This window comes from Brevibacillus sp. JB24b (assembly GCF_051713385.1).
GTDB classification, from domain to species: Bacteria; Bacillota; Bacilli; order Brevibacillales; family Brevibacillaceae; genus Brevibacillus_B; species Brevibacillus_B laterosporus.
The window spans coordinates 220,001-335,343 of the sequence record NZ_JBNVQV010000001.1 but is presented as its reverse complement, the minus strand read 5'-3'; the positions used below and the strand labels follow the sequence as shown (position 1 = coordinate 335,343).

94 protein-coding genes, 10 tRNA genes, 1 rRNA gene, 2 pseudogenes and 1 riboswitch (1 of these 108 cut by a window edge) are annotated in these 115,343 nt (G+C 40.4%); of the genes and pseudogenes, 23 read left to right on the top strand and 84 right to left on the bottom strand.

Annotation, left to right across the window (positions count from 1 at the left end; genetic code table 11):
* Nucleotides 1-302: 302 nt before the first annotated feature.
* A complete protein-coding gene (locus ACQV1I_RS01735; protein ID WP_018671991.1) occupies nucleotides 303-656 on the bottom strand; it encodes a DUF1516 family protein in 354 nt (117 codons plus the stop codon).
* 282 nt (nucleotides 657-938) lie between these two features.
* Nucleotides 939-1,061, bottom strand: coding sequence for a hypothetical protein (locus tag ACQV1I_RS01730; RefSeq protein ID WP_255193709.1), 123 nt, complete (start codon nucleotides 1,059-1,061; stop codon nucleotides 939-941).
* A gap of 249 nt (nucleotides 1,062-1,310) precedes the next feature.
* On the opposite strand from ACQV1I_RS01730, the gene ACQV1I_RS01725 reads away from it, so the two are divergent.
* Complete coding sequence (locus ACQV1I_RS01725; RefSeq protein ID WP_372486618.1) at nucleotides 1,311-1,757, top strand: Dps family protein; 447 nt, start codon at nucleotides 1,311-1,313, stop codon at nucleotides 1,755-1,757.
* 83 nt (nucleotides 1,758-1,840) lie between these two features.
* On the opposite strand, the gene ACQV1I_RS01720 is transcribed toward ACQV1I_RS01725, so the two are convergent.
* The 5 genes from ACQV1I_RS01720 to ACQV1I_RS01700 form a co-directional block, all read right to left on the bottom strand.
* Entirely contained in the window at nucleotides 1,841-3,181 is a 1,341-nt protein-coding gene (locus ACQV1I_RS01720) for a sodium-dependent transporter (RefSeq protein ID WP_094701208.1), read from the bottom strand.
* Between the two features lie 206 nt (nucleotides 3,182-3,387).
* Entirely contained in the window at nucleotides 3,388-3,648 is a 261-nt protein-coding gene (locus ACQV1I_RS01715) for a metal-sensitive transcriptional regulator (RefSeq protein ID WP_094701207.1), read from the bottom strand.
* 31 nt (nucleotides 3,649-3,679) lie between these two features.
* Nucleotides 3,680-6,208, bottom strand: coding sequence for a CoA-disulfide reductase (locus tag ACQV1I_RS01710; RefSeq protein ID WP_116335021.1), 2,529 nt, complete (start codon nucleotides 6,206-6,208; stop codon nucleotides 3,680-3,682).
* A gap of 404 nt (nucleotides 6,209-6,612) precedes the next feature.
* Complete coding sequence (locus ACQV1I_RS01705; protein ID WP_018671997.1) at nucleotides 6,613-7,053, bottom strand: universal stress protein; 441 nt, start codon at nucleotides 7,051-7,053, stop codon at nucleotides 6,613-6,615.
* A 373-nt stretch (nucleotides 7,054-7,426) separates the two neighbouring features.
* Nucleotides 7,427-8,470 (bottom strand): oxidoreductase, encoded by a 1,044-nt coding sequence (locus ACQV1I_RS01700; RefSeq protein ID WP_116335020.1) that lies wholly within the window; start codon nucleotides 8,468-8,470, stop codon nucleotides 7,427-7,429.
* A gap of 295 nt (nucleotides 8,471-8,765) precedes the next feature.
* Between ACQV1I_RS01700 and ACQV1I_RS01695 the strand changes: the two genes are divergently transcribed.
* Entirely contained in the window at nucleotides 8,766-10,916 is a 2,151-nt protein-coding gene (locus ACQV1I_RS01695) for a BglG family transcription antiterminator (protein ID WP_094701204.1), read from the top strand.
* A 54-nt stretch (nucleotides 10,917-10,970) separates the two neighbouring features.
* On the opposite strand, the gene ACQV1I_RS01690 is transcribed toward ACQV1I_RS01695, so the two are convergent.
* The 16 genes from ACQV1I_RS01690 to blaOXA all read right to left on the bottom strand — a co-directional run bounded on the left by ACQV1I_RS01690 (nucleotide 10,971) and on the right by blaOXA (nucleotide 27,810).
* Nucleotides 10,971-12,104 (bottom strand): sulfate/molybdate ABC transporter ATP-binding protein, encoded by a 1,134-nt coding sequence (locus ACQV1I_RS01690; RefSeq protein ID WP_116335019.1) that lies wholly within the window; start codon nucleotides 12,102-12,104, stop codon nucleotides 10,971-10,973.
* Nucleotides 12,094-12,987, bottom strand: coding sequence for a sulfate ABC transporter permease subunit CysW (gene cysW / locus ACQV1I_RS01685; RefSeq protein ID WP_116335018.1), 894 nt, complete (start codon nucleotides 12,985-12,987; stop codon nucleotides 12,094-12,096). The genes ACQV1I_RS01690 and cysW overlap by 11 nt, the downstream gene beginning before the upstream one ends.
* 17 nt (nucleotides 12,988-13,004) lie before the next feature.
* Nucleotides 13,005-13,844 carry a sulfate ABC transporter permease subunit CysT gene (gene cysT / locus ACQV1I_RS01680; protein WP_438769053.1) on the bottom strand — a complete coding sequence of 280 codons (840 nt, stop codon included), beginning with the start codon at nucleotides 13,842-13,844 and terminating at the stop codon, nucleotides 13,005-13,007.
* Between the two features lie 40 nt (nucleotides 13,845-13,884).
* Nucleotides 13,885-15,027, bottom strand: coding sequence for a sulfate ABC transporter substrate-binding protein (locus tag ACQV1I_RS01675; RefSeq protein WP_116335017.1), 1,143 nt, complete (start codon nucleotides 15,025-15,027; stop codon nucleotides 13,885-13,887).
* A gap of 127 nt (nucleotides 15,028-15,154) precedes the next feature.
* Nucleotides 15,155-15,304 carry a YezD family protein gene (locus ACQV1I_RS01670; protein ID WP_373413112.1) on the bottom strand — a complete coding sequence of 50 codons (150 nt, stop codon included), beginning with the start codon at nucleotides 15,302-15,304 and terminating at the stop codon, nucleotides 15,155-15,157.
* 232 nt (nucleotides 15,305-15,536) lie between these two features.
* Nucleotides 15,537-16,556, bottom strand: a complete 1,020-nt coding sequence (locus ACQV1I_RS01665; RefSeq protein WP_094701199.1) for a biotin-dependent carboxyltransferase family protein — start codon at nucleotides 16,554-16,556, stop codon at nucleotides 15,537-15,539.
* On the bottom strand, nucleotides 16,553-17,329 hold the full coding sequence (pxpB, locus tag ACQV1I_RS01660; RefSeq protein ID WP_116335016.1) for a 5-oxoprolinase subunit PxpB: 777 nt from the start codon (nucleotides 17,327-17,329) through the stop codon (nucleotides 16,553-16,555). The genes ACQV1I_RS01665 and pxpB overlap by 4 nt, the downstream gene beginning before the upstream one ends.
* A gap of 23 nt (nucleotides 17,330-17,352) precedes the next feature.
* Nucleotides 17,353-18,000 carry a pyroglutamyl-peptidase I gene (pcp, locus tag ACQV1I_RS01655; protein ID WP_116335034.1) on the bottom strand — a complete coding sequence of 216 codons (648 nt, stop codon included), beginning with the start codon at nucleotides 17,998-18,000 and terminating at the stop codon, nucleotides 17,353-17,355.
* A 13-nt stretch (nucleotides 18,001-18,013) separates the two neighbouring features.
* Nucleotides 18,014-18,967, bottom strand: coding sequence for a DUF979 domain-containing protein (locus ACQV1I_RS01650; RefSeq protein ID WP_018672009.1), 954 nt, complete (start codon nucleotides 18,965-18,967; stop codon nucleotides 18,014-18,016).
* A 27-nt stretch (nucleotides 18,968-18,994) separates the two neighbouring features.
* Nucleotides 18,995-19,687, bottom strand: a complete 693-nt coding sequence (locus ACQV1I_RS01645; RefSeq protein WP_018672010.1) for a DUF969 domain-containing protein — start codon at nucleotides 19,685-19,687, stop codon at nucleotides 18,995-18,997.
* Between the two features lie 78 nt (nucleotides 19,688-19,765).
* Nucleotides 19,766-20,533, bottom strand: coding sequence for a 5-oxoprolinase subunit PxpA (gene pxpA, locus ACQV1I_RS01640; protein ID WP_094701197.1), 768 nt, complete (start codon nucleotides 20,531-20,533; stop codon nucleotides 19,766-19,768).
* 218 nt (nucleotides 20,534-20,751) lie between these two features.
* A complete protein-coding gene (locus ACQV1I_RS01635; RefSeq protein ID WP_116335015.1) occupies nucleotides 20,752-21,540 on the bottom strand; it encodes an IclR family transcriptional regulator in 789 nt (262 codons plus the stop codon).
* 247 nt (nucleotides 21,541-21,787) lie between these two features.
* Nucleotides 21,788-23,812 (bottom strand): peptidoglycan D,D-transpeptidase FtsI family protein, encoded by a 2,025-nt coding sequence (locus ACQV1I_RS01630; protein ID WP_116335014.1) that lies wholly within the window; start codon nucleotides 23,810-23,812, stop codon nucleotides 21,788-21,790.
* Nucleotides 23,813-23,843: 31 nt separating this feature from the next.
* Nucleotides 23,844-25,904 carry a penicillin-binding transpeptidase domain-containing protein gene (locus tag ACQV1I_RS01625; RefSeq protein ID WP_116335013.1) on the bottom strand — a complete coding sequence of 687 codons (2,061 nt, stop codon included), beginning with the start codon at nucleotides 25,902-25,904 and terminating at the stop codon, nucleotides 23,844-23,846.
* Between the two features lie 217 nt (nucleotides 25,905-26,121).
* Nucleotides 26,122-26,850, bottom strand: a complete 729-nt coding sequence (locus tag ACQV1I_RS01620) for an FHA domain-containing protein (protein WP_094701193.1) — start codon at nucleotides 26,848-26,850, stop codon at nucleotides 26,122-26,124.
* Between the two features lie 105 nt (nucleotides 26,851-26,955).
* Nucleotides 26,956-27,810 (bottom strand): class D beta-lactamase, encoded by an 855-nt coding sequence (gene blaOXA, locus ACQV1I_RS01615; RefSeq protein WP_094701192.1) that lies wholly within the window; start codon nucleotides 27,808-27,810, stop codon nucleotides 26,956-26,958.
* Nucleotides 27,811-28,061: 251 nt separating this feature from the next.
* Between blaOXA and ACQV1I_RS01610 the strand changes: the two genes are divergently transcribed.
* Both ACQV1I_RS01610 and ACQV1I_RS01605 read left to right on the top strand, forming a co-directional pair.
* Nucleotides 28,062-28,835, top strand: coding sequence for an ABC transporter ATP-binding protein (locus ACQV1I_RS01610; protein WP_116335012.1), 774 nt, complete (start codon nucleotides 28,062-28,064; stop codon nucleotides 28,833-28,835).
* The gene (locus tag ACQV1I_RS01605) at nucleotides 28,807-30,699 is read left to right on the top strand and encodes an ABC transporter permease (protein ID WP_116335011.1); all 1,893 of its coding nucleotides are present in this window, start codon (nucleotides 28,807-28,809) and stop codon (nucleotides 30,697-30,699) included. Before ACQV1I_RS01610 ends, ACQV1I_RS01605 begins: the two co-directional genes overlap by 29 nt.
* A 69-nt stretch (nucleotides 30,700-30,768) precedes the next feature.
* On the opposite strand, the gene ACQV1I_RS01600 is transcribed toward ACQV1I_RS01605, so the two are convergent.
* The 5 genes from ACQV1I_RS01600 to ACQV1I_RS01580 form a co-directional block, all read right to left on the bottom strand.
* Nucleotides 30,769-31,839: a DUF418 domain-containing protein gene (locus ACQV1I_RS01600; RefSeq protein WP_116335010.1), complete on the bottom strand. Its 1,071-nt coding sequence runs from the start codon at nucleotides 31,837-31,839 to the stop codon at nucleotides 30,769-30,771.
* Between the two features lie 171 nt (nucleotides 31,840-32,010).
* Nucleotides 32,011-33,849 (bottom strand): ABC transporter ATP-binding protein, encoded by a 1,839-nt coding sequence (locus ACQV1I_RS01595; protein WP_094701188.1) that lies wholly within the window; start codon nucleotides 33,847-33,849, stop codon nucleotides 32,011-32,013.
* Nucleotides 33,850-35,574: an ABC transporter ATP-binding protein gene (locus ACQV1I_RS01590; protein WP_116335009.1), complete on the bottom strand. Its 1,725-nt coding sequence runs from the start codon at nucleotides 35,572-35,574 to the stop codon at nucleotides 33,850-33,852.
* Between the two features lie 91 nt (nucleotides 35,575-35,665).
* Nucleotides 35,666-36,097: a MarR family winged helix-turn-helix transcriptional regulator gene (locus ACQV1I_RS01585; RefSeq protein ID WP_094701186.1), complete on the bottom strand. Its 432-nt coding sequence runs from the start codon at nucleotides 36,095-36,097 to the stop codon at nucleotides 35,666-35,668.
* A gap of 234 nt (nucleotides 36,098-36,331) precedes the next feature.
* Entirely contained in the window at nucleotides 36,332-36,946 is a 615-nt protein-coding gene (locus ACQV1I_RS01580; protein WP_116335008.1) for a DedA family protein, read from the bottom strand.
* 344 nt (nucleotides 36,947-37,290) lie between these two features.
* On the opposite strand from ACQV1I_RS01580, the gene ACQV1I_RS01575 reads away from it, so the two are divergent.
* The 6 genes from ACQV1I_RS01575 to ACQV1I_RS01550 all read left to right on the top strand — a co-directional run bounded on the left by ACQV1I_RS01575 (nucleotide 37,291) and on the right by ACQV1I_RS01550 (nucleotide 42,862).
* The gene (locus tag ACQV1I_RS01575; RefSeq protein WP_116335007.1) at nucleotides 37,291-38,022 is read left to right on the top strand and encodes a glycosyltransferase family 2 protein; all 732 of its coding nucleotides are present in this window, start codon (nucleotides 37,291-37,293) and stop codon (nucleotides 38,020-38,022) included.
* 131 nt (nucleotides 38,023-38,153) lie between these two features.
* Nucleotides 38,154-38,921 (top strand): glucose-1-phosphate cytidylyltransferase, encoded by a 768-nt coding sequence (rfbF, locus tag ACQV1I_RS01570; RefSeq protein ID WP_104032446.1) that lies wholly within the window; start codon nucleotides 38,154-38,156, stop codon nucleotides 38,919-38,921.
* A gap of 1 nt (nucleotide 38,922) precedes the next feature.
* Nucleotides 38,923-39,984, top strand: a complete 1,062-nt coding sequence (gene rfbG / locus ACQV1I_RS01565; protein ID WP_116335006.1) for a CDP-glucose 4,6-dehydratase — start codon at nucleotides 38,923-38,925, stop codon at nucleotides 39,982-39,984.
* Between the two features lie 21 nt (nucleotides 39,985-40,005).
* Nucleotides 40,006-41,235, top strand: a complete 1,230-nt coding sequence (locus tag ACQV1I_RS01560) for a class I SAM-dependent methyltransferase (protein WP_116335005.1) — start codon at nucleotides 40,006-40,008, stop codon at nucleotides 41,233-41,235.
* Nucleotides 41,236-41,238: 3 nt separating this feature from the next.
* Nucleotides 41,239-42,156: an NAD-dependent epimerase/dehydratase family protein gene (locus ACQV1I_RS01555; protein ID WP_116335004.1), complete on the top strand. Its 918-nt coding sequence runs from the start codon at nucleotides 41,239-41,241 to the stop codon at nucleotides 42,154-42,156.
* Between the two features lie 319 nt (nucleotides 42,157-42,475).
* Entirely contained in the window at nucleotides 42,476-42,862 is a 387-nt protein-coding gene (locus ACQV1I_RS01550; protein ID WP_236645897.1) for a hypothetical protein, read from the top strand.
* A 145-nt stretch (nucleotides 42,863-43,007) separates the two neighbouring features.
* Here ACQV1I_RS01550 and ACQV1I_RS01545 read toward each other — a convergent pair whose 3' ends face one another.
* The 3 genes from ACQV1I_RS01545 to ACQV1I_RS01535 form a co-directional block, all read right to left on the bottom strand.
* The gene (locus ACQV1I_RS01545; RefSeq protein WP_236645896.1) at nucleotides 43,008-44,378 is read right to left on the bottom strand and encodes a sensor histidine kinase; all 1,371 of its coding nucleotides are present in this window, start codon (nucleotides 44,376-44,378) and stop codon (nucleotides 43,008-43,010) included.
* 4 nt (nucleotides 44,379-44,382) lie between these two features.
* Nucleotides 44,383-45,087, bottom strand: coding sequence for a response regulator transcription factor (locus ACQV1I_RS01540; protein WP_026315194.1), 705 nt, complete (start codon nucleotides 45,085-45,087; stop codon nucleotides 44,383-44,385).
* Between the two features lie 110 nt (nucleotides 45,088-45,197).
* Nucleotides 45,198-45,452, bottom strand: a complete 255-nt coding sequence (locus ACQV1I_RS01535) for a hypothetical protein (RefSeq protein WP_094701177.1) — start codon at nucleotides 45,450-45,452, stop codon at nucleotides 45,198-45,200.
* 219 nt (nucleotides 45,453-45,671) lie between these two features.
* On the opposite strand from ACQV1I_RS01535, the gene ACQV1I_RS01530 reads away from it, so the two are divergent.
* Entirely contained in the window at nucleotides 45,672-46,070 is a 399-nt protein-coding gene (locus ACQV1I_RS01530) for a DoxX family protein (RefSeq protein WP_018672033.1), read from the top strand.
* 114 nt (nucleotides 46,071-46,184) lie between these two features.
* Here the strand turns inward: ACQV1I_RS01530 and ACQV1I_RS01525 are convergent, their stop codons facing one another.
* The 4 genes from ACQV1I_RS01525 to ACQV1I_RS01510 form a co-directional block, all read right to left on the bottom strand.
* A complete protein-coding gene (locus tag ACQV1I_RS01525; protein ID WP_116335001.1) occupies nucleotides 46,185-47,237 on the bottom strand; it encodes a FecCD family ABC transporter permease in 1,053 nt (350 codons plus the stop codon).
* Nucleotides 47,227-48,237: a FecCD family ABC transporter permease gene (locus ACQV1I_RS01520; RefSeq protein ID WP_094701175.1), complete on the bottom strand. Its 1,011-nt coding sequence runs from the start codon at nucleotides 48,235-48,237 to the stop codon at nucleotides 47,227-47,229. The genes ACQV1I_RS01525 and ACQV1I_RS01520 overlap by 11 nt, the downstream gene beginning before the upstream one ends.
* A gap of 22 nt (nucleotides 48,238-48,259) precedes the next feature.
* Nucleotides 48,260-49,252 carry an iron-hydroxamate ABC transporter substrate-binding protein gene (locus ACQV1I_RS01515; RefSeq protein WP_018672036.1) on the bottom strand — a complete coding sequence of 331 codons (993 nt, stop codon included), beginning with the start codon at nucleotides 49,250-49,252 and terminating at the stop codon, nucleotides 48,260-48,262.
* A 106-nt stretch (nucleotides 49,253-49,358) separates the two neighbouring features.
* Nucleotides 49,359-51,020 carry a helix-turn-helix domain-containing protein gene (locus ACQV1I_RS01510; RefSeq protein WP_116335000.1) on the bottom strand — a complete coding sequence of 554 codons (1,662 nt, stop codon included), beginning with the start codon at nucleotides 51,018-51,020 and terminating at the stop codon, nucleotides 49,359-49,361.
* A gap of 199 nt (nucleotides 51,021-51,219) precedes the next feature.
* Between ACQV1I_RS01510 and ACQV1I_RS01505 the strand changes: the two genes are divergently transcribed.
* Complete coding sequence (locus tag ACQV1I_RS01505; protein WP_116334999.1) at nucleotides 51,220-52,212, top strand: hypothetical protein; 993 nt, start codon at nucleotides 51,220-51,222, stop codon at nucleotides 52,210-52,212.
* A gap of 94 nt (nucleotides 52,213-52,306) precedes the next feature.
* On the opposite strand, the pseudogene ACQV1I_RS01500 reads toward ACQV1I_RS01505, so the two are convergent.
* Nucleotides 52,307-52,411, bottom strand: a pseudogene (locus tag ACQV1I_RS01500) (DinB family protein); the annotation flags it as partial.
* 29 nt (nucleotides 52,412-52,440) lie between these two features.
* On the bottom strand, nucleotides 52,441-54,465 hold the full coding sequence (locus tag ACQV1I_RS01495) for a molybdopterin-containing oxidoreductase family protein (RefSeq protein ID WP_116334998.1): 2,025 nt from the start codon (nucleotides 54,463-54,465) through the stop codon (nucleotides 52,441-52,443).
* 211 nt (nucleotides 54,466-54,676) lie between these two features.
* On the opposite strand from ACQV1I_RS01495, the gene ACQV1I_RS01490 reads away from it, so the two are divergent.
* The 4 genes from ACQV1I_RS01490 (at nucleotide 54,677) to ACQV1I_RS01475 (ending at nucleotide 60,815) form a co-directional block, all read left to right on the top strand.
* Nucleotides 54,677-56,761 (top strand): TerD family protein, encoded by a 2,085-nt coding sequence (locus ACQV1I_RS01490; protein WP_201747438.1) that lies wholly within the window; start codon nucleotides 54,677-54,679, stop codon nucleotides 56,759-56,761.
* Between the two features lie 238 nt (nucleotides 56,762-56,999).
* A complete protein-coding gene (locus ACQV1I_RS01485; RefSeq protein ID WP_116334996.1) occupies nucleotides 57,000-59,270 on the top strand; it encodes an anaerobic ribonucleoside triphosphate reductase in 2,271 nt (756 codons plus the stop codon).
* Nucleotides 59,271-59,278: 8 nt separating this feature from the next.
* Nucleotides 59,279-59,779, top strand: coding sequence for an anaerobic ribonucleoside-triphosphate reductase activating protein (gene nrdG / locus ACQV1I_RS01480; RefSeq protein WP_116335033.1), 501 nt, complete (start codon nucleotides 59,279-59,281; stop codon nucleotides 59,777-59,779).
* Nucleotides 59,780-59,864: 85 nt separating this feature from the next.
* Nucleotides 59,865-60,815, top strand: a complete 951-nt coding sequence (locus tag ACQV1I_RS01475; RefSeq protein ID WP_116334995.1) for an acetamidase/formamidase family protein — start codon at nucleotides 59,865-59,867, stop codon at nucleotides 60,813-60,815.
* 78 nt (nucleotides 60,816-60,893) lie between these two features.
* Here the strand turns inward: ACQV1I_RS01475 and ACQV1I_RS01470 are convergent, their stop codons facing one another.
* The 3 genes from ACQV1I_RS01470 to ACQV1I_RS01460 all read right to left on the bottom strand — a co-directional run bounded on the left by ACQV1I_RS01470 (nucleotide 60,894) and on the right by ACQV1I_RS01460 (nucleotide 64,493).
* Nucleotides 60,894-62,042 (bottom strand): cation:proton antiporter, encoded by a 1,149-nt coding sequence (locus ACQV1I_RS01470; protein ID WP_116334994.1) that lies wholly within the window; start codon nucleotides 62,040-62,042, stop codon nucleotides 60,894-60,896.
* Nucleotides 62,043-62,382: 340 nt separating this feature from the next.
* Nucleotides 62,383-63,591 (bottom strand): MDR family MFS transporter, encoded by a 1,209-nt coding sequence (locus ACQV1I_RS01465; protein WP_116334993.1) that lies wholly within the window; start codon nucleotides 63,589-63,591, stop codon nucleotides 62,383-62,385.
* Nucleotides 63,591-64,493 carry an ArsR family transcriptional regulator gene (locus ACQV1I_RS01460; protein ID WP_094701165.1) on the bottom strand — a complete coding sequence of 301 codons (903 nt, stop codon included), beginning with the start codon at nucleotides 64,491-64,493 and terminating at the stop codon, nucleotides 63,591-63,593. The genes ACQV1I_RS01465 and ACQV1I_RS01460 overlap by 1 nt, the downstream gene beginning before the upstream one ends.
* Before the next feature lie 443 nt (nucleotides 64,494-64,936).
* Between ACQV1I_RS01460 and ACQV1I_RS01455 the strand changes: the two genes are divergently transcribed.
* Nucleotides 64,937-65,518, top strand: coding sequence for a TetR/AcrR family transcriptional regulator (locus ACQV1I_RS01455; RefSeq protein ID WP_116334992.1), 582 nt, complete (start codon nucleotides 64,937-64,939; stop codon nucleotides 65,516-65,518).
* A gap of 82 nt (nucleotides 65,519-65,600) precedes the next feature.
* On the opposite strand, the gene ACQV1I_RS01450 is transcribed toward ACQV1I_RS01455, so the two are convergent.
* The gene (locus ACQV1I_RS01450) at nucleotides 65,601-65,729 is read right to left on the bottom strand and encodes a DUF418 domain-containing protein (protein ID WP_161555122.1); all 129 of its coding nucleotides are present in this window, start codon (nucleotides 65,727-65,729) and stop codon (nucleotides 65,601-65,603) included.
* 267 nt (nucleotides 65,730-65,996) lie between these two features.
* Here ACQV1I_RS01450 and ACQV1I_RS01445 point away from each other — a divergent pair, with 267 nt between their 5' ends.
* Nucleotides 65,997-67,085, top strand: coding sequence for a DUF418 domain-containing protein (locus ACQV1I_RS01445; protein ID WP_116334990.1), 1,089 nt, complete (start codon nucleotides 65,997-65,999; stop codon nucleotides 67,083-67,085).
* A 2-nt stretch (nucleotides 67,086-67,087) separates the two neighbouring features.
* Here ACQV1I_RS01445 and ACQV1I_RS01440 read toward each other — a convergent pair whose 3' ends face one another.
* Nucleotides 67,088-67,519, bottom strand: coding sequence for a class I SAM-dependent methyltransferase (locus ACQV1I_RS01440; RefSeq protein WP_201747441.1), 432 nt, complete (start codon nucleotides 67,517-67,519; stop codon nucleotides 67,088-67,090).
* Between the two features lie 262 nt (nucleotides 67,520-67,781).
* Here ACQV1I_RS01440 and ACQV1I_RS01435 point away from each other — a divergent pair, with 262 nt between their 5' ends.
* Nucleotides 67,782-68,885: a LuxR C-terminal-related transcriptional regulator gene (locus ACQV1I_RS01435; protein WP_328588862.1), complete on the top strand. Its 1,104-nt coding sequence runs from the start codon at nucleotides 67,782-67,784 to the stop codon at nucleotides 68,883-68,885.
* A 274-nt stretch (nucleotides 68,886-69,159) separates the two neighbouring features.
* Here ACQV1I_RS01435 and prpB read toward each other — a convergent pair whose 3' ends face one another.
* From prpB to ACQV1I_RS01415, 4 genes are all read right to left on the bottom strand, one after another.
* The gene (gene prpB, locus ACQV1I_RS01430; RefSeq protein ID WP_116334989.1) at nucleotides 69,160-70,068 is read right to left on the bottom strand and encodes a methylisocitrate lyase; all 909 of its coding nucleotides are present in this window, start codon (nucleotides 70,066-70,068) and stop codon (nucleotides 69,160-69,162) included.
* A 16-nt stretch (nucleotides 70,069-70,084) separates the two neighbouring features.
* Nucleotides 70,085-71,521, bottom strand: coding sequence for a 2-methylcitrate dehydratase (gene prpD / locus ACQV1I_RS01425; protein ID WP_116334988.1), 1,437 nt, complete (start codon nucleotides 71,519-71,521; stop codon nucleotides 70,085-70,087).
* Between the two features lie 103 nt (nucleotides 71,522-71,624).
* Nucleotides 71,625-72,737 (bottom strand): citrate synthase, encoded by a 1,113-nt coding sequence (gene mmgD / locus ACQV1I_RS01420; RefSeq protein WP_116334987.1) that lies wholly within the window; start codon nucleotides 72,735-72,737, stop codon nucleotides 71,625-71,627.
* Nucleotides 72,734-72,958, bottom strand: coding sequence for a hypothetical protein (locus tag ACQV1I_RS01415; RefSeq protein ID WP_094701157.1), 225 nt, complete (start codon nucleotides 72,956-72,958; stop codon nucleotides 72,734-72,736). The genes mmgD and ACQV1I_RS01415 overlap by 4 nt, the downstream gene beginning before the upstream one ends.
* 158 nt (nucleotides 72,959-73,116) lie before the next feature.
* Nucleotides 73,117-73,312: riboswitch (cobalamin riboswitch) on the bottom strand.
* A 303-nt stretch (nucleotides 73,313-73,615) separates the two neighbouring features.
* Between ACQV1I_RS01415 and ACQV1I_RS01410 the strand changes: the two genes are divergently transcribed.
* Nucleotides 73,616-74,818, top strand: a complete 1,203-nt coding sequence (locus ACQV1I_RS01410; RefSeq protein WP_116334986.1) for a serine hydrolase domain-containing protein — start codon at nucleotides 73,616-73,618, stop codon at nucleotides 74,816-74,818.
* A 160-nt stretch (nucleotides 74,819-74,978) separates the two neighbouring features.
* Here ACQV1I_RS01410 and rpmG read toward each other — a convergent pair whose 3' ends face one another.
* From rpmG to ACQV1I_RS01390, 4 genes are all read right to left on the bottom strand, one after another.
* A complete protein-coding gene (gene rpmG / locus ACQV1I_RS01405) occupies nucleotides 74,979-75,128 on the bottom strand; it encodes a 50S ribosomal protein L33 (protein WP_003343192.1) in 150 nt (49 codons plus the stop codon).
* A 30-nt stretch (nucleotides 75,129-75,158) separates the two neighbouring features.
* On the bottom strand, nucleotides 75,159-76,376 hold the full coding sequence (locus tag ACQV1I_RS01400) for a GTP-binding protein (protein ID WP_116334985.1): 1,218 nt from the start codon (nucleotides 76,374-76,376) through the stop codon (nucleotides 75,159-75,161).
* Between the two features lie 463 nt (nucleotides 76,377-76,839).
* Nucleotides 76,840-77,313, bottom strand: a complete 474-nt coding sequence (ybaK, locus tag ACQV1I_RS01395) for a Cys-tRNA(Pro) deacylase (protein WP_116334984.1) — start codon at nucleotides 77,311-77,313, stop codon at nucleotides 76,840-76,842.
* A 145-nt stretch (nucleotides 77,314-77,458) separates the two neighbouring features.
* Nucleotides 77,459-78,589 (bottom strand): MFS transporter, encoded by a 1,131-nt coding sequence (locus ACQV1I_RS01390; RefSeq protein WP_116334983.1) that lies wholly within the window; start codon nucleotides 78,587-78,589, stop codon nucleotides 77,459-77,461.
* 99 nt (nucleotides 78,590-78,688) lie between these two features.
* On the opposite strand from ACQV1I_RS01390, the gene ACQV1I_RS01385 reads away from it, so the two are divergent.
* The gene (locus ACQV1I_RS01385) at nucleotides 78,689-79,549 is read left to right on the top strand and encodes a LysR family transcriptional regulator (RefSeq protein WP_094701152.1); all 861 of its coding nucleotides are present in this window, start codon (nucleotides 78,689-78,691) and stop codon (nucleotides 79,547-79,549) included.
* Between the two features lie 197 nt (nucleotides 79,550-79,746).
* Here ACQV1I_RS01385 and ACQV1I_RS01380 read toward each other — a convergent pair whose 3' ends face one another.
* From ACQV1I_RS01380 to ACQV1I_RS01365, 4 genes are all read right to left on the bottom strand, one after another.
* On the bottom strand, nucleotides 79,747-83,511 hold the full coding sequence (locus ACQV1I_RS01380) for an Ig-like domain-containing protein (RefSeq protein ID WP_116334982.1): 3,765 nt from the start codon (nucleotides 83,509-83,511) through the stop codon (nucleotides 79,747-79,749).
* Between the two features lie 155 nt (nucleotides 83,512-83,666).
* Nucleotides 83,667-84,200 carry a DoxX family membrane protein gene (locus tag ACQV1I_RS01375; RefSeq protein WP_094701150.1) on the bottom strand — a complete coding sequence of 178 codons (534 nt, stop codon included), beginning with the start codon at nucleotides 84,198-84,200 and terminating at the stop codon, nucleotides 83,667-83,669.
* 543 nt (nucleotides 84,201-84,743) lie between these two features.
* On the bottom strand, nucleotides 84,744-85,370 hold the full coding sequence (locus tag ACQV1I_RS01370) for a C39 family peptidase (RefSeq protein ID WP_116334981.1): 627 nt from the start codon (nucleotides 85,368-85,370) through the stop codon (nucleotides 84,744-84,746).
* 544 nt (nucleotides 85,371-85,914) lie between these two features.
* A protein-coding gene (locus tag ACQV1I_RS01365) for an IS3 family transposase (RefSeq protein ID WP_116335482.1) occupies nucleotides 85,915-87,065 on the bottom strand; the annotation gives its coding sequence in 2 pieces (ribosomal slippage) (nucleotides 85,915-86,825 and nucleotides 86,825-87,065; 1,152 coding nt in all).
* A 336-nt stretch (nucleotides 87,066-87,401) separates the two neighbouring features.
* On the opposite strand from ACQV1I_RS01365, the gene ACQV1I_RS01360 reads away from it, so the two are divergent.
* Both ACQV1I_RS01360 and ACQV1I_RS01355 read left to right on the top strand, forming a co-directional pair.
* Entirely contained in the window at nucleotides 87,402-87,815 is a 414-nt protein-coding gene (locus ACQV1I_RS01360) for a hypothetical protein (RefSeq protein WP_116335359.1), read from the top strand.
* 255 nt (nucleotides 87,816-88,070) lie between these two features.
* Nucleotides 88,071-89,348: an erythromycin esterase family protein gene (locus ACQV1I_RS01355; protein ID WP_116335360.1), complete on the top strand. Its 1,278-nt coding sequence runs from the start codon at nucleotides 88,071-88,073 to the stop codon at nucleotides 89,346-89,348.
* Nucleotides 89,349-89,661: 313 nt separating this feature from the next.
* On the opposite strand, the gene ACQV1I_RS01350 is transcribed toward ACQV1I_RS01355, so the two are convergent.
* The 30 genes and pseudogenes from ACQV1I_RS01350 to ACQV1I_RS01205 form a co-directional block, all read right to left on the bottom strand.
* On the bottom strand, nucleotides 89,662-92,823 hold the full coding sequence (locus ACQV1I_RS01350) for a type I restriction endonuclease subunit R (RefSeq protein ID WP_116335361.1): 3,162 nt from the start codon (nucleotides 92,821-92,823) through the stop codon (nucleotides 89,662-89,664).
* A gap of 23 nt (nucleotides 92,824-92,846) precedes the next feature.
* Nucleotides 92,847-94,046, bottom strand: coding sequence for a restriction endonuclease subunit S (locus ACQV1I_RS01345; protein WP_201747455.1), 1,200 nt, complete (start codon nucleotides 94,044-94,046; stop codon nucleotides 92,847-92,849).
* Nucleotides 94,036-95,628 (bottom strand): type I restriction-modification system subunit M, encoded by a 1,593-nt coding sequence (locus ACQV1I_RS01340; protein ID WP_116335363.1) that lies wholly within the window; start codon nucleotides 95,626-95,628, stop codon nucleotides 94,036-94,038. The genes ACQV1I_RS01345 and ACQV1I_RS01340 overlap by 11 nt, the downstream gene beginning before the upstream one ends.
* Before the next feature lie 19 nt (nucleotides 95,629-95,647).
* Nucleotides 95,648-96,217 carry a restriction endonuclease subunit S gene (locus tag ACQV1I_RS01335; protein WP_116335364.1) on the bottom strand — a complete coding sequence of 190 codons (570 nt, stop codon included), beginning with the start codon at nucleotides 96,215-96,217 and terminating at the stop codon, nucleotides 95,648-95,650.
* Nucleotides 96,218-96,827: 610 nt separating this feature from the next.
* Nucleotides 96,828-97,535, bottom strand: a complete 708-nt coding sequence (locus tag ACQV1I_RS01330) for a hypothetical protein (RefSeq protein WP_116335365.1) — start codon at nucleotides 97,533-97,535, stop codon at nucleotides 96,828-96,830.
* A gap of 426 nt (nucleotides 97,536-97,961) precedes the next feature.
* Nucleotides 97,962-98,135: an aspartyl-phosphate phosphatase Spo0E family protein gene (locus tag ACQV1I_RS01325; RefSeq protein WP_116335366.1), complete on the bottom strand. Its 174-nt coding sequence runs from the start codon at nucleotides 98,133-98,135 to the stop codon at nucleotides 97,962-97,964.
* 279 nt (nucleotides 98,136-98,414) lie between these two features.
* Entirely contained in the window at nucleotides 98,415-98,552 is a 138-nt protein-coding gene (locus ACQV1I_RS01320) for a hypothetical protein (protein ID WP_161555151.1), read from the bottom strand.
* Nucleotides 98,552-99,136 carry a hypothetical protein gene (locus tag ACQV1I_RS01315; protein WP_236645935.1) on the bottom strand — a complete coding sequence of 195 codons (585 nt, stop codon included), beginning with the start codon at nucleotides 99,134-99,136 and terminating at the stop codon, nucleotides 98,552-98,554. Before ACQV1I_RS01315 ends, ACQV1I_RS01320 begins: the two co-directional genes overlap by 1 nt.
* An 89-nt stretch (nucleotides 99,137-99,225) precedes the next feature.
* Nucleotides 99,226-99,849: a helix-turn-helix domain-containing protein gene (locus tag ACQV1I_RS01310; RefSeq protein WP_236645936.1), complete on the bottom strand. Its 624-nt coding sequence runs from the start codon at nucleotides 99,847-99,849 to the stop codon at nucleotides 99,226-99,228.
* Nucleotides 99,850-101,361: 1,512 nt separating this feature from the next.
* The gene (locus tag ACQV1I_RS01305; protein ID WP_094702485.1) at nucleotides 101,362-102,207 is read right to left on the bottom strand and encodes a DUF2785 domain-containing protein; all 846 of its coding nucleotides are present in this window, start codon (nucleotides 102,205-102,207) and stop codon (nucleotides 101,362-101,364) included.
* A gap of 16 nt (nucleotides 102,208-102,223) precedes the next feature.
* Nucleotides 102,224-102,901 carry a DNA methyltransferase gene (locus ACQV1I_RS01300; RefSeq protein ID WP_236645937.1) on the bottom strand — a complete coding sequence of 226 codons (678 nt, stop codon included), beginning with the start codon at nucleotides 102,899-102,901 and terminating at the stop codon, nucleotides 102,224-102,226.
* Nucleotides 102,902-103,013: 112 nt separating this feature from the next.
* Nucleotides 103,014-103,396, bottom strand: a pseudogene (locus tag ACQV1I_RS01295) (TnsA endonuclease N-terminal domain-containing protein); the annotation flags it as partial.
* Nucleotides 103,397-103,487: 91 nt separating this feature from the next.
* Nucleotides 103,488-105,323 (bottom strand): glutamine--fructose-6-phosphate transaminase (isomerizing), encoded by a 1,836-nt coding sequence (glmS, locus tag ACQV1I_RS01290; RefSeq protein WP_116335369.1) that lies wholly within the window; start codon nucleotides 105,321-105,323, stop codon nucleotides 103,488-103,490.
* Nucleotides 105,324-105,880: 557 nt separating this feature from the next.
* On the bottom strand, nucleotides 105,881-107,227 hold the full coding sequence (glmM, locus tag ACQV1I_RS01285) for a phosphoglucosamine mutase (RefSeq protein WP_018673569.1): 1,347 nt from the start codon (nucleotides 107,225-107,227) through the stop codon (nucleotides 105,881-105,883).
* A gap of 45 nt (nucleotides 107,228-107,272) precedes the next feature.
* Nucleotides 107,273-108,508, bottom strand: coding sequence for a CdaR family protein (locus tag ACQV1I_RS01280; RefSeq protein WP_116335370.1), 1,236 nt, complete (start codon nucleotides 108,506-108,508; stop codon nucleotides 107,273-107,275).
* The gene (gene cdaA, locus ACQV1I_RS01275) at nucleotides 108,501-109,319 is read right to left on the bottom strand and encodes a diadenylate cyclase CdaA (RefSeq protein ID WP_094702477.1); all 819 of its coding nucleotides are present in this window, start codon (nucleotides 109,317-109,319) and stop codon (nucleotides 108,501-108,503) included. Before cdaA ends, ACQV1I_RS01280 begins: the two co-directional genes overlap by 8 nt.
* A 111-nt stretch (nucleotides 109,320-109,430) precedes the next feature.
* Nucleotides 109,431-110,054, bottom strand: coding sequence for a zf-HC2 domain-containing protein (locus tag ACQV1I_RS01270; RefSeq protein ID WP_018673572.1), 624 nt, complete (start codon nucleotides 110,052-110,054; stop codon nucleotides 109,431-109,433).
* Between the two features lie 20 nt (nucleotides 110,055-110,074).
* Nucleotides 110,075-110,638: an RNA polymerase sigma factor SigW gene (gene sigW, locus ACQV1I_RS01265; protein WP_018673573.1), complete on the bottom strand. Its 564-nt coding sequence runs from the start codon at nucleotides 110,636-110,638 to the stop codon at nucleotides 110,075-110,077.
* 569 nt (nucleotides 110,639-111,207) lie between these two features.
* Complete coding sequence (rocF, locus tag ACQV1I_RS01260; RefSeq protein ID WP_116335371.1) at nucleotides 111,208-112,104, bottom strand: arginase; 897 nt, start codon at nucleotides 112,102-112,104, stop codon at nucleotides 111,208-111,210.
* 178 nt (nucleotides 112,105-112,282) lie between these two features.
* Nucleotides 112,283-112,356, bottom strand: a tRNA-Gly gene (locus ACQV1I_RS01255).
* Between the two features lie 8 nt (nucleotides 112,357-112,364).
* Nucleotides 112,365-112,441, bottom strand: a tRNA-Pro gene (locus tag ACQV1I_RS01250).
* 6 nt (nucleotides 112,442-112,447) lie between these two features.
* Nucleotides 112,448-112,524, bottom strand: a tRNA-Arg gene (locus ACQV1I_RS01245).
* A 5-nt stretch (nucleotides 112,525-112,529) separates the two neighbouring features.
* Nucleotides 112,530-112,605: transfer RNA gene (locus ACQV1I_RS01240), tRNA-Gly, on the bottom strand.
* Nucleotides 112,606-112,615: 10 nt separating this feature from the next.
* A tRNA-Lys gene (locus ACQV1I_RS01235) sits at nucleotides 112,616-112,691 on the bottom strand.
* 4 nt (nucleotides 112,692-112,695) lie between these two features.
* Nucleotides 112,696-112,770, bottom strand: a tRNA-Gln gene (locus tag ACQV1I_RS01230).
* Nucleotides 112,771-112,777: 7 nt separating this feature from the next.
* Nucleotides 112,778-112,862 (bottom strand) — tRNA-Tyr (locus tag ACQV1I_RS01225).
* 29 nt (nucleotides 112,863-112,891) lie between these two features.
* Nucleotides 112,892-112,967, bottom strand: a tRNA-Val gene (locus ACQV1I_RS01220).
* A gap of 7 nt (nucleotides 112,968-112,974) precedes the next feature.
* Nucleotides 112,975-113,051 (bottom strand) — tRNA-Glu (locus ACQV1I_RS01215).
* Nucleotides 113,052-113,054: 3 nt separating this feature from the next.
* Nucleotides 113,055-113,129, bottom strand: a tRNA-Asn gene (locus ACQV1I_RS01210).
* Nucleotides 113,130-113,187: 58 nt separating this feature from the next.
* Nucleotides 113,188-115,343 (bottom strand): 23S ribosomal RNA (locus tag ACQV1I_RS01205) (it continues 773 nt past the right edge of the window).

The window sequence follows — 115,343 nt, the reverse complement described above, 5'->3', positions numbered from 1 at the left end:
TTCAAACCCCATTACATAGATGACTTGGTTATTTGAAGTATGCCTATTGGACAAACCTACTATGTAAGGAACCAAAAAATAATACTTTGAATCTTTTTGAAGCCCTACGTAATAGAAAATTTGTCATTTTAAAACATAAAAGAGTTTTAGATAAAATACAAGATGTCTACGTCACAAAAATAAGAACAATTATGTATTTTGTTCAAATAGTTAATGCAAGATTACTATATGTAAGCAAAAAAAGATGTCCCCTCTCACGTGAAGGGCCATCTCTTTTTCATCAAGTATGCACTTACTTATAACTAGAAAACTCTGTAACCAATTAATACTACGATCACTAGCAATACTAATGAACCGATAAAGAAAATAAAGCTAGGCTTGCGTTTACCTGCACGTACTAGTGCCATCTCCATCAAGCCGATGGTACAGACGCCCAAAATGCCTTTTATGATGAGTCGAACGTCGCTTAGATAAAATTTGAACAAGAGCATAGCTCCGAAAACGATGATTATGATATACATGAGTCGGAGTATCATATGTAGGATTTTCGCAATTTTGTTTTTATCTAATCTGTAAAATACATAGGCAAGAATCAGTAATACAAGTGCAGCTTCCCAGCCACCTACATGCGATGCCAAAATAGCTTCATATCTCATTTCGTAACCTCCTATGCTTTTTTTCATTTCCAGCTAATCATATCATAGGAATCTTACCTTTCCAAACATTCGATATTCATATGTCTGTTTTTAAAATGATAACTTTTGAACAAATTCATCCCTTGTATATAAGTATATAATTTCATTATGGCACTCAGTAATTTACCTATCTTTCATGCATGAAAACATAAAAAAAGACCATCTTATGTGAGGAGAAGGTCTTGGTCAAATGTACATCTACGAACATCATTTACATGAATGATTCTTGTTGAAACTTTTTACTTATTTATTGAGCTCTATAACAACTTGCTTCCCATTAATCAAAACTTCCGCTACCGCCATTACGATTTCAACTGATTTTTTCACCATTCTCATTCCTGTCATCTCCTCAGTGGTTAGGTTCATTTCTTAGCTCTTGTCCTTATTGTAGGAAAAATAAGAAAGGCACACCATTGAATGGGATTACAAGAAGCTTACATGTTTGTAAGTATGCTGGCACTAGAAAGCACAGGAAACCTCTGATACATGATCTTCACATTCTTTTCACAAAAAAGACTGGACTTTAAGGTTAATTAGTATTATTATTAATTTATAATTAATATAAAATAATACAAATTACAAAAAGGGAGTTGTTCTTCTATGGCACAACAAGTAATGGTAAGCAATCAAAAAGTAATCGACGTTCTTAATCGCCAAGTAGCAAACTGGAATGTTCTCTTTGTTAAATTGCATAACTATCATTGGTTTGTTAAAGGTCCCCATTTCTTCACTTTACATGAAAAATTTGAAGAATTGTTTAACGAAGCAACAACTAGAATTGATGAATTGGGTGAGCGCGTATTAGCTATTGGTGGTAAACCAGCAGCAACATTAACAGAGTACGCAACGCTTTCAACCATTAAAGAGGCCTCCTGTAACGAATCTGCTGAGGAAATGGTACAAGCAATCATCAACGACTTCCAAATCCTAGTTGATGAATGTCAAAAAGGTATGGATATCGCTCAAGAAGTTGGTGATGAAAGCACTAGCGATATGTTGCTTGGTACCCTTACTGATCTGCAAAAACATATTTGGATGTTAAATGCTTATCTCGGTAAATAAGATAAAAAGAAGCTCTCCATCTAGCTATCAAGCTATGTTGGAGAGCTTTATTTCATTGATAATTAATTTTCTAACAATATAGTCTATAGTCCGAACACCAAGCTAATAAATACAACAATAATAGCTACAGGTACTACATATTTGAGTAAGCAGTACCACGCTTTGAACCAGACTACTTTACCTGTTGAGCCCTGTTGTACTTCTGCTAGTAAGATATCACGCTTCATCTTCCACGCTACAAATATAGAAATAAGTAAAGCTCCAAGTGGCATTAAGATATTACTTACCAAGAAATCCGCTGCATCAAAGAAGCTTTTACCAAAGATCGTTATATCACCTAACACTCCGTATGCTAATGCAGAAGGAATTCCTAATACGAAAATCAAAATGCCTACCTTCCAAGCAGCGGAAGCACGTTTTGCCTGATTGCCCTTTGTGATTGCTGCTACACTAATTTCTAGCATGGAGAATGCAGAGGTTAAGGTAGCAAACAAGAACAATAACAAGAAGGTGGTCAAGAAAAAGGCTCCAAACGGAATATGATCAAACACTGCTGGCAAGACCACGAATAAAAGTCCAGGTCCTTCCGTAGGCTTCATTCCTAATGAGAAAACAGCTGGAAAGATTGCCAAGCCGGCTAACAGAGAGGTGATAATGGTCAAACTTACAATGGAAACTGTAGATTTTGGTAAGCTTTCATTCTTTGGTAAATAGGAGCTGAAGGTCACCATAACCGATACACCTACGCTTAACGAGAAGAAAGCCTGTCCCAAAGCATACAAAATTGATTTAGAAGTTAATTCGCTAAAATTTGGTTGTAGGAAGAAGGTAATTCCTTCCCAAGCTCCCGGCAACGTAACGGAACGAACAATAAGGGCGAGAAAAATCAGAAAGAGTGCCGGCATCATATATTTATTAGCTTTTTCGATCCCATTAGTAACTCCTCGGGACACAACCAAAATCGTAATTATCATAAATAAAAATTGAACAGACAACACTAGCCATGAGTCTGAAATGGTTTGACCAAATAGTTGATTATAATCTAAACCTTGGCCAATCAATTGTCCTGTGATGCTTTTAATGAAATACAGAAGAATCCAGCCACCTACAACACTGTAGAATGATAATAAGATAAAACAAGTAACAATACCTAATCTACCCACCCAGTGCCATGGGGTATTAGGTGCGATCGCTTTATAAGCAGAAACAGCATCTTTTCCCGTGCTTCGTCCAACTATTAGCTCTCCTAGTAATAAAGGAGTACCTAGCAACAGCGTAAATAACAAAAACAGTAAGAAAAAAGCTCCTCCACCACTCGTACCAGCAACATAAGGGAACTTCCAAATCGCCCCTAGCCCTATTGCTGATCCTGCGGCAGCCAAAATAAAACCTAACTTTGAAGTCCACTGTTCACTTTTTGACATGTTTTTCTCCTCATTGCATTTGATTTCCGTACATTATAACAAACTTCACATCAAATGGTATGTTTATTTGTAAAATAATATAGTTTCCACTTTTTTTGAAAAGATTGAACCCAGATACTGCTTACCTTCATGAGTTCTTGAGAAAAATAAAACAACCCGAAGCTTACACCCGGGTTGTTTATATCAGATAGTAACTTGCAGGATATTTATCTACTTTTAACCAATATATCGACAGCTTCTTTAATTACCTGTTCTGGATCATTTCCCTTTTCTAATTCTTCACGTATACAATGCTCCAGATTACTCGCTACGACTAGCCCAATTACACGATCTACAGCAGTACGAACGGCAGAAAGCTGTGTCACCACATCTCGACAGTCCTTATCTTCTTCCATCATCTTCAGTACACCGCGTACCTGACCCTCTATTCGCTTCAATCGATTTTTGACAGAATCATGATAATCCATCCGTTTCACCTCTTCTCCAATGTCTTTTTCATTAAATAAATAAATTAAGTCCCGATTCTTGCGCATCGCTCAGATATGAAGCAACACCGGCTACATCTACTCCGTCAATTAATTCTTCTTGTTTAATCCCCATGATATCCATACTCATGGCGCAGGCTACCAATTTGACTCCTGCTGCTTGAGCATTCTTCATTAGTGTCTCTAAGGAATCTACATTTTTCTTTTCCATGACATGCTGCATCATTTTCGTACCCATTCCTGCCATGTTCATTTTCGATAATGTTAGCTTATTTGCCCCTTTTGGCATCATCATTCCAAACATCTTTTCCAGCGTATCCTTCTCAACTACCGGCGCATGTTCGCGACGTAAAATGTTTAGCCCCCAGAAAGTAAAGAACATCGTCACCTTTTTACCCATAGAAGCCGCTCCTGAAGCAATGATAAACGAAGCCATCGCTTTATCTAAATCACCACTAAAAACGACCATAGTAGCTCCCGTTTTATCAATTTGCTTTTCATCATTGGCTTGTTGCATAGCAGCTCCTGCGATTGAGGTAGGCATGTTTGTACCCTTTTGAATAAAAACATGGGCTACTTTATTGCTATATTCGGAGGAGAGAAGTGTATTCCCTGTTTTGTTACACCACGCAGCAATATCGGCCATAAATCCAGGGTCTGTGGCTTTTACTTCAATTATCTGTCCGTCTTGGGCTCGTGATACAGCTTGGAAAACTTGCATAATTGGACCTGGACATTGTAACCCGCATGCATCAATAGTAATCGATGGGCTATCAATGGTAGAAGATGATAAATTGGATCGCTTTGATTGTGATTGTTCGTCTGATGAATGTTTTCCGGATTGGCTTCCTATCACTGGAGTTACATCCTCTTTTCTTGGATTGATCGCTTCTTCTGTCGATTTGCCCATACGATATGTTTTATAGCCACCATCTACATTTTTCACCTGATAACCATATTCACTAAGCAAACGAGCCGCTAAATATCCGCGTAATCCCACTTGGCAGGATACATAGATTGTTTGGTCTTTTGGTAGCTCAGCATGTCGATTGCGTAGCTCTGGTAGAGGAATATTGATAGAACCCTTGATAAAACCTGCTTCTCTTTCAATTGGCTCACGTACGTCGACCAGTAAACCACCATTGTCCACAATCTGATCGATCTCATGCCACTGAACAATATCAACCAAGCCGTCAGCAATATTGCTCGCTACATACCCTATCATATTAACTGGATCTTTAGCAGAGGAATATGGAGGGGCATAAGCCAATTCCAGATCAGGAAGGTCGTGAATGGTTAATCCTCCTTTAATCGCTGTTGCAATCACGTCGATACGTTTATCAGCCCCATCTGCTGAAATCGCCTGCGCTCCGTAGATTTTGCCTGTGGTTTTATCAAACAGGAGCTTCATCCAAATAGGCGCTGCTCCAGGATAGTACCCAGCATGAGAAGCAGGATGTACATGGATTGCTGTATATTCCATTCCAGTTCGTAATAGGGTTTTTTCATTATTTCCTGTTGTGGCGACAGTAAGATCAAACACTTTGGCAATAGACGTACCAAGTGTGCCGTTATATTGAACATTACGTCCATTAATATGATCTGCTACTAAGCGCCCTTGACGATTGGCCGGCCATGCTAACGGTATATGTGTTGCTTGATTATTAATATAATCTGTTACCTCTACTGCATCACCAATAGCGTAAATTGCTGGGTCGTCGGTTTGCATATGCTTATTGACACGAATAGCTCCACGTACTCCTACGGAAAGTCCTGCTTCCTTTGCTAGCTGTGACTCAGGCTGTACACCAATAGCTAAAATGATCATGTCTGTCACTAATTCACGCCCACTGCTGAGACGAACAATATTACCTTGATCGTTAAAAGCCTCTACTCCATCCTGAAGCAGTAGCGTAATGCCCTTCGCCCGCATATGCTCGTGTACCACAGCAGCCATTTCTATATCAAGCGGTGCCATAACCTGCTTACCCATCTCGACAAGAGTAACATCAAGCCCACGCTCAGATAGGTTTTCTGCCATTTCTACACCAATAAATCCACCGCCAATAACAACGGCGCGAGTAGGCTTTTGTTGATCTACATAGCTTTTAATCGCATCTGTATCTGGTACGCTGCGCAGTGTGAATAATTGTTTTGCCTCATCAATACCTGGAATAGCTGGTCGAATCGGCTTCGCACCAGGAGACAGAATCAGAATATCGTAACTCTCTTCGTATATCTCTTCCGATTGCAGATTGTGAATCGTAACCGTCTTTTGCTCTCGGTTAATGTGAGTGACTTCGCTTCTAATTCGAATATCCATGTTAAAACGCTGAGACATCCCCTCTACCGATTGTAAAAAGAGCTTGCTCCGTTGCTCGATGACCCCGCCAATATAATAGGGAAGACCACAATTAGCGTAAGAGATATGTTCACCGCGTTCGACCATTATCAGTTCGTGTCGCTCACTTAGCCGACGTAATCTCGCGGCCGCTGTCGCTCCACCTGCTACTCCACCTACTATGATGATTTTCTTTTTCATAAGTTGTTTGCCCCTTTTGTATATTGAATGTCATTTCCTGTATCAAAACTCATTATACCCCCGAGGGTATTTAAAAAAACAAAAAAATATCTCAATAAAATCTACTTTTAAAAGGATTTTTATACCCCTATGGGTATATAATAAACTCTAATCTCCTCCCAAGTCAACAGGAGAATAATAACTACAAAGAAATAACGTCTCAGATTAAGAATAAGCTGATAACAGGGAAGATTCATCTTGGTACAGCAAAAATGCTATAATAAAAAATGGATGTACCAGAGATAACCATTGACCTGACGATTCTATTCGGTAAAAAGCAACGTAACTAGAAGTTATAAATATTTAATCATAACAAGAGCTTTATCGCGCTTCTGCTGCGTGATAAAGCTCTTGTTGTTAGCTACTTATTTAATAATAAAGACCGGGCACGGTGCTAATTGTGTGATACGATGACTAACGCTACCTAGCATCAATTCTTTAAAATCTCCCAACCCACGGCTACCCATCATAATAAGGTCAGCATTCTTTTCTTTAACCAAGGCGAGCAATTCGTTGGCTGGGTCCCCTTGAAGCAGGATAGCTTCACATTGAACTCCTTCTTTTTCTGCCGCTTCGCATGCTTGATCTAGTAATTCTTGACCGTATTTTTTGGCTTCTTCTAGATATTCAGATTGAACATCGTGGACCATAAATACTAATTGACTAGCTACATAGGCAGGTAACTCTTTTACAACATGCACAAAAGTGAGCGAGGATTTATTCTCACGGGCAAATAAAATCGCCGCTTCCTGTACTTTTGGACTTAACTGTGAACCATCCAAAGCTATCACCATTTTATCAAACATAGTATGGCCTCCTTGTTAAATCGGTTCTATATTATCATTGTAGCATGTAGATCAGCAAAGATTTCACATATTTATGAAAAATCCGGAAACGTTTTTACGTAGAAAAATGAACGCTCAAAGTTAAAAGAACTTCCGCGCAAAGGATAGCAGCATAATTACAGCCACCACCATGCAAAGAATAAATAAGCCCTTTTCTTGTTTTTTAAATGGATCCATATCTTCTCCTCATTCCTTACACCATTCCTCTTAGGTTACCCCTATTATAGAAGGAGAACACATCCTTACCTGTCCTTTTGGATGTCTGTTCTGTGAAGGATTGCACAAGCTGTAAGAAAATAGAACAAGGCAAAGAGCGACCCACACGATCTGTGGATCAATCTATATAAATAGTCCGACCTTCCCTACTGCTTTTAAAAGCCACTTCAATTAGAAAAATATTCATACGCGCCTGTTCTGCACGGACGGGCACATTTTTACCTAGACGAATTGCCTCATACAACTTGTCATAGTAACGTTGATAGGAGCCTTTTTCGGACACGATTTTTTCTGTAACAGGCCTACCTTCTACCATTGTAGTTAACTCCCCATACCATTCTTTCTCTTCTTGACCCCAATTAGGAGCGTTCAGAGGCTGATTGTTGCGGATAGCACCCTCCTGCACGTCAAATCCAAACTTACTATAACTCCCCTTATCACCATGCACCTGAAAACGTGGACCCGGTTGAACTGTCAACATGCCAGCGTGTAAAATCACTCGCAAACGCTCATACTGCAAGATGACATGGAAATAATCATCTGTTTTAGCCCCTGGTCGTTGTGCTTGTACATCAGCTGTAACTGCTTTAGGCATTCCAAACATCATAATGGCCTGATCCAACAGGTGAGAGCCTAGATCATACAAAATTCCAGAGCCTGGCCCTGCGTTTTCTCTCCACCGATCACGTACTTCAGGTCGGTATCGATCATAATGAGATTCAAAATGATAGATATCACCTAGTCGTCCTTCCTGATACAAACGTTGGATTGTCAAAAAGTCATTATCCCACCGTCTGTTTTGATAAACGCTTAATACCTTACCTGTCGGCTTATTTAGCTCAATTAGCTCATCTGCTTCTTGGGTTGTTACGACAAACGGTTTCTCAACAACAATATGCACACCCGCATGTATCGCCTCTTTGACCATTTCATAATGAAGCGATGTGGGCGCGGTTATAATGACCAATTCCATCTTGGGATGCTGTAGTAACTCTTGTAATTGAGAGACCACCTGCACATCCCCCAGATCTGCTTTTACCTTTTCTGGTTTAGAAGATAGGACAGCCACAATCTCATAATGCTCTGACGCTTGTAAAAAAGGAACGTGAAAGGTAGTAGCTGACGGACCATACCCAACAATACCAACTCTGATTTTCTGCATTTTCATTCCCTCCTGCAAATGGAATCCTATCTCTATGTTATTCTGCATGCTCGTCTGGTTTTCTTATCATAAATGAAAAATATAGAGTTTCCAAGAATAGAGTGCGCGCTGAATAGTCTCATTTATATTAGTCCAACTTATGCACAAAAGATTACTAGTTTTTGGTCTTCTCTAATTATGTCATCCTGCTTTATAATGAGCCTAATAGAAGGTAATCGTATCGATCATCTTTTGCTTCTATCCAATCTTTGCAAATTACCTAGCAACAGATCAACTGGCAAAGGAGGTTGTATCCATGTCGCTCGATAAACGAAGCGCTGCGATTTTGCATAAAATTATGCAAGCTGACTCATATGTAACCGTACAGGAGCTCTTAGAATCACAAGGAATTTCGAAACGCACACTTTATTATGATATGAACAAAATAAACGATTGGCTGGAAGAAAATCAACTCCCTGCTGTTCAATATATCCGAAGCACCGGCTACTATATAGACGAACTGACCAAGCAAAAAATACCTGATAAACTTCAAGGTATGAAGAAATGGCAATATGAGTATTCCGCCAAGGAGCGTAAGGCTTGGCTAACCATCTATCTCTTAACCCGAGAAGGGCGTATCTTGCTAGAAGATTTGATGAATCGGCTAGGTGTTAGTCGCAACACCACCCTGGACGATCTGAAAAAATTAAAAATGGAGCTTCATACCTTTCATATATCGCTCAATTTTGACCGCAAACAAGGCTACTTCATTCAAGGTGAAGAGCAGGATAAACGAAAAGCACTTATCTTCTATCTCTCTCAGGCTGTAACAACTCAAAGCTGGAATCAACTCATCTCCCACATTCAAACGATGGCACATTCTACTTCACTGGTAGCAGAGGAACAGCAAGAGGATTTTTTGAAAACAAAAGAAATTCAGGTGATCCGCGAAGCCCTATCAGTTTGTGAGCGCTTATTAGGGATTCAATATACGGATGAGGTTCTGGAGAGCTTAAGTATTCACATCCATTTGTTCCGTAAGCGATTTAGTCGTGGACAGCATGTCACAATTGATATGGAAGAGAAAGAAGTATTGAAAAAAACAAAGCATTTTGAAGCCGCGACCTATATAAGCAATGAACTGTCGAAAACCCTACAAATTGATATACCAGAAGATGAAACCTATTACATTGCTACGCATCTCTTAGGCGCTCGTGTGATGAACCAATATCATTCGGATCAGGAAAATACTCATACTCAAATGCTATTGGAAGCTGTTCGTCGTATGGTTACTGACTTTCAAAAGTTCGCTTGTATTATGTTTGAAGACCAAGATGGGTTAAAACGTGATTTAATGCTGCACCTCAAACCTGCTTTTTATCGAATCAAGTACGGAATTAATATGGACAATCCGCTGATTGATTCCATTAAAACACACTATCATGAAATTTTCTTACTAACTCAGAAGGTTATTGTTCATTTTGAACAGCTGGTCGGGCAACAGGTATGTGAGGATGAGATCGCTTATATTGCTATGCATTTTGGAGCATGGTTGCGAAAGCAAGGAGCGAATCCCGCACCGCGAAAAAGAGCACTGATCGTATGTCCAAACGGCATTGGTACCTCACTTATTCTGCAAAATCAGTTAGAAAACCTATTCTCATCCATTGATATTTATAAGACGGTTTCCTTACGAGAGTATGAATCCCAAACCTATGATGTTGATCTGATTTTTTCTACTACCACTTTGACAAAAAGCGATGCACCCGTCTATGTGGTAAATCCAATTCTTAACGACGCAGAAAAAGCTCGCTTATTAAGACGAGTAGGAGCCTATATCTCTGACAAAGACAAGCAGCCGACAGAATCGTTAGAAGGCATGATGTCTATCATTCGTCGTCATGCAGTGATAGAAAATGAAGAAGCTCTCCATCAAGAGTTAAAGGAATACCTTCTGGAACCTGCTGCTTTAAGTAAAGAGCTTTCCTATAAGCCCACTGTTGCAGACATACTTACGAAGGATCAAATTCAGGTAGCACAAACCGTGGCTAATTGGGAAGAAGCGATTCGACTCGCCTCAGCACCTTTAGTTCGCAATGGAAGTATTCTACCTTCATATGTGGACGCCATGATTCGCTCCGTGTATGATCATGGACCATACATTGTAATCGCACCGAAAATTGCTATTCCGCACTCTAGACCACAGGATGGCGTCCAACGATTGAGCATGAGCTTCCTACAATTAAAGCATCCCGTATCCTTCTCAGAAAGGCCAGAGCATTCTGCACAGTTATTTATTGTACTAGCGGCTGTAGATAATGAGTCACATCTACGCGCATTGGCTCAGCTAACAGCAGTTCTCTCTTCTCCAGAAGCATTGCAAACCTTATTGCAGACCGATCAAATTGATGATGTTCTTCGATTATTAGAGATTTACTCCCAGCATCAGCTACCCGCTGGATTATAAAATAAAGCAAAAACCAACCAAAGCATTTCGCGATGGTTGGTTTTTGCATTTTCCTCACACCTTGATTTCTGACATCGTAAGCGAAACAGATTGCATGTTGACCCTTTTGACCGATTGGTGCTGAGATTGCTTGACTGGAAACAATCGAATTGATTTAAGGTTTACATAGAGTTGCCGAGAAGAATCCTCCCAAAGCTCTCGATATCGCTCGCCATTTAGCTCTAATTCAAACAACGTTCCATCTACCGTTAACTGACATTCTAGACGGACAAGTGGTCCCAATAAAGAGACATGTAACAAAGTAGCTTCAGCCCAGCTTTCCCCTTTTGAAGTGCGCGATAGCTCCATCTGATGAGGCCTGATGTAACCAACTGCTTCTGTATGATTCCAGTTCAAAACTTCTTCTGATTTCCACGATAGATGTCCCATATGAATAGTTCCTTCGTGTCCACAAACACGAAATTGATTTACTCTTCCTAAAAAGCTATACACGAAGGGATTACTAGGACTCTGATAGACTTCGATAGGCGTTCCCACTTGTTCAATTTTACCCTTGTTTACTATCACCACTTGATCTGCCATCTCCAAGGCTTCCTCTTGATCATGTGTCACGAACACGGTAGTGATTTTAAGCGTATTGTGCAATTGTTTGAGCCAACGACGTAGTTCCTGACGTACCTGCGCGTCGAGTGCCCCAAACGGTTCATCCAATAATAATACGTTTGGTTCAATGGCAAGTGCACGAGCTAGTGCCACCCGTTGTCGTTGCCCACCAGACAGTTGACTAGGGAAACGTGATTCTAGTCCATTCAATTGAACTAAGCGAAGTAGCTCCATTACTTTTGTTCGAATGCTGTCTTTAGAAGGACGCTTTCCACGGGGAAGCACTTGTAGACCAAAGGCAATATTATCAAATACACTCATGTGACGAAATAGAGCATAATGCTGGAAGACAAATCCAACCCTTCTCTCCTGAACTGTTTTCCTAGTGGCATCTACTCCATCAAAGCGTATGACTCCTCGCTCCATCTGCTCAAGACCCGCAATGAGCCGAAGCAAGGTGGTTTTGCCCGATCCTGAAGGTCCCAATAGTGCAACTAACTCTCCACTTGGAATCTGTAAGTTAATATGATCAAGGGCAGAAAACGCCCCAAAGTTTTTGGATACCTGTTTAATTTCAATGCCCATGTATACCCTCCCCCGTTTCATAACCCCAGACAGTTACGTCTACTTTCTTCTGTTTGTATTGCCGTTCAGCTTTCCATTCCAGTATGCTCTTAATGATAAGGGTCACGATGGCTAAAAAGGCTAATAGAGTGGCTACGGCAAAGGCCGCTACAAAATTATATTCGTTATATAAAATTTCCACTTGCAGTGGCACCGTGTTAGTCATACCACGGATATGTCCTGATACGACAGAAACCGCACCAAATTCGCCCATGGCACGCGCATTACAAAGGATAATTCCATACAGCAACCCCCATTTAAGATTAGGTAATGTGACGCGCCAGAAGGTTTGCCATCCCGTAGCTCCAAGTGACAATGCCGCTCCCTCTTCATCATTTCCCAGCGATTGCATGGCAGGAATCAGTTCACGTGCTACATAGGGAAAGGTAACGAAAATGGTTGCTAAAATAATGCCAGGCACCGCAAAGATGATTTTAATATCGTAGGTTTCTAACCACGGTCCAAGCAATCCTTGCGTACCAAATAACAGGACAAACAAGAACCCCGAGATAACAGGAGAAACAGCTACAGGCAAATCGATTAAGGTGAGAAGAATACTTTTCCCCCGAAACTGATATTTGGCAATGGCCCAAGCCGCCGCAATCCCAAACACCGCATTTAGTGGAACAGAAATTACAGCAACCAGCAGAGTAAGCTGTATTGCTGCTACCGCATCCGGTTCAGCGATTGCCTCCCAAAATGGTTGGAACCCGTGCTTTAGTGCCTCCGTAAACACCGATAATAACGGCACAATCAAAAACAATCCCAAAAACAGTACGGAGAGTACGATCATGATCCAAGCCCCTGGGTGTTTGGCAGTATCAGATTGGTTAGACAATGACATTTGTATCCTCTCCTTTTCTATGTGTCCATTCGATACATTCTCCGACTCCACCACTGTAAAACATTGGTCAACAGCAGAATAACAAACGATAACAACAGCATGACCGAGGCAATCGCTGTTGCTCCTGCATAATCAAACTGCTCTAGCTTTGTCATAATTAAAAGTGGAGTAATTTCAGTTTTCATCGGCATATTTCCTGATATGAATACAACAGAGCCATACTCGCCAACTGCTCTAGCTAAGGCTAACGTGAAGCCTGTTAGCAAGGCAGGTAAGAGCTGAGGGAAAATAACTCGCCAAAACGTAATCCACCGACCGGCACCGAGGCTCGCAGCTGCCTCTTCCATTTGCCGATCCACATCCTGCAATACAGGTTGAACAGTGCGTATCACGAACGGTATCCCAATGAAAATGAAGGCAACCGTAACTCCGAGTGATGTAAATGCCACCTTAATGCCCAGAGGCTCTATATATTGCCCAATCCAGCCGTTAGGTGCATAGACCGACGTAAGAGAAATACCAGCTACCGCAGTGGGCAAGGCAAAAGGCAGATCAACTAGTCCATCAAGAATTTTTTTGCCAGGAAAGCGATAGCGTACCAGTACCCAAGCGATCAGTAACCCAAACACCGTATTTACTAAGGCTGCCACCAGAGAGGCTAAAAAACTAAGCTTATAAGATGCAATCACGCGGTCAGCAAGTACAATAGCTAGAAATTGATCCCAGCTAAGAGAGTTAGTCGATAACACAAGCACAGATAACGGAAATAGAACAAGGAGGCTCACATAGACAACCGTATACCCTAGCGATAAACCGAATCCTGGTATGATACTCGACTGTTTCCATCTGTTTTTCATGTTTTACACCACCTTGTGAGTCAGTTGATTCTAATACACGTTATGGTTGATAAATTTGATCAAAAATTCCTCCATCAGCAAAATGGACTCGATGAGCTTCCTGCCAATTTCCGGCTATTTCTTCAATAGTGAAGAGCTTGATGGTAGGAAATTGATTTTCATATGCTTTGGCTACAGACTCTAGTCGTGGCCGGTAAAAATTCGTAGCTGCAATTTTCTGCCCTTCCTCCGAATACAAGTATTTCAGATAAGCCTCTGCTACTTCTTTTGTACCTTTTTTGTCAGTGACTTTATCCACGACGGTCACAGGTGGCTCTGCTAAAATACTAACGGAGGGTACGACGATTTCCACTTTGTCCTTCCCGATTTCGTTGATTGCCAAAAACGCTTCATTTTCCCAAGCAAGTAGTACATCGCCAATTCCCCGCTCGACAAAAGTTGTTGTGGAACCGCGCGCTCCAGAATCCAGAACGGGCACATGCTTAAATAGCTGTTGCACAAATTCCTTAGCCTCTTCATCGCTGTTGGGGTTGAGTTGTTTGGCATAGCCCCAAGCAGCTAAGTAGTTCCATCTAGCCCCTCCTGACGTTTTAGGATTAGGCGTTATTACTTGAACGTCTTGTTTTAGTAAGTCGTTCCAATCCTTAATCTGCTTTGGATTACCCTTACGAACGAGAAACACAATGGTAGAGGTATAAGGGGCGCTTTTTTGTTCCAAGCGGGATTGCCATTCTTTTTGAATAAGTCCTTTATCTGCAATAGCATCAATGTCATATGCAAGCGCTAACGTGACAACGTCAGCTCCCAGCCCATCAATAACTGAGCGTGATTGCTTACCAGAGCCACCATGTGATTGCTTGATGGTAACGGTTTGACCTGTTTTGTTTTGCCAGTAATCAATAAAGCTTTTGTTATAAGACTGGTATAACTCACGTGTCGGATCATAGGAAACATTTAGTAGCTCAATTGGTTTAGACGACGGTTTATCATTGCTAGAAACGGCTGTGGTGGTACCTGCTCCGTTAGCTCCTTTATCAGTCTCTGAACCTGTCGGAGATGCTCCCCCTCCGCACCCTGCTACCACAAGCGCCAAACTGCCGGAAAGAAAACAGGTTAACCATCGAAGTCGCTTTTTTCTGTTTAGAAATGCTGCATTGGTTATGATCGTAGAGCTTATTTTCATTGAGTTACCTCCCTAATCTTATCTAGTTCATCCGATCAAGCCTGTTGCACATGTATACAAAAAAAGACTCCTCTCGCTCATCCTTCACTGGCGAACGTAAGGAGCCTTCGGTTGTCCGATCGGCACTCTATCCTTTTTGTCTTTTTGAAAATTCTTTCTTTTCTAACGAATAACGATGACGCTCCACACGCTCAATTTGCGTGATGTTCGAATCATGGATCGTAATATGCACGGAGCCATACTCAATACCTTTCAAAGCATCTAAAATTTTCTGCATCCATAGGTCTTGTCGACTTGCCTGTTGTTCAGACATACCGTTTGCCTCCTTCATGCCTGTTCCACCTTTTTGATAGACACCAAAAATTAGGAAACTTTGTATTTGAGTTTAATCACATAATTCCTATATGTCAAGTTGGAATTAAACAAAAAAAGCATATTTCCTGCGACATGCACAAGAATATGCTTAGGTGTGAAAATAAGGATTCTACTAAAGTGAATTAGCTCTATGACTACCGCATCATTTGCAAAAGAATTCCTTGCTGCAGTTCAATAAAAAATTGTTCCCGCTCCATCAGTAGCTTTTCAGATTCGTCCCTTTCTATCTCCGTAAACATGATCTCTTCCCCTGGCTTCATCTGAGCCAAAATCGGTAAATCTACTGTAGCAACCTGACCAATTCGTGGGTAACCTCCCGTCGTCTGTCGATCAGCGAGTAAAATAATAGGGTACCCCTCTGCCGGTACCTGAATCGTCCCAAAGGCTACAGCCTCTGATAATAATTCAATCGGTTCTACCAAATCAAGCATCGCCCCCTGAAGACGATAGCCCATGCGGTCTGATTGGGGCGTAATTTTATAGGGGGATTGAAATAAATTCTGTTGGCTTTCTGATGTAAACAAGGAAAAATGGGTTCCTCGACTAATGCGCACTTGTGGATTTCTTCGGTACGTCGCTAGGCAATCAGCGCTAACACTCCAATCTACACTTGTCCAGCTCCTCAATGATGTCTGCTTGGCCAACCTGTTGTCCCATTTCTCCAGAAAAGCGCGTGTCACATTAGCTAGCTCGCCCACTGATATATAGTCGCCTGCCTGTAAGCTTCTGCCCTGATAGCCCCCCATTCCTGCACGCGCATATGTACTGCGGCTACCTAGCACCTGCTCAACCTCAATCCCACCTGCAATAGCTAGGTAAGCGCGACAGCCCGTCCGACAGCCTCCACCTTTCACAACCGTACCTGATTTGACAAAAATAGGACGCCACATAGGTAAACGCTCACCATTGATTGTAAAAGACAAATCTGCTCCTGTAATTGCAATGAGGCTATCGTGCTCAAAAGCTAACTCTGCTCCTGTAAGCGTCATCTCTAACGTGGCAAGCTGCTCTGCATTGCCCACCAGCATGTTGGCAATTCGCAAGGCCATAGGGTCCATCGCTTCGCTGGTAACAACCCCATATTTTCGAAAGCCAAACCGCCCTTGATCCTGGATCAATGTGAGCAACCCCGGTTTGATAACACGTATACTCATGACTCTTCCCCTCCCCATTCCAGATATTCCTGTTGGGTAATCGGACGGAAGCGGACAGTATCACCTGCTTGTAAGTAGCTAGGTGGATTCTGTTTGGAGCGAAACAACGCAAGAGGTGTCCGACCAATCAACTGCCAACCGCCTGGGGTTTCTATCGGATAGACGCCCGTCTGCTCTCCACCGATACCTACTGAGCCAGCGGGAATCTGTAAGCGTGGGGAAGCTCTTCTTGGAGTAGCAATCTCAGTGGACATTCCTCCAAGATACGGGAACCCAGGTGCAAAACCAATCATATAAACCTTATACATAGCCTGGGAATGAATACGAATAACTTCTTCCGGAGCAAGCTGATGATACTTGGCTACCTCCTCCAAATCTGGTCCATACTCTCCCCCGTAGCAAACGGGAATTTCAATTACTCGGGAGTGACTCTCTAATTGGCTAATATGCCCTGCTAACATCCCACGCACTTTATTCACTACGATCTCATATGCGGTGCTGTCTGAGCGTTGGTTCACTACCTGTTTAACCGTGATAGGATCATAATAAATCGCCACACTTGTAAAAGCCGGCACAAATTCAATCATGCCTGGAAACGGATGTTGTTCGATATGAGTAGCAAAAGCCTGTACAAGCTGGTAAATATCAGCGTTACCATTGTCCGCCAATTTGAATTGCACCAACACTGCTGCATCTCCAAGCGGCAGAATTTGAACAGGCCATTTTTGTTCGATCGTTTGTCCTTCTATCTGTTTATCTGGCTGTTGCTTCACCTGATCACCTCTACCATCTATCTCTAACTGATCTGTCCTTCTATCGCCTTAATATCTTGTTCGACTCCTACGCTGGTCCGAACGACGACCTCCAAAGCCTTTATAACGCACATCAAGCTCATACTAGGCTGCCCAGGGAACCGAACGGCCTGTTCAGGTAAATAGGGAATATGAATAAAACCACCCTTTGTTCTTGTATAACGCGTAGAAATCAGATGAGCCAATCCATAAAAGAGATGATTACAAACGAATGTACCGGCTGTCTGAGAAACGGATGCAGGAATCCCGGCCAGACGAACTTCTTTGACAATAGCCTTAATTGGCAACGTAGACCAGTAAGCTACCGGCCCCTCTTCTATAATAGGCTGATCGATTGGCTGATTTCCTTCATTATCCGGAATGCGTGCATCATCTGTATTAATTGCTACCCGTTCTACTGTGATATCTGCACGCCCTCCCGCCTGTCCGACACAAATAACCACGTCAGGTTGTACCTCTTCCATGATGGTTTCCAAGACTTCCAGAGAGCGATGAAATACAGTTGGAATTTGTTTGATGATTACTTCGACATCGGGGATATCAAATTGTTTGCATTGTTGCACTGCTTCCCATGCGGGATTAATCTGTTCCCCACCAAAAGGATCAAAACCAGTTAACAAAACTTTTTTCACCATGATATTCCCCCTAGAACAGCAAATAGTACATCAAAAAGATATTAATTCCTAACAATAGCAAAGCAGTAGGAGCCTGTGCTTTTATAACGGCATTCTTATCAGGTAAATCTAATAGAGCCGCTGGAACAATATTAAAGTTGGCTGCCATCGGAGTAAGCAAAGTGCCACAATAACCAGAAAACATACCAATTGCTCCTAACACGGCCGGGTTTCCTCCGTGCATTTGCACTAACAAGGGTAGACCAATACCAGCAGTCATGACGGGAAAGGCTGCAAATGCATTCCCCATTACCATCGTGAACAAGGCCATTCCCAGTACGTATGCAACTACCACTAAGAAACGATTATCCACCGGAATCGCGGAGCTTACCAGGTCAGCAATCACTGTGCCCACTCCTGCTGCTCCAAATAGCGCTCCCAATGTGGCTAGCATTTGAGGCAAGACAGCAGCCCAGCCGATCGCATCCAGCAGACGACGAGACTCTTTTACTGGTTGAATACCTTTGGTTTTGGTAATGCTCATCGCTACCACTAACGATACTAAGCAAGCTACTCCCAAGCTCACCAGCGTAACGTTCTGTTGATCAAGTAAAAATATTTCGCCTATTTTGGCATTTTTCAACAAAACACTACCAATTACGGTCACAACTGGAATTAATAGTGCTGGGATAAACAATCGATTCCCAAAGCGTTTGGCGCTAGCCTCTCTTTGTTCATCCGTTGTTTGCTGGTACGTCCCCAGTCGGACCCCGCCCAAGCCAGCAATAAGCGCCATTAGCAACACAACAATTCCCATTACAAATGAAGAAACCAGTTTGCCTCCTAAAAAGGAAAAGGCAAATAACGCCCAGAAAAGGGAGGTGGTAAAACGGCGAGAATTACTTTTATCTCTTAACGCTAAAATCGCAATAATGACAAGAAACACGCCGGCAAGATAATAGATAAAATCTAATTGGATGAACATAGCGGTCACCTTCCCTTCCATGTATTCCTACGCACTTTTGCGCAGTTGTTTGCTTTCTTCCATGTATCTTCTGATTTTTCCATCAAATAAATATAATCTTGTGCCATGAATCAGGAAGGCCGCAATGGCAGTTGGAATCCCCCATACTGCTATATGAAGAGGTTCAAGCGAGATACCGTTTTGTTGGAAGAATCCATGCATCAATAGGACTGCACCAAAAGCGATAAAAATATCTTCTCCAAAAAATAAACCAATATTATCTGTAGCTGCTGACTGAGCCTTAATCTTGTCACTTAGCTCTTTAGGTAGTTGACCGTGCTTGTTCTCAGCAGCCCCTTCTGCCATCGGTGCTACCAACGGACGAACCATCTGAGCATGTCCACCTAAGCTGGTTAGTCCTAGCATGGCAGTCACTTCTCGTACAAATAGATACAAAATCAATAATCGACCTGTAGTCGCTGCTTTTACTTTTCGAATTAATCGCTGTGACTGTTCCTTTAGCCCGTACCGTTCCAATAGCCCAATAATCGGTAATGTTAAAATAAACAACGATAAATAACGGTTCTTTTCAAAAGCTTCTCCGAACGTAATTACTATTTGTTCAAACGATAAATTCCCCGCCAAACCCGTAGCAATCCCTGCCACTGTAACAACGAGTAATGGATTAAAGCGCAAAGCAAACCCGACAATAACAATTAAAATTCCGATCAGTGATAACATGGACAACCTCCCTTTATCTATTGGAATCTACCTGTTTATCTCTATCTAGTGAAAACTGTGTTTACTCATTACAGAGCACTATGCTTGATGTCCCACCGTTTCAACTCTGATCTGTTTGTTCTCTAATTGTGATCGAATCTGTCTGGCAAAGGATAGAGCATGAGCACCATCACCGTGAATGCAGACTGTATCTGCTTGAATCCTCACATCTGTTCCTTGCTGTGAGATGACTTTCCCCTCCTTAACCATTCGAATTACTTGGCTAACCGCTTCGTCCGTATCGGTTAAAACAGCATTAGGCTGTCGGCGTGGGGTAAGTGATCCATCGCTTTGATAGGTACGATCAGCAAATACCTCATGGGCACTGCGTAATCCAAGCTTCTCCGCTGCCTTGAGCAATTGACTTCCTGATAACCCGTACAAGATTAAATCTGAATCCATGCTATATACTGCTTCGGCAATCGCTTCGGCCAAGCTCTCACTTTGTGCGGCCATGTTGTACAAAGCTCCATGTGGCTTCACATGATGCAGAATCCCCCCCTGTGCTTTTACAAAGGCATGTAGGGCTCCAATTTGATATAGCACCATATCATGTGCCTCACGTGGTGAGATGTCCATCGTACGGCGGCCAAAGCCGATTAAATCAGGCAACCCTGGATGTGCTCCAATCGCTACCCCTTTTTCCAGAGCCATGTGAACCGTCTGACGCATGGTAGATGGATCTCCCGCATGATAGCCACAAGCGATATTTGCTGAGCTGATAAAAGCGAGAATTTCTTCATCATTCCCCATCTGGTAAGCACCAAAGCTCTCTCCCAAATCACAATTCAAATCTACGCGATACATCGCTTCCCCTCCCTTTTACCTGTGCTTTGTGGTACTCGGAAATCCAGTCCTACTTGTCCCGATATTCGGAATAATCGTTCCACTTTTTATATTTTTACTCATTATAGATTTAGTTTAATAGATTGACAAGAAGCAGTTTACAGAAAAAACTACCCAGCAAATCGCTAGGTAGTTTTGTTATTCTCCTTCTATCCTTTCGATCAAATGTCTAGTCAAAGCTATACTAACTGGGTCCATCCATGTCGTGGATACTCCCTCTGCCCGCCAAGTGAGCGTGAAATTCGTTCCGCTGTCTCCACTGTTTCTTTAATCAGCAAAGGCAGTTTATCAGGCGTAAAGCGCACCTCTGGACCTGCAACACTCAGACCTGCCACTAGCTTGCCCCGATGATCAAAAATAGGAGCGGCTACCGAAACCGTCTCATTCTCTAATTCCGAGTAACTAATCGTGTAATAATTTTGACGGGACTCTTCCAGCTTCTCAGTTAGCTCCTTGCAAGTCGTAATAGTCCCTTTGGCAATACGCTCAAATTGAACGTTTTCTAGATATTCTTCAACCTCTGCATCTGGTAGAAAAGCTAAAATAATCCGTGAGCAGGCTCCTGCATACAAAGGAGAGCGCCTCCCTACTTTCGTATATAATCGCACCGGATGCTTGGTATCTAGCTTCTCGACATAAATGGCATCGGGTCCATCCTTCATAATAAGATGAACGGCTTCTCCCATCTCATCTCGTAGCTGATTCATCCAAGGAAGGGCCATTTGACGAATATCTAACCGATCGGACACCAGCTGACCATATTGCAGAAAGGTTAACCCAAGCTCATACCGCCCCTCCTCATCCTTTCGAAGAAATCCCATCTCTTCAAGTGACCCGACCATACGATGAACAGAGGTCTTTGGCTTATCGGTTACTTCTACTATTTGGGCTAACGTTAAATGTGGATGAGTAAGAAATAGAGAAAGTAAATCTAATGCTTTCACCACTGTCTTATTTTTGTGCTGCACCCTCCACTCATCCTTCCTATGGTTATAACTGCTCATGAAAATTTATATTATTATGACATATTTTATTACAGGGGTAAGTACTGTGCCAAGCAATTCGTAATCAGAGGGCAAAATAAAGTACCCCATAAATCCTCTGCATCATTTTGAAAAAGTTACAAATCTATACTACTTTTATGTACAAAAGGAAAAAAGCCAGCATTGCCAGGATTCTACTCCTGTTGTGCAAATGCTAGCTTTTATACTCTACTCATCTTAACCCTACATATTTATCATATGCTTGAAACACTGCTCGACTGATATTGGATGCAGAGCGCCCCCCATAACCACCCTCTGGTACAACCACTGCTACTGCTAGCTTAGGTTTGTATGCAGGTGCATAGGCGATAATCACACCATTATTGACTCTGGCATGTTTTTGCCATTTCGTAATGGATTCTCCTTTTGAATTGGTAGAAGTAACTGGGACGTAAATATCCTGTTCAGACGTACCAGTCTTTGCTGCTACCTGATAGGGAAGACCACGAAAAGCATTGACAGAGGTTCCGCCTGGTTGTGTTACCTGTACCATTCCATTACGTAAAATATCCCAATATGCTTGGGGTTGCTCTATTTTATTTAGAACCTTAGGCTTGGACTGAAGCACAATGCTTCCTTTTTCATCTACGATTTTATCTACAAGCTGAGGCTGTAGCCGAACGCCTTTAGTAGCCAAAGTCGCGGCGTATTGAGCTAGTTGAACCGTCGTGGCTCGAACCTGTTGTCCAAAGGAGGCCTGTACCATTGCAGCCAGTGGCCCATAGGTCTTATTCATAACTAGATAATCCTCTTTGCCTTTATTCTCACTCGGTAGATCCACTTCCGTCAACACACCTAAACCGAATTGATGATAGTACTCCTGTAGCAGAGAAACGGCTCTGTTACCTTCCTTTTTGGCAACCCCTTCGCCAATACGGGCCATATACGTATTCGAGGATTTGGCTATCGCCTTTACTGGATTGAGCACACCATAATTATGACCGCTATCGTTCTTTACTCGATCGTTCCCACGACCATAGTAGTACGTAACGGGATCGGTCCATTGATCGCTCGGTGTAATAACTCCCTCATGTAAACCTAACAATACTGTAATTGGTTTCATGACGGAGCCTGAGGGGACAATTGATTTTGGGTGTTTATTATTTTCTTGTTCCGCTGAAGGGCCCGTTAATGGACGAACATCATAAGGCGCTTCACGAATTGTTCCATTGGTAACAGAGTATTTCATCTGCTCATAAGTAGCCTGATCAGGTCCATGCACCCAAACATTCGGATCATATTCTGGGTAGCTGACCATCGTAACTACCTTACCGGTATCCACTTCCATCGCTACTACATAGGCTGTTTTAGCTCCAGCAGCTAATGAAATACTTCCTCTTAATTTTGGTAGGAAATCTTTAATGAAATCTCTAGTTTCTGACTGTACTCGCTCATCAATATTTAGATAGATACTTTGACCACGTATGGGCGATTCCTTCTTTAGCTCACGTTGTACGGACTGATCGGCTGCCACCTCATACAAGCGATAGCCATTCTTTCCGCGTAGCTCCTTTTCATAGCTACGCTCGATACCGTCTAATCCAACCAGTTGATCAGGCAGATAATGCACTTGCTCCGTTTTATAAAATGGACTGTTCAAGTTTTGAGCTACATGGTAGGGACGAACGTAGCCAATTGTCTGTACGGCTATTTGTTTGGTATCGTATTCTCTTATCGATTTCGTAACAACGTCTACCCCTGGTAAATCTTCTCGATGCTCTTCTAAATAAGCAATCTCTTCGGGGGTCAGGTCATACTTGATTTCTTTTTCCATATACTTCGGTGCATTGCGAGCGATGTTTTTCCGCTGCCCATTCTCCCAAGTAAAGCCTACATCTAGCTTTTTCACGATCGCACTTTGTGTCATTCCACGCAGGACTTTTTCTAGTTTCTTGGCTAGTTCAACAATCTCCTGTTGCTTGATACCCTCTGGTTCATGAAAAACAGCTGTGAATGAAGCTCTGCTATGTACCAACAGCTTGCCATTACGATCATAAATGTTGCCACGAACTGCTGGAATCGGATCTTTTTTGAGGGAACGAGAGCTCAGTACCTTTTCAAACTCGCTCCCCTCAACAATCTGTATTTGAGCCAATCGAAGAATAATCGCTGAAAATAAAAAGAAAGTGATCAGAAAAATCCATTGCATACGCTTTAATCGCTGTTCCTGCTGCAATTCTTGTTCTGCTTTATCCACAAAAGGCTCACCTTATCTTTCTCCTGTCTTTTCACTGGGAGTCTCTACTAACTACTTGCGCAAAAATTCGTTTTATCTTGGGATCAAGATAATGGCTTCCACCTCGACCTTTTACATTTTCTATCATCATCGTTAGCAATAGCTTTGGTTTATCCACATTAAATACGGTCATCCAGCCATACTCCAGCCCATTCTCACCTTTTCTTGCTTTTAATTCGGCTGTTCCCGTTTTTCCTGCCACGCGAATACCCGATGGTTTAGCAAACCGCCCTGTTCCTTGTGAATTTTCCATTACTTGAATTAGATCATCTTTAATCAATGCTGCTGTTTCTTTCGACATCACATTTTCTTTCCAAAAGGATTGTGGCTTCACTTCCTGCAGAGTCAATGTGGGATAAACCATATTACCCTCATTTAAAAATGCGCTATAGGTCAACGCGAGATGAAGCGGTGTCATCGTTACTTCCCCTTGTCCGTACCCAGAATCAGCTAGCTGAATCTCATTCTTGATATCCTTGTTAGCTATTTTGGACTTTTTCAATGGATAGGTAAGCGGTAAACTTTCACCTATACCAAACTTTTTCGTCCCATCTAAAAAAGATTGCTCTCCCATCTGTAAAGCCGCTTGCGCAAAATAAATATTATCTGAATACACAAGAGCTTTTTCTAAAGTAACTGGGCTATGTGGGTCTTTCACTCGCGTTACCTCGTACTTACCCCATGAGGTATCCTTTTGCCAATGTAATCCCTTGACAGTCATGCCTTGCTCAGCCTTAATACTTCCTTGTTCAAGTCCGATTGCCGCCGTAATAGGCTTAAAGGTCGAGCCTGGTGCAAATCCAATGGCAAACCGATTGAGTAGGGGTTTAGCTGGATTGTTATTTAACTGGGTCCACTCCTTGTTAGATAGTCCTCTGATAAACGCATTGGGATCATACGCAGGTGTACTTAACATAGCTAATACTTCTCCAGTGAGTGGGTGAATTGCCGCTGCTGTTCCTGCATCGTTCTTCATTTCCTCATAGATAGCAAACTGTAGATCAGCATCAATGGTTAAAGTGAGCTTCTGCCCATCTTGTGCTAGCCTTTTTGCTAACATTTCCTTTTCCTGCCCTTGCTCATCAGCTATAATAATTCGCGCACCTGGCGTACCGTGTAAATGTTCCTCATAGACTTGTTCCACGCCCGCCTTCCCAACCAAATCAGTAGAACGATAACCTTTTGGTTCGTATAGCTTCCATTGCTCTTCATTCATACTTCCGATATAACCGATTAAATGAGCAGTAGCTTGACGATAAGGGTAATAACGCACCTCTCTCTTACGTATCATCAAGCCCTCGACCTTTTCTAATTGATCTAAGCGATCGTCTTCCTTAGCTTGTGTCGCTAATGGAACAAATAACTCTGGCTTCACCCATTTCGCATTTCGTTTCGTGTCAATTTGTTCTAGGGTCATATCCAGTAGAGTGGCCGCTTTTTGTTTCTGGTCGTCTGAATTCTTATCCCATTTTACGGGTATTACCCCTACTTCATAAGCGACCCCTGTTGTAGCTAATAAAATTCCATTGCGATCTACAATTTCCCCTCGCTGCGCCAGGATTGTTTGGACCCTTACCTTATCTTTCTCCTTCATGCTAGGAAAAATGAGGGATTCATTCCATTTGATATACCAATCTTTTTTTCCACTTTGATTTTCGCGTACCATTGTTACTTTATGTGTAAAAGTAAGAGAACCAGCTATCGTATCCATGCTAACCTGATAGGGCAGGCGAATTTCCTCGTTTTCCGTGATGGCTTCACGTCCCAGTGAAGTATCTTTCATTTGCAAATGATTGGCTTCCATCCCGTTATAAATGGTTTCATAGCGGCCTATGAATTCCGCCTTCGTCATTTTTTTCTTCGTATCCACAGATAGTTGTTCATACATTTGGGCAAAATCCTGTTTACCCCAGCTATCCAAATACTCCTCAAACCGTTTTTCTGCCCGATCCTTTACAACACGCGGGTCATCTTCCATCAGATGGGCGTAAATAAAAATTCCTCCTGTTGCAAGAAGAACCGCTACTATAGATAAAAAGAGTATTCTTTTCATGATAAATCCACTCCCTTCTCCTAAAGATAGGTCATACGTCTCCCAATAAACATATTGTTCCATCATCAAATCGCTGATAAATCGCTCATATATACATGAGATAGCCCATCATCGTATCAAAATTGTACATAGCAAAAAAGCCAGAAGAAAAACAACCGAACTCCCTCTCTTATCAAAACGGAAATCCCTTGTTTTGCCTTCTGGCTTTTCTGTTTTTTTATAAGTCCAACATATATCCGTACCGCGGTATGGTGATAATTTTATCACCGTACTCACCCAACCTCTTACGTAAACGGTAAACCAATGCATTAATTTCGGCTCGACCTACATCTGGCAATCCATCTACTGTGGATGTTCGTTCTGGCCACACATGCACTTTCATCTCATCATAGCTAACAGCTTGATTTACACGCTCGTACATGAGCATCAACAAATCAATATCTTTTCCCGATAAATAAAGACGATCCCCATCCAGCAGGATTTCTCTTCTCTCCACATTGATGGTTAAGCCCTTCACATCCATACTTACATGAACTGCTACTGGCTCAACCTGTTTCGCCATCTGATCCTTACTAGCATCAAGCGGTCGAATAAACTCCCTTGTTACATCCAAGTCATTTTCCAATGTAAAGAAAATAAATTCTGCCTCTCCTTTTGCCAATGTAATACGATCTCCGTATTGTAAAACATGCGGGGCATTCTGGAGCGGTTGTCCATTTACCTCAGTTCCATGTTTACTGTCTAGATCATAAAGAACGTATTGATTTCTCTCTTGGCGGATGACAGCGTGCTGTCTTGATATAAATAAACTGGTAAAAGATAAATCAGGTTGATACGTCGCCCCACGTCTACCAATTGTACATTCGGTCTCTGTAATGAATTTTTTGACCGTTGTCTGGTTGGAATCTCCTTTTTTAATGAAGAGATATGCTTCTACTCCCAACATGATATCACTCCAAATAACAGTTAATCCTTCACTCTATTATAAACGATTCTGATACGTCAACAAGAGCTGCTTAGTTTGCAGCCCTTGTTCTTTCCCTTTATCATCCTATTTGTTTTGGGATGGCGTTGGGAGCATGTTATATTTCTTGAGGATTTGTAATGTAATATTTTTAGCTTTTATTCCAGAAGAGCTTCCTTCTCCATTTACATTGGTAACAAAGATATAAGGATGTCCCTCTACCGTAACAAATCCTACAAACCAGCCAACTGGCGGTGTATTGCGTGTACCTGTTTTACCATACAGCGTGTATAAATCCTCATCCTGCTGAATCATCATACGTTTAACAGTCTTCATTACTTGCTTATCAAACGGTAATTGTTCTTTATATAGCTTTTCTAAGAAATCAGCTTGTTCAAGAGGTGTGATCTTTAATGAGCTGTTTAGCCAAAACTTATCAATCCCACCAGTAGTATCCTGATTTCCATAGGAAGCTTTATGTAACCATTCCTTCATTCGATCTGCACCGATATCACGGGCCAACTGTTGATAGTACCAAACGGTTGAATAGCGCATCGCCGAACCAAGCGTATGATCCTTGTTCCAGACATCAAGGTCGCGCTTCACACCATCCCAGCGCTTCACGGTATATTCATCGTCCACTGCTTTTACTTGAAGACCAATTAAAGCATTCATGACTTTAAAAGTAGATTCAGGTGCTTGCGGTTGTTTCGCTCTTTCTTCATTAAAAATAAAGGTCGAATTTTTTTCCAGATCACGTAGGATAAACGTACCTTCGTCGTTCGGAAAAAATTCTTTCACTTCCATTTTTGATAAATTAACGATCTCTGTTTTTTCAGGTATATTTGCAGGTCTTTGTAGCTCAGACTCCTTTGCCATTACTGAGCATCCAGCCATTGCCACACTTAGTAGTAACACCGCACCATATTTAAGTAGTCTCATTATCGACACCCCACTTTATTTTTACAATTGTTTTCTATTTATAACGATTTGTAATGTCCTCTATCGCTTCCTGCCTATACCAATATATGCTAGCAGGAACACTAAAAACATGCTTGAATCGTTATAAACCTATGAGAATATGATGATAAAACCATGATACGACGCTCAACTTGACTGACACCTAACGGAATGATACTCTAAACGCGACTCTTGACCGGGATAAATAAAAGAAGTGGAGGTGTATGTGTGACATGGGACTTCTTCAGGTAACAAACGTTAGCAAAATATATGGGGGGAAAATTCCCTATCGAGCTTTAACCGACGTGAATTTCCACATAGAAGAGGGCGAGTTTATTGCTATAATGGGGCCGTCAGGTAGCGGTAAAACGACCTTATTGAACCTTATCGCTACAATTGATATCCCGACCACTGGACATATTCTATTAAATGGTGAAAACCCACATAAAATCAAAAAATCAAAACTAGCAGTGTTTCGCAGACGTAATCTAGGCTTTGTGTTTCAGGATTTTAACCTATTAGATACGTTAACAATGGGTGAAAATATCTTATTGCCACTCGCGCTTGATTTTTACAAGATTCCTGACATGAAACAGAAATTGGATGAGATCGCTACGCAGCTAGAGATTAGCCACATTTTACAAAAACGGCCCTATGAGGTATCGGGGGGGCAAAATCAACGTGCTGCCATTGCTAGAGCCATCATCCATTCTCCCTCACTTTTACTAGCAGACGAGCCTACAGGTAATCTGGATTCCAAATCAACACGCATTGTCATGGAGACCTTGAAAAACATTAACGTTACAAAAAAAACCACGATGATGATGGTGACACACGATCCTGTAGCGGCAAGCTACTGTGATCGCGTTTTATTCATCAAGGATGGCACCCTATATAATGAGATTCAACGCGGAGAGAGTCGCCAGGTGTTTTTCCAACAAATTTTAGATGTTCTTGCGCTTTTAGGGGGAAGTACCTATGACCTTTCTACAGTTCATCGCAACTAATGTACGGCGTAAATTTAGGTTTTATTTAGCTTATTTTTTAAGTGTCACTTTTGTCATTATGATTTATTTTACCTACGGCATGTTTATTTATCATCCAGGAACAACCACACAAGGTCTACATTACTTGGTGGTTAATGGAATGACTGCAGCCGAAGTAATCATCTTTTGTTTTTCCTTTGCATTCATCTGGTACTCTACGAATATCTTTCTTAAGATGCGTAAAAAAGAATTTGCCGTTTTAGCTATACTTGGTATTTCGCGTTGGCAAATTAATTTTATGATATTTATGGAAAACCTGTTGTTAGTCACTTTATCTATGGTAGCTGGTATTGGATTTGGCCTGCTATTCTCCAAATCCTTCTTCATATTCGCTTCAGCCGTTCTTGATATGGAGGAAATACCATTTTATATACCTACCGAGGCACTTTTGCTTACGGTTGCTTCATTTTATACGGCATTTTTGCTGATCTCTTTGTTTACTTTGTTTACAACGAAGCATCGGAGTATCAAGGTTTTACTTGATGAGTCACGTAAACCTAAAAAGGAGCCTAAAGGATCTGTTATTTTAGCTCTTTTCTCTATCCTTTGCATTGGATCAGCCTACTATATTACGTTTACACTCAAAAACGATATCTTTGAAGTCATAAAGTGGATGTTTATTGTCATCCTATTAACCTGTGTCGGTACTTACTTCTTCTACTCACAATTTGGGGCATTCTTAATTAATTGGGTTAAGAAAAAACCCATTCTCTACTGGCGTGGAACCCGGATCATCTGGCTATCCGATCTAGCTTATCGCATTAAGGATAATGCCCAGATGTTTTTTATGGTAACCATTGTCTCCACCGTCGCCTTTACTTCGGCAGGAGCCTTGATCAGTGTCCTAGGTGTACTTGGTATGGTAAAGGATACTCTTCCACTGACAATCGAGTATACGTACCATAACGATGAGAAGCTTGAGAGTAAAAAATCGACACAAATCATTGAAGATCACCTAGCTAATTATCATGTGAACTATCAGCGAGTCGAGGTAGAGGATTTATATTTTTCCAAGCCTGCACGTGCAGATGTAATAAAGGTATCGGCTTATAATCAATTAGCAGCACTTCTAGAGCGTGAAACGTATCAAATTAAGAAAGGGGAGGCCCTTTGGATTAGAGCAAACTATTTACCTCAGGATGGTAGCCCTGAACTTCTTACAAAAGACGACAAGCCTTTTCGCTTGGTAAATAAGATTGACAAGCCAATTCTTTCTTATCAATGGAACACACTAGCTGTATCCGATGAAGACTTTGCCTATTTGAAAGAAAAAGCATCCTCTAGTTATACCGTTGTAGGCTATGTTGTTCATGAGTGGAGAAAGGGAGGACCTATCAATAAAGAGGCGGTAGCCTTCTCAAAAGAAGTAAACCAAAAGCTGACCCAAGACCAACACCCTCTAGTTCGTGACGCCTACTATGCTGAAGCTAAGCGGGCAGTTGGCAGTGCGCTATTTATCGGCTTATTTGTAGCCGTCATATTTTATGTTTGTGCGGGAAGCTTTTTATACTTCCGACTCTACATGGATCTTGACCGGGATAAACAATATTATCAAACAATCTCTAAGATTGGCTTATCAATAGAAGAATGGCAAAAAAGCATGACTGTCCAGATCGCTCTACTCTTCTTTGTTCCATTCACATTGGCTATTGTTCACACGTCAGTCGCTTTAGTTGGCCTGCAAAAGGTATATTCAAGTGGTACCTTCGTTTCCATTTTTAAAACATCGATTCTAAGCATTCTGATCTTCTTTGTACTTCAACTCGTTTATTTCCTAATTGTTCGCTCTCACTTTTTACAAAAACTAAAAAGACACCTTGTTTAAAGATACAAGAAAACAGCCATTGCGTTAATTATACTGCTACGCAATGGCTGTTTTGATTCTACATAAGAATTAAGTTGTCGCTCTTTCTTTACGTTTAAAACCGTACGTTAATTTTCTCCAAATAAACTCTAACGGACCCTGCTTGAATTTCAAGAAATACAGATTACTTATGATCAATTGAATGACAAGGATGATCATCGCCATGTAGAAGGATTGAACTAATGTATAACCATTCGACCAACCAAGCAGAGAAATGATAATAGACCCAATTATATTTTGTGTAAAATAAGAGGTTAAGCCTAGACGACCGTAATTAGCAAATGGTTTTAAGATAGTAGCCACTCGCTCATTACGTAACAGAAGGAACAGACTACTCATGTATAACAAGGCCATTGGATAAGTATCCATGCGGGAGAAAAATGGTTTGAGTATTTCATTTAGAGGGTTATCTGTAAAATGGCACCACAGAATACCGACAAAAGGAATGATACTCAGTATGAATGTAATAAGCTGTGTACGTCTAAACAGATGTACGTGTTTATCTACTTCCGCTACAATATTTTGTTTACCCACATAGAGTCCTAGTAAAAACATCCCCAAAATGGCAAAAGTATCGCTCTTGAAAGTGCTGATAAACTCTGGCACCGGAGTACCAAGATATGTTTGTAAAGTAGCAATCCCACTAGCTAATACGGTTATAGCAAAAAGTCCCATTGACCAACTCAGGATAGTTCGTGCCGACCTACGATAGAAGGGCATCAATAAAAATCCCATAATAGCATAATAGACTAGAATATCTCCAAACCAAGTAAATATGTGTAAAATACCGAATAAAAAGAGTGCCACCAGACGACGGACAAAAAGAATAAACGGTTTATCGCCACGCGCTTCTGCACGACTCATGAAAATATAGAAACCAAGTCCAAACAGGAACGAAAAAATACTGAAAAATTTCGTTGTAATGAATAAATCATACAAAAGGCGTAAGGTAGGATCAAAAGCATGCTGACTCAAGGTTTGTCCTTCAATATAAGTCATATAGGCCGGTGCATTTACCAGCAAAATACCCATAAGTGCAATTCCACGCAAGATATCCATCGAAACAATACGCTCTTTTTTTGTGACCGATAGTGCGGTCATAGACACCAGTCCTTTTTCATCATAATAGTTTCGTTCGCTAGCGACTCATTGTAATTATTGTAGTTAATACTAGATTTTTTAACCATGCAAGAAGATTACACACCTCTTACATTTTTGTAAGGTTTGAAGTAAAAAAAGCTGCCCAGAATTCCTCTGGACAGCCTTTATCACTTACGAAGCTTGATTCTTAAATTGTGTATGATACAGATTATAGTAAAAGCCCTTTTGCTCCAGTAATTCTTGATGGCTACCTCGTTCCATAATCTCTCCCTGGTTAATGACCAAGATTTGATCTGCTTCCTGAATGGTACTCAAGCGATGAGCAATCACGAAGCTAGTACGTCCTTGCATCAACACTTTCAATGCTTTCTGTATTTGCATCTCAGTTCTTGTATCAATACTGCTGGTTGCCTCGTCCAAAATCAAGATGGATGGGTCTGCTAAAATAGCTCGCGCAATGGTCAGCAATTGTCGCTGTCCTTGGCTGATATTGCTAGCATCCTCCGTTAGCTTCGTATGATAGCCATCTGGCAAGCGCTCAATAAAGGAATGGGCATTCGCCATACGGGCTGCATACATGACCTGCTCATCTGTAGCATCAAGCTTACCGTATCGAATATTTTCCATTACAGTTCCTGCAAATAGATAGGTATCCTGTAACACCATACCGATAGATGAACGCAGATCCTCTTTTTCTATCTGACGTATATCCTGTCCATCCACGATGACACTTCCCTTTTGCACATCGTAGAATCTCATCAATAGATTTACAATTGTTGTTTTACCTGAGCCAGTAGGTCCCACCAGAGCGATCATCTGTCCAGGTTCGGCTGTCAGATTAATCGCTTGTAAAACAGGCTTATCTGACTTATAACCAAAAGTAACATCCTTAAATTCTACTTTTCCTTCCACTTGTCCAAGGGAGCGAGCCACCGTCTGATCAGCGAATTCCGGCTCCTCATCCAATACCTCAAATACACGTTCGGCACCAGCAAAAGCTGATTGTAGCATGTTAAATTGATTTGCCATCTCATTTAGCGGACGAGCAAACTGCTTAGAGTAATTTAAAAAAGCAGTTATGATCCCGATCGTAATAGCCCCTTGTACAGCCATGTACCCTCCGATGCCTGCAACCAACGCAAAGCTTACATTATTAATAGCATTCATCAGTGGGGGAATGATTCCAGAGAAAACCTGAGCTTGAGCCCCCACCTTTTTCAAACGTTGATTTTTTTCGGCAAATTGATCGATAGTCTCTTGTTCCCGATTAAAAGCTTTTACCACCCGTTGCCCTGAAATCATTTCTTCAATATATCCATTTAATTGCCCTAGCTCTGTCTGTTGTTCTAAAAACAGCTTACGTGTACGTTCGGCAATTTTCTTTGTAATAAATAAACCAAGTGGAACCACGATGAGACTCACTAACGTTAAAGAAGGGCTTAACATCAGCATCATTCCAACTGCCCCTATAACAGTAATGAGACTGGAAAAGATTTGTGTTGTTGCTTGTGAGAGTGTGTTGTTAATATTCTCTACATCATTGGTTAGACGACTCATTAAATCGCCGCGAGGCCTTTCATCAAAGAAGCGCAAAGGCAGTGTCTGTACCTTATCAAAGATATCCTTTCGCATACTCTTGACCGTCTTCTGCGATACGCTTGCCATTAGATAGGTTTGTAACCAGGAAGCAAGCGCCCCTAATATATATACGATGATTAAACTACCAACAATCTTGGCTAACAGGGGGAATTGAACCTGCCCAGTGGTTATCCCCATGCTATCAATAGCCTTTCCAATCAGCAGGGGCCCCATCAAAGCAAAGCCAGAGCTAGCCAGCACTAGGAAAAAAACCAAGAATAACGACCAGCGCTGTTCCCGTAAATATCCCCAAAGCCGTTTGAGCGCCTCCATGGAATTTTTCGGTTTAACAACTGGAATGCCAGTCATCCCTTTTCCCATGGGACCACCCATTCCTTTTGAACGTTCCGGTCCTGATACTCCTCGATTCATCTAAATCGCCTCCTCTCTCACTTGGGAACGATAGATATCCTGATAAACATCTGAGCGTTCTAACAGCTCTTGGTGAGTTCCAATAGCTGAAATCTGGCCATTCTCTAACACAATAATTTTATCTGCTTCCATTACAGAGCTAATGCGTTGTGCAACAATAAAACAAGTCGCATGTCCTAATTGCTCTTTTAGCGCTTTTTGAATGAAAGCTTCGGTGGTCAAATCAACTGCACTCGTGCTATCATCCAAAATAAGAATGTCTGGTTTTGTCAGTAGAGCGCGAGCAATAGACAAACGTTGTTTTTGTCCGCCAGATAGATTGACTCCACGTTGACCAACCACTGTATCATAGCCGGCAGGTAATTTATCAATAAATTCATCAGCTTGAGCTGCCTTTGCTGCGGCCATCACTTGATCATCTGAAGCTTCGGGATCACCCCAGCGAATATTATCGCGTATTGTTCCAGAGAACAGTACTGCCTCCTGTAGAACCATTCCAATGTTTTTACGAAGCTCCTGTAATTTCAGCTCACGAATATCAGTTCCATCCAATAAAATGCGTCCCTCTGTCACATCATAGAAACGTGGAAGTAAATTGACCAATGTAGATTTACCTGAACCCGTAGCTCCCAAGATCGCAACTCGTTCTCCTGGTGTCACCGTAAACGATAAATCTTTCAGTACAGGTTCGCCACTAGTACCAGCATACTGAAAGGAAACATGGTCAAATTCAATCATTCCTGTATGCATTTGAACATCTTTATGCCCAACATCCGAAATCGTGGTTTTGGTATCCATTACCTCCATGATCCGATCGGCAGACACCTTTGCCCGTGATACCATCATTAGCATCATTCCAGCCATCATTAAGGCGAACAAAATCTGCGTCATATAATTGGTAAAAGCAATTACTTCTCCAAGCTTCATACTACCTATATTCACTTGAAAACCACCAAACCAAATGATCGCGACAATGCTTAGATTCATTAACAGCATCATAATCGGCATCATCAGGGCCATTGTCCGCGCTGCCTTTACGGATATATCGGCTAATTGGTCATTCTCTGTTTGAAAACGTTCCTTTTCGTAATCAGAACGAACGAAAGCCTTTACTACCCTTACCCCCGCCAAATTTTCACGTGTAACTCCGTTTACTTTATCCAAGCTAGCCTGAACTTTTTTAAACAAAGGAAAGCCTTTCTTAATAATGACCATAAGCGCTAGGATCAAAAGGGGGACTGTCACAACCAGCACAAGCGCCATTTTGGCATTCAATGAAAATGCCATAATCATCCCACCTATAAATAGCAGCGGGAATCGTGTTAGCATGCGTAACATCATCAGTACTACGTTTTGTACCTGTGTAACATCATTAGTAAGTCGTGTAATTAAAGAAGAGGTTTTGAACTGATCCAGTTTGTCAAAAGAAAAGGTCTGTATATGACTAAATAGATCTTGCCTTACATCTGCACCAAAATTTTGGGACACGATGCTGGCAAAGTAAATACAGCCTACACCGCCAACAATCCCTAAAAGAGCAACCCCTACCATAATCAAACCTGTTTGAATGATATAGGTCACATCTCCATTAGCGACACCTTGGTCTACAATATGAGCCATCAGCGTCGGTTGCAGTAAATCCATAACCACCTCAAGAAACATGAGCGCAATAGCTGCTACTGCATATTTCTTGTAAGGTAACATATACCTAAAAAGTTTACCCATTTTGCTTGGCATCTCCCTTCGTATTACTTTGATAGCTACATAATTTTAGAGGAAACGGCCAAATGAAAAGCAAGCTTACCTTGCCTTACACTTACTCCGATAAATTTCGATGCATATGAGTTAAAAATCGCCGAAGTAAGATTTTCTCTTCCTCTCGAAAACCTTCGAAGCATTTCTTCTCAATCTCTTTAATTACTTCTTCAATCCGTTCTAGTTTCTCTTGGCCCAATTCAGTTAAATAAACCCGGGATGCTCTTAGGTCATCAGGGTCAGGATGACGTTCAATCAATCCAGATTTCTCCATACGATTAAGCATGACGGTAACCGTAGCTGCCTTTACCTTCATCTTATTGACCAGTTCCTTTTGTACTCTTCCATTTTTCTTTTTCAACAGAAACAAAACAGGCAATTGTCCTGGGTAGATTCCTACTTCATGCGACATTTGCCACATTTTATAATTATACGTTCGCACCACACGCGATAGTAGCAGTTCTAGAGAATCTAGATAAGGAGTCTCTTCCATAGTTTATCACCTCATTTAGTTAGCTAGCTATATATTATGATAAACAGGATTATACTCCCTTATTACACAAGGTGCAAGTGTCCTTGCTAAAGGTAAATAAAGGGAACTATTATCAAGTAAATAAAAGGAATCGACTACCAATACTAGGCAAAATCGATTCCTTTTGTATATGTATCTGGTGATTCTACTTAGGTGCCAGTGATCGGCTGCCAGCCTTCTCTACTGGGTTACTCTCTATCCTTTCATTGCATTTATCTTTTTTCTTTTCATTTTGGTAACCATAAAAAAGACTCCTACCGCTATTACCGGTAAAATAATCAGGAGATATTTGCTATAATCAGCAATCAGATACCCAACAGAAGCAGCATTGCTACCTAAGAGGTGACCGAGAATAAAAAATAAGAGTGTCCAAACAAATCCAGTCGTAAAAGAGAACAAAGCGTAGCGTCGAAAAGACATTTTGCTAATCCCAACCAAGTAAGGTACTACATGGCGCACAATCGGTAGAAAGTAACTAATCACCAATGCTTGGCTCCCATACTTTTGCAAAAGATATTCAGCTCGTACAATATAGCTATCCATATGCCTTTTACGTCGAATGCGATCTAATACGGGAACTCCAATCTTATATCCTAATATATATCCAAGTGACAACCCAGAAATTACTCCTAAATAGGTAACAAAAAAGGCCGGAACCGATTGAAGAATACCAAATGAACCAACCATTCCTCCCGTCATGACAATCACTTCATCTGGAATCGGCATACCAACAATGCCTAACCATAATGCAAAAAACAAGGCAAAGTAGCCGTATTGATTAATTAACTCTAGTATCGTGTCCAATTGCACGTAATAACCCCCTGAATGTATGACAGCAAGGAAGGATTCAAGTCTACTTGTAACTCTGCCATGTTTTCTTCATATAACCATATCATATCGAACAGTTCTTACCCTTTTTATAACAGAGTTCTAAAGAATTTCTTAACTTTCTGCCTGTAGTACAAAGACTTACAGCTTATTACGGTTTTATCTTATTCGTTCGTTACTAGCCTGTTTCCTTGTTTCACTTTTGTGTGTGACAACCTTTTCTTACATTTCATATAGTATGACGGGAGCATTTCTCTTCTATTTCACTCCCAAAAGGAGGAGGTTTTATTACTACTGTCATTTCGCATTTTTATAATGAGGAATATTTGCTTCCATGGTGGTTGATGCACCATACTCAAATATTCAATCACGGTATTCTCATTAATCGTGGTTCAACAGATCGTTCCGTTGAGATGTGTCAACTTTTTGCTCCTCATTGGGAGGTGAGAAATTCAAGGGTACCGGAATTTGATGCAATAGAAGTTGATCGTGAAGTAATGGACATTGAAACAGAGTGTACAGACTGGAAAATGGTGTTAAACACTACTGAGTTTCTTTGTTGTCAAAATAAAGATGAATTTTTCTCTTCCCTGAATGCTTTAGGTGAAAACATGTATTCAATCAGAGTGATTATGCTGGTTGATGATCCAAATCATGGCTATACAGACCCTGTTTATACAATCCCCTTAGTTAATCAGCGATACCATGGTTACTTCCCCATAGATAATACACACCCCTGTGTAGGTAGACTTATTCATAAGCATGAACATGGCGCTTATACAGCCGGCAGACATTGGTCCCCACATAAATTCATTGTTTACCTAACTGCCCCTGCCTTCGTTGTAAAGTTTTTTTATAGCCCGTGGAATGATTTAACCCGAAAACGAAAACTACAAATAGGCCCCACACTCTCAGCACACAGTATCCAGAACGGTTTGGGTATCTACCATGTCACTACCCCTGAGAAGCTAGAACAATCCTATATGTTTTATGCGAGCGCAACTCAAGATCTTCGTTTGATTCCGGAATACCTTGAGCTGTTTACGCACTTAAAATAATGATCCAAGCTACTTTATCGAACCATTATTGATCATTTACACGAAAACACACCATTATAAGAATTATTGCATACTGTAAAAGCATGAAAAGGCTTCTTAAAGGAACATTTCTGCAACTATGGGGGATAAAAATGAAAGCAGTTATTCTTGCTGGTGGGTATGGAACGAGGATTGGAGAAGAAACTCATTTAAAGCCTAAACCAATGATTGAAATAGGGACAAAGCCCATTCTTTGGCATATCATGAAAATCTTTAGTTATTACGGAATCAATGAATTTATCATTTGTTTAGGATACAAAGGACATCTCATTAAAGAATATTTTTCAAATTATAACTTGCATATGTCAGACTTTACGCTCGATATGAGTAAAAATGAAGTCATTAATCATTCCAACAACGCAGAGCCTTGGAAAGTAACACTTATCGATACCGGTGAAGGTACGGAAACTGGTGGACGTATTAAGAGGATACAAAAATACGTTGGCAACGAAACGTTTTGTCTTACGTACGGAGACGGTGTAGGGAATATTCATATAAAAAAACTGATTGAATTTCACCAAAAGCACGGCAAATATGCTACGGTTACTGCGGTTCAGCCCCCTGGAAGATTCGGCTCTCTTATGCTTTTGGATCAAATGGTTGTAGACTTTAAAGAGAAGCCTTTAGGAGACGGTGGCTGGATAAATGGTGGATTTTTTGTTTTAGAGCCTGCCATTTTTTCCTTTATCAGTGACGACCAAACCATTTGGGAGACAAATTCTTTAGTCAAATTAGCAAAACAAAATCAGCTTGCTGCCTATCGTCACGATGGATTTTGGCATCCAATGGATACATTACGAGATAAGCAAAAGTTAATGGATTTATGGGATAGGAAAAATGCCCCTTGGAAGGTTTGGTAGAATGGAGAAATCCTTTTGGTATCAAAAAAAGGTGTTGATAACAGGTCATACTGGATTTAAAGGTACATGGCTTACTTTGTGGTTAACATTTCTTGGGGCAGATGTAATTGGGTACTCTCTTAATCCACCATCTACCCCTCATTTATTTGGAGTAGCGGAGGTATCACAAGAATGTTGTTCGATAAAGGGTGACATCACTGATTACCCGCTACTCCTGCAAACCCTCACTGAGCAGCAACCGGAGATTATTTTTCATCTGGCAGCCCAGCCATTGGTTCAACAATCGTATACAGACCCCCTTACCACCTACCATACGAATGTATTGGGAACCGTTCATGTACTCGAAGCAGCACGACAAACGAAAAGTGTTCACGTGATTATTAATATTACAAGCGATAAATGTTATAAAAATGATGGGTTAGGTAATCATTCCTTTCAGGAAACGGACCCACTTGGGGGGCACGATCCATACAGTGCTAGCAAAGCATGTGCAGAGGTAGTCACTGAGTCCTACCAAAAATCATTTTTTCAGCCTGCACTTTCTTCCGCCCCACGACTAGCATCTGTGAGAGCTGGTAATGTGATTGGCGGTGGGGATTGGGCCGCAGATCGTCTATTTCCAGATATCGCAAGAGCACTGATTCATTCGTCTAAACTCAGCATTAGAAACCCAAACGCCATCCGCCCTTGGCAGCATGTCCTAGACCCCTTACATGGATATTTACTTCTTGCCGAAAAGCTATGGAATAACCCTACCTATGCCCGATCCTGGAATTTTGGACCAATCGATCATTCTTATCTGACAGTTAGAGAAATGATAGATCAAGCAGCAAGCATTTGGAACGATAATATAGAGATAGCAAAACCTTCAACTACTTCCCCCTATGAATCTCCCATTCTAACCCTTGATAGTAGCAAAGCTATCCATTCATTAGGATGGTATCCAAAATTAACTATCACGGAAGCTATTACATGGACTGTTCAATGGTATCAGCAATCTCAAGCAGGTAAAGATATAAAGTCATTCACTCGCCAGCAAATCAACAGGTTTATAAATTTATAAGGAGTTAGGAGTCTACAGAAAATGTCCGATAAACAATGCCGTTTTTGCAATTCATTGCTAACTCATACATTCTTGGATTTAGGAGTTTTGCCTCTCGCTAACTCATTCATACCACCAGACTGTGTAGATGATATGGAACCGTTTTATCCGTTGCATGCCTATGTTTGTGATAAATGTTTTCTTGTACAAGTAGGTCAATTTGAATCACCAGATCAAATTTTTCATCACTATCTTTATTTTAGCTCGTATTCCTCTAGTTGGTTATCCCATGCTGAAAAATTTACGGAGATGGCTATCGCTAGGTTCCAATTAAATAATCATTCGCAAGTAATTGAAATCGCAAGCAATGACGGGTATTTATTACAATACTTCCACAAGCATAATATTCGAACACTAGGAATTGAACCAGCAAAAAATGTAGCAAAAATTTCTAATGATAAAGGAATTCCCACGAAAGCTGATTTTTTTGGCGAAAGATTAGCAAAGCAATTGGTACAGGAAGGTTATAAAGGAGATTTAATTGTCGCAAATAATGTGCTAGCACACGTACCTCAATTGCATGATTTTATAGCAGGGCTAAAAATACTGTTGCAACCAAATGGTATGATCACAATCGAGTTCCCCCATGTCTTACACCTCATTCTCGGTAACCAATTTGATACGATCTACCATGAACACTTCTCTTACTTTTCACTACTAACCGTTCAAAGCATCCTATCTAACCATGAGCTAAAGATTGTAGATGTGGAGGAACTCCCTACCCACGGTGGGTCTTTACGTTTATTCGTAAAGCATAAAGAGGATAAGGAACAAATTCACTCAAGCGTAACAAAGCTCATTGGGAAGGAACAAGAACACGGTCTTGACCACTTACCAACATATCTGGAGTTTTCCAAGAAAGTGGAACAAATGAAGATCAACATTCTATCCTTTTTCGTTAAAGCCCATGATATGAAAAAGAAAATTGTTGGCTATGGGGCTCCGGCTAAAGGAAATACTCTCTTACACTTTTGTGGAATAGGAAAAGAGCTCATCCCCTATACAGTGGATCAAAACCCGCATAAACAAGGACTTATATTACCTGGTTCTCGTATTCCGATTAAAAAGCCAGATGAAATACAACGAACAAAACCAGATTATGTACTCATTTTACCGTGGAACTTGAAGGAAGAAATTATGGAGGAATGCTCCTATATTCGAAGTTGGGGCGGAAAATTTGTCGTGTTTGTTCCAGAAGTGGAAGTGCTATAGAGCATGGAAAAAGTTCTCGTTACAGGTGGAAATGGCTGGATCGGCAGATATGTAGTGAGCATGCTACATCAAATGGGATGCGAGGTTCATGCCACGTATCGAAGGGCGCCTCTTTTGGATATTACCTGTACTTGGCATCAAGTCGATCTTTTATGCCAGACAGAAGTAGCCGACCTGATTGATAAGGTGAAGCCTTCTCATCTGGTACATTTAGCTTGGGAAGCAGTACCTCCCCACTGTTATCATTCACTTGCTAATTACTATTGGGTGCAATCCAGCATGGCATTATTTCGTCATTTTGTCGAATGTGGTGGAAAAAGAGCCGTTGTGGCTGGAACTTGTGCAGAATATGAATGGGTGGAAGGCTATTTATCTGAAACTACCTCTATTTCCTCTTATAAAACACCTTATTCTGTTTGTAAAAACACCTTACGTTTATGGCTCCAATCATATTCTGAACAGGTTGGTTTATGTACCTGCTGGGGTAGAATCTTTCATTTATACGGTCCTCATGATCCCGGCAATCGGCTTATTTCTATCCTTATCACCTCTTTATTGAAAGGCGAAGAGGCCTTATGCACACATGGGAAGCAATATCGTGATTTTCTCTATATCGCTGATGTAGCCGATGCCCTTATCTCTTTATTACGAAGCGATATACAAGGAACTGTTAATATCGCTTCCGGTCAACCGATCCAATTGAAACAGATAGCTTCTCTTATCGGTGAAAAAATAGGGAACGAGGAATTAATCAAATGGGGAGCCATTCCATCCCCGCAAGATGAGCCTTTATTTGTAGGTGCAAATATTGAGCGGTTACAACAAGAAATAAATTGGAAACCAAAGTACTCGTTAGATGCTGGCTTAGAAGAAACGATAGTATGGTGGAAGAATAACTTAGATAAACATTCTTCTTTATGAATAAATACCCAAAAAAGCTGATTCCATGAGTATATGGTATCAGCTCTTTTATGTTTTCTATCATTAAATTTGTATCTACAAAACTACAGCAGACAAAAAAAAGAATTCAAAAGAGGTTTTTGGTAAATTATGACGAATTTAATATTGTTACTTTTTTCCTACATAAATACTCAGTCAGAAAGGAGTTAGTAAATTGCAAAGAACTACTAGAACGACAAATAATCAACCTAATAGGTCATCTTCCAACCAGACAAATAGAACGGTGAGTAGTCAGACCAGGGTAACTAACACGCAAGGTAATAGGGGAACAAATAGTCAAATGAGAACAGCGACTAATCGACAGTCCTCACCTCAACAACAAGCCACTCAACAGAAGCGTCCCGTTAAGAATCAGCCCAAGGACAGATTAGGACAAGCGGTAGTATCAATGATTTTTGGTATATTTGGTATTATTTTATTTTTTATGTCATGGTTTATGTTGAATTACAATTCAAGATACTACACGGTATCACCTGGTACAATGCTAACTATTTTCTTGGCCTTTATCATTAATGTTACGGGGTTTATCTTGGGAATAAAAGCAAGGAATTCTTCCAAAGGCAGAGGTATGGCAATTGCGGGTATTACATTAACTTCATTACCATTTGTCGTTATGACACTTTTTTTTGTAGCAGGTTTCATTTCAATGTTTAGGCTGTGGATGTAGGTTCTACCCGTTCAAAATAAGCGAGGCTCCCCTATGCAAGGGAATCCTCGCTTTTGATTATATGATGCATAAACAGACTGTTTTATCCATCTTAGTAGGCGAGAATGCTTGATAGGCTAACGGGAGGCAAGAGAAATTCCTAAAGTCATTCTCCTACTCTTGTTATAGGCAAACGAACCCAACATAAAGTCCCTTTATCCACCTTACTCTCAACCTGCACCTCTCCGCCATGTGCCTCTATAATAGCTTTTACGATAGCCAATCCAATTCCAGCTCCACCTGATTTCCGACTACGTGACTTTTCACCACGATAAAATCGTTCAAAAACGTAGGGGAGCTCTTCCTTCCTGATACCAACTCCCGTATCCATCACTTTGATTACGATATTGGTCCGTTGTTCTTCGATAGTAACGCGCACTTCTCCATCTTCAGGGGTATATTTATAAGCATTGCTAAGTAGATTCGTAAAAACCTGCAATAGTCTACGATAATCCGCATACAAAAAAATATCGTCCATGATAGGTGGAACGTATCGAATCCTTTTTTTGTCCCATAATTCCGCGATACCTTTTTGTGCCTCCGATATGATAGCAGATACGTTCACTTGTTCCTTTTGTAAACGGAGCATCGGGTTCTCAGCTTCCGTTAACTTCTCTAAATCCTTTATCAGCAGAACAAGCTGTGAGGTCTGTTCCTGACAAATCCGTAATTTTTCTGAGGTTGGCTCCCATATTCCATCTTCAAAAGCTTCCATGTAGCTTTGAATCGTTGCAAGTGGCGTTCGTAACTCATGGGCAATATCGGCTGTTAAATTTTTGCGTAATCGTTCCTGTTTTTGCAGACTCTCTGCCAAATGATTTAGAGCTTGACCTAATTCCTGTATTTCTCCATGTAATGAGTCCGTCTCAACTCGCGCTGTGAGATCTCCTGTCCGCATTCGATTCGCTTTCTCTTTAATGTGAAGCAGTGGGTGACTAATACCGCGAGAGATGCGAACGCTATAATAATAAACACCGACAATGACAATAAGAAGCGCACCTCCAACCATCCCATTGAATCTAGTAATGAATTCTCGCTCCTGTTCTTGAAATTGACCATCTGGAAGAGCGACATGTAATGTACCCACCTGCTGATCTCCAATGATGATGGGAGCAGAGTAGGTAGAGTGTGGAAGCGCATCATCTACAGCACAGGTATGCTTGGAATTTTGACTTCCCATATGCATACCCATCTTAGTCGAGTCCCAGATCATGTTTCCTTCTGCATCAAGCAAAATGACAGCCATCTCACGCTGCATAGCCCTGTGTCCAATACCCATAAGCGCCTGCTTTTGCCATCCATTCGTTTTTACATAAGATTCCGTCAGGTCTTTTAGGATCGAGTCTGCCTCCGCTTTTAGTTGATTTTCAACATATTTTCCAAATGTAAAGGAAACAGAGATATTAACAATAATGATAATGACTAACAAGGAAACGAGTGCAACACCTAAATGCGAAAGGAAAAGCTGTCGTTTCATCCCTTTATGCTTCATCACGGTTCACCAAAAATTTATAGCCCACACCAAATACTGTCGAAATAAAGGAGGGGTGTTTGGGGTCATCGTTTAATTTTTGCCTTACGTTTTTAATGTGTACGTCAATGGTGCGTTCATATCCATCAAATCCATAGCCCTGTATTTGATTAATTAGTTCCAGACGACTAAACACTCTTTTGGGTTGACTAGCTAATGTATACAGCAATTTAAATTCAATGGGAGTCAGTGTGATACAAGCCTGATCTAGCGTAACCTGATGGAGTTCTGGTTCCACACATAGACGTTTTTGTAGAAACGTAAGAACTTGCTCTTGTTTTTTAGTAGAGCTTGTCCGCCGTAACAAAGTAATAACCCGAGCCACTAATTCACGTGGACTGAATGGCTTACTAACATAATCATCTGCTCCCATTAATAACCCATTAATTTTATCATCCTCAGCACTTTTTGCTGTCAGCATAAGAATAGGAATATTCGAGGTTTTACGTAATTGTCGGCATATATCCTCTCCCGACATATCAGGTAACATCAAATCTAAAATCATGAGATCTGGCTGTAAAAGTTGATGGAGGTGAAGTGCCGCCTCCCCCGTCTCTGCTACATAGACAATGTAACCACTTCTCTCTAGGTAAGCTCGAATTACCTGCAAAATATTTTCTTCATCATCAACAACTAAAATCTTGTGTTGACCCATCTTACTCTCACCCGCCTCGCTTACTATGTGCAAAAATGCACAAGTAGGCAGCCCCTCCTTTACGGAAAGTCTGCCTTATCCTGTTTTCTTCTCTTATTATAAGCGATTATTTAACGATTTGGAGTCTGGTCTGTATAATTCTTCATCATTCTATCATGCATGCCGTTTGGCCCGTGACAGCTTTCATACATAGATTTGATTTGTGCATCTGTCATTTGTGGGTGCATTTGTTTCATCCAAGGGCGCATCTGTTCAAATTCCTTTTGCGTTTGGTCTGGTGTTACCTGTGACGTGCTTGCGTATACCCCTGTAGCAATTCCCATAACTACTAGCAACGACGTTAGAGAAAAAATCATTTTTTTCATATATGCTCCTCCTCCTTTTTTCTAGCATACAAAAAAGAAGTGAGGAACTTATGAAGTATATATAAAGAAGTTATGAAGAGCATAATATACGCATATATATAGGAACCTGACAGGAAAAAATCAACATTATAGTTAGACGCTTGACAAAAGTGAACAATGACATTATTATACTTATAATTAGTAAGTAACTAAATAATATCTGAAAGGAGCTACACAAAAGTGGCAAACAAACAACAGCTTGGCGCACTTATTCTTCGTGTCGTATTAGGTTTGACCTTCTTGCTACACGGTCTTGATAAATTCCAGGGGGGCATTGAAAACATTGTAGGATTTTTCGAAAGTATCGGCCTACCTGGTTTCCTAGCTTATGTGGTTGGAACCATCGAATTAGTAGGAGGTATTCTATTAATTTTAGGGCTAGGAACTCGTGCCATTTCGTTTTTACTCATGGTCATCATGGTAGGAGCTACCTTAAAAGTTAAATTGGCAGCTGGTTTCATCGGTGGCTATGAATTTGACCTAGCTCTCTTCACAATGGGACTATATCTTGCATTGAATGGCAGTAGTATGGCAGCCGTAGATAGCTTGCTTCCTTATGGAAAAAAAGAGCGTGCGTAACTTACAGTACGAATTAACGCTTTTCCAAGCATAAGAAACCATTTCTTTCTACAAACAAAAGCCTGGAGTTATATGCTCCAGGCTTTTGTATTACATACTGTTTATCCCTATCATCTAGGCCCTTGCTTTATACAGCAGGTAAAGGAAGTATGGTCCCCCTATAATCGCAATTACAATTCCTACAGGAAGCTCCGCCGGCGAGAAAACAGTCTTTGCAATAAAATCTGACACAAGAACCAAGAGCATTCCCATCAAAGCTGATACTGGTAATACACGCGCGTGATGATTCCCTACCAAAGCTTTAGCAATATGTGGTGCCATTAGTCCAACGAAACCAATGCTACCTGACACTGATACACATGCACTAATGATCCCGATACTAGCAAGTAAGAGCACCATTTTTTCTTTTTCTGTGGACACACCAAGCCCTCTAACGCTGCTTTCATCTAGCTGTAATAGATTTAAGATGTTGGCTTTTCGAAAAAGGACCGGAATAAACAAGATAAACCAAGGTAGCATAGCCACAATATAAATCCAGTTAGCACTCCAAATACTGCCTGTCATCCACACTGTTGCCATCTCAAAATCCTTTGCGTTCATGCGTAAAGAGAGATAGAGAGTAAATGCCCCTAAGCCCGTTCCAACTGCAATTCCAACCAGAATAAGGCGCTGTGGATCTAACTTCCCCTTTTGCCAAGCAAATAGATAGATAAGCGAAGCAGAGAGTAAGCCCCCCACCAACCCAAACATAGGCATGGCTAATGTTGTTAATAAACCTTCGTTACCCATTTTCCCTTCAAATAGAAAAATAAACAATACAATTGCTGACCCTGCACCCGCATTAATACCTAATATTCCAGGATCAGCAAGTCCATTTCGGGTAATTGCTTGAACAACGGTACCGGCCATCCCTAGCCCCATACCAACGAGTGCCGCAATCACAATACGCGGTAAACGAAAATCAAAGATAACCAGATCATGTTCAGGATTAGGATCAATACGCAGCAGTGTGTTTATAACGTCTTTGATTGTCATATCAAACTCGCCGTTTGTAACACTAATATAAGTAGCTAGTAATCCCAGACAAATACTTGCCACAATAACCGTCCAAAATCGAGTAGTCGACGTCTTAGCAAATGCATGCGATTGTTTTTTGTTAAGAACCATGTTTTTCTCCCCCTTTTTTAACAATCAAATAGAGGAAGAATGGAATACCAAACAGTGAGGTAACTACTCCGATTGGTGTTTCAAAAGGGTAATTCATAAACCGACTAAGGATGTCGCAAAATACTAAAAATATTCCACCAATCACTGCTGAGCACGGTACGATCCATCGATAATCTATTCCTACCAAAAAGCGAGCAATATGTGGAACAATTAATCCAACGAATCCAATCTTACCTACCAAAGCAACAGAAATACCAGTCAAAATGACAACAGTCAGCATCGTCAGCCCTTTAATCAGAGCTGTACGCTGTCCTAAATTGACCGCTATCTCCTCACCCAATGACAGGATCGTAATGGATTTAGACAAAAATAACGCCAGCAAAATACCTACGATTGCAAATGGAATGGCTAATGTGATCAAATCCGGATCAATCTGGTGTAATCTCGAGTTATACCAAAAACTGAGATTCTGCGATATTTGAAAATAGGTGGACAAGGCTTGCGACATGCTACTCAGGACTGTTCCAATAACGGTCCCGATTATAGCCAATCTGACTGGGGTCATACCATTAGGCAATAGAGATGCAAACCCCAATACAATTCCTACCCCTATCGCTGAACCAATCAGGGAATACATTATCATTTGTAGAGAAGATGTGTTTGGCATAAAGATCATACACACCGTAATAACAAATGCTGATCCGTCTGATACCCCCATAATGGAGGGAGATGCCAGAAAATTTCTGGTCATCCCCTGCATTAAAGCTCCCGACATTGCTAAGAATGCCCCAATCAACAGTGCTCCTACAGCTCTTGGCAATCTGGAATGCATGATAATCTGATGATCAACATTACCAGAATCAAAGTGAAAGATAGCATCCTGAACTGCACTTAATTCTATGTTTTTAGTTCCATAGACAATGGATAGTGCCATCAGGATCACAATAAAAACTGGTGATGTCAACAAAATGGCAACTGGTACTGATTTCTTTACTCTCATTGTACTCTTCTCGCCTTTTTATCTACTTGGACAGCTTTTCCACCGCAGCTTTCAAGAAGTTAATTTTGCTCCATGCTGTACCACCTTGTGCTAGTGGATCGACTACATTCACGTAAACATGTCCATTTTTCACAGCATTTATGCTTTGCCAAATTGGATTTTTCTCTAGATCCTCTAATGATTTAGGTTGGTCTTTATTTTCATCAGGTGAAAATTGTACAAAGATATAGTCTGGATTCATGGCACTAAATTTTTCTAACGACATAGCCTCTTGTGCTTTTGCTGCCTTAACTTCCTCTGGTGCTGTAAAACCTAATTCCGCATATAAGGATGGGTTAAAGAAAACCTTTTCTGGGTAGATATTGATCGTACCCTGACGCAGGCGTATTGCTACTACTTTTTTATCTTTCAGCTTATCGCCCAAAGAAGCTTTTGCCTCTTCTACATTTTCTTTATATTTTTTCAATACATCTTCTGCTTCTGCTTGCTTTCCTGTTAATTCAGCTAGTAGGTGCAGGTTAGCTTCCCAATTGCTTGAGATATGAGAAACCGGGAACGTTGGTGCGATCTTACCAAATTTCGCAAATACTTCTGGTTTAAATTTAGACGAACCTAAGATCACGTCTGGTTTTAATTTGAGGATGGTCTCCAGATTTGGTTGCATTTTTTCACCTATGGATTCTGATGAGCCTGTAATACTTGCAAAAATATCTGGGAATTTACCACCTACAGAAATCGCACCTACTGGTTGTACACCTAGAACCACAGCGTCTTCCATAGACTCCATACTACCTGTAATGACAATGCGGTCTGTCTTGGCTGGAACTTTATATTCTTGATCGAGATACTTAATCGTTCTTGTTTCACCTGTGGTTGATTCTGATGCTTTTTGACTGTCACTGCTAGTAGCTGTCGTATTGGTAGGTGCTGTAGTCTCTGTTTTCGCACCGCAAGCCGTTACCATAAGAGCCAATATGGCTACTAGACCTACTCCTAGAAACTTACGTTTATTCATGTTTATAATGTCCCCTCTCGATAAGACAACCTGAAATGTTTGATAATAATTCTCATTTACGATTATAGAGGAGTAGACTCTGCTCGACCATGAACGATTTCCGGAATCAATATGGACGATTTCCAGAAAAGAGACGATAGACATCCTCGATTAAGCGCTCATGAGCTAGTGGGGAGTAATCACGCCAGGGATTTGATAAGATTTCATGGACTTTATTTAGACGAACCGCCCTAAGCTCTTGCCACTCGGCTGTCATTTGTAGATGTTTCCAGTAATGTAGTGTCTCAGTTTCGGGGCATGCAAGTACCAATATATGATCGGGATCATACCTCGCCAGCTCCTGTATTGTTATTTTTTCATCAATTCCCCCTTCATGCAAAGGATGAGCGGGAATCATTTGCAGATCACCATAAAATACCTGAGTCATACTAGAATTACTGTATACATATATATTTTGCTTTAATAGACGGATAATTAGAAAGGTATCGTTCTTTATTGTTTCACTGATTTTATCTCTGATCATCTTCACCTTGCGATCATAAGACGCAAGCCACATGTCTGCATCCCGAGATACTTGTAATAACGCGGCTGTTTGCAGAAATTGTGTTCTCCAATCTGTATCACTCCATGAGACATAGCTCACTGATCCCGCCTGTTCCAATTTTGCTTTCTCTTTTACTTCTAATTGATCTATGCTGATAATAAGATCGGGATTGATTTGTTCTAATACCTCAATGTTGCTTTGCCATTTGTAATCAATACGGTACGCACTTAAATGAATAGGTATTTCGGTACGATATTTCTCATAGTATATGGACGACCATTTTGGATGCAGAGGAGCTGCATAAGGAATCACCTCCAATGCTAAGACATAGCCAAGAAGCCGATGACTATATATAGCTATCCTTTTCTGACGTCGCTTCATGTAAGTGGTGGGTGATACACCTACTTCCTGTTTAAACTTACGGCTAAAGTAAAACTCATCGTTATAACCAATCTGATGAGCAACGTCCTTTAACCGAACCTGCGGTCTACTCATAAATTGCTTTGCTTGATTCATCCTCACCTTTGTTACATATTCGATTGCACCTATCCCATACGTCTTTTTAAACAGCTCGCCAAAATACTTTGGACTTACCCCCGCAATTTTAGCTAGATCGTCTAAACAAAGGCTTTTGTTAAAATGAGTATCTATATAGGTTTTTGCTTTAGCAATCGTAGTTTTAGAATCCTCAATGCGAACATACCTATTGTTCATAAGCGTATGAATAAGCTGTAGAAAAGAGATTTGCCCCAAAAAACGATCCAGCGATTTCGGACTTTTCCATTGCTTGTCGATCTTTTGGCACATCATCGTAAGTTGGGAGATCGTATGCGGAACTTCTCCTCCCCTCCCAAAGAGCCCCTTATCACGTACAGATTTCAAATGTGACTTCCGCTTTCCCGATTCCTGGTATACATGAAAGTAAATCACATAACAATGAGCTTCGGCCTCTGAGGTTAATTCAATCCCAAGTGTTTGACCTGGTGTGCATACATAGACCCCATCCTTTAGTAGTGGATGAGCTTGTTCATCAATTAAGACATGACCTTGACCTTGAAGTGCTATAAGCAGAGCATAGGAGTTCGTTAGCTGATGGATCAACGGTCTTGGTTTATAATGATTCCCTTTAAGCAGTTCTATCTCTTGTAGCTTCCATTGGTATTGATCCAATCTTCTAGTCGATTCATCAGGATACAGATGTTGTTGCTGTTGTTGATCTGACATATTTGTCGCCACTTTCTATGTTTTGTCATCATTCACTCGTTGATAACGATTCTCAACATTTTTGAGTTATATGTAGTATAGCAAAGCTGGTTATATATTTGAAACCAATTGACATACTGTATCGTCTGATATCATATAGATATTTTTTACATAAATTACTAATTGACAAAATAATAACAATAGATGCGGAGTGGTTCCTATGAAATATTCAGGATATCTGGTGCTTAGCTCAGTGTTAGCCGTTGGATTAGTAACAGGCTGTGGAAATACTTCAACAGGCTCCCCCCCGGCACAAGGAGAAACCACACCTCAGACAAGTACTAACCAGAAGAATCAACAAAATGCGGAACAAGACGCAATAAAACAAATGCAGGAGATCGCATCGCAAACGAAAGAGCCTGCTGAATTAATCGCCTACTTGGATAAGACTATCAAAAACGTAAAAAGTGAAACTGCCGATCAACTATTCGTGATTCTGGATGAATATTATGCCACTCACCTGATTGGATTGAATGAAAACTTTTCGAAATTATTAGCGGAAAATAACAATGCTCAAAAGCTATATGAGATCGGATTCCCTGTAGATGTGACGAAAATGAAAGATGAGCCTTTAAAGAAATACATGCAGGATAAATTTGCTGGCAAGCTAGCCTTAACAAATAACGAGGGAGATCTATATTGGGTGGTAGATTATGATGCCTTGAAGCAATACTCGAGCTATTTCACTGGCGACCTGAAGGCGTACATGGAGTTACAATGGGACGAATACAATAAACCCATTTCAAGAGATGGTCGTTTAATTATTACACGTCAAGAGCTGGGAGAACGCATCGTAAAAGTAGAAAAGTACTTAACCACCTATCATAACGGAATCAAGAAAACAGATGTTAGGAATCTATATCAAACCTATTTACAAGAATATCTCAGCAACTATCGTTACGATGCCATTGATGAAAAAACAATGAAGCTGTTGCCAGAGGTAAAAAAATCGTACGAACAATTCATAAAAGCTCATAGTGATACCAAGACCACAAGCATCATTACGGAGTATGTACAGATTATAAACAAAAACAAAGATGTGATTTACGAACATGGAAAAGCAGATGAGAGTATCATCGGTGACGCTAAACCAGACATCTCTAAGTTTTGGGGCTCGTTACCGCAAAAGGTTGAGCAATTGTTCGGAGCATAACAACAAACAGGCTGAAGAAGTCTACTCACGTCTCCTTCAGCCTGTTTTACTTTTACTAATGTAAAATCTTTCGTTATTCTGTTTCCGTTTGTTTTCATTCATACAGATAAAAAATATAATCGGAAGAAACCCCAGAACAGCCTAATTGACGTAGCATAACAGTCAGGTTTCCCCGATGATAGGTTCCGTGATTGACAATAATCCATTCATATCCATCCCCCATGCCCCCTATCCTATTTTCACTGCCTCTACAAAATTGGTGTAATACGTTGCTCCGCCGCCCAGATCAGTTAATGCTTCTGAGGTAGTTACATTCACATTCTTTTGCCATAAATTAATAGGGGTAACTAGCACACCTGCACCCACTTTTTCACTGATTTTAGCTGGGAGGATGATCTCTCCACGATTATTATATACTTTCACTTGGTCTCCCTCTTCAATCCCCCGTGAAAGTGCGTCCTGAGGATTCATATAGAGGACCGGCTCTTTTTCCCGCTTTTTTAGTGTCTCTACATTTCCAAAGCTGGAATTTAAGAAATGCTTTGATTTCACCGTCAAAAAGTGTAGGGGATATTGCTCAGGATTCTCCTCCGTTTGCTCAAGCGGTGTGTAATTAACCAACGGCTCCAAACCTAGCTCTTTCATTTGCGGAGCAAGCGCTTCGACCTTCTTACTTGGAGTTAGGAAGCCATGCTGAAAAGGAAAGAAATGCTCCCCTTCAAACGCTATTTTCTGATATTTCTTTTCCTTAAGCGTCTCATACGTGATTCCTTTAAGAAACGGGTGGGTAGAGTCCAAAGCCTGCCTAATTAAATCCTCATCACTATCTGTAAAGCAGTCTTCCGTATATCCCATCGCCTCCGCTAACAAACGAAATGTCTCCGTATTAGACTTGGCTTCTCCTAAGGGCGCAATAGAAGGCTCATTTAACTGAACGTATAAATGCCAATAGGAGGTATGAATATCCAGATGCTCCAGAGTTGTGGTCGCAGGCAATATAATATCTGCATAACGGCAGGTTTCTGTCATATGTTGCTCATGGACTACTGTAAACAAATCGTCCCGCAGTAACCCTTCCGTAACTTTATTAGCGTCAGGAGTCACTAAAGCTGGATTACTGTTGTAGACATAAAGAGCCTTTACTGGGTTGTCTTGCTGCAATAGAGCGGAGCCTAGTTGCGCACAGTTTATTTCCCGCGGAGTTCCCTCATACACATCCGTTCGATACAGATTCTCATAATTAATTCCATCATCCATATTAGCAAGTAGAAAGCCTCCACCTAGCTCTTGCCAGGCGCCTGTTAATGCTGGAAGTACTGCCAACGTACGAATGATTTCTCCCCCAGTTGTATGGCGCTGCGGACCAAATCCACAGCGAATAAGGGAAGCTTTAGTACTTGCATATAACTGAGTAAATTCAATGATCTCTTGCTCAGAAAGCCCCGTAATGCTAGCTACATGTGCTGGTGTATATGGTTTTACTCGCTCTTTTAGCTCATCAAAGCCTTGTAGATAATTGGCAATGTATGCATGGTCTAGCTGATCGTTATGAATTAATAAATGAATCATACCCAGTGCAAGAGCGCTATCTGTCCCTGGTTTGATTTGCAAATGAATATCTGCCTTTTCTGCCGTCTCATGCCTATACGGATCGATGACCACCAAGACTGCACCGTTCTTCCGTGCTTCCTCCATAATCGGAAACTGATGGACGTTCGTATGAATCGTATTGGTGCCCCATGCGATAATCAAGCGAGAGTGCACCATATCCTCTGGATCAACACCAAGTCGCGCTCCATATACAGAGTGTAGAGCCGCTGAGGCAGCAGATGCACATAAAGTACGTGCCAAACGAGAAGCACCCATTTTGCCAAAAAAGCGTCGGTCCATACTACCGTAATTAATCAGCCCCATGGTACCAGCATAACTATAAGGTAATACAGCCTCAGCTCCATATTGACGTATGGTTTCCTTAAATTTATCTGTAATGAGCTGGATGGCTTCCTCCCACGAAATTTGTTCAAAGACTCCTTCGCCTTTTTTACCGCTTCTTTTCATTGGATATAAAATCCGCTCCGGATGATACACCCGCTCCAAATAATTATTGACCTTTATGCACAGAAAGCCTTTGGTTACAGGGTGTTCTTTGTTACCGCGAATTTTTACTGCTTTCCCCGATTCATCCACAGTCACTGTCATACTACAGGTGTCCCAGCAGTCGTGGGGGCAGATATTGGTATGCTCTTTGGTCATGGCTTCTCCTCCTTACTACTTCTCTTTTCTACTGTTTTTCATTTTATTTACAGGCTTTTGTTTCTATACTATAATGATTGAATAATCTTTACCTTTCAAAATATACCCTTTAAAAATAATAAAAAGGATATAAAATCAGGCTATAGTGCTCCTTCCTTCTACAACTAATGGATATTAGGGGCACTGCTCTCCTGATTTTTTTACTATGCCAATGAAAAATTCTATCTATCTAAGACGAAAATGTAAGCTACTTGTGCCTACTGGAATCAGTCATTTACCTCTTCCTTACCTAGCTACCGCCTTAAAAAACATGGAGCGTCTCGGCTACACCTTCTCCCAACCATTGATCGAACGGTTGCAAACCCTATCTATCGAAGATTTTACTACTTTCTTTCAACAACTAGAAGAGGATGTAAAGCAACTCGTCGGGGATCATGTAAGATACCGTCCGATGTACCAAAATTTCCCCCAACAACTAATGGAAGAAAGTCAAGCAAGCCTATACGTGAACGCCATTATTCACTATCTCACCCTTTCCCTTCCTATTGAAGAAGTAAAGAAACGCCTTCCATTGCTTGATCGTAGCCAGTTAACTGTTATTGGACTTGGGTATGAAGAGGAATTAGAACAAATCTTCTGGAATCTTGTACAATCCAAAACCTCTCTGTCAGAAACTGACAAGGATGATCTCAGCTTCTTTATACAAGAATATCAGGTTTTGGATCGTCTTGTGCAGTTAGATATTCCGTTAAAAGAAAATATTGCTCTGGTAGCAGGCTTACTATTCACATCTAGTAAAATGTCCCCTGGCTTTTTTTCTAAACATATCAAGACAGCAACAGATGTCTTACGGGTAGCCACAGCCTTATCTGGTGGTAATATCAGTCTATCTCGTACTACACCATTCCGTAAATTTACACGTGCCCAAAGACGTTTTATCTTGGGATTATTAGAGAATTGCCATGCCCTTGAAGAAGACATGCTACGCTATAAGAATCGCTGGATTCGATTAGGGGAAATTTTACACCCTACTGAATACAAGCAACGTTTCCCTCGGTGTGCTGATGCATTTTATCTGATTCGAAACAACCAAAAAATCGAGACATTTAACAGTAAAGTAGAGCAAGCTCTATTACATAGACAGCTACCGGAAGCAATCGAGCTACTGTCCACTAGACCGGGCGAATTGGCACGCCGTCTCGATCACATGATACGTCTCAGTGCGGATTGGCAACCAATCGTTTTTGCTTTTGAACAGGTGGTAGATCAGGTTTCTTCTCCCGTTTTATTGCAGGTGATGACGCATTTTGCTAACCGTCACATTCCACAAGTCATTCGTACATTTTTCCCAAAAGGAAATGTAGCTAAAGTTCAAGTGAGCGCTGATACATTGGCTCCTCTTACTAAGGAAATCGGGGAATCAATCACATCCATCTGTCAAAAAGAATTCATACACCGATTTTCTCAACTGCCACCGCTGGGCTATGTATATATCGATGAACGATTACGTCATTATACTGTTCCCTTCTCCCAACGCTCAGCTCAGAAGGCTCTTTGTACGATTACGCGAGGTTCTAAGCTTGATTTACCAGCAGGAGATACCATTCGCTTTTTTACATGGTGGCGAGAAGGCGTTGTGAATCAAATTCCGACAGATCGAGTGGATGTTGATTTATCTGCTGTGATGTATGATCACAACTGGAATGATTTAGAACACATTTCCTATACCAATCTAGTCTCAGCTTCCTTTAAGGCCTACCATAGTGGGGATATTACTACTGCTCCACAAGGTGCCTGCGAGTTTATTGATATCGATTTATCTGCTGCTACAAAAGCAGGGGCTCGTTATATTTCTATGTCTCTGCATTCCTTTACCAGTCACCCTTACTGTGATCTTCCTGAATGCTTTGCTGGCTGGATGATGCGACAGCACCCTAATTCTGGTGAAATCTTTGAACCCTCTACCGTTCAAAATAAGATCGATATCACTGCTGACACAACGATTTGCATTCCCGTTATTATTGATGTAGAGACTCGCCAGGTCATCTGGACCGATCTAGCTCTTACTACTGAGCTAATATATTCCAATAACGTTGAAAATAATCGAAACAGCATGCTGCTCATGGGAAAGGCCATGACCAATCTAATTAAGCCTAATTTATATGACCTGTTTTTATTGCACGCCTTAGCCAGAGGAACACTTGTCGACAGTCCTGATCGCGCCCAATCCGTCTTCTCTGTAAATAGCGGGGTAACACCATTTGACACCGACAAAATCATGTCAGATTATTTATAGCGTATGTAGCTTGATGCTGTAGTCACAGTACCGTCATTTGACACATACGATATATTGATGTAATTTGTAATTCGTAGACTATATATAGTACGTATAACCACATTTACGGAAGCATTTTCTCTTATTTATGAGGGAATGCTTCTTACATTTTGAGTGCATGAGTACCATTTTCTACCATAACAAACTTATTTTCAGCTTACACATCAAGGTTTTTTTACATTACAGGAGGCTTTTTTTCATGCTTATAACGAAACGCGATGGTCGTCAAGAAATCTTTCAGTTAGAAAAATTAATCACAACAATTACCCAAGCCTGCTTACCTGCAATGGGCACAGTAAACGTGGCACTTAGTGAAGAGATTGCCCTGTGTATCCAGGAACAACTTAAACAGCAACTACGTATGCATCAACTCACCGCAGAGCAACAGCAACATAACTACATAAATCCAATATCTACACAGACAATTCACGAGTTAATTATTGCACAGTTATGTGAAAAGGATCACAATGATATTTCTCATTTCTTTTCTACCTACCGTCAACAACGTGATCGCCTTCGTTTGCAGCAAAGTGAGCTATACAACATTAGTGAAGCTGTCATCGGCCTACAGGATATGGATTTACTACGGGAAAACGCGAATGTAAACGGTGAATCATTCAGCGGAAAAATGAGTAAAATGGGCTCTGAATATGCAAAATGGCATGTGAAACAATACGTTTTGCCTAACGAGCTACGTGAAGCGATCGATCATAATTATGTCTATGTACATGATTTGGACCAATATGCAATCGGCACAACCAATTGCATTTTCATTCCTTTTGATCGCCTACTAGCTGAGGGCTTTAATACAGGGAACGGGTCAGTCCGCACCCCACAAAGTATTATGACGGCCATGGCTCTAGTCGCAATTATCTTTCAATCGCAGCAGAACAGCCAATTCGGCGGTGTTTCTGCTAACAAGATTGACTGGGATCTCGCTCCCTATGTTCGGAAATCATTCGTCAAACACATGAAAAAAGGGCTCCATTATTTTAACGAGGGTTCCGATCTTACTCTATCCGCCTTGTCTGATGATCATCTTTATATGGATAACGAAAAACTAAAGCAAGACTTTCCCAAAAGCTATACCTATGCTTTTGAAGAAACAGTTTCAGAGACCCATCAGGCGGCTGAATCTCTTATCCATAATCTAAATACGATGAGCAGTCGAGCCGGGGGACAAATTCCTTTTACTTCTCTTAATTATGGGATGTGTACTTCTACAGAGGGGCGTTTGGTATCACATGCGTTATTACAGGCAACAAGTAATGGCTTAGGAAATGGAGAAACACCTATTTTTCCACAGCATATTTTTCAATGCAAAACAGGAATTAACCAGTCAAAAGGTGATCCAAACTACGATCTGTTCCAAAAAGCAATTGAATGCTCCAGCAAACGCCTCTATCCTAACTTTGTCAACGTAGATGCGACCTTCAATCTCATATACTATCGTGAGGATGATCCGAATACGATTATTGCTACAATGGGATGTCGGACAAGATCAATATCAGATCGTTTTGGGCGAAATTATAGTAGCGGAAAGGGAAATCTTTCGTTTAATACGATCAATCTTGTAAAATTGGGTATCGAATATGGGATTTGCCAAAACCAACGCGAACAAGCAGACATAGCCGGCTTCTATAAGGCCCTACAAAGCTATATGGATGTAGCTATCAGTGGCTTGATTCATCGCTTTGGTATCCAAGCAAAACAACCGGCCAAAGCATCGGATTTCATGATGCGTGAAGGTGTCTGGGAGGGAGGTAAAGACCTGCATCCCGATCAAGAAGTAGCCGATTTAATTAAGCATGGTAGTCTAGCTGTAGGTTTTATCGGGTTGGCAGAATGCATGAATGCTCTCTATGGCAAACACCACGGGGAAGATACTGAAGTATACAAGCGTGCTCTCTCTGTCATTTCATTCATGCGCCAATACTGTGATGACATGAGCGAAAAATATAATCTAAACATTACATTATTCGCTACTCCCGCTGAAGGCTTATCAGGTAAATTTACGAAAGCTGATCAAAAAAACTACGGTAAGCTTACGGGGATTACTGACCGTGAATACTATACGAATTCCTTTCACATTCCCGTCTACTATTCTCTATCAGCTTTTCAAAAAATTAAACTTGAGGCACCTTTTCACGAGCTATGCAACGCTGGGGCGATTACCTATATTGAGCTAGATGGAAATGCCCGACAAAATACAGTAGCTTTTCAACAGATTGTTCAGTACGCATTAAAAAGTAATGTAGGATATTTCTCTATTAATCATCCACTGGATCGCTGCCCAAGCTGCGGCTATGAAGGGATTATTGGCACGGAATGTCCGAACTGTGGAAGCAATGAAGACTCCGTTCACTTCCAACGTCTACGCCGCGTAACAGGCTATATTACAGGAGATTATACGCAACGTTTTAATTCTGCAAAACAAGCTGAGGTTCTGGATCGGGTGAAGCACAAGTGAATCCATCCATGCACATCTGCGAATATCGAAGGGAAAGTATTACCGAAGGCATCGGATTGCGAGCGGTCGTGTTTGTGAGCGGCTGCCGTCACGCTTGCCATGGTTGCTTTAATCCTGAATCGTGGGACTTCAGCTACGGACAACCTTTTACACTAGCGCTCCAACAAGAGGTGATTCAGGAGATTTCTGATAATCCATTATTACATGGTCTGACCTTATGTGGAGGAGACCCATTTTTCTCAGCAACTGCCTGCGCGTCCTTTATCACCAGCTTTCGCAAAGCTTGTCCAGATAAGACAGTCTGGGCATACACTGGATTTACCTTTGAAGCATTGCTCATGTTAGATGAACAACGTCAGCTATTGGAGCTATGTGATGTCATTATTGACGGTAAATTTAAAGCTGAACAAAAGGACACCTCCTTGCGCTTTCGCGGAAGTCGTAATCAGCGAATCATTGATGTGAGGAAAAGTCTTGCAGTAGGCTCCGTTATCGAATGGACGGGATAGCAATAATTAAATCTATACCTTTTACCTCCTCAGTATTATCCTAATAGAAAGCGATTGTAATAATCTACCAAGGAGGTAATTGGATATGGCTACATATACCATCCAGCCAAAACGATCGACTCTGCATGGCTCTTTCAGCAGAGAGGCCACCCCTATCCTGACAATCCATTCTGGTGACACTGTTCGATTTGAGACGCTTGATGCAGATTGGAACGCAGGCCCTGAACAGATAGACGGAAAAAGAATAGAGTTTTGTACTCGCGAACATCCTCAGGATAGCGGACATGCCTTGATCGGTCCCTTGTACATTTCCGAAGCCAAGGCTGGACAAAGCTTAGCGATACATATTAATGAATTGCGCGTAGGCACATGGGGCTGGAGTGTAGGTGGCGGATTTACCAGTGCCGTAAATAACCGTCTAGGGATGGAGGAAGGAGAAGGGTATGGTTTAGTCTGGGAATTAGATGCGGCTAACCTGATAGGAACTAGCAATAAAGGACATAAAATTCGCCTCCACCCTTTTATGGGGGTGTTGGGTATGCCGCCAGACGAATCAGGTATTCATTCGACGATTCCTCCTCGCTTCTGTGGTGGCAACATAGATTGTAAAGAGCTAGTACCCGGAAGTACTCTATACTTGCCAATCCCTGTAGATGGTGGGCTTTTATCGGTAGGAGATGGACATGCAGCCCAAGGCGATGGTGAAGTATCTGGCCTTGCCATAGAGTGTCCGATGGAGTTGGTTGACCTCACTTTTACAGTAGAAGATCGAGCACTTTCTTTCCCAAGAGCACAAACACCAACTGGTAAAATCACGTTTGGTTTCCATAAGGATTTACACGAAGCCTCTATGATTGCACTGGAGGGTATGATTGATTGGATGCAGGAGCTATATGGCTACGAACGAAAAGAAGCATTAAATCTAGCCAGCCTTATCGTTGATTTACGCATAACCCAACTGGTCAACGATGTTGTAGGTGTTCATGCCGTGTTAGAGAATGATAGACTTGTTGATATACATGAAAAATTGAAATGAGCATGGATTAGCTGACTTCTCTGCTCCTGATAAAAAAAGGGTGCCAACTATCATAGTCAGCACCCTTTTACCTACTATTTAAGCATTTTGTTTGTTCCCTCTAGGATTACTCAAAAACACCTTCATCATCATTGGTGTCACAATTGTCGTAATCAATACTACAACTACAATAACCGCAAACATATCACTACTTAGCAGGTTTGATTCAAGACCCATTGCCGCGATGATAAGTGCTACTTCCCCGCGTGATACCATGGCTGCACCAACACCAAGGGAGCTTCTCCACTTAAATCCTGCTAATCTTGCTCCGATCGCAGAACCGATGAGCTTTGTTAGGATCGCTACCACACTCAAACCAAGGATTAACCAGATGTTCTGTGTGATTTCCATAAATTCAGCCGTTACTCCAATCGACGTAAAAAACACAGGGACGAAAATAGAGTAACTGATCGTTTCTACCTTTTCAAACACTTCATGCTTATGTTTCGTTAGACTTATCGCAACACCTGCGATATAAGCACCAATGATACCAGCAACACCTGCATACTCAGCTACGTAAGCATACACAAAACAAATGATGAGACCTGCTGAAATCACTGCCTCTGAAACACGAAGCGGGGCAAATTTATTTAAAACCCATGGAACCACCTTCCATGCTAAAAGAATAGCTACTACAAAGAAAGCTACCTTTTTCAAGACAACTTCTCCTAGATTGATGTCCCCACCTGCAAAGCTCATAACAAAAGCCAAGGCAATAATAACAAGGACATCATCAATAACAGCAGCCCCTAGAATTGTTGTTCCTTCACGTGATTTTAATTTCCCCATTTCTTTCAATGTTTGAACAGAAATACTTACGCTAGTTGCAGAAAGTAACAAACCAAGGAAAATAGATTCAATTGCAGATAGCTGTAGATAAATACCCACTAGATAGCCACATGCGAACGGAAAAATAATTCCCGCAATACCTACAAATGTTGAAGCCTTACCAGTACGTTTGAATTCCTCCGTATCGGTTTCAAGTCCTGCAATAAACATCAATAAGATAACACCGATTTGACTCAATTCCTGAAGAATGTCTGTATTCGTTACTACCCCAAGCATAGTAGGCCCTAATACAATACCAATAAGGAGCTTTCCTAATACGGAAGGCTGACCTAATTTAACACTGATATCTCCAGCGATCTTTGAAGCTAGCAAGATGATTGCTAATTGAAAAACAAGCATAGTTCCCCACCTCTTTTATGTTTATATCTTGAGCACACCAAGGGAAAAAAATACAAAAGGAGCCCATCAACCGTAGCTAAAAAAAGACATAGCAAAGCTGCGGTGGCAGGCTCCTCCAAAAAACAGATATTCTGTTTATCAAACACATTTTTGTTTCCCGATTGAGTTATACGCACTATCTCAAAAAAGGTTTCAAAATTAACTACATTTCTATAATCTTACATATGTTTTATTTTAGATATAAAACTTCAAATCCAAACTAATTATTATACTAGAAAAAAGAACCTGACAAAACACAGTGGTTATAACCTGAGTCCTGTTCGGTTCTTTCATTTTCGATCTATTCATGAAGAGAGGCAGACTTACCTTGTTCTTTTAAGCGAATTCCCCAGACATAAAAGATAATACTAACAAGAGATAAAAGAGCTAGAAATAGGAACATAGTAAGTCCATTAAACTGTGACAAAATCATCCCTGATAAGCCTGGACCGATAAATGAACCTAGTGCAGTAAAGCTAACTGCTCCAAAATAAGTTCCTCGAATATGATCCGGAGTAATTTCATCAATGATCGCATATTCAGCAGGTATCAAAAAGATTTCACCTATAGTAAAAATAATCATTGAAAGTAAAAAGGACGTAAAGCTCAGCGAGAAAGCAAAGCCAACGATGCCGACAAAAAATAATGAAGTCCCGATCACAATGGATTGCAAGGAGGTCCTTTTTTCCATGAGGCGCAGGATAGGGACGCTTAGGATAATGATAACAATCGCATGAGCAGACCATAGAACCCCTAAGAATGTAATGGCACTCTTTACATCTGCGTAAAAATATTGAGAAAGAGTCACAGAAAATTGACCATGCACGGTTGTCGCTAACAATCCGCCCAGTAGGAATAAGAACAATATTTTATCTCTACCCATTGCTTTCATCGATGCTCGGAAGGTCACCTTCTCTTGTTGTGCAGAAATGGATGTAACCTTATATTTTGCAAATAAAAGATGTAATACAAGGCTGTAGAGTAAAAATACAGCACAAGAAATATAGAATGGAAGCGTACTAGTTGCTTGTAAGCCCAGAACTGTGCCTAATAATGGACCAATAGCAAATCCCAAATTTCCGCAAAAATATTTCATTGAAAAGGCGCGAAGCCTCTTCCCACTTTCCGTAAGGTCAGCTATTAATGCCTTAGAACAAGGCTCAAAAAACGACATCGTAAAACCTCTACCTATTGTCACTAGCATCAGTATGCTAGGAAATGGGTGGAATGTTAATCCAATTAACATGATAGCTGAGAGAATCAAGGATGCCATCATGACCTTTTTCCTTCCGATTAAATCAGATAAAGTTCCTCCTAAAAATCCACCGAACATAGCTGCCAATGAACTAGAACCTATCAAAAAACCGATTTGGATAATGGAAAGATTAGTATGTTCTCCTAAATAAATAGCAAAATAAGGTATTATCATTCCATTTCCAATGTTCATTAATACTGACCCAATTAACATAAGCTTTACAACAGGATGGAACTCCTTCCATGCTTGTAGCATTATTTACTCTCCTTTATATAGGAAAGCAATCTATCCTGCATAGTCGTAAGCTGGTCTAAGCGAAGACTATAATTGATGACTCTCTCACTTGAGTGGTGGGCTCGAATCAGTCCTGCGCATCGAAGCATGCTTACATGATAATGAAGATTGCTTTTTGCTAATTGAGTTATTTCGGTTAGCTCCTTAAATGTTCGAGGTTTCTCATAAAGACTTTTTAAAATAAGAATCCGATTCTCATCCGACAAACTATTGAAAATTGTAATCGTTCTTTTCGAGATGTATGGCGAATTCCTTTCTAGCTCTATTGGGTAGAGGCAGGTTACGAATCCTTTATAATAATCGACTACACTTAGCGGTGCGTAATGATATTGAGGAACAAGCAAAAGCTTTTGAATATTTTCAGATTCAATTCTTATGCCATTTGTGCTGTGTTCCACAATATCAACAGGGTCCAGATTCTGCATTAATTCCCTTTTTTCATTTGCGTCATTTTCAAGAGCTTCCAATATAAAAGGATCTATATGCTTGAAATATTGCTCATTCCATTCGGTAAATAGATACACAAAATGCTCATGTAAATCAATCATATCCATAGGAATGACATCTACCCACGGTCGCATACAATCATACATTTCAGTTGTAGACAGCCGTTCAAACCACGTAATAAAATTCTCAGGTGTCCGTTCTCCAGGACATTTATGTATAAGCAGGCTAAATCGATGAAGAATCTCCATTCGTTTATCTTTCAGTGCTTCTTTAAAGGTAGGCTGTAATTTTTTATCTACCTCTTTCTTCCAACCGGACCCTAATTCGTATATTTTTAAACGATCCTTATTTACGTAATAATACAAACTTGTAACAAATTCATATACAGGTGCATAGTCCACTTCCAATTTGTACATGCTATCCTCACCCTTTAATTAGTTATAATTTTATAGAACAATTTTAGTTATAATTTTATAGAACTAATTATACACTGTCAATATTTATAAAAATCTACGTGTATATAGACATATAAAATCAATATGAAGGGTCAATTCTAGAGTTTGTCGGTTACTACGTAATTTCTACTATAAAATATAAAAAATGATTTCTGATTGTAGCCCCCTATTAGATTATTTCTAGTTAATAGGGGGCTGCGTTTTCGTGCTTCTATACATAAGAAAAACCGCAAAAATGACGGATTTTCATCGTATTTTCCACCTATTGTTTTCTTCTTCATTGCTCATGTAATGTAGGAAGACAAATTCATTTCCGATTGTGATACCATTTAGATATAGAATCAGATGAGTGCCTACCTCATTTCCTACACGAAATACTATTGGTTCATAAAGGAGCAATTATAATGAACAAAATTGATACCTATACAACAATTGTTGAAACTGCCTACAGGCTTTTTGCCGAAAATGGGTTTGAAAAAACTAGTTTAGCTATGATCGCAAAAGAAGTCGGGATTTCTAAACCAGCTATCTATTACTACTTTGAATCGAAAGAAGCACTCATCGACTTTCTCTTTGAAGAAATTTGCAAAAAAATTGATTTCCAAAAATCCTTTTCGATTGAAGCATACACAAAAGAAAATTTCCAAACTCAATTATTATCTGATGGCTTCCATATGATAGAAGCTCAAAAGGAAGATAAATATATTTCACTGATTTTCAACGAGTTTCTTTTACTTTCCACTCGCAATGAGAAATATCAGCAAAGATTACACCACGTCTTGGAGGGATTTCTTGCAGGATTCTCAGATTTATTAACAAAAGGAGCAGAATTAGGGATCGTATCAAGTAAGAACCTAAGTACTAAAGCCCATATTCTTACTATGGTGTTTGATAATATCGGGAACTACATGCTTATGGGCTTTGATTTAGATTATGAGGACATTTGGAGACAAGCTGTGCAAAGTGTTTTGGTAACTAAAGACTGATTGGTTATTTGTCCTAAAAGCAAAAATCATCTGGGGGATCAGGCGTTTTGCCACCCTTTTTATACAGTTGGCTTTGTATCAGTTAATGAGATGGGGACTTGTTAAATGGGGGCTTTTCCCCATATGTGAGGGGACGCCACAACCTCTTCACCGGCCCCATCTGAAAGTATTTGATCCAATTACTAAGGATTACTTGTATTTCAAATATCACAAAGTCCACACAACAGACCAGATCAGCCTAACTTCCCCATACAATCTCTCCTCGTACATTTTTATACACCATTCATCCTCCCGTTTTATGCCATTTATTTGGTCCCAGCTAAAAAGAATCTTGAAAATATTTCTACTTGTAGTGTATTGTTTACTTACCGGTAAGTAAACAAATGTTATTCATACTTTTTAAAAATTTCTACACGGATGGATGTTGAGGATTTTCATGTCCATCCGTAAAAATGAGATGAGAAAAGAGGAGTACGAAATGACTTCACCATCTACAAGAATTTTAGGATTTGATTTTGCAAGGGCTGGAGCTATCCTCGGTATGATCATCGTGAACTATTCTACCGTAATGAATGCTGGAACAAATGGACCCGATTGGTTAGTAGCGTTAACCAGCTTGTTTCAAGGAAGGGCATCCACCATCTTTGTGATTTTAGCAGGGATCGGTATTTCGCTCATGACGAAGAAAGCGAGAAGTTCCAACAACCCCGCTTTCATTAAACAAAGCCGATGTACCATTTGGAAACGCTCTCTGTTTTTATTTGTTTTAGGAATCCTTTTATACCTCTTTAGCTGGACAGGAGACATTTTGCATTATTATGGGGTCTACATGTTTTTGGGCTCATTTTTGATTGCTGTTTCCAGCAGGACATTACTTCTAGTTTTAGTAAGTATTCTCTTTACCTCCCAGCTTCTCCAGCTCGCTCTCAATTATTTGGTAGGCTGGGACCCTTTGCATCCAATGATCAATTATTTGGATTTCTGGACAATGGAAGGTTTTTTTAGAAATTTACTATTTAACGGTTACCATCCCGTATTCCCCTGGATATGCTTCTTTTTATTGGGAATGTGGCTAGGCAGACAAGATTTATTGGATAAAGACCATCGTAAAAAAATTCTCATCTGCTCTATCATAGTTGCTATGACAATGGAAGTGCTCTCCGCAATACTCAATAAACAGGTAGGATACATGCTCGGAACAGATACGGCTGGATACTTATTTTCAACTAATGCGTTTCCCCCCAATATTTTTTATTTTGTATCCGGTTCAAGTACATCTATTATTGTGATCCTGCTATGTGTGTACTTCACTGAACGGTTTTCTATCAACTGGTTTACCAAAACAATGGTTAGAACCGGGCAACTGGCGTTAACTCACTATGTGAGTCATGTGTTTATTGGCTTTAGTATCTTGCAATACATCGGTAGGCTAGAAAATCAAACCCTTGAATTTGCCGTCTCCTATTCCCTTGCTTTCTTTGTGATAACCGCGGTAATCTCATTCTTTTGGAAAGGCAAATATAGTAGAGGTCCACTTGAAAGTATCATGAGAAAATGCAGTGGGTAACCCTACTTATATAGATTGTCCTCTATGTGAATTTCAATAGAGGCTTCACTTTGTAACCAGCCTTGCAGGTTTTCCAGCTCAAATAACTGCTCAATATGATAAACACCCGACGGGAACGCAGAGCGATAGATAGCATCAGCAACCGATTCAGTACGACTCTTGGCAATTCCCAGCATTTGGGCAGAAGGATCTATCCCTGTAAATGTCCAAGACTCATGTCTGCTTCCTAACGTCACAATTTCTTGTCCTCCACCAGCTCCAACAATCAACACATCAAAACTAGAATTTCCTCCATGTAACTGCGCCGTCATCAGACGATCCGTCATATCATACAGGTGGAAATAGCCTGGTATTTTTAAAGAAAAGGTTTTTTCATAACGTTTTACGTCTGGGTGATCCCAGCTCATGGCAGTGTTTGTGTTTTCGTTTCCCATCATTGATAGCCCCTATCCTTTTATTTGTCTCTCTATCAACCTTTTCAGCCTTCCCTATCTAATTCTTTAAAACTAGCATAATGACTACACTTACTATGAAAGTACGACATGCACGATGCTAGAAAAAACATTTTGCTCTTTCCAGCGCCTCATGTATCCTGTAGATTATAAATAAGAATTATTCTCAATTATAAAGCTATGGATAAAAAACACTATCCCACATATCTGGGATTCTTGATAAGAACAAAATAGTCTTTAGAAAGTGTGGGATATCAAATATGAGGTCAAAGATGAAAGCCATCCAACACAAACTGATGACTCTGGCGAAAAATTCTGCTTCATCCAGAATTACCGGATAGCGTTACTTACCCATTTGCGCAGTGCTGTACCGTTTGATGCAGCCTGTTGCACGATTGTGGACCCTCAGACCCTTCTATCCATAGGGGCGATCACAGAGGAAGGCGTCGAGGCAATTCATCATCATTTGTTTGAATACGAATATCTACGAGAGGATTTTATCCCATACGATCAATTAGTCAAAGCAGATGAGCACGTTGCTACTTTAAGTAAAGCGACAGGAGGGAATCTGGAACAAAGTGCTCGCTACCGAAATGTTCTCTTCCCCGCAGGGTTTGCAGATGAAATGCGGGCGGCTCTCATGTACGAAGGAGCATGCTGGGGTTATTTGACGTTATTTCGCCATCATGATCGTCCATTGTTTCATGAGGATGAGCGTCAATTTATTTCTGCCCTTGTCCCATTGATTGCCTCTCATTTACGCCAAACAAGTCTTTTCCTGCCCACGGAGGAAGCAACATGGGTAGAGGAGAGTCCTGGAATAATGGTTCTGTCTGATCAACTCACCATTCTTTCCTCCAATAAAGCCGCAGACAACTGGCTATCCTTGCTTCAAAAATGGGAGCGTATCGACAGCAGTACCCTACCAAGACCAATTCGAGTGGTCTGCTTCCGATCATTATCAGAAACAACAGCTTTTGAAAAACAACCCTTTCAGGCAAAGGTATGTATTCGCCTTTCAGAAGGCCCCTATCTAACTATTCAAGCTAGCAGGCTTACCGGTCAGTCGGATTCTGTCCAATTGGCAGTCTGGTTTCAACCAGCCAAACCGTCTGACATACTCCCCCTTATATCCGAAGCTTATGAATTATCAGTTCGTGAGAAGCAAATACTCGATCAAATTGTAAAAGGGTTCTCTACCAAAGAGATCGCCCATTCGCTTCATATTTCCGCTTATACCGTGCAGGATCATCTGAAATCTATCTTCGTGAAGACAGGAGTAACAAGCAGGAGACAACTTATTTGGCACTTATTCTCCCGATTCAGTGTACAAAACGCTAATAGGTAGTCCGCTTTTAAAAGCAGTCATCACCTCTATTCTCACTTGAACGATGAGGAGCTTATGTAAAAGTGTCTTTTTGTATAGACACTCTGACATTTTCTCTCCTACTTTTTCTTACAAGATACGCCCTCATAAGTTCAAATTGCCCACTTCATCCTAAGCACAGGAGTATTTGGTCTTACTAGTTCATGGTGAAGAAAAAAGCGATTGGTTAGGTATCCGCACGCTACCTAACATGCAAAGACACCCCTCATCGCTTTTTACTTTTTTAGCTCTTGTTCTATTGTTCCTTGGTTAAAACCGTTTTCGCTATTTCCTTATCTAACTCTTCGAATTCTTCATAGGAAATGGCTTCGTACAATTCGCTTCTAGTCTGCATATTAGCTAGTTCACCTTTTTGTGTACCTTGTTCTTTAATCACTTGAAAAACACGCTCATATGCCTTAGCCGCTACTCTAAGCGACGTTACCGGATAAATAACCATGCGGTACCCCAGCTTGGCGAATTCCTCTGCTGTATAATAAGGAGTTTTCCCAAATTCAGTCATATTTGCTAGTAAAGGTACAGATATACGCTGGGCAAACATACGAAATTCCTCCGCTGATTCTAGTGCTTCGGGAAATATGGCATCTGCCCCAGCCTCCACATAGGAACGTGCCCTTTCTATCGCCGCGTCCAAACCTTCTACTGACCTAGCATCAGTACGTGCGACAAGTACTAACGTTGGTGCTACCTTTTTAATCGCTATAATCTTCTGGGCCATTTCTTCTGTAGTCACCAGCTTCTTGCCATTTAAATGTCCACATTTTTTGGGAAGCTGCTGATCCTCTAGTTGCACCGCGGCAACATTAGCCTCTAGCATTTCTCTAGCAGTCCGGGAAACATTAAGAATCCCGCCAAATCCTGTATCTATATCTACTAATACTGGTAAATTAGTTGCCCGTATCAATTCCTTTGCCCGTTGAGCTATCTCAGTAGACGTGACGATTCCTAGGTCTGGCAAACCACAACTAGCTGTATAAGCTGCACCGGATAAATAGAGCGCTGAAAATCCTACCTGCTTCGCCATAAGAGCAGCCATCGCATCGTGCGCGCCGGGAATTTGCAAAAGATCAGGAGCATTCATTAGCTCCCTGAATTTCATTGCTAATTCAGCTTGAGATGACGGCGGATCTACAATCCAAGCCATGGTGTTTCCCCCCTCTCTACATTAGAAACAATTCGATAAATTCGGTAACCGCCATGCTGCTCAATCTTTCTGAATCCATGCAAGCTTCTTTTATTTTACTGACCTGCTTTTGTGAATAATGAGTCCCCACATTTTCAACAAATTTCTCGATAATTTTAGGGATGGCTTCTACCCTGCGGAAGCGGTGACCTAATGGATATTCGCATTCCACCTTTTCTGAAAAAGTGCCATCTTTATACTGCACCTGAACAGCATTTGAGATCGAGCGCTTACTCGGTTCTAAATAATCAATACTGTACTGTTTATTTTCAACGACCACCATCTTGTCTCGTAACAAATCGATTCTTGAATCAGATGCCACTATATCTTCATAATGATCCGCTTTAATATCACCAAACAGTAATCCGATAGCCGTAATATATTGCAAGCAATGATCTCGATCTGCCGGATTATTCAATGGACCTACCTTATCAATGATCCGAATAGCTGATTCATGTGTTGTAATTTGAATGCTGTCAATCTCATCAAAACGATCCATTACTTCCGGATGAAGCTTGATTGCGCATTCTGCCGCCGTTTGGGCATGAAATTCGGCTGGATAGGAGACTTTGAACAGCACGTTCTCCATTACATATGAATCCAGTGGTCGAGCCAGCTTTATCCTCTGTTTATTAAATAATACATCCTGAAATCCCCAGTTCGGTGCAGTAAGAGCTGTTGGATATCCCATCTCTCCCTTCAGGGCCATCATAGCTAGCTGAACACCTCTGCTAGTTGCATCGCCGGCAGCCCAAGATTTACGCGATCCTGTATTAGGAGCGTGCCTATATGTCCGTAAACTACTATTATCAAGCCAAGCATTTGATAATGCGTTGTTTATTTCCTCACGAGTTCCCCCAAGCATCTGTGACACAACTGCTGTTGTTGCAATTTTGACAAACAATACATGATCAAGACCAACCCGGTTTAAGCTGTTTTCTAATGCTAGTACCCCTTGAATTTCATGTGCTTTAATCATCGCTTCCAGCACATTATACATAGTCAGCGGTTGTTTCCCCTCCGAGATACGCACACGGCTACTATAATCTGCAACAGCTAAAATTCCGCCCAAATTATCTGATGGATGTCCCCACTCTGCTGCTAACCATGTGTCATTGTAATCAAGCCAACGAATGATGCAACCGATATTAAAGGCTCCTCTTACTGGATCAAGAACAAATGATGTACCTGGTACCCTACATCCATTTGGAACAACTGTCCCAGGAACAACGGGTCCCAGTAGCTTTGTGCAATCTGGATAGTTTAATGCCAAAATTCCACATCCGAGTGTATCCAATAAAACATATCTGGCAGTCTCAAATGCTTCCAATCTCGTAATCCTTTTATGTAAAACATAATCTGTAATTTGCTCGATCAGCTCATCTGTTTTGTTTATCTCCCTATTTTTTAACAAAGTATCCTTCCCTTTCCATTTAAAATTATTTATCATGGTACATGATGTTGGTCAGAACATCATATAGGCGATGCTGGCTCACACATAAATTCCCAACCCTACTTCAAAGAACATGCCGCTCGCCTACATATTTTACACGTGGCCGAAATAGACGATTTTGTGCATGCTGTTCAAGTACATGTGCGCAAATCCCTACTGTTCTCGCAGCGAAAAAGATAGGCGTATACAATGGAATGGGAATCCCAAGCATCCAGTACACAGGTGCTGCATAATAGTCCAAATTCGGATAGAGTCCCTTTTCCCTCTCCATAATCCTCTCCCCCGCTTCACACATGCGGTATAAAAGATCGTCCCCCCTTACCTGACATAGCTGTTGTAATGCCCCTTTCATCATTGTTGCTCTAGGGTCCATTTTTTTCATATATACCCGGTGACCAAATCCCATGATCTTTTCTTTGTTCGATAGCTTGGTTTGTAGTAACTCCTCCAACCTGGAAATTGTTCCTGCCTCTAGCAATAAGTGCATGACAGCTTCATTTGCTCCCCCATGAAGGTTACCCTTTAAGGAAGCCACCGCCCCTGTCAATGCTCCGTACAAATCCGATTGCGTGGAAGCAATGACCCTTGCCGTAAACGTGGAATTTGGCATCTCATGCTCGCTGTACAAAAGCAGGGATAGATCAAAGATTTTTTCCTCAATCGGTGACGGCTTTTTTCCAGTGACCATATAGAAGAAGTTAGCACTAAACGGTAGAGCCTTGTCGGGTTGGATCGGTTCCTTTTTTGTCAGAATCCGATAGCTATTTGCCACAATACTAGGAACTTGACCCAATAATTGATAAGCACGCTCTTTATTAACAAGCAGGGAGCGATCATCAATCGCATGATCATACCCTCCAAGAACGGAGATGCCTGTTCGTAGACCGTCCATAGCATGCGTTTGCTCAGGCAACAGCTTTAACACCTCAAGTACCGCAGCAGGCAGTTCATATCGTTGAATCATGCTAGCTTCGAGAATTTTTTTCTCTTCCTCATCTGGAAGACGCCCCTCCAGTAAAAGATGAATAACATCAACATAGCTATAGGATTTAGAAAGCTCAATCAGATCGTAACCCCGTATCACGATTTCCTCTTGTATGGTATCAAGGTAGGAAATACTTGTTTCTGTAGCCACAACACCGTCTAGTCCAGGAGAAAATTTTTCAAGACCATTCATTTTTCTTCCTCCATTCCAAATAACTGTTCTTTGGTTAGCTTGTAGGCTTTTTCAAGGTTGCGATAGTAATCTGTTTTTACTTCTTCGGTAACTTCTTGTTGTTTTATTTCATTTCCTAAAAGAACATAAATGACCTCTAACGTAGTAGGACTTTCTATACTTAGATTGTTCATGATTGTTGTGTTGAAATAATTCGTAAAATACCCTACTGTCCCAAACAAAAAATCCCTCCTAGACCCCCAAGCATCCCACACGCAAAAAAACAACTTCCTGAAAGAAAGTTGTTGTTAATGGGCGAAAAACTCAAATAAACATGTAAAAATCAGAAATACCACATGTTTAATCGCTCGCACTTAACACCTCCTATCCTCGTAGGAACTGATGTGTGCTAAAACAGGCAGGTCTCCTGGCTCATGATCATCGCGATTCGAACCTTCCCATTTTCACTACAATGAAAACAGTGGTATTTTCGAACAGCTCCCAATTACAGTTGCGGGACAGCGTCGGATTCTAACCGATCTTCCCTATTAAGCAGATAAAAAAACATTATCTACACCTGTTTCTACACATATTTGATTTTCAGCTTAAACATAACAAATAGTCTAAAAAATTACAATTATTAATTTTAAATCTCTAGTGACTTTATTGCTTTGATATTGTTATGTTGAACTTTTTGTACATGTATATACTGTCTCTAAACAAAAAATAACCTAGTAGCAGTAAGTTAATGTTCTGTTTAGGAATAAATCGAACGAATTTGCAATCATTACGCTTTACATTCTAAAAACAGGATGAAATACCAATATATTGAATAAGGTATCCACCTGCCTTATAATCAAAATCAATACCATAATTAGGTAAATGAAGGAGGGTATTACTTGAAGAGTAAACAAATTTCGAGCAAGAAGATGTGGTGGTATGGCATAAGCATCGCTGTTGTTGCACTATTACTCATCCTTAGTTGGGCCGTTATCCGTAACTGGAACATTATTAACGTGCTGAATAAGGATAAACTTAGCTTTAATTTCCAAAGTATGGACAATATTTTTCCAAGTCGATCGATAAAAACGTCACAGCCTGTCTTCCGATTTGAAACATTACAAAAAGAATTACCTCAGACTTATACATACAAAGATAAAGCATTATCTGTTGAAGACTTTCTACAACGAACTCAGACGAATGGATTATTGGTTCTCAAGGACGATAAGATCGTTACGGAATTCTATCGAAATGGTGTGAATGACCAAACAAGGTTTACTTCTTGGTCAGTGGCTAAGTCATTTATCTCTGCTCTAGTAGGGATCGCTATTGATGAAGGATTAATTAAAAATGTAAATGATCCAATCACTCACTATGTACCAGAATTAAAGGGTAGTGGCTACGATGGAGTACCAATTAAGGATATTTTGCGAATGGCTTCTGGGGTTACCTTTGATGAAACCTATGACGCCACCTTTTCAGATATAAACATGATGATGTATAAAACATTTCTACTAGATACATCGGTGAATGATTATGCATTAGGGCTAAAATCTCAACGTCCATCCGGGACTTTTCAGCATTATATTAGTATCAATACACAAGTTCTCGGCATGTTGATTAGTAAAGTCACAGGTAATCCCCCCTCCTACTATTTGCAGGAAAAAATATGGGGCCCTCTTGGAATGGAATCCGATGCTTATTGGAGTACTGATCGCCGCGGCACAGAGCTATCCTTTATGGGTCTAAACGCAACTATTAGAGATTATGCTAGGTTTGGAAGCTTATATCTTCATGAAGGAAACTGGAATGGAAAGCAAATCATTTCAAAAAAGTGGGTGCAAGAATCCACACAGGTAGAAAGTCCTCAATCTGATCACGATCCTAAGGGAGTTTTAAACTACCAATATCAATGGTGGGAGGCTGATCCTTCAGACGGTGCCTACAGCGCTATTGGGGTCTATGGACAATTCATCTATGTTAATCCAAAGGCCAAAGTAGTAATCGTCAAAACCAGTGCTGATCCTGATTACGGTAGAGCTGATTATCATGATGAAAATTTTGCTATGTTCCGTTCTATCGCGGAGCATTTCAAGAAATAAACGCCATTTGTTTCCTCAATACTACTAGCTCGGTTTCTCTACTAGCTGGTTTCTTTGTACCCAATCTCTTGTAACAATGTGATTGAAGATAATCCACAACTATAAATAAGACACTCTTTTCTCTTACATGCGAAAAGAGTGTCTCTAGTTTGTCTACCAGCTACTTTGTTTCACGATGAAGGGTGTATTTTTTTAGACGAGGGGAATATTTCTTTAGCTCTAGACGTTCGGGGTTGTTTCTTTTATTTTTTGTCGTAATGTAGGTACGATCTCCAGATTCAGTGCATTGCAAGGTAACCGTTACTCTCATTTGTCAAATCCTCCTGATCATGTATATTTACTATTCATTGCTAATTAGTGACTCAACAATCACATCACTTGTTGGCAATGGATCTCTCAAGGTATTCCAGTCTGCAATTAGCTCTTCATTTGTTAAAAGACAAGCATCTAAAGATCGGATGATATCACCTTTTTCTAACTTAATCCCGATACATACAATTTCATTCATACGATCTCCGAACTGAGGGTCCCACGTTTCTGCCCATTCAGGGTCTTCCGCTAGTATGAACTGCTTCTCTTCTTCGGGTAAAGCCGATACCCAATAGCCCGTTGACTCCAATTGAATAGATGAACCTGCCTGACTAATTGTTAAAGCTATGTCATTTCGTGTAGCAATCCAGAGGAAGCCTTTTGCTCTCACCACATCCTCTGGCCAATCCTGTAGCCATTTATATAATCTCTCAGGGTGAAACGGAATTCTTCGACGATATACAAAAGAGGATATTCCATATTCTTCTGTTTCTGGAGTATGACTTGGCTTTTGTAATTCTTGTAACCATCCAGCAGACTGACTCGCTTTTTCAAAATCAAAAAGCCCTGTATTCATAATCTCTTTTGGATCAACCTTGCCATAAGAGCTTCGGATGCATTTTGCCGTTGGTTGAAGCTTTCGAAGAATCTGCTCCAAATGCAGTAAATCCTTTTCACTAACCATGTCACATTTATTTACGATTAAAACATCACAAAACTCGATTTGGTCAATCAACAAATCGACTATCTCACGCGTGTCTTCCTCATCCACTGCATGGCCACGCTCCACTAGGCTTTCTCCCGAAGAAAAATCATGCCAAAAACGATTCGCATCCACTACAGTCACCATTGTATCCAGCCGACAAATACTAGAAAGGTCTATCCCCTTTTCTTCATCTACATACGTGAAGGTTTGTGCTACTGGTAGCGGCTCTCCTATTCCGGTGGATTCAATCAGGATATAATCATAGCGATCTTCATTCACTAACCGTTCTACCTCTACTAATAAATCCTCACGTAACGTACAGCAAATACAACCATTAGACAGCTCAACAACCTTCTCGTCTGTTCTGGAAATCCCGCCACCATTCTTTATAAGATTAGAATCGATATTCACCTCGCTCAGATCGTTTACAATGACTGCTACACGAAGGCCCTCTCGATTGTTTAAAACATGATTCAAAATGGAAGTCTTTCCCGCTCCAAGATACCCACTTAAAACAGTGACGGGAACTCGTTTTTCACTCATATGTAAGTACCCTTCTTTCGTACAGGTATATAAGATGATAGAAATCATACCCAGAATTAAATCGTAACGATTACGATTTAATAAACATACTACTGCACGTACACACACAAGTCAACACAAATAATAATCATTACGATTTGCATAAGATATATTATTAGTCTAAAACTCATAGTAAATGGGAGTCTCCTCTACTATTTTCGGCTACTGTAATTTCTCTCAAACAAGAATTGGAGGTCTGACTCTATTCGCTATTCACATGAAGTCAACTACTCACCACTTACCTAGCGCTCGAAGTAGAAGACCTTCATCTGAAATGTAAAAAAACCCGTAACAACAAGACTTTGTTGTTACAGGCTTAAAAAGAATAGCGTTGATTTTAAGACACTAGATCAATCTATTTACTTTTTTTCTTCGGTAAACCAATCATTATAGATGGCTATTTAACAGATGAGATAGATTTCTCTTACATAGTCAGACTCACAGAAGTAGCCTTACTTACCTTAATTAAGTCAGTTGCATTCATAAAAATCTGCAATCCTCTTTTACCAGCACTAATGCTAATCAGACTAAATCTAAGAGCTGACTCATCAATATAGAGCGGATAATTTTTTTTAGTACCTAGAGGTGAGCAACCACCCCGTATATATCCTGTTAATTCTAGTATCTCTTTCATTGGCACCATTTCTACCTTCTTATTCTTGCTAGCAGCTGCCATTAATTTTAAGTGAAGCTCCTTATGGGCAGGAATACAAGCCATGATAACCCCCGTCTTATCACCACGAAGTACTAGGGTTTTAAAAACCTGCTCTACTTGTAAATCAACCTGCTGAGCAGCATGTTTCGCATTTAAATGCTCCTCATCCCATTCGTACTCATGCACCGTATAGGGAACCTTATGTTTATCTAGCAAACGACACGCATTTGTTTTACTGCTCATATCATTACACTTCCTTATAAGGGTTACCCTTATTATAACTCATCTAAGAACTTCTTCTTATTCTATTTGCCTTTGGTGTTACCTCGATCTCTCCGTAAAAAATAGGCTTTACCTATACTTTTGTTCCATATATCATTTCTATTTATCACTTTCTTGCTATCAAAATCCACTGTAATCCTATAGCAATCACTAAAATACCACCTGTGAGATATGGCAAAGTCATCGGGGTCATTCCTTGTTCTAACAATATTCCATTTGTCATCGTCCCAATTGAGCCGGCCAGATAATTGATAGAGCTTAAAAGAGCAATTGAAATAGTAGCATGCTCAGGGCTGATTTCGACTAGTGTTTTTTGTAGTGTTGCTAAGGATGCCCAGCCACTAGCCCCCCACAGCATCAAGACGATTGCGAATATTACTGCCAGATAATGGACGCTTCCCATTAGTATGAAAGATATAAGCATCAGGATTAATAAGTACATCAGGATAACTCTAGGTCTCTTATAAAAATCCATAAGATAACCAATGATAAAGCTCCCCGCAATACCACCAATTCCCCACATCCAAATAAAAACAATCGATTTCTCAAATCCATAAGCGCCAATAATAAGATCTAAATATGTATATAAGCCTAAACTACAAAAGCTCAGTATCATGGTTATTGTCATGACGAGCGATATATCTTTATTTTTAAACATACCCAATCGTTCTCTGAGTGTCGGTAAACTATTCGATTTTACTACTGGGAACTTACACAATAGAGCTACTATTCCTACTACCCCAATCATTACAATAAACCACATGGTCATTCGCCATTCGAAGATAGAGGATATATAGATGCCCAAAGGAACGCCTATCACAGTTCCCGCGCTCATTCCCAGCAATATCGTACTTAGCGCCCTCCCCCTTTGCTTTTCCTCCACTAATGAAACAGCTGCTGACGAGGCTAATGGCGAGTAAAGACCTGCACCGATCCCCGCTAGTCCTCTCGAAATCAATAAAATGACAAACTGATGCGTAATCGCAGTAATAAAATTCGCGAATGTGAAGATCGATAATGCTGTTAGTAATGTATATTTTGCATTCGTTTTACTCATCAAGGTTGCAAATACAGGCGCCGCAATCGCATAGCATAAGGTAAATACGCTAACAGTTTGTCCTGAGGCTCCAATAGATACACCAAAATCTTCAGCAATACTAGGTAAAATCCCAGCCATAACGTAAGCATCCACACCTAGCGCAAACATACCCAATAGTAATAAATATATCCTTCTCAATGGTAACCACCCTTTTTATTTCATGTTCAATTCTTATCGTATAGGGTATAGTCATATTAGTGAAATTAATAATTTGCATAGAAGGTATGAGGATAACTTATGACGATAGCTAGATATGAGGTATTACAGAAGGTTGTTGAATTAGGTAATTTTACACGAGCCGCGGAACAGCTTAACATGACTCAATCAGCAGTCAGCCATGCCATTGCTAGTTTAGAAAAAGAGTTCGGCTATCCTTTATTACATCGAAATAAGCAAGCAGAGATTAGCCGGACTGCATTTGCCGATCGAATCCTGCCGCATATCCAACAGATTCTTAAAAGCGAGGCTATTATTAAACAGGAATTATCAATCCAAAACAATCAACTCGAAGGGACCCTAAAAATAGGAGCCTTTACAAGCGCCGCATCTCAGATATTACCTACCATGCTGGCAAATTTTAAAAAGAGCTATTCCGGTGTGAAGGTAATATTATTTGAGGGCACATATGGTGAAATCATGGACTGGATTATGAACGGTACTGTAGATATTGGGTTCATTGTTGATGCTGATACAAATCACCGTTTGAACGTGATACCTGTAAAAAAAGACGAATTAGTCTTGGGTTTACCTAAAAACCACATGCTTTCTCAGCAAAAAATCATTGATATAAAAAAAATAGCTGGTATGGACTTTATCATGCCAAAAGGTCCTTACCAGACATTAGTTTTAGAAAATTTAACTGCTCATCATGTGCGTCCCAATATCATACTAGAGGTCCTGCATTGTGAAACGATTGTCAATATGGTCTCTCAGGGTATTGGGATCACGATGGGTCCTGAGCTATTTTTCAAATCACATAAGAACATTGAAATAAGGAAGGTAAAGCAAAAAAAATATCGTCAAATCTACTTGGCTTTTAAAGAAGTAACACCTATTGTTACTGCCTTTTGCCTATGCAATCAGTTACAGCATGCGTAGCCTGATTATTCTGATTCCCCACTTCTCTATTCGTTTGTCACAAAACCTCCTCCCTTCTCGTTATATGTGCAAACCGAATCGAGGAGAGGATTTTCATGAGATCAATCAAGCTGTTTTCCTGAATATAAAAATGCCACTCGTAAGGCATCCACGGGACGTCCTTAGAGTGGCCACTATTTTAGTACTTTACCATTTGATTATTTCTTCTTAGGAATTTTATGTACTACTTGTTCTAGTAGCACTGCGATTTCCGCTCTTGAAGCATGGGCAGTTGGATTGAGATTTCTACCGTCTCCTTTTACAATTCCTTCAGCAACTAATGCGCTGATGGCTTCCTTCGCGTTATTCTTCACCTTATTAGAATCCGCAAAACGATTCAGCTCAGCCACTTCACCCTTTTTCAGCTCCATACCAGACTTAATCATTGCCTGATACAGGATAACCATTAGATCCTGTCTTGTAATAGGCGTGTCTGGATTGAACTGTTCACCCTCGAAGCTTTGAATGATTCCTTGTCCCATCAGACTTGTTACCGCCTCAGAATAATAGCTATTTTGTGGGACTTCAGGGGTACTACCTGCAACATCTGACTTCAGATCAAATATTCTCATCACGACGAGTGCAAAATCTCCACTCTTCATTGCCGCTTTTGGAGTAAATGTGTGTTCAGAGGTTCCTAAAATGATCCCCTTAGAATTTAACAGCTCAATTGAGTTTTGCGCCCACTTATGGTTCTTTAAATCACCAAACGTTTTTGCTGTCGATTTGTCTTTGTTTTCGACTTTAGCAGTGTTTTGGGTTTCTTGATTGTTTGTTGTCGTTGTCGTAGCCGTATTTTTGTTTTTATCCGTGTCTCTATCTCTATCTTTGTCTCTGTCTCTAGCTCTGTCTTTGCCTCTATCTCTATCTCTATTTTTATCTCTATCTTTATCCTTATCCGTCTCTTTATCTGGTTTCTTCTCTTTATCCTTGTCTTTCCCCGGCTCTTTATCTCTGTCTTTCTCCGGCTCTTTATCTCTGTCTTTCTCTGGCTCTCTATCCTTGTCTTTCCCCGGTTCTTTATCTCTATCTTTCTCTGGCTCTTTATCCTTGTCTTTCCCCGGTTCTTTATCTCTATCTTTCTCCGGTTCTTTATCTCTATCTTTCTCTGGCTCTTTATCCTTGTCTTTCCCCGGTTCTTTATCTCTATCTTTCTCCGGTTCCTTATCTCTGTCTTTCTCTGGCTCTTTATCTCTATCTTTCTCCGGCTCTTTCTCTTTCTCCTCGCCACCTGTGCCTACATCCGGCTTGCTTCCTGTGTCAGCAACTGTTTTTACCGCTATCTTCAATTCTTTTGCGCCTTCTTGAAGGGCTTCGAATGTAATCTTGCTTCCATCCGTATTTACAGCATATGCATGGGCTATTCCGTAGTCTGCTGCTAGGCGATTCGCTACCTCCTGAGCAACAGCAGCGGTATCATCATTCGCCTCTACCGGCACAGCGATTTGCTTATCGATTTTGCCATCAGCGATATGGACAACAAGATTTCCCGCTGTATCTGCCCTAGTATTTACTTGGGTGCTGAACTTAGCTTTTTGCCCAACAATACCAAAGCTTCCTTCCGTTCTCGTCTCCAACTCGCCCCATGTCAGACCTTCAACCGCCGAACCATTTTCATTGTCTATCACATTGAGAATGATACTAGCGCTGTTGCCTGTTCCTGGCTTCTGCTTAATAATAATTCCCGCTGGTGACGAGGAGGTGATAACTTCATAATTTCTACCCTCAGGATGATGTAATAAGGCCGCTTTCAGCACATTTTCAATTTCGGCCAGCACATTTTCGTTCTTCCAGCCCACATATAGCTTGTGGTTTAATGCTAATTGGCGACCTAAGTAGTCAACTGTATTTACTTCCACATTGTTGATGTACATTTGTAGCACTAACAACGCCGTTCCAGGTCCATTGATTGGTTGTCCATTCGAACCTGTAACATCTCCAGACAAAGGCAAGAAATATTCACCAAGTACCTCGGTCGTATCTCGCCCTTGCCTCTCGACAGATACATCACTCATCGTAACTCCTACATTTACAGTAGGCTCAATCTTTGCATCCACCTTGACGTTAACTTTTGCCTCGACATTGTTACCTTTTACTCCGACAGGAAGATTAATCAACGTTCCCGTTACCGTAAAATCCTGTGCCTTGGCATTACCTTTTTCATAGCTAATGCTATGTAAATCCCACTGCACATCTGCATTGATGCTATTTCTATCCGATAATACGACAGTTACTTGCTTTGGCAGGTGTAGCGCTTCTAGTGAAGCATTCGTCCCGCTAACGATTCCGGTAATGTCAGAGATCGGATTCAGCGACTGCACATAACGCATTTCGTTAACTGAGATATTGGCAATTGCCTTTTGACTAGGTACAACAACACCGGCAGGTAAGTGAACTAACGTACCTCTTACTTCCACTGCTTGTTGTTTTTCATTAGCTGGGTCGTAATTTGAAGCTGCCAGCTCCCATGTCACATCCACTTTTTCCGTTTTACCGTTACTTAACGTCGCATTTGCTTGCTTCGGCAGATAAAAAGCAAGTGCTGTTTTACTAATGCCGTTAGGTACTTGTGCCACCTGTACAGGGTCAATACTTGTAATCTGAAGGGCAGCAGCGACTTTTACTTTCGCCTCCGCTTTTACTTCACTCGGATTCTTTAAGCCAGCCGGGATATTTTTTAATGTACCAGCCACGTTAAAAGTCTGCTCTGCTGGATTGTTAGGATCATAGGCACTATCGTCTACATTCCATTCTATCGGCACCTGAACTTTGCTACCGTCAATCAGTTCTGCCTCTACCTGTTCAGGCAAGCCCAGCGCTTCTTCTGTTTTTGGAGTTCCACTTAACACATTGTTGATTTCGACAGGCGTAAGACTACTAATTGTACGTGCATCTTTGAAGGAAACCTTTATTTTCGCCTTAACACCATCACTATTAGCAATTCCCGTAGGCAAACCAGATCGATCTCCCAAATTACCTAAGAATTGAACCGTATGGGCATCCGGATTGTTTTCGTCATAATCTCCATGTTCCCAAGAAACCCCAACCGATTGGGTCGAACCATCATCTAGGATTATGTCTACACTATTTGGTAACCCCAACTGATAAAAGCTTGTGCCATTTTCTTTTTCAACAATATCAGCTAGCTGATTCACACTCGTGATCTGCTTTGCCGCCGATACTGTAATTTTAGCTGTCGCTTTCATATTCTTGGTGTTAGTTATGCCTTCTGGAAGAGCTGAACTCCAAGAAGTTTCACGTAACGCTCCCACAGCCGTGAATGTTTGACTATTCACATCGTCAGGGTTGTACTGGTCAAAGCTCCAACGGACGTATAATTCTATTTTTTTACCGTTGCTTAATTGAACCGTGACATTACTTGGTAAATTAAAATTAAATGCAAATGTCCGATTTGAATAAGTTGATTCTGGAATGGCTTCTACCGATTCTATCTCGATTGTGGTAGTTTCTGGCTTTAAATTTATATCCTCTGGATTTGGCTGAGGAGTTGGAGTGACCACTTGACTTTCGCCTTGTTCCTTCTGAGATTCGAGGGTATTATCCTTACTTGTGCTTTCTTCATCCTGAGATCGGTCGGTGCCGATCTGACTTGTGCTTTCTTCAATCTGGACTTCCGGGCTGTCCACCACACCTGTTTCTTTTTCAGTCTTAGCTTCCTGACTGCCCACTGTAACTACGCTTTCATCACCTTGAGATACTGAGCCGTCCCCTATACCCGCACCTGTACCTTTTGGGTCTGATTTAGAGCCTCCCGTTTTATTCTCTACGATCGGTTTTTCCGTTACTTGTTCGTCTTGCACCAGATTCTCTTCTACTGCCGCAGACACATAAGACGGTAATCCTAAAGACGTCAAAAGACTCGTGGAAACCAGAACATGAAAAATAGCCTTTTTCTGTATCATTTTGTTTACTCCCCTGCTTATTATCAATAAGCTATAATTATGATAATGATTATTATTATCAATAGATTTCAAAACAAATTATTCAATATTTTTTAAAATCTGTCAATATTTTTTTGGAGATGAAATGTACACAGGAATTTACTTACCAATACGTATTAGTTCACCAAAGATCTGTTATTCAGAGTAACATTATCGGATTTTGATATCCTCTTCTGTGCAAAAGAAGGCACGCGTTTAAACAATTGGTCTAAACTAAGCAAATAGGTATACGAACCGCAAAGCAATAAACCAAAGGCACTTGTATAAAGAACAAGACTGAGTAGATTCATGTTGCCTGACAAAATGAAATTAATATGCATAAATAAACAAATAAGAATGCTTGGCAATGTACATAAACCTACAATCAGCAAAATACCAATTACAATCTGAACAATGGGAAGGACATAATTATAAAAATCAACATAAGGAAGACATAAGTGCTTGATAAACTCCTTGTAAAACTCAGGTACATTCGGTTTCGTTAAAGCTGTTTCTAAATAGTCCTGTAGAAAAACACTCGGCTCCCGAAACCAGCCCTTATCAGTAATCTTGGTCACCCCAGCTAACAACCACCCTCCCCCAAAGGCAATTCGCATAAGTACAACAAGAAAAGGAAAAATGTGATGCTTGAAAGAATAGAAAAAATTCATTCGGTAAGACTCCTCGCTGCTTTTAATTGAAAACGATTATTATTATCAATATTTTGAGGGTGGTTGTCAAGAAATGTTTTCCTTTGCTACATGAGGTTTATTTTTGCGATTAATTAGGTGTTCCAGTAACAAAAATGGACTTACGTTGACCAAGAAATACGTAGACATGCCTCATTCATAAGTAGCATTGGTTAGGTTCTTTTTTGTTTACTAACCGTGTTATAATATGGGGATTTCTATATAAAATCTAGAGAGTATTTTTTGAAAAAATATAATATTTAGTCTGTATTTTGTATTTATATGCAACAAAAAAGCCGAGACTACACAGGATTAGATACCTGTTTTCCGCTCGACTTGTAAGCAACAGATTAAATTCTAAATTAATGCTTTAGGTTATAGATACGACAAAATGGAGTAGATAGCTTTCCCTTGTTATGACTGATTCTACTCAAAGGCGCAAAGCGATTATCATACGTCATAATCACAAATAATTGTCCAGCTTACAATACACTCGCTTCGTCAATGGGTATCAAACAGATGGTATCAAACAGATGCTCTGGAGTCTTTAATCAAAATTCCACGGTTGGCATAAAAACGAGAAAATACTCCACAGCTAAGATGAACATTTTCCTGACTAGTAGCTGTGTTTCCAGACGGATTGTGGAAGATGATCTCCTGGCGTTGAGTATCTCGTCCAAACACATACACCAGATGCCCTCCTTGTTTGGGCGGCGTCATCTCTGGTGTACGGATGGTAGGATGAACGGAAGCAATGTACACATACCCCTGATCAAGCAGGTCATAAATCTCTTCAATGGGTGTATGCTCCTTCACCTCTGCTTGGAGCGCATATCTTTCAGCTATAAAAGACACAAACGGACGGTAGAACAGACCTTTAATACTCCCATCCTCATGAACAACATATCCACCATAATCACGGCACTGCTTCATCAGTTCGATCGTTGGAATAATCCGATTGTGCCAATGCGCAAGCAGCATTTTTAAAGAGGCCATCCCACAAATATGGAAGCTCCAATTAGCGTATTCATCCCGGTCAACTGCGCCAGACAGATGCCATAGGGGGTCGTCAGCAGGATGTAATTTGCCGGATAAAAAGTCCGAGACTAACTGACGGGACTCCCATTGCGAAAAGTAAGGTACTGCCTTCATGCTTATCCCCGCTTTCTGTGGTTGCTATTTCTATTTCTATTACTATATTTATTTCATAGAGATAGCTTCAGAAGCAATTGTATTTGCGGTATGGAGCTTTATCTTCATTACATATTTTTATTTTTACTAAATTAAAATCTTGTTGCTTGAAAATAAAGTAAACAAAGTTAAAGAGGATAAAGCATAAAGCTTATCTACAATCATGGTTTGCAATTAATAATTTATGAGACCTTTCAGTATGCTGTTTTTTCCTGAAACTATCGCTCCTTATACAGGAGTGCGGGTTGAAAGCTGGCGTTGTGAGGAATCTACCTGAACATCCCTATTTATTAGGGGAAGTTTCTTGTCGTCAATCAAAATTCCGAAAATTTCACTTAATCAACACATGTATATAACAACTCTTATTAGAAGTTCAATGAAGCAGAAGGGAAAGTATTTCTTTCTTTTTTTAAATGAATCCAAAAGGTAATCAACTATTTTCAAAAATTTCTTTAAGCACCCTAGTGGATTTGAGTCAATATCTTGGACACAACTAAGTTAAGTACTAGGATACTTTTCTTTGCAAGTCTTCTACTTCTTGAGGTGTTTTGTAGCCTAGACTACCATGTATTCGGGTTCGGTTATACCAACCTTCTATATATGTAAAAAGCGCAAGCTTTGCGGATTCATAATCAATGTAAGTCACATGGTTTACTTCTTCTTTCTTCAGAATGGCATGGAACGATTCGATACAGGCATTGTCATAGGGACAGCCCTTTCTGCTAAATGAGTGAACAATGTGAAGTTGCTTAACATATTGCGTGAAATCCTTGCTTGTATATTGGGCACCTAAATCGGTATGAAGTACCAAATCCCTTGCGGGTTTTTGAGTATCATAGGCATTTTTTAATGCATGCAAAACTACATCCACTGTCACATGACGTGAAAAAGAGTACCCTATGATTTTTTTAGAATGTAGGTCAAGAACGGATGCCAAATAACACCAACCATCTCGAAGAGTATGAATATACGTAATATCTGCTACCCATTTCTCGTTAATAGATGTTGTTTTAAAATCTTGCTGAAGTAGATTAGGTCTCTCTATCACTCTGTCTTTGCTTCCTTGTGGGCGGAATTTTTTACGCGTAATGGATCGAATATCAGCCTTATTCATTAATCGTTGCACTTTTTTCTGGCTAATAGAAAAGCCTTCTCTATTCAAAAGATAGTGGATCTTGGGAGCACCATAACGTCCCTTGCTATCCTGATGAATTTCAATCATTCTCTTTGTAATCAGTTGATTCTCTTTATGACGTAGAGAGGGCTCTTTCTTTTGGAATTGATAGTATGTACTTCTGGAAAGATTGAGTACCTCACACATGGTCTGTACAGAGTACTTTTCTCTGTTTGCTTCAATAAATTGATTCCATTCTGCAATTTCTACTTTTTTGCGAATATGGCCATAGCCTTTTTTAGAATTTCATTTTCCTGTTTCAATCGCAGCATTTCCTTCTGCATAGCAGCAATCTCTTTAGGTGCTATAGATTGTCCTGCTTCTCCGAGAGGAGTAAATTCTTTGATCCATTTATAAATGGTGACTTCTGAAATACCATATTCGCTAGATAATTCCTTTACAGAGTAACCAGAGTGATAAAGATCTACCACTGTTCTTTTAAAATCTTCATTGTATCTCTTGTTCGTTTTTTTGTGTTCCATCCGGACTCATCTCCTCTTGTTTTCATTGTAAGGACTTAACTAAGAGGTGTCCATGAAACTATACTAACTCCACTAGTTAGAAAAAGTTATTCTTTTTTTCTAAAGCATTAGAAATATCTTTTAGTACTTTTACAAGCTCAGCATTCCCCTTTTGTCTAATGGAATTTCTTTGTCGAAGAATCTGAAGAATATTCAGCAAAAAATAAACGCCAAAACTTATTAGAAATATCTTCAATAAATAGTCAACCAAAAATAGGATCATCTTCTTAACCACTCCTTGGAAAAAAATAGCTATACCTATTATTACCATAATTTATTAAAAAATGGAGGTAAATCATGAAAAAAATTATAAAACCCATTATTGCGATTTTTTCGGCTGCTATTTTGATGCTGCCCTCAATGGCTATGGCTCAAGAAACAAATGTGGAAAAAACTATTCCCAAAATATTTTCTGAGCAGTCACTAGCTTTAGAAAAGATTAATCAAAAAATTGAGAGTAGACAAACTATCCAAGAAACAGAAACTATACTAAATCAGCCGATAGAAGAGACTTATAGCTATACTCACTCTGACGGAGGTATAACTACTGTAACCATGCATAGCATTACCGTTCCTGCTGGGGAAGAAGAAAATGCCATTCTTAATACAGATGGTAGTAACTCTTTGAGGGAAAATAAAAACACATTAGTACCAGAAAAAGCAGAAAAAGAAAAAGAAGTGACTAAATTGCCTATGCCTATTAAAGAATAGTTTCCGTCTGTACCTTCCACCAGATGGGCGAATCTTTTTCCGGACGGGTAGGATAGGATGTAAAGGGCGGGGACTGCGAAATAAATTCAATATAGTTAAACGACATCAGGAAGGAGTATAATAGTGTAAATAGTAAGAAAAACCACAACATGAATCTTGTACGTTTTTATCAATCCGGGCGAGAAGATGACATACGCGGTTGTCACCTTTCATCCAATTAAAAACGAATGATCAGCTCAAGAAAGAGAGAACGATATGAAAAAAAATCTCCTGATCGTAATAAGCTTGTTCATCATGATGAGTGTATTCACGGGTTTCCGTTCTGAATCACCCAACACGTTACAACAGTCATTGAAATCTAACCTTGTTCCTGTTTCAAAAATGGACCTTCCTTCGAAAACCATCATCGGGTTTGGAGAAGCTACACATGGTAACAAGCAATTTACTACGCTGAAGTCAGATATATTTAAGCATCTGGTGGAAAAACAAGGATATCGCGTATTTGCCATAGAAGGCGATTTCGGCGGAGGACAAAAGGTCAATGAATACATATTAGGAGGCAGCGGAACTGCGCAAGATGCTGCAAAAGCAATCGGATTTACGATTTACAATACGCAAGAAATGGCAGCCCTTCTATCTTGGATGCGCTCCTATAATGAGCATCGGGATGCAACAGATAAAATTCATTTTTATGGTTTTGACATGCAACGCTATGACCATAACAAAAACGGGCTATTCTCCTATTTAAAAAAGGTTGATCCGACACTTGCCTCCAAGTATGAGATTGCACTTTCGAATCTGAATGATAAAACGGTGTATGATCAAAAGCAGGCCAACGTACAGGAGGGGCTCTCCCATATTAAAAACTTGATGGAGCGGATGAAGGAAAACAAATCCGTTTATACCGCAAAAAGCTCTGAGAAAGAATATGAGTTGGCTCTAGCCTTTGCCGAGGCTATCAAGCAAAACGCTACACTGCGCGGAACAAATGCGAACTATAACAATACCCGTGATCACTATATGGCAGAAAAAGTGATATGGATTTTATCATTTGAAAAGAAATATTACGGTCGCGAAAACATATTCATAACAGGACATAATGGACACATTGAAAAAACCTCCACTTCCATGGGAATGACAGCCTGCATGGGAGCGTATCTCGCAAAAACCTTAGGGGACCAATATTACGCAATAGGAAGTGAATTCTACGAAAGCTCCTTCATTGCTAATGACGCCACTACCAATGAGCGAAAAGAGTTTTATGTAAAAAATAGTGGGAACGATCGGCTAGCTGTTCTGTTTGCACATACAAACATGAAGGATGGATTCCTGGACTTTGCAAAGGCAAGACATGATGAAAATTTCACCGCATATCTGAATAGAACTCAGCCCATCAGTGCAATAGGTGCAGTCTTTAGTGGATTGTATGGAAAAATTGAAAAGATGTATACTTTACAGATGATTCCAGAAAAAGCTTTTGATGCTATCATTTTCGTGCGGACAGCTACTCCTTCGGTCATGATAACGGATTAACGGACTTAGTCTAGAATACTATTCCCTTAAAACAATGAATGGCTTCGATCTTTGATAAGAAAGATCGAAGCCATTCATTTTAAATTATTTTTGTGGTTTTCTAAAGTAGTCTTACTTCCATTTCATTTTTTCTTACAGATGATAATATATATTCCTATCAGTGACAAACTATATTACAACTCACAGGCGCCTCAGCACCTCTTCTCGCATATCTCCAATAAATCGGGGAAGCAGTTCAGATCGTTGACGGTCAAGTCCAGCATTCCTGCGAGTATGACCCCTTTTAAAGAAAAGCATTAATTGCAAAACGATTTTATCTCAACTCATCCTTCAAAGGTACAATGACTTCATCTAACGTCTTTCTCCACTGACGCTTCATTTCTGGTCCATATTTTAACGGTTTTGCATCTGGGTGTACGGCTTTAAACTTATCAAATTGCTTGCTGTCAATAATTCCCCCGATATTTGGAATAGGCTCTGATCCTATTACATATTGAACAGCAGATGAATGCAGCTCTCCTTCATCCACAAACCAAGCTTTCGCAAATTCTCCAATCGCTTTATTATAGGATTCGGTGAAGAAACGTCGTTTCACTACAAAAGTATCTTCCTCTGAATTTATTTCTTTGGCATCAATGGCGTTTAAAATCGCACGGTATACCGCTTTAACAATTTCTGATTTTTTCAGTTTTTGAAGTACTTTTTCGATCTCGTCACGGATATTCTGATTATTAGCTGAGTACGTTTCTAATAATCGGTCAATATAAGTTGAGTCAATATCATAGATCTTAATCGCATTTTCTCCATAGAATTCAATGTCTGAGAAATCTGGTCCTCCTGGTCTATCACCGTCTCTTTCATCGACTAGCGATCCCTTAACCGTGTTGTACACGCCAATATATTCTTCTAAGGTCTTTACCTGATCTTGGAGTGCTTTTGATTTCTCCATTTCATCGTTATAATCATCATACGTAACTAAAGCTTCGTAGGAATTATTTAACTCTTGAAAAGCTTTCACAAATTCAATCCGAGTTTCAAGTGGAGAGTGCTCGTCAATGTCGGTTGGATTTGGCACCAGTTTTTTCAATGTTTTATGAGCCTTTTGGAATCGTTTCTTCGATTCATCATAAGTTGGATAAACAAGATTAGATTCCTCTTGTGCTTGAGAATATAACTTCGTCGCCTCTTCTACATTATGTTCCATTGTCGAAGGTTTTCGGAATGTTACAATTAATCCTTTTTTCTTTCCAGGATAGGTACGATTGGTCCGAGAAAAGGCTTGGATCAAATTGGCATAACTTAAATTTCGATCCACAAATAACGTTTGAATTGTGGGTGCATCGAATCCAGTCAATAAGCGATCCACAACAATAACAAGGTCAATTTGTTTCCCAAATTCTTTGAATTCTGCTTTCTTACGAGCTAAACGATTGTTGATATCACCATTATATCGTTCAATATCTTCTATCGACCAAGCTGTATTATAATAATCGTTATAGTCCTTAATAATTTCTTTCATTTCATCTTGAATTTGTTTGGAATTATCTTCATTTTCTTGTATCGAATAGGTGACGGCAATCCGAGGGAAGTCCGGGTCTTCAATCGTGCGCCCTGTTCGGATCGGATGTCCAGCAAATTCTTTCGTCAACCATTCTGGATCTTTGGTCATTTCCTTGATTGCCTGATAGTAGCGTTTCGCCATATCAATGGAACTTGTTGTTAAGATGGCAGACTTTTGCGGGCGACTATTTTGGAAATCAAATTTGATATAGGCATTATCTGGTCGAAAAATCTTATGAATGACTTTTTGAATATGATCATCACTTTCGAAAGTAAATGGTTCAAGATATGCTTCCTTCTCTCTTCCATCCATTTGATCGATCATATCGTTAATTTCGTCATTACTAAAATTGGCGTATTTTTCATTTAGACGAAGTTGATTAAAAATATGATTATTTAATGATGTGGGTTCAATCATATCTTCATGCTCTACTTGGAACCCTAGAACAGCCCCATCATCCAATGCATTTTTAATGGTATAAGTGTGCAAAACTTCTCCATATTGATCACGAGTGGTGCGAGCTAATTGGCCTTTAGCTTGTTTTTTATTTTCATTAAATATCGGTGTACCTGTAAATCCAAACCATGTGGAATTTGGAAAAAAACCCTTGATCTCTTTCATTCCTTCTGCACTTAACGCACGATGGCATTCATCTACGACAAAGACAATATGTTGCCCTAGTAGTTTCTTAAAACGTTGGGTGCCTTTTTGTTCTTCTTGTCTTTGAGCATAACGCAAGGCAGCTTCTAATTTTTGGCGAGTGGTAATAATCACTGTATTGGAATTGGTATCAGATAGTAGAGTATTACTCAGCTCTTTCGCACTTTCGGTTCCGACAATCAAGCTATTAGACTTGGCATTATCAGAAGAAATACCGGTATTAAACTCGGAAGCAAATTTGGTGAATTCTGTCATCGTTTGATTATCCAAGTCTTTTCGGTCAATAAGCATAATGGTACGATCTACACCTGGTTTACGAGCTAATAATTTCGTAGAGACAAAACTTGTCAACGTTTTTCCTGAACCGGTTGCATGCCAAACATATCCAGATTCATGTTTCATGGCAGATGTAAACAAGGCTTCAATCGCATGAATTTGATAAGGGTGCAATACCATTAAGGTTTTGTTGTCTTGATCCTCGCTAACGATCGTATAATTGGCAATCAATCGATGTGCATCTGGAATATTTAAGACTTGTTTCACAAATTCATAGAGATTTTCTACTTTTCGATTGTCCGTTGTCCGCCAACTAAAGACAAATTTCTTATGTATGTCTTTTGGCAACGCATTGGCAAAATAGCGAGTCGTTTGTTCGTTGGAAATGACAAATACCTGAAGAGTAGAAAAGATATTATTTCTAAACAACCCTTCTTCTGCGTATTTCTTAATTTGATTATAAGCTTGGAATACACCGTCTTTGGCACTGACTTGCTTCAATTCAATTTGAACAATGGGTAACCCATTGATTAAGAGTGTCACGTCAAATCGGCGATCACGATCATCAACGTTTGCCTTTTGTTTTGCAATCTGATGAACGACTTCATATGTAGAGATTCCGCCACCAATGTCTTGATTGGAATACAGCACTAAAGACATCGGACCTAAAGATACATCTTCACGTTCAATCGTAATACGAGCAATTCCATTCTCCCCTTTGAGCCATCTAGCCGCATCAAAGGGTGTCTTTGTTTTCGATAACAATTCTGTTTTAATATTGTCAAATTCTTTATCAGAAATTGGATGTTCTCCAATTTCTGATAAGTTATTTTGTGTAATTTTTTGACGCAAGTTCTTCCATAGATCTTCTTCTGATTTTAAATCTGGACGATAATTCCATTGATTGCGCCCTTCCCCTAACACTTCAATCAGACGACGTTCTACTTCAGCTTCATCATTATGCGGTATCTTTGTCATGTTTCTTCCTCTCTTCTGTTTGCTTAGACAAACATCTTTTGTAGGAATGCTTTTTTCGTTTCTTTTAAGGCATCTAATTCTCGTTGATGAAGAGCGATTGTGTCGTCAAGTTGTTTGAAAAAGTTGCCGATATGGGTTTGTTCTCTCATAGAAGGTAATAATATTTCTGTTGAAAGAATGTTGTTGTTGTATAGTCGTTTAATTGTACTTCCTTCAATTCCAGTCCATTTAACAATTTGATAAAATTGTTGCAAAAATGAGTTATCCACCTGTCCTTTATCACGTTTCAGCCAAACAATATTAGAATCTTGGTAGTATGCTTCTTCTCCATTATAGACAATCGTTCTTCCAATAGTACCAGAGGCCGATATAAGTACATCACCGCTTTCTGGGAAAGAGTATTTACTTCGGTATTCATCAAATAGCTCCCGAGAGATAAACGAATCTGGAATGGCACCAAAAGTACCAATTTTGTAGAATGGTATCTCCCCATTCTCACTTGTTTGTTCTTTAAATATTCTTTTACACATTGCAACAGAACCAATATCCCCCAACCTACGCTGTTCCCATTCTCCAGTAAATCCCGGGAAACGAACTTCCGGTACGGACTTCCCTTCTTTTGGAAACATTTTTTGCAAGAATCCTTGTTTTGTTTGTTTTAGGGTATTTAGTTCTTGCTGATGAAGAGCGATTGTGTCGTCTAGTTGTTTAAAAAAGTTACCGATTTTGATTTGCTCGACCTTGCTAGAAGTATAAGGGAACTTAATATTTTTGAAGTTTTCGTAAAATAAATAATCCCTTACACTTCCTTCAGTATTTCTCCTTACCTCATCAATAAAAAATTGCGATTTAATATATTGTAGAATAAAGTCATTATCCAGTTCCTTGCTCATTTTTAATACCACATAAAGCGAGCTAACAATTACTGTTTTATTGAGGTCGTTGAATGCTATAGAGCCAACGTTAATTCTAGCTGGATTATATGCAAATTCATTAGGATTAACTAATTTATACGATGTTTTATCAAGCTCATCTAATCGACTCCCATCAAATTGTTCTGTTTGACTAACTAACCCTAACTTATTACTTACAGAATATGCCGGATAATTTTCACCCTTTGTATTTTTCTTACCTGCCTTAGAGATAAAGTCTTTAAACTTACGTTCTCCCCAATTTTTAGTAAATTCCGGAAATCGGATTTCTGGTGAATGGTTATTTTTCACGATTAAACACCTCTAACGCACCCTTAATCCATTCTGCGTTTTCTTCATCAAATTGTAGTGAAGAAATCATGTCAAATAAACTAGATTCTAGTTCTGCTTTTTCTTTTCGAATGTCTTGAATTGTTGAGCCAATTGAAGCCATATCCACAGGCCCTTCTTCCTCAAAGGTATCTACGTATCGAGAGATGTTCAAATTGAAATCATTCTCTTTGATTTCCTCAAAGGAAGCCAAATGGGCATATTTCTCAACTTTTTCTCGCTTCTTATATGTTTCGACAATCTTATCAATATTATCTTTGGAAAGTTTATTTTGGTTCTTTCCTTTAATAAACTCCTTACTTGCATCAATAAATAACACATCACGAGTGCTACGATTTTTCTTCAAGATGATGACTGTTGTTGGAATCGATGTCCCAAAGAATAAGTTTGCTGGCATACCAATGACGGTATCAATACTGCCATCTTCTAATAATTTCTTCCGGATCACACCTTCTGCAGCTCCACGGAACAGGACCCCATGCGGTAAGACGATTGCCATTGTTCCCGAATCTTTCAAATGATAGAACCCATGTAAAAGAAAAGCAAAGTCTGCTTTTGATTGTGGCGCTAACTTCCCGTAACGATTGAAGCGCGAATCATCTAAGAATGTATTATCTGCGGACCATTTTGCAGAGTAGGGTGGATTCATAAGGACAGCATCAAAGGTATAAGGCTCATCTGTCGGCCAATCTTTGTTCAATGTATCTCCATTGCGTAAACGCATATCTTCTTTATTAACACCATGCAAAATCAAGTTCATCTTTGCTAGATTATAGGTTGTTGTATTTAGTTCTTGCCCATGATACTTTACACTATCTGGATACTTAATATAGCTTCGGATATTCAACATTAAGGAACCTGAGCCCATCGTTGGGTCAAATACGCTAAACAATTTTTTGTCTTCTTGACCGATTGCAGCAATACGAGCCATCATGTCAGAAACTTCATGAGGTGTATAGAATTCTCCAGCCTTCTTACCAGCTTCTGAGGCAAATTGACCAATTAGGAATTCATAGGCATCCCCAATGACATCACCATTATGTCCCATCACATCGATATCATTTAGTTTCTTCAGGACTTCTGTAATGGTAATGTTTCGCTGTTGATCATCTGATCCCAATTTTTTTGATTTCAGATCCACATCATCAAACAATCCATTAAATTGATCATATTTCGTAGACAAATCGATAAAGGCTTTATTTAAGTCATTCAACTGAAACGTGTTTTGTTTGGCTTGATTGGCTAATACATTGAATAAATACTCTAGTTCAATATCGTAACCTAATGTATCCACTAATGTTTCGATCAAGTCATTTTTTGTCTCTTCATTTGCTAATAAATTTCTATACAATTGAGTTTGTTTTTCTTCTGTGTTGTATTCTTCTAGCGATTCATCGGCTTCTTCAACTACTTTTTCTAATAACTTATCAGATAAATACTTGTAAAAGATCAATCCTAATAAGTAGTTTTTGTATTCTGATGCATCCATTTTGCTTCGCAAGTTGTCTGCGGCACTAAATAACTTTGCGTTTAATTCAGCCATGTTGCGTTCCTCACTTTTTCTATTGTTGGTCTAATTGATTCAATACTTCTAAATAAAGTTGCTCTTCAAGTTCTGCTTGTTTCTTTGCCAAAGCTTGACGCTTTCTCAAAAAGAAATAAGCTTTACCAATCGTCCGTTGTTTCTCAATACTTGGTAACTTGATTTCCAACTCTTTTAGTATCGCTGGGGTTAATTTTGGTACAGTACTTCCTTGCATGGAAATTGCCATTTGCTTTTTCATTGAATATGATTCATTCAATGCATAACATAAATAGCTGCTATCCAATTGATCATGTTCAATAACGAGTTTAGCAAAGTTTTGGTTAATGATCTTTCCTTGGTTTAAGTCACTTACTATTCCGGCTTTGGAACTAACAAAGCTGAAAACAACGTCTCCAGCACTGCTTAAATAGCCTTCTTTATGATTTGGATTTCCAGTATAGGAGCTAGCTTGTGAGTCTAAAAATGAGCCATCTAAATCATTTATTAAGTCCTCATATGAATAAGCAACTAAAGATAGATCATTTTTCTCGCTTCCTCTAGACAAGTTTCTTCCTATCTTAACTGTTACAATATCTTCAAGCTTCATATCCCGCCCTCTCCAAAAAAGTATTTCTTTAAAATTACTTATTTTCTATTACAATTAAATCATATCAGTCTGGAAATACTCAATCAATCATTATATGTAATTTTTATGAATTACATATAATGATTATTATGTCACATCAATTCTAGGGTGTGTACGCAAACCTACTTGAGCCAGACTCGATAGGTATAATGTATTAATTATTCACCAAATTCACACTTGTATTCCCTTGCCCTTATATACATTCTGTATTACAAATAAACTCACAGAATCCTATTTACACATCGTTCCGACCGGAGTGTGACCTACCCTACTCCTATGGTTCGCATGATGTAACTACAGGCTCCTGCGAGCTTCTCTGCAAAAAACTTGCCGTTACTTATGATACGGTTCACCATACCGTATCTAAAAACATAGTTTGTTATAGGTAGAAGGTAGTTATTACTGTTTGAAACTTTAATATTAATGAAGAGGCTACACTTTGTTGGTTAATCTTACATCAAACACACAGAGCTTATTTAACACAAGTAAAAACGTCCGAGTTTTGGGGATTCGGACGTTAAGTTTACTCATATGAATTATCAGGGACCATCTATAGAGACTTCATTTTATTCTATAGCTCTTGCCAACCACCAACATAAGTACCATCACCACGAACTAGTAATTCTCCTTTAAGACTTATATTTTGCAAATTAATTATGTCTCTAATTCCCCAACTTAATTTAGCATTAACTATCGCTCTTACGTTTTTGCCCTCTGGGTCATTATAATAGTTTTCGTGATCAAGATGCCAAGCATTTAAAATATTACTCGTTTTCCACTTTGTATAAGGATTTTTTTCGTACCATGTAACTCTTTCTTTTTTGATTTTTACTTTTTGATAAAGTGTATAAGTCCACAACTCAACTCCAATTGCGCTTTCTAATGTATAGGTCGTGTAACCAGTAACTTTTTCCTCCTTCTCCTCTTTTGCTTGTGTACTTATTCCTCTATTAGAGCTTGGTTCAGTAGTCATATGGGTAGTCACTCTGATTTTGCTTCCATCCTCAAACTCATGAACTTTTATAGCTTTTTCTCCATCAATCTTTCCTGATGTTTTTAGTTCCCCTTCTGCAAGAGCTTTTTTAATCTCTTCAGCTCTTAATGCTAGTACTACGGTTCCATCTCTGTTTAGCGCACCAGATTCCATTAAAAAGGATAATTCTTTTGTATTTTGAGGAATAGTTTGTTTTGTTTCGCTTTCTGTTGCAAAAGTCGGTTGAACTAAACCAGTAACTAACACAGCAGACATTGCAATAGAACTAATCAACGATTTTTTCATTAAAATACACTCCTACTTTTTTATTGTTTATTTGGAACAAAGTGGTAAAATGTTTTTGAGGTGATGTTAACGTGAAAGCATTTTTTTTTAGACCAAGCGTTTTAGTTTTTTTAATAATTCTAGTTATTGGAATTATTAATATCGCTCCAACAGATTTTTGGATGGCTTTTTTTAAATTACTTATTTTTTCAACTGTAATTGCCCTAGTTATTGAATGGATAAGCTCATTCTTTAAAAAAAGGTAAGACTCTTGAAACCTTCATTTCTGTACACCTATAATGTCATCCTCGATAAATGAAACTCCCCATATTAACATGTTGTAAACCTCCTAGAGGTCTTTAGTGAATAGCTGAACCACGGCTATATAATTATTACCCCAACAGGGTTTCGTATAAGTTTTCCGTACAGCTTACTCTTAACGACCAACTAGTGTCTAATCTTCTCAAACATTACAATGTACTCATCTAATTGCTGGCTCATTTGAAGTACGGCAGGGTGTATAAATGAGCCTTTTCTGTAATACAACATCTCTAATTCTTTACGGAGGAGTTCAATAAGCTTCTGTAAATCATTTTCCAGTTGGGAATTTTCTGTTTTCATATTCTATAAGTGAGTGGTAAAATGAACTTGAGTAATATTTTTTGTTGCTCAAGGTAGGGGCGTTCCGATGGTGTCCAAACTAACGGGAACGCTCCTTTTAGTTAACAATTGATATAATCCGATGGCGCTACCTCCTTTCTTCCTCCTATGTATTATTTTACCATTAGTTGCAGGGACTACCTTTATTTTTTTCTCGAAGAAACGCCTTTACATCTTCCTAAAAGATAGAACTCCCCATAAAAAAAGACGCTATTTTAAGCGCCTGAAAGTTTCAAATAATTAATGACCGGGGTCTCCTGTATATACTTTGATATGTCCTGAAACTACTTGATTCTCGGTTTGCCTTTCTATTGAAAATAAAAACGTCAATGACAATGAGGCTAAAATTATGGATGTTGCTACTACTACCTTTTTCATTACACTACCACCTTTTTATCATTAGACTTCTTGTTGATGACATTATAAACCTCAACCAACTTCCCTAAAAGGTCTAAATCAATTGGTTTCTGATATAAATAATGTATTGATAAAATTTCGCCTATAGTATGATGGATATCTTCATTAGAGTTAATTTGCTCATAAGAAACCATACTCCTTAAATAAGAGGATATTGCATCATTATATTTTCCTATTTCGACTTGCCAAGCGCCTTTTAGTTTAAAAAATCTTCCTATTTCTCGATGTTTGTGGGGTGTATTCACACCCAAACAAATCGATTTTTCTTCTGTATCTAATAATGTCTGTATTGATTCTAACTCTCCCAACTTAAAAAATGATTCCGTCAAGTCATTTAAGATATGAACACGAGTATCATCTGTAGCCTCTAATAAACACTCTTGAAGAATTGGAATTGATTTTCCATACTCACCTTTTCCAAAATATATGTTAGCTCTTATAAATTTAGAACGCTCCTCGATGAATGTATAATCTAAACTTTCCGATATTTCTAAATGCTGCTCTGCGGACTGAAAATCTCCAGTATGAATAAAAGAGTTGATCATTGCATAAATTACTCTTTGCTTAAGCATACTTGTCCCTAAATCTAAATTGTATCCTGTTCGACCAAGTTCAATGCATCTGTCATATTTTTTTATGTTATGAGCATGTAACGACATTCAAAATAGAATATTATCTTTTCTTCTTGGGAAAGAAAATCAACATAGTGCAGAACTTCTTCTCCTACTATAAACGATTCTTCCAAACGTTTTAAATCTTCTCTCTCAATTAAGTATTTTTGATATAACCCTTTGGCTATGTAATAGGGCAGTCCATGCACTCTGGCGTACGTAACAATAGTGGTATAAAGAGTTACCTTTGCATCGTTGTTCGTACTAGTGTTTGCAAGTGTATACAAAAAGTCTAACGATAAGCATGTTTCTTTCCTAATGTTTTCTAGGAATTTGATTGCTACTTTATTAATCAAAGAAGGATTGGAAATTTCAATAGCCTCTGATAAAAAATCATCATATAATCCATAACGGCGTTCTACCTGGATGCTATATTCAATTATGTCTTCATAAGGAATTTTTAAAACATCTGCGATAGGTTTCAAAGTCCTCAACTCTGGACTTTTTGTTTCACCACTTTCTATTTTAGAAATAACCCCTTTACTGATCCCAGTTATTCTGGACACTTCTGACAAACTGATGCCTATTTCCACTCTTTTTTTCTTTATCAGTTCCCCCAATGTTGTGAAAGTTAGACTTACACTCATGTTAATCCCCTTCCATAATTTATAAATAAACCTATTGATTCCTTTATCAATCTTAACTTGATTCTAACTTTATTGTATATATTTGTAAATAATAACAAAAAATAATAGATTGATTTACTTTCTTTTATGAAAGGGATATTGAAAGTCGAGGATTATTAAAATCTCTAATTAAATATATCGTTCATCAAAGGGTATCAAAAAAGAGGAGTACGGACTACGTTATGATGACATCTGTCAACGTATTGTAAATTCAACATCTAGGGTGGATTTTTGGAAGTTTTCATCCCTATATTCCAATATGCACATGCTGAATGGATGTAAAGTATACTCCTTCCAAAAGCTACTAATACAACAACTTTCTTATACTGACCAACAGATAAGTAAAGTAGAAGCTAACATTCAAAAATATATCATTCTCTTTGAGAGAGACAAGATTTCTTTTTATATCGTTAAAGAGAAGCTTGCGCTGTATAAAAAAAGAACTTGCAACCCTCAAAGAAACAAAGAAAACAGTCACATATGAATTATCCAAACCTACGATAAAAGAAGTTTCGATAGATCGGATACAAAAAGATTTACTGCACTCGATTATCAATCGTATTACAATAAATTTTTCTAACAACATTAAAAAGCATTTGTCTTCGATACATCTCTCCCCATAAACTTTGTGCCTATTTATGATACGGCTCTCCGTAATGTATATAGGCACAAAACCAACTTCGACCATAGGCTTGAGATATCCCAATACGATTAGAGAAATCAACCTGATTGATCTTATTTAGCCTTCTAATTGTTCGGATTCGCTTCCCCATTGTTTGAATATTAATCACCCCTATGTTTAGTAAAATCCCGATGACCTTATAAATCACCGGGACTGAACAAGCGGTTCATAACTTTTTTTACTGGTTCACGACTTTCTTTACTGGTTCGTGACTTCTTTTATTGGTTCACGACTTTTTTGTTACCAGACAAAACTGTAGCTTTAGAATAAAGATTGATCAAATTAATACTATTAGCCTTGATAAACAAGCAAAAAGAAAGAGCGTGTTTTGAAAAAAGATTAATCAAAACACGCTCTTAATATATTTTATTGAATCATTCTTTTATAAAAAAGTTTGATCATTTCTATGATATTTCCTTCATAAATTACCATGTAAAGAATGTTGGAAACCGCTATTATATAATTCCGAAACTTAAAGAAATATCTTCTATTTATGTAAGACTCGTTGGCCTTCCCCATTTAATTAAATACGATTCAAGCTTAGCAAAGTCAGTTTTACCGTAAATTAATTTGCTGTTTTTAATTGGTTCAATCTCTACTGTCTGGTAATCAATGATGTTCAAACCCTCACCGGAATTTTTGTAAATCTGGAATACTTGCCTCTCCTTTTGTGCGTGGTGGGTGGTACTTCCATTTTACCAAAGGATGGTTTCTTTTTGTTTTTCTTGACATAAAAAGGGGCAATCCCTCAGCCAATTTTCCATGGCTTTTGGGACAGCCCCTCTAATCCTTTAACTGATAGAAAACCTGTTCAATTTTGCCTCAGTACCAAGCATGACAGTGTTAAGCTCATTCCCTCGGCTATCTTGTCCCCTTCTGAAATAGAGACTGCGTAAAAAATTCTTGCTGTTCACGCGAGCAATCACCTGACTGCGACTTCTCGGCAAATTGCAGCATTGCGCTAAGCCGCTAATCCAATCAGCGATTTCTTGATGTGGAAGTAACTCTTTGTCAATCATCGTATCCACGATGTTGACCATCCGCTCATCATCCTCATCGCTAAAAATGTGTCTACCATTATGAAGCATACCAGAAATAGCGACAAGAACCTCACGCAGCATTGCGACGCTGCTCTCCTCGCACTGCACCAGCTCGACAAAAACATCCGCACCGTGAGACGCGCTGTGAGCCCAGCCTCCTACTGAAAGGTAACCTCGCAGATCCTTCTCCTCTTTATAATAACGGAGCATTGCATGCATTAATTGCTCAATTTCCGCTTGATTGAGAAATGGATTCTGTCTGTGGCGTTGCACAATCAAAGCGATAGGCAAGGCAGAGAACGTCCTTGTAAAAACTGACTGATCATCCTCGCTGCCAATATTATAGAACAAATGGTTCTCATCAGTCAGAACAGTTAAGAGGCTACGCAACTCCTCTCCACTGAACCTATTCTCTTCCTTAATCCACATATAAAACATCGGATAAATCAGGTTATCCCGTAATTCTGGCTGAGGATCGCCAATATATTGAAGTAACAAAGGTAAGAAATCTTGATGCTGCTCACCTTCGCGTAACTGATACTCATCCTTCTCAATTCTTTGCAAATCCAGCATCAATTTGGTCCTTGTATCGCTCATTTTCCCATCCCTCTCATCATTCGTTCACTCGCCCATCATCTAATTTCTTTTCCACATATGTTGAGCCCCAACCCTCTAACCACCTTTTCATTGATTTTTTAGGGTTTGTCCATGACCTAGAACCTGGATAGTGTAGTGCCCCTGTAAAAGGGAACTGAATTGCATAGCTATCTTTGTTTGTAACCGTTGCCACTGTCGCATTACTACTTCTCCAGAGTCCCTCTGGGTCATTATCAGGATTTTTATACTTCGAGTTAGTAGAATCTTCTCGTGGTAATAACACTGTCTTAGCAATAGATTTATCTTTAGCATATACCAATACGTACTCTGCAGCCGTTGACACATGCTTACTATCATTTTTAGGAGAATAAGACTTTTGCCAATTAATAATCCCTATTCTATTTTCCTCACCAAATACTTCATTCATCATCATTCCTAAGTGAAATAGTTCATTATCATCAATACATATGGCTATTACACCAGTTGGTTTAAGCATTTTCCACATCATATGAAGACGTGGCATCATTGCTTTCATCCACTTTGTATGTTTAGAACCATCATCTTCAGAAACTAAAGCCCCAAGGTCTGGATCATGTGGATCGCTATCCCGGTCATCATTATACCGGAAATAATGCCCAGTATTATACAGTGGATCTGTCAAAATTAAATCTACTTGTTCTCTATATTTATACAAGGTGACCATCCCCTGAAGATTTTCGCCCTCAAGAATTATATTTCTAGACTGCTGTTCTTCAGTCCCTACACATAATTTTCTATTAACTCGAGTTACTCTTGGCCTTACCTTCTACTTCAGTCACATTCTGTCCTTTATTAACTGTTAATAAAAAATCAGTTGTCATCACAATTGGACTACCAGTTTTAGGGTCAGTAGGATGATTTATACCTAACTCATTTGCAATAGCAATGGTTTCTTCTAACGGTAGTAAAGGAAATTGCTCCCGGATATCAACAATATAATTCGAATACTCAGTTAAATAGAAATAATTGCGTTCCAAATCCGACAGAAATTCATGCTGTCTATTTGTTTTTATTTTTTTAAACGAGTTGAACGCCCCTTTGAAGATACATCTTGAATCTTCAACCAAGGTTTATAATCTACTCCAATACCGGTCCCTCGACCTTGTTTAATCCACTGTTCAATCTCAGATATTCTTTTTCTTTTCGACATAAAAACACCCCTTTAGATAATCATATCTAAAGGGGTAAAACGGTGCAACTTTATTTCAAATCTACAAAAACCCCTATCTAAAATCCAAACCCTACTCCACCGTCACACTCTTAGCCAAGTTCCGTGGTTTATCCACATCCAGGCCACGAGCTGTAGACGCAAAGTAAGCAAGCAATTGCAATGGAATGACAGTTAATACAGGAGACAGGATCGGCAGTGTGCGTGGCACATATACCACTTCATCCACTGTTTTCGCCAATTCTGTATCTCCTTCAAATGCGAAGCCTAGCGTGTAGGCACCGCGGGCTTTGACCTCAACGATGTTGGATACCGTCTTGTCAAATAGGTCTGGCTGAGTAGCCAGTGCAATAACAGGTACATTCTCTTCAATTAGAGCTAGGGTACCGTGCTTTAATTCACCCGCTGCGTAAGCTTCGGAATGAATATAAGAAATCTCTTTTAGCTTCAGGGAGCCTTCCAGCGTCACAGCATAGTCCAGACCACGTCCGATGAAGAACAGGTTTTGAACATCCTTTGTTACAGAAGTAGCTACCTTACGCAGGTCCTCTTCCATTTCTAGAATGTTAGCTGTTTGAGTTGGGATCTCTAATAGGTGATCGACAATCTCAGCGATTTGTTCATCTGTTTGTGTTCCTTTTATCTGTGCAAGATAAAGCGCAAACAGATACAGAGCCAAGCTTTGGCATGTATAAGCTTTTGTAGAAGCAACCGCCACTTCTGGTCCCGCCCATGTATAGATAACCTCATCTGCTTCACGAGCTACCGAGCTGCCTACTACGTTACTTACCGCCATTACTTTCACGCCGTGTTTCTTCGCTTCACGTAGAGCTGCCAGCGTATCTGCTGTTTCTCCTGATTGACTGATGACAACCACTAACGTCTTATCTGTGAAGATCGGGTCACGATATCTAAATTCAGAAGCGATCGCTACCTCGACAGGAATGCGTGTCAGCTTCTCAATGACTTCTTTCCCAATGAGGCCAGCATGCATAGAAGTACCGCATGCTACGATGTACATTCTGTCAAAAGCAGCTAGCTCTTCTGGAGTCATTTTCATCTCTGGTAATTGTACACGTTTGTTTTCCGGATCAATACGGGAGCCAATTGTATCTCGCATTGCTTTTGGCTGCTCATGAATCTCTTTTAACATAAAGGAGTCATAGCCGTCCTTCTCTGCTTGCACCAAGTCCCAATCTACATGGAAAATCTCACGCTCAACAGGCTCGCCTGTCTCTGCTACTGTCAACTGGATGTTATCTCGAGTTAAAACAGCCATTTCGCCTTCATTTAAAATGTACATATCACGTGTATGCTCCAAAATAGCTGGGATGTCAGAGCCGATAAACGCTTCCCCTTCACCAATACCCACGATTAGTGGACTTGCCAAACGTACTGCAATTAATTTATCTGGTTCGTGTTCTGTCATGATACCAAGTGCATAGGCACCGCGCATTTTTTGTATAGCCTTGCGCACTGTTGCTATGATATCGCCATTATATAAATCAGACAATAGATGAGCGATGACCTCTGTATCTGTTTCAGACAGGAACTTATATCCTTTTGCTATCAATTCTTCCTTGATAGTCAGGTAGTTTTCAATAATCCCATTATGAACAACTGCAAATTTATGCGTTTTGTCTAAATGAGGATGAGAGTTTTCATCGGAAGGCTTCCCGTGTGTTGCCCAACGAGTATGGCCAATTCCAACCATTCCCGCTAGTGGTCTGTCTCTTAGACGCTCTTCTAACGTAGCAATCCGTCCCTTGGATTTTGCATGATCCAAACCTTGCTCCGTCATTACTGCTACCCCTGCAGAGTCATACCCACGATACTCCAGCTTACGCAGACCTCCAATAACGATATCCTGCGCCTGTTTACTTCCAATATATCCAACGATTCCGCACATAGTAATGAAACCCCTCTCTAGTGGACAGGGGTACGACCCAACTGAATTTGCTAACGGGGTGTACCCCCGTCATTCCTTTGCAAATTTTTATCTATAAGGTGATTGTGAACATATCATGCTCAGATTTTGTCCATAAGGTTGCCCCTATGTTTTGTAACTGAGCTTTCGGTCTTGATTATGACCGGGAGGCATCCGCCGAACATTTCGATAAACCTCCACCTCGTCCACTGTGCTCCATGTCGGGCAGCCACAGTGCTGGCGCTTTTAAAAGATATTTGTGTTCTTAAAAATGAGAATCCTCTTTCCCCTCCCTATTTATGATAATCAAATACTTTCTTACTTTAGCACAGCTTTGTGTGGGGGACAATATCTCTTTTCCGCTACTATCCTCATAAATTAATGATAAATTGCTAAGATTTCCCCACTCTTTATGTTATGCAGGTGTAGGACTAAATGTGTCACATGAAAAATGGCAGTAGAAATGTTGCCTTATCAAGGTTCTGGCACATAAAAAAAGGGAACAGACCTAAGCCGCTCCCTTTCACCTATATTTACCTTTATGCTAATTCCTTTTTAACAACCTCTACGATTTTTTGAACCATAACCTCTAGTTCAGCAGCATCTGGACCCTCTGCCATTACGCGGACTATTGGCTCTGTACCTGATGGACGGACCAACACGCGACCATTGCCATGCAGACTTTCCTCTACCTCTTTAATCGCTTGCTCAATAGCTACATTGCCATTCAGCTTTGTCTTATCTTCCACACGCACATTTACTAATAGCTGTGGGAATTTAGTCATCATCTGTTTTAGTTCAGACAATGGTTTGCCTGTTTCCTTGATGACATTAAGCAGTTGCAGACCAGTTAATAAGCCATCCCCGGTAGTATTGTAATCTAGGAAAATAATATGCCCAGATTGCTCCCCACCCAGGTTATAGCCCCCACGGACCATTTCTTCCATTACATAGCGATCGCCTACAGCTGTACGTGTACTATTGATGCCTTGCTCTTCCATTGCTTTAAAGAAGCCAAGGTTAGCCATTACGGTCGTCACTACTGTATTGTTGTTTAGTTTGCCCTTATGTTTAAGAGCACGCGCACAGATAGCCATTAGATAATCGCCATCTACTAATTCACCGTTCTCGTCGACAGCTATACAACGATCTGCATCTCCGTCAAAGGAAAGTCCCAATACAGCCTTATGCTTCACAACCTCTTCCTGTAAACGTTCTGGATGTGTTGATCCGCATTGATCATTGATGTTGATACCATTCGGGCTTGCACCAATCGTAATTACATCTGCTTCCACGTCTGCAAATAATCTCGCTGCCAAAGAAGATACGGCTCCATTTGCGCAATCCAAGACGATTTTCATGTCTTCAAAACGCTCATTTACAGAACTTTTGAGATGAGAAAGGTATTTCTGGCTACCTTCCAGATAATCGATTACAGTACCGATTTTGTCCCCTGTTGGGCGTGGCAATGTATCCTCTGGTGTATCCAAATATCTTTCAATCTCATTTTCGTCTTCATCTGACAGTTTAAAGCCATCGTTACCAAAGAATTTGATTCCATTATCTTCAAATGGATTATGTGAAGCAGAAATCATGACACCGGCATCTGCCCCTAAAGCTTTGGTCAGATAAGCTACGCCAGACGTAGAAATTACTCCCAAACGAACTACTTCTGCACCTACAGAGAGAAGACCTGCGATTAGAGCACTCTCCAGCATTTGACCAGAGATACGCGTATCGCGACCAATAACTACCTTTGGTTTGCCTTCCTCTTTGTGTCTTGTCAGTACGTATCCACCATCTCGACCTATTTTAAAAGCCAATTCAGGTGTAAGCTGCGTATTAGCAACCCCACGTACGCCGTCTGTTCCGAAATACTTCCCCATCCTTGTCCCTCATTTCTTTCCTAGTACACGTAATAGGCTATGTTCCTACTGTTTTTTTGTGATTTCTACCGTGACCTGATTAAGTGCATTCGATGCTATCTTGAGATAATCTGGTAAATTGTTATTATATACCAGCGGAATCTCATGCACACCTACAGGTAGCGAACTTACATCTGCTACAATTTGAATGTCATTTGCCGTGAGGTCTTTTAGGATGTTAGGAGCACCGATCACATCGAAGCTTACTGTGCTTAATTCCTGTCCATCCGCTGTGACGACTTTAGCAACCAAATCTTCAGCGAGTCCGGTTACCCTCAATGGTACGTTCTCCAATTTTTTGGTTTCGGATGGCACTATCTTCAGTGTGACATCTAACGTATCTGGGTCTACCTTCACCACTTTTGGCGCCAACGGCATTTTTAATTGAAGTACCCGATCTGAAGTAATATTTTTAAGATCAATTGATGGACCCGAGTAGGTATCCAAAGGTTTAATCACTTCATTTGGTCCGTATACCGTCACCTCTTGTGTGTTCATCGTTATACTAGCCAAACTATATCCATCTGGTAGCTCATTCGTCAAGTTTAATTTGAGTGGAACCATTTTGGACGGACTTGTCACCGGTATATTAACTTCGACTACAAGCGGTGAAATTTCTGCTCCCGTCATCTGATTTCCTTGCTTATCATACACTTTCAATTGCGCATTACTAGAAACAGTATCGGTCGCTCCATCTACATTGACAGCAGCCTTTACTACACCAATCTTCTTAACCTGACTTGCTGGAACAGTAACCAGTACACGGAATGGTTTCACAATAGGTTGTTTTAACTCATATCCATCCGCTTCCTTGCCAATTTTCTCGACATGGACATCCATTTCCACCGTTTGTTTTTCTTCTAATGTTACATCAATATAATCAGGTGTTATGGTCACTTTTGATCCATCAGGGAATCCACGCGACTGCACCTGCAAACGATGTGCTCCACTTGCTAAACCTCTGGCGTCTATAAATACCTCGTAGTTATCAAAGATATTATATTTTAGAAAAGGATTGTTACTCTCCACTGCTACTTTAACAGATTGTAATTTGTTGGTAATCTCAAAATTATCGGCGTCATAATAAGCTTTAACCTTTGCGCTCTCGATAATTCGAGTAGGCTGTACTGCTTCACTGGAATTGCCTTGCTCTGGCTCTAAGTTTACGATCATCCACAACATAATGGCCAAAAGCAGGGCAATTCCGCGGACAAACCAATGACTGTTTAACCATCTATCCATTTTTTCGCCCCCATTGCCAACGACTTGCCATGGATTTACTCTTCGCTTGTGGAGAGAGTCTGCTTAGCATTTTTTGTGCTAGTAGCTCTTCAGTCAAGTTACGCGTTATTTCTCCATTGGTCGTTATCGAAACGTTACCTGTTTCCTCCGACACAATAATGGTAAAACCATCGGATACCTCACTCATTCCAATAGCGGCTCGGTGTCTTGTTCCCAGCTCTTTAGAAATGGATGGATTCTCAGATAACGGGAGATAACAAGCTGCTGCTAACACCGTATCCTTACGCAAAATGACAGCTCCGTCATGCAGAGGCGTATTCGGGATAAAGATATTGATTAACAGCTCTGACGTGACTCGACCATTTATGGCGATTCCTGTCTCCACATAATCATTTAGCCCTGTATCTCTCTCCACAACGATTAGAGCTCCAATACGACGCTTAGCCATATAAGTGACAGCCTTGCCGACTTCCTGGACCATTCGTTGTACGCCTTCTTCATCATCATTCGAGTAAGAGCGGGAGAATAATTTACCGCGCCCAATTTGCTCCAACGCACGACGAAGCTCAGGCTGGAAAATAATAACAATTGCTAATACCCCAAATGTAAAAGCTTGAGACATCAGCCAGTGCAGGGTACGGAAATCAAAGTACTTGCTAAGCAACCAGGTAACGATAACTACCATGATTCCTCGCAAAAGTTGTACAGCACGAGTTCCGCGGACCAGCATGATTAGTTTATAAATCAAGTACGTGACTAAAAGAATATCTATTCCGTCACGCAGTATGTTCACGTAGTTTAAATACCCCATACCGCCGCCTCACATTCCTACTCCAATACTATCCAAGAATTCTGATTGGATTGTTTGCGGAAAAAAGCACGGCTTTTCATGCCGTGCTACTTCTCTTCCTTCTATTTTCCCCTAATGAGTCAACGGAAGCAAGTCATTTCCGATATTTTTCATCTCATACCATACCCAATCGAAAATCATTTCGATGGATTCTGTATCTCCTGCCACCTGAGCTGTTGAGGCTAAAAAGACTCTACCGTCAATAGCTACAACATTCCCCTTCACTTCGCCTTCTACCTCTACACTGCCATTGCGCACAATAAGGTCTCCGGTTAAAGTAGTACCAGCTGGCACGACAACTACATTACGCTCTTTATCTATCTTTAGCTTATCCATATTGGCTGATGTGATCTGTAAGGTATTATCCCGATCAAACCAGCTGGTAAACAAACTTCCTGTCATGAGGACAAAAAAGACTGCCGCTGCCGTTACGAACGGGTGTCGTCTCATCCAGTTACCAAAGCTCTTACGTTTCGCTACTGGAGGCAACTGAGCCATAACACGTGCAGTAAAATCACTTGGTGCTTGAATATGAGAGGCACTCTCCACATAGGCAATCACTTTTTGCAATTGTTGTAGATGTGTACGGCATTCTTCACAGTTAAGCAGGTGCTGTTGAAGACGTTGATTCGATAGTTGATCGATATCTTTATCCAAAAACACATGGTTAAGCTGCTTCGCTTCTCTGCAATCCATCTGAATACGTCTCCTTTCAATTAAAATCGCAACTTATTTCGCAGTGCTTCTCGCCCACGATGAATTCTGGTTTTAATCGTTGTAATTGGTAACTGCAAGGCATCGCTTATTTCTTGCAACGATAAATCCTCAATGTAACGAAGTACCATGATAGACCGATACTTAGGATTTAACTTGGTTAATGCATCTTGCACCGTTTCTTGTAATTCTTGTACGACGACTTTTTCCTCAGGGGTTTTCTCGTCGGAGGCTAGTCTAGAATACCAATCAAGCCCTTCTAAATCCCCGCCCTGCTCTTCATCCAAAGAAAATTGTGGTTTTTTCTTTCTTCCCCGGTCAATACACAGGTTAGTGGCAATACGGTATATCCACGTTGAAAAACGATAATTTTCATCATAGGAATGCAGATTGGCATAAACGCGCAAAAAGGTTTCTTGTGCAATATCTTCAGCCTCTTGGCGATTGCCAACCATTCTGAAAGCCAGCTGAAAGATTTTATCTTTGTACATTTCCACCAGTTCCGCAAACGCTTCACGGTCATCCCGTTTCGCTCGCTCTACCAAGCGTCTCTCTACAAATTCCATGCCATCCTCCCTAGAATGTAACCCGTCTTCTAATACGAACTAAAGACGATTTAGTTTCAAATTTTCCTGTTAAGTTCTGCGGAATTTTTTTCTTTCATTATATAAGTAGTTTGCCTTTTATTCTCGTTTAAAACTGTCTGAAACCAGCGTTTATGAAAAGAATTTTATAATAATGTATAAAAAGAGCATAAATAAGCTGTTTCGAACTATTTATATAATAGTAACGAAAGAGCAAGATACAAAAAAAATATTCAAAATGGAACGTGCTCTTATTATGGTAATATAAGTACATCGCTGTATCATCAAATGAAGTAGAGCGAAATAGAGCAAATAAGCAGTACAAGCACTGCCTCTTCATCACTCCCGCACTTTAGAAACTCAGTGTAAAATAGAACGATTTTTTAAATCAATGGAAAAACTCACCCTTTGACTCTACCTTCATATTTTCAAAATGTAAAGCTTCATGAAAAGGCAATTAATCGGCTTACTTTAAGTATATAAGATATGGATCAAATAAACAAAAGACAGGAAAATGGAAGATTCATTTCCATTTATCCTGTCTTGAAATCTTACAATAGCTTATCTCCAAATACGGAACTCATTAAGGCAACCGCCACACCTGCTGTTGCATTCTGCTGATCAAGTATTGGATTCACTTCTACAAATTCAGCTGATGTTAAAATATCTGCCTCGGCCAGAATTTCCATGGCCAAATGTCCTTCTCGATAAGAGATACCTCCGATAACTGGAGTTCCTACTCCTGGAGCATATAATGGATCTAAACCATCTAAATCCAAGCTCAGATGAACTCCATCGGTTCCTTTTGTAACATATTCAATTGTTTCTTCCATTACACGTGTCATACCTAGGCGATCGATTTCATGCATGGTATATACTTTAATGCCAAGCTCTTTGATTAATTCACGTTCACCAGAATCCAAATCTCTAGCACCAATAATGACAACATGTTCTGGTTTTATCTTCGGACTATATCCTCCGAGTTTAACCAAGGCTTCATGTCCAATTCCTAGTGAAGCAGCAAGCGGCATGCCATGAATATTTCCAGAGGGGGATGTCAGACCTGTATTTATATCACCATGAGCATCAAACCAAATCACGCCAAGGTTCTTTTTCATCTGAGCAACTCCCGCAAGCGTTCCTAACGCTATACTGTGATCGCCTCCTAAAACTAAAGGAAAACGTTCATCTTCTATCTCCTTTGCCACCTTTGCTGCAAGTCTTTCATTTGCCTCTAAAACCTGATGTAGATACTTATGGTTGTCAGTCTCTTCGAAATTTTCAGGCCTAATAACAGGAATATCCCCTAAATCCTTCACTGAATATCCCAAACCCTCTAAACGCTTCACTACCCCAGCATATCTAATAGCGCTAGGTCCCATATCTACACCGCGACGATCACAACCTAAATCGAGAGGTACACCAATCATTGATATCTTTTTATTCATATGTGAGACTCCTTCCTTGGGGTAACAAAGTCTTCTACTTTCTATCTCTATATTGTAGACGGAGATGAGGCAATGACTCAACTCGACAAATTTTTGCATAGTTATGAATTTATTTTACAATTATTTGACAAACAAAAAAGCAACCCAGATCATCTGAGTTGCTTCTCTTGTAAACTTATGGAGCGGGTGATGGGAATCGAACCCACGCGACCAGCTTGGAAGGCTGGAGTTCTACCATTGAACTACACCCGCATAATGCATGGTCGGGAAGACAGGATTCGAACCTGCGACACCTTGGTCCCAAACCAAGTACTCTACCAAGCTGAGCTACTTCCCGACATTATGGCGTGCCCTGAGAGATTCGAACTCCCGACCTTTTGATTCGTAGTCAAACGCTCTATCCAGCTGAGCTAAGGGCACATCTATGGAGCGGACGACGGGTCTCGAACCCGCGACCTTCGCCTTGGCAAGGCGACGCTCTACCAATTGAGCTACGTCCGCAAAATAAAAATGGTGAGCCATGAAGGACTCGAACCTTCGACCCTCTGATTAAAAGTCAGATGCTCTACCAACTGAGCTAATGGCTCCCAATGGCTGGGGTACCAGGATTTGAACCTGGGAATGACGGAGTCAAAGTCCGTTGCCTTACCGCTTGGCTATACCCCAATAGGAATGGTGGGGAGAGACGGATTCGAACCGCCGAACCCGGAGGGAGCAGATTTACAGTCTGCCGTGTTTAGCCACTTCACTATCTCCCCAATATAATGTTGCATTTTAAATAAATAAATGGTGGAGGATGACGGGATCGAACCGCCGACCCTCTGCTTGTAAGGCAGATGCTCTCCCAGCTGAGCTAATCCTCCAGATAAATGGTGACCCGTAGGGGATTCGAACCCCTGTATGACAGCGTGAAAGGCTGCTGTGTTAAACCGCTTCACCAACGGGCCATATGGCTCCTCAGGACGGACTCGAACCGCCAGCCTACCGGTTAACAGCCGGTTGCTCCACCATTGAGCTACTGAGGAACAATATGAAAGAATTGTTCTTTCAAAACTAGATAATGAAAGTCAGCATAAAGGCAATGTGGATAAGTCCTCGACCGATTAGTATTCGTCAGCTCCATGCATTGCTGCACTTCCACACCGAACCTATCAACCTCATCGTCTATGAGGGGTCTTACTAGCTTGCGCTATGGGAAGTCTCATCTTGAAGGGGGCTTCACGCTTAGATGCTTTCAGCGCTTATCCCGTCCGCACATAGCTACCCAGCTGTGCCACTGGCGTGACAACTGGTGCACCAGAGGTGCGTCCATCCCGGTCCTCTCGTACTAAGGACAGCTCTCCTCAAACTTCCTACGCCCGCGACAGATAGGGACCGAACTGTCTCACGACGTTCTGAACCCAGCTCGCGTACCGCTTTAATGGGCGAACAGCCCAACCCTTGGGACCTACTTCAGCCCCAGGATGCGATGAGCCGACATCGAGGTGCCAAACCTCCCCGTCGATGTGGACTCTTGGGGGAGATAAGCCTGTTATCCCCAGGGTAGCTTTTATCCGTTGAGCGATGGCCCTTCCATGCGGAACCACCGGATCACTAAGCCCGACTTTCGTCCCTGCTCGACTTGTAGGTCTCGCAGTCAAGCTCCCTTGTGCCTTTACACTCTACGAATGATTTCCGACCATTCTGAGGGAACCTTTGGGCGCCTCCGTTACTCTTTAGGAGGCGACCGCCCCAGTCAAACTGCCCACCTGGCATGGTCCTTCCACCCGATAAGGGCGGCAAGTTAGAAACTCCGTACATCAAGGGTGGTATCCCAACGACAGCTCCACGAAGGCTGGCGCCCTCGCTTCACAGCTTCCCACCTATTCTGTACATGATGCACAAAGTTTCAATACCAGGCTACAGTAAAGCTCCATGGGGTCTTTCCGTCTTGTCGCGGGTAACCTGCATCTTCACAGGTATTATGATTTCACCGGGTCTCTTGCCGAGACAGCGCCCAAGTCGTTACGCCTTTCGTGCGGGTCGGAACTTACCCGACAAGGAATTTCGCTACCTTAGGACCGTTATAGTTACGGCCGCCGTTTACTGGGGCTTCGGTTCAAAGCTTCGCTTGCGCTAACCCATCCCCTTAACCTTCCAGCACCGGGCAGGCGTCAGCCCCTATACTTCGCCTTGCGGCTTCGCAGAGACCTGTGTTTTTGCTAAACAGTCGCTTGGGCCTTTTCACTGCGGCCTCCTCGGGCTATAAACCCTACCGAGGCGCCCCTTCTCCCGAAGTTACGGGGCCATTTTGCCGAGTTCCTTAGCAAGAGTTATCCCGCGCACCTTAGGATTCTCTCCTCGCCTACCTGTGTCGGTTTGCGGTACGGGCACCTTGTTCCTCGCTAGACGCTTTTCTTGGCAGTGTGAAATCAGGGACTTCGGTACTTATATTTCCCTCGCCATCACAGCTTGTGCTTACTGGTGTGCGGATTTGCCTACACACCACACTTACTGCTTAGACGGCCATCCAATAGGCCGCTCACCCTATCCTCCTGCGTCACGCCATTGCTCAAACGGAACAGAGGTGGTACTGGAATATCAACCAGTTGTCCATCGCCTACGCCTTTCGGCCTCAGCTTAGGTCCCGACTAACCCTGGGAGGACGAGCCTTCCCCAGGAAACCTTAGGCTTTCGGTGGACAAGATTCTCACTTGTCTTTTCGCTACTTACACCGGCATTCTCACTTCCAAGCGCTCCACCGCTCCTCACGATACGGCTTCACTGCTGCTTGGAACGCTCCCCTACCCAGTCCATAAGGACTGCCATAGCTTCGGCGGTATGTTTAGCCCCGTTACATTTTCCGCGCAGAGTCACTCGACCAGTGAGCTATTACGCACTCTTTAAATGGTGGCTGCTTCTAAGCCAACATCCTGGTTGTCTGGGCAACTCCACATCGTTTCCCACTTAACATACACTTGGGGGCCTTAGCTGATGGTCTGGGCTGTTTCCCTTTTGACGATGGATCTTAGCACTCACCGTCTGACTCCCGGATATAAGTACTTGGCATTCGGAGTTTGACTGAATTCGGTAACCCGATGAGGGCCCCTAGTCCAATCAGTGCTCTACCTCCAAGACTCTAAATCCGAGGCTAGCCCTAAAGCTATTTCGGGGAGAACCAGCTATCTCCGAGTTCGATTGGAATTTCACCGCTAGCCACACCTCATCCCCGCACTTTTCAACGTGCGTGGGTTCGGGCC

What these genes read in the sequence shown, in the direction of transcription:
- ACQV1I_RS01735 (WP_018671991.1), bottom strand. Translation starts at nt 656, where the DNA reads ATGAGATATGAAGCTATTTTGGCATCGCATGTAGGTGGCTGGGAAGCT.
- ACQV1I_RS01730 (WP_255193709.1), bottom strand. Translation starts at nt 1,061, where the DNA reads ATGAACCTAACCACTGAGGAGATGACAGGAATGAGAATGGTGAAAAAA.
- ACQV1I_RS01725 (WP_372486618.1), top strand. Translation starts at nt 1,311, where the DNA reads ATGGTAAGCAATCAAAAAGTAATCGACGTTCTTAATCGCCAAGTAGCA.
- ACQV1I_RS01720 (WP_094701208.1), bottom strand. Translation starts at nt 3,181, where the DNA reads ATGTCAAAAAGTGAACAGTGGACTTCAAAGTTAGGTTTTATTTTGGCT.
- ACQV1I_RS01715 (WP_094701207.1), bottom strand. Translation starts at nt 3,648, where the DNA reads ATGGATTATCATGATTCTGTCAAAAATCGATTGAAGCGAATAGAGGGT.
- ACQV1I_RS01710 (WP_116335021.1), bottom strand. Translation starts at nt 6,208, where the DNA reads ATGAAAAAGAAAATCATCATAGTAGGTGGAGTAGCAGGTGGAGCGACA.
- ACQV1I_RS01705 (WP_018671997.1), bottom strand. Translation starts at nt 7,053, where the DNA reads ATGTTTGATAAAATGGTGATAGCTTTGGATGGTTCACAGTTAAGTCCA.
- ACQV1I_RS01700 (WP_116335020.1), bottom strand. Translation starts at nt 8,470, where the DNA reads ATGCAGAAAATCAGAGTTGGTATTGTTGGGTATGGTCCGTCAGCTACT.
- ACQV1I_RS01695 (WP_094701204.1), top strand. Translation starts at nt 8,766, where the DNA reads ATGTCGCTCGATAAACGAAGCGCTGCGATTTTGCATAAAATTATGCAA.
- ACQV1I_RS01690 (WP_116335019.1), bottom strand. Translation starts at nt 12,104, where the DNA reads ATGGGCATTGAAATTAAACAGGTATCCAAAAACTTTGGGGCGTTTTCT.
- cysW (WP_116335018.1), bottom strand. Translation starts at nt 12,987, where the DNA reads ATGTCATTGTCTAACCAATCTGATACTGCCAAACACCCAGGGGCTTGG.
- cysT (WP_438769053.1), bottom strand. Translation starts at nt 13,844, where the DNA reads ATGAAAAACAGATGGAAACAGTCGAGTATCATACCAGGATTCGGTTTA.
- ACQV1I_RS01675 (WP_116335017.1), bottom strand. Translation starts at nt 15,027, where the DNA reads ATGAAAATAAGCTCTACGATCATAACCAATGCAGCATTTCTAAACAGA.
- ACQV1I_RS01670 (WP_373413112.1), bottom strand. Translation starts at nt 15,304, where the DNA reads ATGCAGAAAATTTTAGATGCTTTGAAAGGTATTGAGTATGGCTCCGTG.
- ACQV1I_RS01665 (WP_094701199.1), bottom strand. Translation starts at nt 16,556, where the DNA reads ATGAGTATACGTGTTATCAAACCGGGGTTGCTCACATTGATCCAGGAT.
- ACQV1I_RS01650 (WP_018672009.1), bottom strand. Translation starts at nt 18,967, where the DNA reads ATGTTCATCCAATTAGATTTTATCTATTATCTTGCCGGCGTGTTTCTT.
- ACQV1I_RS01645 (WP_018672010.1), bottom strand. Translation starts at nt 19,687, where the DNA reads ATGTTATCACTGATCGGAATTTTAATTGTTATTGTCGGGTTTGCTTTG.
- pxpA (WP_094701197.1), bottom strand. Translation starts at nt 20,533, where the DNA reads ATGTATCGCGTAGATTTGAATTGTGATTTGGGAGAGAGCTTTGGTGCT.
- ACQV1I_RS01625 (WP_116335013.1), bottom strand. Translation starts at nt 25,904, where the DNA reads ATGAAAAGAATACTCTTTTTATCTATAGTAGCGGTTCTTCTTGCAACA.
- ACQV1I_RS01620 (WP_094701193.1), bottom strand. Translation starts at nt 26,850, where the DNA reads ATGTTGGGAGTAGAAGCATATCTCTTCATTAAAAAAGGAGATTCCAAC.
- blaOXA (WP_094701192.1), bottom strand. Translation starts at nt 27,810, where the DNA reads ATGAGACTACTTAAATATGGTGCGGTGTTACTACTAAGTGTGGCAATG.
- ACQV1I_RS01610 (WP_116335012.1), top strand. Translation starts at nt 28,062, where the DNA reads ATGGGACTTCTTCAGGTAACAAACGTTAGCAAAATATATGGGGGGAAA.
- ACQV1I_RS01605 (WP_116335011.1), top strand. Translation starts at nt 28,807, where the DNA reads ATGACCTTTCTACAGTTCATCGCAACTAATGTACGGCGTAAATTTAGG.
- ACQV1I_RS01600 (WP_116335010.1), bottom strand. Translation starts at nt 31,839, where the DNA reads ATGACCGCACTATCGGTCACAAAAAAAGAGCGTATTGTTTCGATGGAT.
- ACQV1I_RS01595 (WP_094701188.1), bottom strand. Translation starts at nt 33,849, where the DNA reads ATGAATCGAGGAGTATCAGGACCGGAACGTTCAAAAGGAATGGGTGGT.
- ACQV1I_RS01590 (WP_116335009.1), bottom strand. Translation starts at nt 35,574, where the DNA reads ATGGGTAAACTTTTTAGGTATATGTTACCTTACAAGAAATATGCAGTA.
- ACQV1I_RS01585 (WP_094701186.1), bottom strand. Translation starts at nt 36,097, where the DNA reads ATGGAAGAGACTCCTTATCTAGATTCTCTAGAACTGCTACTATCGCGT.
- rfbF (WP_104032446.1), top strand. Translation starts at nt 38,154, where the DNA reads ATGAAAGCAGTTATTCTTGCTGGTGGGTATGGAACGAGGATTGGAGAA.
- rfbG (WP_116335006.1), top strand. Translation starts at nt 38,923, where the DNA reads ATGGAGAAATCCTTTTGGTATCAAAAAAAGGTGTTGATAACAGGTCAT.
- ACQV1I_RS01560 (WP_116335005.1), top strand. Translation starts at nt 40,006, where the DNA reads ATGTCCGATAAACAATGCCGTTTTTGCAATTCATTGCTAACTCATACA.
- ACQV1I_RS01555 (WP_116335004.1), top strand. Translation starts at nt 41,239, where the DNA reads ATGGAAAAAGTTCTCGTTACAGGTGGAAATGGCTGGATCGGCAGATAT.
- ACQV1I_RS01550 (WP_236645897.1), top strand. Translation starts at nt 42,476, where the DNA reads ATGAGAACAGCGACTAATCGACAGTCCTCACCTCAACAACAAGCCACT.
- ACQV1I_RS01545 (WP_236645896.1), bottom strand. Translation starts at nt 44,378, where the DNA reads ATGAAACGACAGCTTTTCCTTTCGCATTTAGGTGTTGCACTCGTTTCC.
- ACQV1I_RS01540 (WP_026315194.1), bottom strand. Translation starts at nt 45,087, where the DNA reads ATGGGTCAACACAAGATTTTAGTTGTTGATGATGAAGAAAATATTTTG.
- ACQV1I_RS01535 (WP_094701177.1), bottom strand. Translation starts at nt 45,452, where the DNA reads ATGAAAAAAATGATTTTTTCTCTAACGTCGTTGCTAGTAGTTATGGGA.
- ACQV1I_RS01525 (WP_116335001.1), bottom strand. Translation starts at nt 47,237, where the DNA reads ATGGTTCTTAACAAAAAACAATCGCATGCATTTGCTAAGACGTCGACT.
- ACQV1I_RS01520 (WP_094701175.1), bottom strand. Translation starts at nt 48,237, where the DNA reads ATGAGAGTAAAGAAATCAGTACCAGTTGCCATTTTGTTGACATCACCA.
- ACQV1I_RS01515 (WP_018672036.1), bottom strand. Translation starts at nt 49,252, where the DNA reads ATGAATAAACGTAAGTTTCTAGGAGTAGGTCTAGTAGCCATATTGGCT.
- ACQV1I_RS01510 (WP_116335000.1), bottom strand. Translation starts at nt 51,020, where the DNA reads ATGTCAGATCAACAACAGCAACAACATCTGTATCCTGATGAATCGACT.
- ACQV1I_RS01505 (WP_116334999.1), top strand. Translation starts at nt 51,220, where the DNA reads ATGAAATATTCAGGATATCTGGTGCTTAGCTCAGTGTTAGCCGTTGGA.
- ACQV1I_RS01495 (WP_116334998.1), bottom strand. Translation starts at nt 54,465, where the DNA reads ATGACCAAAGAGCATACCAATATCTGCCCCCACGACTGCTGGGACACC.
- ACQV1I_RS01490 (WP_201747438.1), top strand. Translation starts at nt 54,677, where the DNA reads ATGAAAAATTCTATCTATCTAAGACGAAAATGTAAGCTACTTGTGCCT.
- ACQV1I_RS01485 (WP_116334996.1), top strand. Translation starts at nt 57,000, where the DNA reads ATGCTTATAACGAAACGCGATGGTCGTCAAGAAATCTTTCAGTTAGAA.
- nrdG (WP_116335033.1), top strand. Translation starts at nt 59,279, where the DNA reads ATGCACATCTGCGAATATCGAAGGGAAAGTATTACCGAAGGCATCGGA.
- ACQV1I_RS01475 (WP_116334995.1), top strand. Translation starts at nt 59,865, where the DNA reads ATGGCTACATATACCATCCAGCCAAAACGATCGACTCTGCATGGCTCT.
- ACQV1I_RS01470 (WP_116334994.1), bottom strand. Translation starts at nt 62,042, where the DNA reads ATGCTTGTTTTTCAATTAGCAATCATCTTGCTAGCTTCAAAGATCGCT.
- ACQV1I_RS01465 (WP_116334993.1), bottom strand. Translation starts at nt 63,591, where the DNA reads ATGCTACAAGCATGGAAGGAGTTCCATCCTGTTGTAAAGCTTATGTTA.
- ACQV1I_RS01460 (WP_094701165.1), bottom strand. Translation starts at nt 64,493, where the DNA reads ATGTACAAATTGGAAGTGGACTATGCACCTGTATATGAATTTGTTACA.
- ACQV1I_RS01455 (WP_116334992.1), top strand. Translation starts at nt 64,937, where the DNA reads ATGAACAAAATTGATACCTATACAACAATTGTTGAAACTGCCTACAGG.
- ACQV1I_RS01445 (WP_116334990.1), top strand. Translation starts at nt 65,997, where the DNA reads ATGACTTCACCATCTACAAGAATTTTAGGATTTGATTTTGCAAGGGCT.
- ACQV1I_RS01440 (WP_201747441.1), bottom strand. Translation starts at nt 67,519, where the DNA reads ATGGGAAACGAAAACACAAACACTGCCATGAGCTGGGATCACCCAGAC.
- prpB (WP_116334989.1), bottom strand. Translation starts at nt 70,068, where the DNA reads ATGGCTTGGATTGTAGATCCGCCGTCATCTCAAGCTGAATTAGCAATG.
- mmgD (WP_116334987.1), bottom strand. Translation starts at nt 72,737, where the DNA reads ATGAATGGTCTTGAAAAATTTTCTCCTGGACTAGACGGTGTTGTGGCT.
- rpmG (WP_003343192.1), bottom strand. Translation starts at nt 75,128, where the DNA reads ATGAGAGTAACGGTTACCTTGCAATGCACTGAATCTGGAGATCGTACC.
- ACQV1I_RS01400 (WP_116334985.1), bottom strand. Translation starts at nt 76,376, where the DNA reads ATGAGTGAAAAACGAGTTCCCGTCACTGTTTTAAGTGGGTATCTTGGA.
- ybaK (WP_116334984.1), bottom strand. Translation starts at nt 77,313, where the DNA reads ATGAGCAGTAAAACAAATGCGTGTCGTTTGCTAGATAAACATAAGGTT.
- ACQV1I_RS01385 (WP_094701152.1), top strand. Translation starts at nt 78,689, where the DNA reads ATGACGATAGCTAGATATGAGGTATTACAGAAGGTTGTTGAATTAGGT.
- ACQV1I_RS01380 (WP_116334982.1), bottom strand. Translation starts at nt 83,511, where the DNA reads ATGATACAGAAAAAGGCTATTTTTCATGTTCTGGTTTCCACGAGTCTT.
- ACQV1I_RS01375 (WP_094701150.1), bottom strand. Translation starts at nt 84,200, where the DNA reads ATGAATTTTTTCTATTCTTTCAAGCATCACATTTTTCCTTTTCTTGTT.
- ACQV1I_RS01370 (WP_116334981.1), bottom strand. Translation starts at nt 85,370, where the DNA reads ATGAAGGCAGTACCTTACTTTTCGCAATGGGAGTCCCGTCAGTTAGTC.
- ACQV1I_RS01360 (WP_116335359.1), top strand. Translation starts at nt 87,402, where the DNA reads ATGAAAAAAATTATAAAACCCATTATTGCGATTTTTTCGGCTGCTATT.
- ACQV1I_RS01355 (WP_116335360.1), top strand. Translation starts at nt 88,071, where the DNA reads ATGAAAAAAAATCTCCTGATCGTAATAAGCTTGTTCATCATGATGAGT.
- ACQV1I_RS01350 (WP_116335361.1), bottom strand. Translation starts at nt 92,823, where the DNA reads ATGACAAAGATACCGCATAATGATGAAGCTGAAGTAGAACGTCGTCTG.
- ACQV1I_RS01340 (WP_116335363.1), bottom strand. Translation starts at nt 95,628, where the DNA reads ATGGCTGAATTAAACGCAAAGTTATTTAGTGCCGCAGACAACTTGCGA.
- ACQV1I_RS01335 (WP_116335364.1), bottom strand. Translation starts at nt 96,217, where the DNA reads ATGAAGCTTGAAGATATTGTAACAGTTAAGATAGGAAGAAACTTGTCT.
- ACQV1I_RS01330 (WP_116335365.1), bottom strand. Translation starts at nt 97,535, where the DNA reads ATGAAAAAATCGTTGATTAGTTCTATTGCAATGTCTGCTGTGTTAGTT.
- ACQV1I_RS01325 (WP_116335366.1), bottom strand. Translation starts at nt 98,135, where the DNA reads ATGAAAACAGAAAATTCCCAACTGGAAAATGATTTACAGAAGCTTATT.
- ACQV1I_RS01320 (WP_161555151.1), bottom strand. Translation starts at nt 98,552, where the DNA reads ATGAAAAAGGTAGTAGTAGCAACATCCATAATTTTAGCCTCATTGTCA.
- ACQV1I_RS01315 (WP_236645935.1), bottom strand. Translation starts at nt 99,136, where the DNA reads ATGATCAACTCTTTTATTCATACTGGAGATTTTCAGTCCGCAGAGCAG.
- ACQV1I_RS01310 (WP_236645936.1), bottom strand. Translation starts at nt 99,849, where the DNA reads ATGAGTGTAAGTCTAACTTTCACAACATTGGGGGAACTGATAAAGAAA.
- ACQV1I_RS01305 (WP_094702485.1), bottom strand. Translation starts at nt 102,207, where the DNA reads ATGAGCGATACAAGGACCAAATTGATGCTGGATTTGCAAAGAATTGAG.
- glmS (WP_116335369.1), bottom strand. Translation starts at nt 105,323, where the DNA reads ATGTGCGGAATCGTTGGATATATTGGAAGTAAACAGGCGCAGGATATC.
- glmM (WP_018673569.1), bottom strand. Translation starts at nt 107,227, where the DNA reads ATGGGGAAGTATTTCGGAACAGACGGCGTACGTGGGGTTGCTAATACG.
- ACQV1I_RS01280 (WP_116335370.1), bottom strand. Translation starts at nt 108,508, where the DNA reads ATGGATAGATGGTTAAACAGTCATTGGTTTGTCCGCGGAATTGCCCTG.
- cdaA (WP_094702477.1), bottom strand. Translation starts at nt 109,319, where the DNA reads ATGGGGTATTTAAACTACGTGAACATACTGCGTGACGGAATAGATATT.
- ACQV1I_RS01270 (WP_018673572.1), bottom strand. Translation starts at nt 110,054, where the DNA reads ATGGATTGCAGAGAAGCGAAGCAGCTTAACCATGTGTTTTTGGATAAA.
- sigW (WP_018673573.1), bottom strand. Translation starts at nt 110,638, where the DNA reads ATGGAATTTGTAGAGAGACGCTTGGTAGAGCGAGCGAAACGGGATGAC.
- rocF (WP_116335371.1), bottom strand. Translation starts at nt 112,104, where the DNA reads ATGAATAAAAAGATATCAATGATTGGTGTACCTCTCGATTTAGGTTGT.